Raw genomic sequence first — 112,570 nt, forward strand, 5'->3', positions numbered from 1 at the left:
GCTGCGCCGCGCGGACGAGTCCTTTCGTGGGGTGATGAGCCAGCAGGTCGCACGCCTGATCGACGCGACCGAACTCCCGCACGTCGCCGTCCACGTCGTTCCGGTCGACGTGGGCCTGCACATCGGACTGACCGGACCGTTCACACTCGCCCGCGGTGCCGACGGAGGCTGGATCGGCTACCTGGAGAACCAGCTCGGCGGCACAGTGATCGACAACGATGACGACGTGGCTATCCTGCTGTCCAGGTGGGAGAGCGTGCGGAGCGAGGCGTTGTCTCGCCGCCAGTCGATCGAGCTGATGAAGGAAGTGGTCGAGTCATGGACCTGACCGGCGCTGTCTGGCGAAAGGCCACCCGGAGCGGCCAAAGCGAGTGCGTCGAGGTGGCGGGCAACCTGGCCGGGGTGGTCGGGGTGCGCGACAGCAAGGACCCGACCGGGCCGGTCCTCACCTTCACCCCCGAAGCCTGGTGCGCCTTCGTCCGGGTCAGCGGGAGCCGCGCACCGCGCTGATCAGCACCGTGTGCTTGCGTACCCGGAAGGCGCCGTCCGCCTCGACGCGGGCCTGGACCACGTCGCGGGCGGCCGACTCCTGCGCGGCGGTGAGCGGCCCGATCATGCTGGCGACGTAGGCGAGGACCGGCTCCGGGGCGGGCACCGCCAGGTCGTCGGGGTAGCGCTCCACCGTCACGTCGGTGAAGTGGGCGGCGACCCGGGCGGGCGTCGTCTCGGCGGTGACGTCGTTCTCGTGGAACCCGAGGCCCAGGTCGGGTCGGCCGATGACCGGGCCCAGCGCGTCCAGCTCGGCGAGGTGGTCACGGCCGTTCACCGCGACGGCGAGCCGCCCGCCGGGTCGCAGCACCCGGGCGTACTCGGTGAGCGCGGCGTCGGGGTCGTCCAGGTGGTAGAGCATGTGGTTGGCGATCACCGCGTCGAAGGTGACGTCGGCATACGGCAGGTGGGTGGCGTCGCAGCGCCGCACCCGAGCGCCGGGCACGTCGCGCAGTCGGTCACACATGGCCGGTGAGAAGTCGGTCAGGGTGAGGCGGAGGCCGGTCGCGGGACGGCCCACCCGACGCCACAGCTCACCGGTGCCGGTGCCCACCTCCAGCACGTCCCCGGCCAGCGGCAGCCGCGCACCGAGCCAGGCGAACCAGTCCTGCGGATTGGTGCCGTAGGCGTGCAGCGCCATCCGGGCGGTGAGGTTGCCGGTCGTGGTCGCGTACTGGCTCACCGCGCGAGCCGACGGCGTAGCGGTCACCTCGGTAGCGTAAAGCCACCGGCTCCGATTCGTCGCACCTGCATGCATAATGAATGCATGGTTGCTCTGCAGATCCGAGACGTGCCGGAAGACGTTCGGAACATGCTCGCCGCCGAGGCCAGGGCGCGTGGCCAGTCGCTCCAGGCATACCTGCTGGAGTTGGTGGAGACCCAGGCCCGACGACTGCGCAACGCCGCGATCCTGGACGGCTTCGGCGGACGGTCCGACGGCACCCGGTCCTTGCCCGGGGAGAGCGCGGCCGACCTGGCCGACGAGCGCGGCCAGCGCGGAAGCGAGCGGAGCCGGCGCGAAAGCCGGGGCGACGCTGCATGATCGTGGTGGACGCGTCCGCCCTTGCCGACGCCCTCGTGGACGACGGCCCGATGGGCGACGCGGCACGATCCGAGCTGATCGCCGACCCGCACTGGGCATCACCCGGCCACCTGCTGATCGAGGTCATGTCGGTCATCAGGGGCAAGGCCCTGGGGCGGAAGCTGGGAGCCGCACGTGCGCAGGAAGCGGTCGATGCCCTGCAATGGCTGGTCGTCGACGAGATCCCAGCCACCGCTCTTGTCGAGCGGATGTGGCAGCTCCGAGGAAACATCTCCGCCTACCACGCGGCGTACGTCGCGGCAGCGGAGATGTTGGCCTGCCCCCTGGTGACCGGCGACTCCCGACTCGCCAAGGTGGGTGGTGTCCGGTGTGAGGTCCGGCTGATCGGTCAGAGATAGAGGCAGAACGGGTGGCCGACCGGGTCCAGGTGCACCCGCACGTCGTCCTGGGGCTGGTAGTCCGCCACCGTGGCGCCGAGCGACACCGCGTACGCCGAGGCCACGTCGAGGTCGTCGACCTTGATGTCGAGGTGGAGCATCATCGGCGGGTCGCCCGGGCCGGCCGGCCACACCGGACGCACGTACGCCGGCTCGTCCTGGAACGCCAGCGTGGCGCCGCCGTCCGGCGGGGCCAGCACCACCCAGTCGTGCTCGTCCTCGCGGCGCGGCCAGTCGAGCAGCCGCTCGTAGAAGACGGCGAGTTCCTGCGCGGACGGCGCGTCGAGCACGGTGGACGTCAACGAGAACCGGGGACGATCTTCCATACGACAGTCATACCCCGTGACGGCCGAAAGGGATCGCCCGCGCGCCGATCGTCGCCGTACGCTGCGGCCATGCTGCTACGCGTGTCCACCCTGCTGCTCCGGACCCTACGCGAGGACCCGGCCGACGCGGAGGTGCCGAGCCACCGGCTGCTGCTCCGCGCCGGCTACGTCCGCCGCGCCGCGCCGGGCGGCTACACCTGGCTGCCGCTGGGCAAGCTGGTGCTGGACCGGATCACCGCGATCGTCCGGGACGAGATGACCGCGATCGGCGACCAGGAGGTGCACTTCCCGGCGCTGCTGCCGGCGGAGCCCTACCGGACCAGCGGGCGGTGGACCGAGTACGGCGACGACATCTTCACGCTCGCCGACCGCAAGGGCGCCGAGCACCTGCTCGCGCCGACCCACGAAGAGGTGGCCGCGCTGCTGGTGAAGGACCTGTTCACCTCGTACCGGGACTTCCCGGTGACGCTGTTCCAGATCCAGACGAAGTTCCGGGACGAGGCCCGTCCCCGGGCCGGGCTGCTGCGCGGGCGCGAGTTCCTGATGAAGGACGCCTACTCGTTCGACCTGGACGCCGCCGGGCTCCAAGCCGCCTACGACCGGCACCGGGAGGCGTACCGGCGGATCTTCACCCGGCTCGGGCTGGACTTCACCGTGGTGCGCGCGATGTCCGGCGCGATGGGCGGCTCTGCGTCGGAGGAGTTCCTGGCCGCCACGCCCGTGGGTGAGGACACCTACGTCGGCTGCACCCGCTGCGACTACGCGGCCAACACCGAGGCGGTGGTGACCCGCGCGCCGGCGGCCGGCGACCCGGACGCGCACCCGCCGATCGAGGCGCACGACACCCCGGAGACGCCGACCATCGCGTCCCTGGTCGACCTGGCGAACGACCGCGCGCTCGCCGGCCGCCCCGGGTGGACCGCCGCCGACACGTTGAAGAACGTGGTGCTGACCGTCCGCCGGCCCGGCGCCGAGCGGGGCGAACTGCTCGTCGTCGGCCTGCCGGGTGACCGCGAGGTGGACCTGAAGCGGGTCGAGGCGGCGTTGCACCCGGCCACCGTCGCCGTCTTCGACGACTGGGCCGCGCACCCGGAGCTGGTCCGCGGCTACCTCGGGCCGCAGATCCTGGCCAAGCATGGCGTCCGCTACCTGGTCGACCCCCGGGTCGTCACCGGCACCACCTGGCTGACCGGGGCCAACGAGCCGGGCCGGCACGCCACCGACGTGGTCTGCGGGCGGGACTTCGTGCCCGACGGCACCATCGAGGCGGCCGAGGTGCGCCCGGGTGACCCCTGCTCGGCCTGCGGTGACGGTGAGCTGACCCTGCGGCGGGGCATCGAGGTGGGCCACATCTTCCAGCTCGGACGGAGGTTCACCGACGCGTTCGCGGTCGACGTGCTCGGCCCCGAGGGCAAGCCGGTCCGGCCGACCATGGGCTGCTACGGCATCGGCGTGTCCCGGGCGGTCGCCGCCGTCGCCGAGCAGCACCACGACGACCGGGGGCTGGTCTGGCCGGCCGCTGTCGCGCCGTGCGACGTACACCTGGTGTCGGCCGGGAAGGGGCCGCAGCTCGACGCGGCGCTGGAGCTGGGCGGGCGCCTCGCCGCCGCCGGCCTGCGGGTGCTTGTCGACGACCGCACCAACGTCTCCGCCGGGGTGAAGTTCACCGATGTCGAGCTGATCGGCATCCCGCGCGCCGTCGTGGTCGGCCGTCGTCTGACCGAGGGGTACGTGGAGCTGCGCGACCGGGCCGGCGGCGAGCGGACCGAGCTGTCGACCGGGGACGTGGTGGCGCGCCTGCTCGACGAGGTGGGTGCGACGCGCCGCAACGGGGTGTAGCGATTGCGCCACCGGGTACCGCAGGAGGATCGACCGAGGCGTTCCGGAGGCTCTCATGTACCGCGTCACCGATGTGATGACCAAGCAGGTGGTCTATCTTCCCGCGGAGACCCCGCTGGACGAGGCGGCCCGGGTGATGAAGGAGTCCGACATCGGTGACGTGGTGGTGACCGACGGGGCCACGCTCGCCGGTGTGCTGACCGACCGCGACATCGTGGTCCGGGCGGTGGCCGAAGGCGTCGACCCGAGCACCACCACGATCGGCTCGATCATCACCCGCGAGGTCGTCATGATCGAGCAGCACTGCACGGCGGCCGAGGCGGCCTCGCTGATGCGCGAGCGCAGCATTCGGCGGGTGCTGGTCTGCGACAACGAGCGGAAGCTGGTCGGCATCGTCTCCCTGGGCGACCTGGCCATCCAACTCGACCCCGATTCGGCCCTCAGCGACATCAGCCAGGCCCCTCCGAACTCGTGAAAGGAGGGGCCCCTTCTTAACGCCTCTGGTAGAGAAGGGGCCCCTTCTCACCGCCCGCGACGGGTGGTGGGCGGAGGGCGGATAGCCTCGACCCATGCCCGAGATGCCGACCAAGCTGGCCGAGATCGTCGACGAGTTCGCCGCCGCCCCGCGCGACGTCGTGCTGGAGATGCTGCTGGAGTTCGCCGACGTGATCCCGCCCCTGCCCGAGGGAGTCGACCGGGCCGAGCTGGAGCAGGTCCCCGAGTGCCAGACCGCGTTCTTCCTGCGCGCCGAGGTGAACGCGGACAAGACGGTGAGCACGGTCTTCGACTGCCCACCGGAGGCGCCGACCACCCGGGCGTTCGCCGGCATCCTCGCCGAAGGGCTGGCCGGCGCGAGCGCCGAGGAGGTGCTGTCCGTGCCCGACGACCTCTACCAGCGGATGGGCCTGGCCCAGGCGATCAGCCCCCTGCGGGTACGCGGCGGCACGGCCATCCTCGCCCGCCTCAAGCGCCAGGTCCGGGAACAGATCGCCTGACCTGCGGGTTGTCGCTGCACATGGAGATCGAGATCTACGCCGACGTCGCCTGCCCCTGGTGCTGGATCGGCAAGCGCCGCCTGGAGCAGGCCATCGAGTCGTACGACGGCAAGGTGACCATCACCTATCGGCCGTTCCAGCTCGACCCGGCGCCGGTGGCCGAGCCCAGGCCGCTGCTTGACGCGCTGGGCGACAAGTTCGGTGGCCGGGACAAGGCCGACCAGATGGCCGCCCACGTGTCCGAAATCGCTGTGGGCGCGGGTCTCGACCTGCGGTTCGACCGGGCGGTGGCAGCGAACACGTTCGACGCGCACCGACTGGCGCGGTTCGCCGCCGAGCGGGGTCGTGCCGCCGAGATGGTCGAGCGGCTCTACCGGGCGCACTTCTCCGACGGTCTCGACGTCGGCTCGATCGACGTGCTGGTCGCGCTCGCCGCCGAGGTCGGGCTGAACGGGGACGAGGCGCGCGGCTATCTGGCGTCGAACCTCGGCCGTCGCGAGGTGGCCGCCGAGCTGAGCGCCGCGCACCGGCTCGGCGTCTCCAGCGTGCCGACCTTCGTGCTGGCCGGGAAGTACGCGGTCACCGGCGCCCAGGAGCCGGAGACGCTGCTGGCGGCGCTGCGCGAGGTGGCTCAGCGGGAGGCGGCCGAGTGATGTTTCACGTGGAACAAGATCGATGCGGGTGAGACCCTAGGCCGGCCTGGCCAGCTCCTCCACCACCCTTGCCCCGGGCAGCGCGCCGAGCGCCGGCCCGGGCAGGGCGATCTTGCTGTGGCGTACGCCCGAGCCGATGATCACGTGCGGCGTGGCGATCACCCGCGAGTCGACCAGGATCGGCCACTCCTCGGGCAGCCCGATCGGGGTGATCCCGCCGTACTCCATGCCGGTCAGCTCCACCGCCTCGGCCATCGGCGCGAAGCTCGCCTTGCGGACGTCGAGCAGCTTGCGGACCACGCCGTTCACGTCGGCCCGGGTGGTGGCGAGCACGATGCAGGCGGCGTAGCGGGTCTCACCGCCGCGCTTGCCGGCGACCACCACGCAGTTGGCCGACTCCTCAAGCCCCACCTCGTACGCCGCGCAGAAGGCAGCGGTGTCGGCCAGTTCGGCGTCGATCGGGGCGACCAGCACCTCGTCGACGTCGACCGGCGCCTCGTCCGGCCATCGCTCCACGGCCGCGGCGACCGGCGGCGCCAACAGGTCGAGTCGCACCCGGGCCGGTTCGGTCTTCAACGTTCCCATCACTGGCCGATCCTCGCACCCGCGCGGCGGATCCGCTCACCACGTGGTTAAGCGGGGCCCGTTCCTATACCGGATGCGTTAACAGGGGGCCCCTCCTTACACCTCGGTCAGGTGGCGCCGTTGCGGCACCTCGGGGCGGTTCGCCTCGGCGTCCTGGATCCCGTGCCGGACGCCGACCCGGATCACGCCGTAGAGGAAGACGAAGCCGAAGACGTAGAGCACCACGGTGGCGACGAAGACCAGCATGGCGCTCACGCTAGGCCGACCCGGGACGCGACCGTCCCTCATCTTCGACCCGTTCCCCCGTACGTGTCCGCGAGGTGGTCCGCCCAGGTGCGGGTGCCGGTCGGTGTGGCGGTCGTGGTGAGGGCGCCGGCGCGCAACTCCCGGCCGAGCCGCCCCGGGATCCGGACCGGCACCAGCGGCCGGCGGGACCGGCGCGCCGTGAGCCAGGACCGGGCGGCCTCGTCGAAGCGGAGCACCTCGGGGCCGCCGAAGTCCTCCACCCGGTGCGAGGGGCCGGCGAGCAGCAGCACCGCCAGCCGGTCGGCCACCTCGCCGGGGTCGACCGGCTGGGCGAGCACGGCCGGGTCCCCGAGCACCGGACCCAACCGGCTCGCACCGGCCAGCAGCTCCGCGAGGAAGCCGGGGAACTGGGTCGCCCGCAGCACGCTCCAGGGCACCGCCCCGGCGGCCACCACCTGCTCGGCCGCGTGTTTGTGCCGGTAGTAGCCGAGCGGCACCCGGTCGACGCCGACGATCGAGACGTACACCAGGTGCCGCACCCCGGCGTGACCGGCGGCCACGGTCAGCCGGCGGGTGCCGAGCACGTCGATCTCGTGGGTGCGCCGGTTCGGCGACGAGGCCAGGTGCAGCACCGCGTCCATCCCGGCGACCGCCTCGGCCAACCCGGCGCCGGTGGCCAGGTCGGCGGTCACCCATTCGACGCCGTCGCCGGTCCCGGGCCGGCGGCTCACCGCCCGGAGATCGAACCCCTCGTCCCGCAGCCGCGGCACCGCCACCCGCCCGAGCCGTCCGGTCGCCCCGGTCACCAGCACCCGCATCGCCACATCCTCCCGCTCTTCCGCGGCGCGGCCCTCCCAGGGTGGCCGGCGTCCGGTCCGCGCCGGTCGAGTCCGGCCGACGTGAGACGGGATACCCGCAAGGATCGTGACCGGCCACCGGAGACGGGCGGCCGCGGACACGGGCAGCGCGATGGGCCAGGCGGGCCGCGCCGCGCTGCCGGCGCGCAGAAGGAAGACTTACTTTTGGACGGTATACCTCTCAGGCATATTTATGACCGAGAGGTATAGCGCGAAAAAGTGATGCCTTCTTCCTCCGGCATCACGCAGCGTGAACACACCCCGTCGGTGCCGCTCAACCGGCCGGTCGGGGTGCCACTCGACCGGCGAGCAGCAGGCCGAGCAGGCCGCAGCCGGCCGCGACCGCCAGCGTGGCCGCGTAACTCGCCGGGCCGGGCGACGAGCCGCTGGCCAGCAGCGCCCCGGTCAACGCCAGCACGGTGGCCGCCGCCAGCGAGTCGCCCAACTGCAACGCGGAGGAGTTCCGGCCCTGCTCGGCCGGGGCGGACAACTCCAGGGTGAGCACCGACAGCGAGGGGTAGAGCAGCCCCATGCCCAGACCGGCGACCGCCCAGGCGAACACCGCCGACGCCACCGGAACCCCCGGCAGCAGGCCGACGCGACGCCCGCCGTACCGACGGCGATGCAGGCCAGCCCGGCCCGGGGCAGGCTGGCGGTGGAACGGGGCAGGGCGATCCGGCCCTGGATCCACGAGCCCACCGACCAGGAGAGCGCACCGACGGTCAGCACCAGCCCGGCGCCGGTGGGCGTGAAGCCACGCTCCCGGGAGAGCATCAGCGGAATCACCACCTCCGCGCCGACGAACGCCGCCGAGGCCAGGCCCCGCAGGCCGATCACCGTCGGCAGCCCGCGCGCCGCCCGCAGGAACCCGGGCGGCAACAACCGGGGTACGCAGGTGAGCAGCCCGGCCGACGCCACCGCGATGAGCGCGGCGGCGAGCACGCCGCGCTGCTGCCCCCCGTGGTGCAGCAGTGCGGCGCTCGCCCCCGCCCCGCAGGCCCAGCCCACCCGGGCCAGCGCCCCGGCCGGCGGTCGGGTCGGCACGGTGCCGGCCAGCGACCGCAGGCCCGGCTGGATCAGCAACACCGCCGGCACCGCGACCGCCGGCACCACCAGGAACACCCAGCGCCAGCCCAGGTGCTCCACGATCAGGCCGGCCAGCGCCGGCCCGACCAGCGACGGCACCACCCAGGCCGCCGCGAAGGCGGCGAACATCCGCCGCCGCAACCGCTCCGGGTACGCGTGCCCGACGATCACGTAGAGCGCCACCGAGAGCAGACCCGAGCCGAAGCCCTGCACCACCCGCCCGGCGACCAGCACACCCATGCTGGTGGCGGCGCCGGCCAGCGCCAGGCCGGCGACGAACCAGCCCACGCCGTGCCACATGGCCGGGCGGGGGCCACGCGCGTCGCACCAGATGCCGGAGGCCACCATCGCCACCACACCGGAGGCGAACGGTCCACCGAAGGCCAGCGCGTACAGGCCGAGCCCGCCCAGGCTGCGCGCGACCGTCGGCATGGCGGTCCCCACCGCGAGGGCCTCGAACGCCAGCAGGGACACCAGGGCGACGCTGCCCACTGTCATCGCCCGCAGGCCCGGCGACCACAGGTCGACTGCGGAGGTCTTCGGCGCGGCGGTGGCGGTCGTCATGGGCTCCAGCCTGAGACCTCAACCGCGGTCGAGGTCAACTGTGGGCCCGGTCTCGTCAGGCGGTCTCCAACGCCTCGCCGACGCCCTTCGCCAGCCCGGAAGTGTGCTGGTCGGCGAGGACGTGCCCGGCGGTGATGACCAGCGCGAGCGGCCACTCGATGACCTGCAACGCGGCGAGCACCCCGACGCCGGCGTAGTAGGCCAACTTGTCCGGCGGCGGCACGGCCACCTCACCCAGCAGCGGGAGGTGCACCCGCCGGCTGTACGCCTGAACCGTCTCCCGTGCTCCGCTCAGGTCTCGCGTCAGCGTGCTCATCCCGGCCTCCCCGATGAACGACGACGGCATCCGGCCCACGGCATTCCACCGCCCCGGGCGTCCATGCGCCGGGTGGCGCGGAAACTTCCCCATCCCGGGTGCATAACGGACGCCGCGCCGGGAAGTCGGGCCGCCGGGACGAGACCGGGAGGCGACATGGCGTACGGGTTCGCCGGTCTCCTGCTGTCACCGGCAGCCCTGCCGGGCACTGTCGCGCGGATCGCCCGTACCGTCGGGTCGTCCCTGCCCGGCCCGCCCGTGCCGCCCGCCGTCGCCGAGGCGGCGGGGAGCCTCGGGGCCGCCGCCACCCGCCTGGCCCGGCTGACCGGCCTGACGCGGCGGCGGGTGTGGTCGCAGGACGGCCGGCACCACATCGAGGTGCACGGCGTGTGCCAGGACGGCGGCGATCGCCTGGCCCGGCAGGTCGAGGCGGCCCTGGCGGCGGTGCCGGGCGTGACCTGGGCCCGGGTGAACGCGCCGTCCGGACGGGTGGTGGTGGCGACCGAGGAGCCCGGCCCGAAGCTGCGCGACCTGATCGACACGGTGGCCCGCGCCGAGCGGGTGTGCCCGTACGAGCCGGACCCGGAGATCGCTCCGCCACAACCTCCCGAGGACGGCCCGCGTACCGCACGCACCCTCGGCGCGCTGCTCTCCGACGCGCTCGGCCTGAGCATCTCCGCGGCCACCCGGATCCTGCCGCTCACCCCGGTCCCCGCCGAGGTGGCGGGCCTGCTCGGGGCGATCGACCTGCACCCCAGGCTGCACGCGCTGGCCGGCCTCGGGGTACGCGCCGATCCCCGCGCCGAGGTGCTCTTCCCGCTCGCCGAGGCGGTGGTGCAGGGCCTCACCGGCGGTTGGGCCGGCATCGTGCTCGACGGCGCGCAGCGGGTGGTGCAGTGGGGTGAGGCGCGGGCCCAGCTCGTCGCGTGGAGTCGGGCCGAGCCGAGGCTGACCGGAGATCCGGACCGGGCGGTCGCCCGGGTCCCGGACGGCGAGCGACCCTGCCCGGTGCCGGACGGACAGCCCGAACGCTACGCCAAGCGGGTGCTCGCCGCCGGTGCGGTGGCCGGCGCCGCGGCATTCCCGGTGGCCGGCGGCAAGCGGGCCGCCGCACTGGCGCTCTCCTCGCTGCCGAAGGCGCCGGGCAGCGGGCGCGAGGGCTACGCCGCGCAGCTCGGCCGGATGCTGGCCCGGCGCGGCGTCATCGCGATGGATCGCAGTGTGCTGCGCGAACTGGACCGCATCGACACCGTGTTGCTGGATGTCGCGGTGCTCGGCTCCGACCGGGGTGTGCTGTCCGACCTGGCGCCGCTGCCCGGTGCCGACGTCCAGCAGGTGGCCGCCCGCGCGTTCGCCCTGTTCGACCCGGCCCACCCGGACGCCGTACGGTCCGACGACGGTTGGCGGATCGGGCCGCTGGACCGCCTCGACGCGGAGGACCCCGGGGACACCTCGGACAGCGGGCGGCTGCGCGCCGGCGGAGGTCGGTTGCTCGGCCTGGCCCGGGACGACCGGCTCGCCGCCGTGCTGCGGTTCGAGCCGGAACCCGCCCCGGGTGTGGACGCGTTGGTGTCCGCCACCCGCCAGGCCGGATTCCGGCTGGTGGTCGGCGGTGCCGAGGACGGCCGGTACGACTTCGCCGACCGGCGGGTGCCGGGCGGGACCCGGCTCGACGAGGCGGTCCGCGACCTGCAACGCGAAGGCGCGGTGGTGCTCGTGGTCTCCGGGGAGCGCTCGGCGCTCGCCGCCGCCGACTGCGGCCTCGGCGTGTCCGCGCCGGACGACCTGCCGCCGTGGGGTGCGCACCTGCTGGTCGGCGACGACCTGCGGTCCTCCGCCATGATCGTCGACGCCGCCGGGGTGGCGCGCCGAATGACCGGGCAGAACATCCGGATCGCCATGGCCGGCAGCGGGCTCGGCGCGCTCGGCGCGTTCACCGCCGACCGGCGGCAACTGCCCCGCCGTACGCTGGCGGCGGTGAACGGCGCCGCCGCGGTCGCGTTCGCGCACGGCGTCTTCCGGGCCCACCGGCTGCCGGACCGCACCGGCACCCCGACGCCCGCGCTCACCGCCTGGCATCTGATGCCCGTGGAGACGGTCCTGGAGCAGCTCGGCACCCACCCGACCGGGCTGACCGACGAGGAGGCCGGCCGCCGCCGGGGCGCGGAGGCCGGCGACGGGCACGGACCGGCCGGGCTGCTCCGCGCGTTCGTCGACGAGCTGTCCAACCCGCTCACCCCGGTGCTGGCCGCCGGGGCGGTGCTGTCCGCCGCGTTCGGCTCGCTCGTCGACGCGGCGCTGGTCGGCGGCCTGGTCGGCGGTTCCGCGCTGATCGGCGCGGTGCACCAGCGCAACACCGAGCGTTCCCTGGCCGAACTGCTGTCCCGCTCGGCGGTCACCGCCCGGGTGCGGCGCGACGGCGCGGAACGGGTGGTTCCCGCCGAGGACCTGGTGCCCGGCGACGTGATCAGCGTCAGCTCCGGTGACGCCGTACCGGCGGACTGCCGCGTGCTCACCAGCGACGGGCTGGAGGCCGACGAGTCGTCGCTGACCGGCGAGTCGCTGCCGGTGGCGAAGAGCCCTGAACCGGTGGTGGCGGCGGCGATCGCCGAGCGGCGTTCGATGCTCTTCGAGGGCACCACGGCGGCCGCCGGGCACGGGACCGCCGTGGTGGTGGCCACCGGAGCGCAGACCGAGTCGGGCCGGAGCCTGGCCATGGCCCGGCAGGCCCCGCCGGCGAGCGGTGTGGAGGCCCGGCTCGGCAAGCTGACCAGCACCGCCGTACCGCTGGCGGCCGGCTCGGCGATCGCGGTCGCCGGGGCGGGGCTGCTGCGCGGCGTACCCCTGGCCGAGACGGCGGCGACCGCCGCGAACCTGGCCGTGGCGTCGGTGCCGGAGGGGTTGCCGTTCCTGGTCAGCGCCGCGCAGCTGGCGGCGGCGCGGCGACTGGCCGAGCACGGCGCGCTGGTGCGCAACCCGCGCACGATCGAGGCGCTGGGCCGGGTGGACGTGCTCTGTTTCGACAAGACCGGCACCCTCACCGAGGGGAAGCTGCTGCTGGCCGGCGTGGGCACCGGCGACGACCGGTACGCCCCGGCGGACCGCCTGGACGACGTGCTCCGGTCGACGCTGGCCGCGGCGTTGCGGGCCACCCCGGCCGCGGCCGACCCGGACGAGCTGCCGCAGCAGACCGACCGGGCGGTACGCCGGGGCGCGAACGCGGCCGGGGTGACCGAGCGCACCGGGGCCGCGGACTGGACCGCGACCGGCGGGTTGCCGTTCGAGCCGTCCCGGGGCTACAGCGCCACGGTCGGGCGCACCGCGGACGGGTCGCTGCTGAGCGTGAAGGGCGCGCCCGAGTCGGTGCTGCCGCGCTGCGCGTCCCGGCGTACCGCCACCGGCGACCGGCCGTTGGACGCGGCCGGTCGCGACGAGGTGCAGGCGATGCTGGCCGCCCGCGCCGGCGCCGGGCACCGCATCCTCGCCCTGGCCGAGTGCCGCGTCACCACCGACGCGGTCACCGACGAGCAGGTGGACGGCCTGGTCTTCGTGGGTTTCCTGACGCTCGCCGACGGGGTGCGGGAGAGCGCCCGGCCGGCGGTGGAGCGGATCCGGAAGGCGGGCGTGCACACCGTCATGATCACCGGCGACCATCCGGCCACCGCCGAGGCGATCGCCGCCACGATCAGCCCCGACCACGGGCAGCAGCGGGTGGTGACCGCCACCGACCTGGACCGGCTCGACGACGCCGCCCTCGCCGAGCGGTTGATGGCCACCGACGTGGTGGCCCGGTGCACGCCCGCGCACAAGGTGCGGATCATCCAGGCGTTGCAGCGCCGGGGCCGGACCGTGGCGATGACCGGCGACGGCGCCAACGACGCCCCGGCGATCCGCCTGGCCGACGTCGGGATCGCGCTCGGCCAGCGCGGCACGCCCGCCGCCCGCGCCGCCGCCGACCTGGTGGTCACCGACGACCGGCTGGAGACGATCATCGCCACGCTGGTCGAGGGGCGGGCCATGTGGTCGTCGGTGCGGCACGCGCTGAGCATCCTGGTCGGCGGCAATCTGGGCGAGATCGCGTTCAGCGTGCTGTCCGCCGCCTCGACCGGCCGGTCGGCGCTGACCGGCCGACAACTGCTGCTGGTCAACCTGCTCACCGACCTGGCTCCGGCGCTGGCCATCGCGGTCCGCCCGCCCGCCGAGGACCGCACCGACCACCTGCTGCGGGAGGGGCCGGACTCGTCGCTCGGCGCCACCATGACCCGGGAGATCGGGCTGCGGGCGGCGGCGACCACGCTGGGCGCGACCGCCGGCTGGACGCTGGCCCGGTGGACCGGCACGCAGCGCCGCGCCGGCACGGTGGCGCTCGCCTCGCTCATCGGCACCCAGCTCGGCCAGACCGTGCTGGCCGGTGGCACCAGCCCGACCGTGCTGGCGGCGACCGCCGCGTCGGTCGGCGTGCTGGTCCTGGTGGTGCAGACGCCCGGGGTCAGCCAGTTCTTCGGTTGCACCCCGCTGGGCCCGGTGGGCTGGACCATCGCCACCGGTTCGGCGCTCGGCGCGACGTTCGCCAACGGCGCGTTGACGCGGCTGGTGGACCGCCTGCCGCAGCCCGGTTCGTCCTGACCGGCGGTCAGTGCCAGGTGGCGGCGGCCCGGCGTAACCGGTCGTTGATCGCCCGACCCACCCCTTCGTCGGGCACCGGCTCGGCGACGATCGCGGTGACTCCGGCGGCGTCGAGCCGGTGCAGCGCGTCGAAGAGGCGCGCCGCCGCCGCGGTCAGGTCGCCGTCGGGCGAGAGCACCTCCACGGCCGCCCAGTCGCCGTCCGCGGGTGGCTCCCGGAAGGCCAGGAAGCCCCGTCGGCCGCCGTCGTGCTCGGCCGCCGTGCCCAACCGCAACGGGGTACGCGGGGCGTAGTGCGCGGCCAGCGTGCCGGGCGCGACCGGCTGGCCGGAGCTGCCCTGGCGCACCTCGACCGGCCCGACCGCCTCGACGAGCGCCTCCACCGGCAACGCGCCGAGCCGGAGCACCACCGGCCGCTCGCCTCGGGCGTCGACGATGGTGGACTCGATGCCGCACCGGGTCGGACCACCGTCGAGCACCAGGTCCACCGCGTCGCCCAGCCCGGCCACCACGTGTTCGGCCCGGACCGGGCTGAGCTGGCCGAACCGGTTGGCGCTCGGCGCGGCCACCGGCACACCGGCGGCGGCGATCAGCGCGCGGGCGGCCGGTTCGTCGGGCACCCGCACCGCCATCGTCTCCAGGCCGGAGGTGACGATCGGCGGGATCGCGGCGGGCCGGTCCACGATCAGCGTGAGCGGACCGGGCCAGAACCGCTCGACCAGCGCGGCCACGGCCGGCGGCACCGCACCGACCAGCCCGGGCAGGTCGGCGGCGTCGGCCAGGTGGCTGATCAGCGGGTCGAAGCTGGGCCGGGCCTTCGCCTCGAAGATCCGCGCGGCGGCGCGCGCGTCCAACGCGTTCGCGCCCAGCCCGTAGACCGTCTCGGTGGGGAAGGCGACCAGCCCGCCGGCGCGCAGCACGGCGGCGGCCTCGTCGATGCCGCTGCCGGCCGGCAGGACGCGGGGGGATCCGGTGCTCACGCTCCGACGCTAGCCTGCCCCGGTCGCCCTTCCGGCGCGACCCCGCCCGCATCACCGGTCCACGGTTTGGCGGCAGTGATCGTGGGTGACGACGGCAGGCGCTGGCCGGCAACGCTTCGCGGGTCGTGCTTTCCGGTGTGTGCCCCGTGGTCAGGCGTGCGGGTCGGAAGCGGGGTCGGCGTCGGGCAGGGTGGGCGCGTCGGTGGGGTAGAGACCGGCGGCGAAGCCGTACACCTGGTCGCCGGCGCGGGGGATCTGGGCGAACCGTCGGGCCAGCGCCTGCACCTCCGCCCAGAACTCCCGCACGTCCTCGATCGGGATACGCGCGTGCACCAGCGTGCAGCGCAGCTCGTCGGCGGCGTGCGCGGCGGCCGCCTCGGCCGCGGCCTCGGCGAGTCCGTTGATCCGCGCGACGACCTGCTTGTCCTCCGGCCGGTGGAGCGCGCCGACGTAGTAGGTGCGGGCCACCCGGCCGTAGAACCGTTCCTCGACGGCGCGGACCCGACGGGTGCGCACCACCCGCAGCAGACCGGCGTCGACCAGTTGGTTCACGTGGTAGGCCACGCTGCTCTTCGGTCGGTCCACGGCGGCGGCGAGCTCGTTCACCGTGGCGGCGCGCTCCAGGAGCAGTTCCAGGATGGTGCCACGCAGCGGGTCGGCGAGCGCGCGCAACTGCTCCGGGGCGGTGACCACGAGCAGGTCGTCGAGGTCGTAGTCCGGGATCCGCTGATTGACCGACATTTCTCGACCGTTCTAAGATTCTGGTTCGTTCGATGATTCTGGTCCGACAGTCAGGAGTCTAGAGATGGCCGAGATCCTCCTCTTCCACCACCTGCAGGGGCGCACCGACGGCGTGCGCGCCCTCGCCGACTCCCTCGGCGCGGGCGGGCACACCGTGCACACCCCCGATCTCTTCGACGGCGAGTTGCCGGCCAGCATCGAGGAGGGCTCGGCGCTCACCAAGCGGATCGGCCGTGACGTCCTCGACCAGCGCGCCGACCGGATCGCCGCCGACCTGCGCCCGGACCTGGTCTATGCCGGCGTCTCCTGGGGCGCGGCCATCGCCCAGCGGCTCGCCCAGACCCGACCCGGCGCCCGCGCCGCCCTGCTCTACGAGGCCTGCCTGCCGGTCACCGGCGAGTGGGCGATCGGCCCGTGGCCCGACGGCGTGGCGGTGCAGGTCCACGGCATGGAGCGGGACCCGTTCTTCGGGCTGGAGGGCGACGTCGACGCCGCGCGCGAACTGGTGTCCATCATCGGCCCGGAGCGCGGCGAGCTGTTCGTCTACCCGGGCGACCGGCACCTGTTCACCGACCGTTCGCTCCCGTCGTACGACGCGGAGGCCACCGCGCTGGTGGTGACCCGCAGCCGCGACCTGCTCGACCGGCTGGGCTGACGCCGCTACTTGTACTGCGCGATCTGGATCAGGTTGCCGCAGGTGTCGTCGAAGACGGCGGTGGACACCGGGCCCATGTCGACCGGCTCCTGCGTGAACAGCACGCCGAGCTGCCGCAACCGCTCGTGCTCGGCGGCGATGTCGTCCACCGCGAACTGCGTCAGCGGGATGCCGTCGTCCGCCAGCGCCGCCTTGAACGCCTTGGCGGCCGGGTGGGCGTCGGGCTCCAGCAGCAGCTCGACACCGTCCGGGGCGTCCGGCGAGACGACGGTCAGCCACCGGTGCTCGCCGGTCGGCACGTCCGTCTTCCGCACGAAGCCCGGCACCTCGGTGTAGAAGCGCAGCGCCTTCTCCTGGTCGTCCACGTACACGCTGGTCAGGTTGATCCTCATGGCGTCTCCTGTCGAGATTCGGAGCCGAGCCACCGCTCGGCGATGGCATGCAGCGGCCGGGTGTCGAGGTGGTGGAACTTGTAGCGACCCTGCCGTCGGGTGACGATCAGGCCGGCGGCCTCCAGCACGTCGAGATGCTGGGAGATCGCCTGCCGGGACGAGGTGACCTGGTGCCGGGTGGTCAAGCGCCCACAGATCTCGAACAGGGTCTGACCGTCGCGCTCGGTCAGCTCGTCGAGGATCAGCCGGCGGGTGTGGTCGGCCAACGCCTGGTAGAGGTCACCCACATGGCCACAATAGGCAAGTGTGTACTTGCATTCAAGCCCGGCAGCGGCATCACCGGGGTGTGGCCCGCTTGACGTCCATCAGCTCAAGCACCTCGTCGCCGAGTCCGTGGATCGCGATGTCATCACGGTGGCTCTCCCACCGTTCGCGGTCGAGCACCAGGTTGATCTGCTCCTGGCGGGCACCGTCGAAAGCCCGGACCGTGGTGCCGTTCGCCTGATAGCCAAGGGAGTTCCGCGTCACGCCACCGGCGCTCGGCAGCCCTCGGCCGTTGTTGCGCGTCTCGCTGACTTCTTGCTGACGGAGGGCGGGAAGGCCGGAGGCAAGAGGTACCCGAACAGCTTCGGTTACAGCTACACGAGATTCTCCGTAGCTCACAGCCGCTGTCATGCTCGCTGATCAGTTGGCACCCGGCTGGGGAACCAGGCTGCCTGGCGGATCATCGTCGGTGGCGCTCGCGTGGCCCTTATCCAACGACCGCCAAGAAATCCGAGTAGAACAGGCCCAGGCCGGCCGCCACGCTGACGCCGGCCACGATCCAGAACCGGACCACGATAGTGGTCTCGCTCCATCCGGCCAGCTCGAAGTGGTGGTGCAACGGCACCATCCGGAAGACGCGTCTACCGGTGGTCCGGAACGAGACGATCTGGATCACCCAGGTCGTCGTGATGATGACGAAGAGCCCGCCGATCATGATCGAAAGCAGCGTGGTGCGGGTTACCACCGCGAGCCCGCCGATCAGGCCGCCGAGTCCGAGCGCGCCCACGTCACCCATGAAGATCCGCGCCGGGGACGTGTTCCACCACAGGAAGCCGACGCAGGCGGCGGCGGCCGCCGCCGCGATTATGGCGATCTCCAGGGGATCCCGGACCTGGTAGCAGTAGTCGTTCACCCGGGCGTACCCTTCGTCGGCGCACCAGTGCCGGTACTGCCAGAAGCCGATCAGCGCGTACCCGCCGAGCACCAGGATCGACGCGCCGGTGGCCAGGCCGTCGAGGCCGTCGGTGAGGTTCACGCCGTTCGACATCGCCGTGATCACGAAGACGATGACCATGACCGCACCGACCTTGCCGACGTCGAGCCAGCTGATGTCGCGGATGAGCGAGATGTGCTCGCTGGCCACGGTCTGGCCGTTGGTGCTCGGCACGTAGAGCGCGGCGATGCCGAAGCCGCCGCTGACGATTGTCTGGCCGAGCAGCTTGCCTTTGGCGGACAGTCCGTCGGAGTTGCGCCGGAGCACTTTGAGGAAGTCGTCGAAGAAGCCGACCACGCCGCAGAAGATGAACAGCCCGAGCAGGACGAGGGCCGTCATCGTCGGCCCCTCCTGCGCGATCTGCCGCTCAGGCAGGGTCATCAGGGCGATGTGCCCGGCAACGTACGCGAAGACGGTGGCCACGATGAAGACGACGCCGCCCATCGTGGGCGTCCCCTTCTTGCCCTGGTTGCTGGCGAGCCCGAGGGATCGGATCGGCTGGCCTGCCTTGAGCGCGGTGAAGACGCGAATTGCCACCGGCGTGCCGAGCAGGGAGATGATGAACGCGACTGCGGCCGCGACGATGACCGCCCTCACGGGCGAACCTCCACGCGATCCGGATTTCTCACGGCGTCCCCACTGAGCTCCCAGATCAGCGCCTGACGTTTCGACCTGAGCTGGCCGTGCAGATCGTCCCTAGCGACATCATCGATCACGAGACGCGATCTTGCCATCGGACGGCGAGCGGAGCAGCCCTGGACCTCACAGCGCCGTGGTCCGCTGCTGGTCGCGCTGGTCTGCGGTGGGGTGAATGCCTTGGCCTGCGGTGGGTTCCGTCGACCTGAACGCGGAGACTCTGACTGTCGAGGCGTCGTGATCGAGGTTGACGGCCACCTGTCCGACAAGCCGTACCCGAAGTCAGCCAGGAGCCGGCGGACCGTTCCGCTGTCCCCGTTCCTACGACAGGCGCTCCGACGCCGCCGGGAGCTCGTCGCACACGCCCCGGCCGATCAGGTCTTCACCAACTACGAGGGCGGCTCGCTGCTGCGCAGCAACTTCCGCCGGCAGGTCTGGCGCCCGTCCCTGGTCCGCGCTGGGCTGCTCGGTGCTGTCACCGAGGTCGGGCCGTCCCGTTTCCGCCATCTGGCATGACCGCGAGGAGGTGGAGTGGTCGGCGGAGTTCACGACCGAGCGGGAAGCGGCCGACTGCGTGGCGGCCAAGGCAGCGGGCGGGCTGCGCTTCCACGATCTCCGGCACTGCTGCGCGACATGGTTGGTGTCCGGCGGAGTCCCGGTCAACGCGGTCCAGGCGGTGATGGGCCGCGAGCACGCGTCGACGACGCTCAACCGCTACACGCACACTCCGGCGGACTTCCACGCCTCGGTGCGCAGGGTGTTCGGCGGGTCTGCTGACGATCCGCCGAATCCGAGGAAACAGGCCTGACCTGGCCGAGTGGTGTGGTGGAGCCCAGGGGACTCGAACCCCTAACCCCTGCCTTGCAAAGGCAGTGCTCTGCCAGTTGAGCTAGGGCCCCGTGCCGGGCGGAAACCGCCTGGTGTCGCGCTCAGCGCAGGTCGGGCGCCGTGGTCGCCTCGTGCCACAGGGCGCGCTCGTCGTTCGAGGCCTTGACCTTCTTGGCCACGACGGCGGCGACGCCGACGATGCCGGCAAGGATCAGGAGCTTCTTGAACATGGGCTTGACCCCTCGCGCTCGACTGGCGTCGGACGATGTGCGGTGGGGCTAGCTGGAATCGAACCAGCGACCTCAGAGTTATCAGCTCTGCGCTCTAACCGACTGAGCTATAGCCCCGCGTAGCGACGAGCTAGGTTAACCCATCGCCGCCAGCGCGCCCAAATCGGGGGGCCCGTGGCGGAAACACCCGCCGACACCACGAACCTACCCGGACGCGCGACGCCGGGGCGACCGCTTTACGCGGTGCCCCGGCGTCGTCGGATCAGTCAGTCCCGCTCGGCGAGCGTCAGCTCGATCCCGCCGACCAGGTCGGCGCAGACGTTGTAGACGAACGCGCTCAGCGTGGCCAGCGCCGTGAACAGCACGACGTTCACCAGGCCGACAAGTGCCGACGTGAGGATCACGCCCTTGGCCGTGACGCGGAAGCCGCCGCCGCCCTGGCCGCCGCCGGCGTTCACCAGATCGGTCAGGCTGTCGTTGACGCTCTTGAACACGCCCATCGCGTCGAGCGCGAGGTAGAGCACCGAGGTGGCGACGACCACCACGATGAACAGCACCACCGAGACGGCGAATGCGAACTTCATCACCGACCATGGGTCGATCCGCTTCAGGTTCAGCCGGGCCCGGCGCGGTCCGCGCGACGCGGCCGAGCTGACCGAGGTACGCGCGGCGCGTACCGCCTCACCGACGCGCGCGGCGCCGACCGCCGCCGCTCCGCCGATACCCGGCGGCAGGCTGCCGCCGTTGGCGGGCCGGCCCTGGGCGGTGCCGACGCCGGTGGTGCCCGGGCCCGTCGGGCGGCCGGTCTCGGGTGCCGCCTTCGGGGCGGTGCCCAGACCGGCGCCGATGCGCGGCTGCGTGCCGGTCGTTCCGGTGGTCGCGCGGGCGGCCGCCGTCACCTTGGTCGGCGGTGTGTTCGTGGCGGGCTTCGCCGCGGCCGGAGCCGCCAGGCCGTCGGCCGAGGTCGGCGCGTCGATCTTGGTTTCGGTCGACTCACGGGATCCCGAGTCCTCGGCCGGCTTGTCGGGGGGCGGGGCCATGCCGGGGGCCCGGGTGAACTTCGGGGCAGGCGCGTCGGCGGGGACCGTGGCCCGGCCCACGGCCGCGCGGCCGGTAGCTGGTGTACCGCCCTGCGCGGCCTCCTCCTCGACCGGGGTGGCCGAGGTCCCCTTGTTCCCCGACTTCGCCTGTGTCTCCGTCATCAACTAGTCCTGTTCGTCAGGCTCGTCGGCATTGCGAGCAATCGCCACGATAGTCACGCCGTCCGGGAGGTCCATCAGCTTGACCCCCATTGTGTTCCGGTCACGCGTACGGCGTACAGGCTTCACCGGAGTCCGGATGACGCCGCCGTTGCTGGTGATGGCGAACAGCTCGTCCTCCGGATCGATCACGGCCGCGCCGACCAGACCACCGCGTCGCTCGGTGATCTTCGCAGTCAACACGCCCTTACCTCCCCGGCCCTGGACCGGGTATTCCTCGATCGGGGTACGTTTCGCGTATCCCCCGTTCGTCGCCACCAGGACGTCCAGACCCTCCCGGACGACCTCGACGGCGAGCAACTCGTCCTCTCCGCTGAAGCGCATGCCGATCACCCCCGAGGTGGCCCGACCCATCGGACGCAGCGCCTCGTCGGTGGCGTTGAAGCGGATCGCCTGGGCGTTCTTCGACACCAGCAACAGGTCGTCCTCCGGAGCCACCAGGACCGCACCGACCAGCTCGTCCTCATCGCGCAGGTTGACCGCGATGATGCCGCCGGAACGGTTGGAGTCGAACTCCTCGAGCCGCGTCTTCTTCACCAGGCCGTTCTTCGTGGCCAGTACCAGGTAGGGCGCCACCTGGTAGTTCGGGATTTCGATGATCTGCGCGATCTGCTCGTCCGGTTGGAACGCGAGCAGGTTGGCCACGTGCTGGCCCTTGGCCACCCTACTGGCCTCGGGAAGCTCGTACGCCTTCGCCCGGTAGACCCGACCCTTGTTCGTGAAGAACAGGATCCAGTCGTGGGTAGAGCATACGAAGAAGTGGCTCACGATGTCGTCCTGCCGGAGCGTCGCCCCGCTCACGCCCTTGCCACCACGGCGCTGCGACCGGTAGAGGTCGACCTTCGTCCGCTTCGCGTAGCCGGTACGGGTGATCGTCACGACCACGTCCTCGCGGGCGATGAGGTCCTCCATCGAGACCTCGCCGTCGAACGGGATGATCTTGGTGCGCCGGTCGTCGCCCCACTTCGCGACGATCTCGCCCAGCTCGTCGGAGACGATCTTCCGCTGTCGTTCCGGCTTGGCCAGGATGTCCTTGAGGTCGGCGATCTCCACCTCGAGCTTGGCCAGGTCGTCCAGGATCCGCTGCCGCTCCAGCGCGGCCAGCCGGCGCAACTGCATGTCCAGGATCGCGGTCGCCTGAACCTCGTCGATCTCCAGCAGCCGGATCAGGCCCTGCCGCGCGTCCTCCACCGTGGGCGAACGCCGGATCAGCGCGATGACCTCGTCGAGGGCGTCCAGCGCCTTGGAGAGACCGCGCAGGATGTGCGCCCGCTCCTCCGCCTTGCGCAGCCGGAACGCGGTCCGCCGGCGGATCACCTCGATCTGGTGCTCGACGTAGTAGCGGATGAACTGCGCCAGGTTGAGCGTGCGCGGCACCCCGTCGACGAGCGCCAGCATGTTGGCGCCGAACGTCTCCTGGAGCTGCGTGTGCTTGTAGAGGTTGTTCAGCACCACCTTGGCGACCGCGTCGCGCTTGAGCACCAGCACGATCCGCATGCCGGTACGCCCGGAGGACTCGTCCCGGATGTCGGCGATGCCGGCGAGCTTGCCCTCCTTGATCAGCTCGGCGATCCGCTCGGCGAGGTTGTCCGGGTTGACCTGGTAGGGCAGCTCGCTGACCACCAGCGCCGGCCGGCCCCGCTTGTCCTCCTCCACCTCGACCACCGCGCGCATCCGGATCGAGCCACGCCCGGTCCGGTAGGCGTCCTGGATGGCCTGCTGGCCGACGATCAGGCCGTGGGTGGGGAAGTCCGGACCCTTGACGATCTCCAGCAGGGCTTCCAGCGTGGTCGCCTCGTCGGCGTCCGGGTGCTCCAGGCACCACTGCACCGCCGCGCCGATCTCGCGCAGGTTGTGCGGCGGAATCTTGGTGGCCATGCCGACCGCGATGCCCTCGGAGCCGTTGATCAGCAGGTTCGGGATCCGCGACGGCAGGATGGTGGGCTCCTTGGCCCGGCCGTCGTAGTTGTCCTGAAGGTCGACGGTGTCCTCGTCGATGTCCCGCAGCATCTCCATCGCCAGCGGGTCGAGCTTGCACTCGGTGTTGTGGCTGACGAAACCGTCGGAGACGAAGGAGTGGTCGTCAGTGTCGACCCGGATGCTGTAGACCGGCCGAACCCCGGCGTCGGTGACGTCGGTCACCTCGGCGTAGTAGAACCGACCGTCGACCAACGGCTCGACCACATCGAGGATCCCCGGCTCGGTGATCCGGGCGGCGATCTCGTCGCGGTCCCGCTCCCACCGCTCCACCCGGTCGACGTTGTGCCGGCGCAGCCAGTCGCGCTCGGTCCAGCGCGTCGCGCCGTGCTCCCGGATGAAGTCACCGACGAACGGCACCATGTCGCCGGAGAGCGCGGTGCTGCTCGCCGGCACCTGGGCCAGCTCCGACTCCAGCTTGGTCTGCTTACGACCAAGGAAGCCGACGTGGGCGGCGAAGATACGCGCGTCCCGGCGGTTCGTCACGACGACCTTGATCTCGCCGTCGTCGTACCGGCACTGCTTGCTGACGACGCCGAACTCCAACAGGAGCTGCTGCACCTCGCGGGCCAGGCGCTCACTGCGGGTGGAGTACGAGACCTGGATGGTGTTGCGCGGCAGCAACGACGAGGAGCCGTCGCCCTCGAACAGCGCTTGGAGGAAGGCTCGCTTGACCGCGGCCGGCCCGCGCCACACGAACTCCGGCACGAACTTGGCGGCGCTGCGCGCACCCACCATCTCGCCCAGCACGCTCGCCCGCAGTGCGGAGAGGTTCTGCACGTCGAGTTCATACAGCGTGCTGCCAGAGGCGATGACCCGCTCGGCGACATACCGGGGACCGCCGACCGCGAGGTCGTAGGCGGCGAGAACCCGGACGAAGAACTCCCGGTCCACGTTGTTGAAGCCGGCTCGATCCTCGGAGACCCAGCCTTCGGACACGAACGCGCCGGCCAGCACGGCCGCCTCGACGTGCTCCAGCATCGGGTAGCCGATCTCGTCCGGCACGCTGCGCTGGAGGACCACCCGGTCACCGGGAGAGACCTCGGCGAGCAGCTTCCAGAGCAGGGTCGGCACGCCGGCCACGTTCACCAGGCAGAGCACCGGGTGGTTGTGGGTGCCGGTCAGCTCGTACCCCTCGCGGGTGCGCAGCCGCAGCGTGGGGTGCTCGCCGGAGTGGAAGAACTTGCTGGCGCGGACCAGATCGCCGTTGCGGTCGCGGACCTTGAGATCGACGTCGGTCTCGCTGCTCGGCGCCGCGTCCAGCACGACATCGCCGATCCGGACGCTACCATTAAAGGTGCGAATACGGACATCTGCTGTAATGCAGTACCTCATGGCCGCAGCCGGATCATTTCCGGGCGAGCCGAAGTTGCCGTTGCCGTCGACCAGCGGGTAGCGCAGCGACCACGGCTGCGCCATCCGGACCAGCGCGTCGTAGATGGCCGAGTCGCCGTGCGGGTGGAACTGGCCCATCACGTCGCCGACGACGCGGGAGCACTTCACGTACCCACGGTCCGGCCGGTAGCCGGAGTCGAACATGGCGTAGAGAATCTTGCGGTGGACCGGCTTGAGCCCGTCCCGGACGTCCGGCAGGGCACGCCCGACGATGACGCTCATCGCGTAGTCGAGGTACGAGCGCTGCATCTCGACCTCGAGGCCGACCGGCTCGATCCGGTCGTGCTGGACGACCGCGGCCAGTGTCTCCGGGGTCTCCGGCTCGTTCGGGGTGGACTCGGGAGTATCGGTCACTGTTAACCCTTATCAGACTCAGAGTCGTGATCTAGCTGTGGATAACCGCTGTGGAAAGCGGTCCGACTGTGGATAACTCTGTGGACAGCCGGGCCGACCGGTGGATCTCCGGCCGGCCCGGACGCGCGTCCGTCAGATGTCCAGGAACCGCACGTCCTTGGCGTTGCGCTGGATGAACGACCGGCGGGCCTCGACGTCCTCGCCCATCAGGACGCTGAACAGCTCGTCCGCGGTGGCGGCGTCGTCCAGCGTCACCTGACGCAGCGTGCGGGTGGCCGGGTTCATGGTGGTCTCCCAGAGCTCCGGGTAGTTCATCTCGCCGAGCCCCTTGAACCGCTGGATGTCGTCCGGCTTGGCGTTGGCCTTCTTCTGCTGGCGCAGCGCGATCAGGCCGTCCCGCTCCCGGTCCGAGTAGGCGTACTGGGCGTCGTCGCCCTTCTTGTTCCACTTGATCTTGTAAAGCGGCGGGGCGGCCAGGTAGACGTGGCCCAACTCGACGAGCGGCCGCATGAAGCGGAACAGCAGGGTGAGCAGCAGCGTCTGGATGTGCTGGCCGTCCACGTCGGCATCGGCCATCAGCACGATCTTGTGGTAGCGCAGCTTCTCGATGTCGAAGTCGTCGTGGATGCCGGTGCCGAGCGCGGTGATCAGCGCCTGCACCTCGTTGTTCTTCAGCACCCGGTCGATCCGGGCCTTCTCCACGTTGAGGATCTTGCCGCGGATCGGCAGGATCGCCTGGGTCCGCGGGTCGCGCCCCTGCTTCGCCGAGCCGCCGGCCGAGTCGCCCTCGACGATGAAGACCTCGGACTCGCGCGGGTCGGTGGACTGGCAGTCGGCCAGCTTGCCCGGCATCGAGCCGGACTCCAGCAGCGACTTGCGCCGGGCCAGCTTGCGCGCCTGCTGGGCGGCGATGCGGGCGCGGGCGGCCTGGGATGCCTTGGTGATGATGATCTTCGCCTCGGCCGGGTTGCGGTCGAACCAGTCGACCAGCGACTCGTTGCAGACCCGCTGGACGAAGCCCTTGACCGGAGTGTTGCCCAGCTTGGTCTTGGTCTGCCCCTCGAACTGCGGGTCGGTCAGCTTGACCGAGATGATCGCGGCCAGGCCCTCGCGGATGTCCTCCCCGGAGAGCCGCTCGTCGCCCTTGAGCAGCTTCTTCTCCGTGCCGTAGCGGTTGACCACGCTGGTCAGCGCCGCCCGGAAGCCCTCCTCGTGGGTGCCGCCCTCGTGGGTGTTGATGTTGTTGGCGAAGGTGTAGACCGACTCGCCGTAGGACTCGTTCCACTGCATGGCGATCTCGGCCGACATGCCGGTCTCCTCGGCCCCGAACTCGACCACCGTCTTGTGGATCGGGCTCTTCGAGGCGTTGAGGTGCCGGACGAAGTCGGCGATGCCGCCGTCGTAGTGGAAGGTGACCTCGCGCAGCTTGCCGTCCTCGTCCTCCGGCACCCGCTCGTCCAGCAGGTGGATGGTGAGGCCGCGGGTGAGGAAGGCCATCTCCTGGAGGCGCCGGTAGATGGTGTGGAAGTCGAAGTCGACGGTCTCGAACACGTCCGGGTCGGGCCAGAAGGAGACCGCGGAGCCGGTGCGGTCGGTCGGCTCGCCCTTCTCCAGCGGCGTCGGCTTGGAGTGGTCGTAGCGCTGCCGCCAGACGAAACCGTCCTTGTGGATCTCCACGGCCATCCGGGTGGAGAGCGCGTTGACCACGGAGACGCCCACGCCGTGCAGGCCGCCGGAGACCGCGTACGCCTTGCCGTCGAACTTGCCGCCGGCGTGCAGCACGGTCAGCGCGACCTCGACACCCGGCTTCTTGAGCTTGGGGTGCAGGTCGACCGGGAAGCCCCGGCCGTTGTCGGTGACCCGGACGCCCCCGTCGGCCAGCAGCACCACGTCGATGGTGTCGCAGAACCCGGCCAACGCCTCGTCCACGGCGTTGTCGACGACCTCCCACACCAGGTGGTGCAGGCCGCGCTCGCCGGTGGACCCGATGTACATACCGGGCCGCTTCCGGACCGCTTCCAGGCCCTCGAGCACGGTGATGGACTCGGCACCGTACTTCTTGTTGTCCTCCGCTGCCACGCTCGGCCACTTTCTCGCACCGGCCGCGCGTGGGCGCGGGGCGCGGGTTCGGCGGACAGGACGCGACGTCGGCGTGCACGACCGCCCCCGGGATCGCCAGGTGACGGAGCGTGTGCGCCGGGCGCCGCGGTTGCCCGCGGATCGCGATCGGCTCGGACCCGATGTGGGACAATGATCAAGGGCCCTGGGGGCCCGTGTCCGTCGCTCCGTGTCGGGTCTTTCGTCTCGCCTCCAATCTTACTGTGCGGAGCCGACCAAACCGCCACTCGGCACCCCTTGAGGGCGGCTGAGAATGCCGTAGCCGGACGAACCTCGCCGCCCGCGACTCCCCCTACACGCCAGCGACGCCGTGCCGCGCCACCGGCCCGCGTGAGCGGTGGACGTCGCGCCGCCCGTCGATCACCGTCGGCGGGACCGGGGGTCGCGGTGGAACGCGACGTGCCGTACCTTTTGCGGCGCCGCCGTTGCGGTCTTGATCTTTCGCGCCCGGACCGGGGACCATCGGCGGAGATGGTCCGACAGACGCTTGGTGAGAGGTGACGCTGATGGGGCTGGACAACGTCGCGGTGCACTGGCCGCGTACCGGCCGCTTCTACGATCCGGTCGCGCCGGCCGAGTTCGTGGACTTCGGCGAGATCGTGGACGTGCCCCGCATCTCCGCCCCGACCGCCGCGCTGGCCGAGTTGATCGCGAAGACCGGCACGGTGCGGGCGACCGCCTACACCGAGTTGGTCGACCTGATCCTCGGGCTGGAGAATGTGCTCTACGCCACGGAGAACGCCGCCGAGGACGAGGACCCGGTGATCGACCCGGACGGCTGCTCCTGGATCGCCGAGGGCGTGGAGAAGTTCGTCGCCCGGCACCGCCCCCACGGCGAGACGGTGACGTTCGAGTCGGTCAGCGAGGTGCTGCGCGCGCTGCTCGGCGACGGACGGCTGGCCGAACAGCAGCTCCGCTGGCTGGACAGCCGGCTGGACAAGCTGCGCGACGACAGCGGCGACCCGCCGCAGTGGAACTTCACCTGCGCCGAGCTGAGCGTGCTGGCCGCGTTCTACCGGCGCTGCGCGGAACGCGGCTTCGCCGTCTACGCCGACGTGTGACGGCGGCTCAGCCGTAGGTGTCGCGCGGGCCACGCCCGCGTACCCGCCGGGGGCCGCGCGACCACGACGGCGCGGCCGGGCCGTGGATGTGCAGCTTGCGCACCACGTTGTGGCCCACCTCGCTGGCGATCTGCTTGAGCAGCGAGCCGGCCAGCAGCCGGAGCTGGGTGGCCCACGCCGTCGACCGGGCCTCCACGGTCAGCTCGCCGTTCTCCAGCTTCACCGGGCGGCTGTGCTGGGCGACCTCCGGGCCGACCACCTTCTCCCAGGCGCCGAAGACGGTCGCCTCGGCCGCCGGCTGCTGCCAGCCCCGCGCCTTGACCAGCCTGTCGAGCACCGCGCCGAGCGGTTGCGGGTCGCGCGGGTCCGGGCCCGGGCCGGAGTAGCCGCGCAGCCGCTTCTCGCCGTCGCCCCGGACCGCGCCGCGCCGCCGGGTGCCGGCCGCGGCCTGCCGCCTGGCCTTCGCCGCGTCGAGCACCGCCCGGGCCAGCTCCGGCCCGGCCACGCCCTCCGACGCCGAGCCCGGCTCGCCGTCCGCCGGCTTCCCAGGGGTACGCGGAGCGGCGCGCTCGCCGTCCGCCGGCTTTCCGGGGGTACGGGGCGCGGGTTCGCCGCGGCCGGCCCGTGCGGCCGTCCCGCCGTCGCGTCCCGGCCCGAGTCGGGCGGGCGGAAGTCGCACCTCGTCGTCATCCGGCACGTCGTACCGTCCCCTCGCCGACCGTCCAGCGGGTGCCCCGCAGCGTCGCCGGCACGTCGTCGTCCACCGCGCAGGTGACCAGAAGCTGGCTGGCGCCGCCGACCAGCTCGGCCAGGCGTTCCCGCCGGCCGGCGTCCAGCTCGGCGAAGACGTCGTCCAGCACCAGCACCGGCTCGATCCCGTCGGCGCGCAGCAGATCGTAGCCGGCCAGCCGCAGCGCCAGCGCGTACGACCAGGACTCGCCGTGGCTGGCGTACCCCTTGGCGGGCAGCGGACCCAGGGTGAGCGCCAGGTCGTCGCGGTGCGGGCCGACAAGCGTGGTGCCGCGTTCGATCTCGGCGGTGCGGTTCGCGGCGAGCGCGGCCGCGAGCGCCTCGGCCAGCGCCGCCCGGTCGGCGGCCGGCTCCGGCAGGTCGACCGAGGGCCGGTAGGTGATGCCGGCCGCGCCCCGGCCGGCCGCGACCGCGTCATACGCCTTCGCCACGTGCGGGGTGAGCGCGGCGACCAGCTCCAGCCGGCCGGCGAGCAGGTCGGCTCCGTGCTGGGCCAGGTGGGTGTCCCAGACCGCGAGCGTGGACAGGTCGCCGCCGCGTGAGCCGCCGGTCTTGCGGGCGAGGTAGGACGTGCGCAGCAGCGCGTTGCGTTGCTTGACCACCCGCTCGTAGTCGGCGCGGACACCGGCGTAGCGGGGTTGCCGGGTGACCAGCAGGTCGTCGAGGTAACGGCGGCGTTCCGCCGGGTCGCCGCGGACGAGTTCCAGGTCCTCCGGCGCGAACAGCACCAGCCGCAGCGCGCCGAGCACGTCCCGGGCGCGGCGGGCCGGGGAGCGGCCGAGCCGGGCCCGGTTGGCCTTGCCCGGGACGATCTCCAGCTCGACGAGCAGCTCCCGGCCGTCGTGCACCACGGCGCAGCGGATCACCGCCGAGGTGGCGCCCATCCGGACCAGCGGGGCGTCCGTGGCGACCCGGTGCGAGTCCAGGGTCGCCACGTAGCCCAACGCCTCGACCAGGTTGGTCTTGCCGACGCCGTTCGCGCCGACCAGCACGTTCGGGCCGGGCTCCAGGTCGACGCCGACCCGCTCGTAGGAGCGGAAGTCGACGAGTTCGAGCCGGCGGACGTACACAGGCTGTGGATACCGGTCAGCGCTTGTGCACGGCGTGGCCGCCGAACTGCTGGCGCAGCGCGGCGACCGCCTTCATCGCGGGCGACTCGTCCTGCCGGGAGGCGAACCGGGCGAAGAGCGCGGCGGCGATGACGTTGAGCGGCACGGCGAGCCGGACCGCCTCGTCGACCGTCCAGCGGCCCTCGCCGGTGTCCTCGGTGTAGTCGCTCAGCTCGGCCAGCTCCGGGTCCTCGTCGAGCGCCCGGTCGAGCAGGTCGAGCAGCCAGGACTGGACGACCGTGCCCTTGCGCCAGGACTTGACCACACCGGGGACGTTCGTCACGAGTTCGGACGCCGAGAGCAGCTCGAAGCCCTCGGCGTAGGCGTGCATCAGGCCGTACTCGATGCCGTTGTGCACCATTTTGGCGTAGTGGCCGGCGCCCACCGGGCCGGCGTGCACGAAACCGAAATCGCCCTCGGGCCGCAGCGCGTCGAAGATCGGCATGAGCCGCTCCACGTGCTGCTGCGCGCCGCCGACCATCAGCCCGTAGCCGTTCTGCCGGCCCCAGACACCACCGGAGACGCCGACGTCGACGTAGCCGATGCCGTGCTCGTTCAGGCGCTCGGCGCGGGGGGCGTCGTCGCTGAACCGGGAGTTGCCGCCGTCGATGATGATGTCGCCCTCGCCGAGCACGCCGGCCAACTCGTCGATGGTGGCGTCGGTGACGCCGGCCGGCACCATGACCCAGACCGCGCGCGGTGCGTCGAGCTTCTCGGCCAGCTCCGCGAGGCTCGCGGCGTCGCTGAGCTCCGGGTTGCGGTCGTAGCCGACCACCTCGTGCCCGGCGGCGCGCAGCCGTTCGCGCATGTTGCCGCCCATCCGGCCGAGTCCTACCAGGCCGAGCTGCATGTGTTGCTACCTCCGTACGTCAGGGTGGTGCTGCCTGCGATCAGCGGGAGACGCGGATCGGCATGATGAGGTACCGGTACCCCGGAATGACCTCGCCATCCTCGCCGGCCGGAGAAAGGACCGCGGGCTTGAACGCGTCGACGAAGCGCAGCAGGGCGTACTGGGCGCCCAGGTTGGCCAGGCCGTCGATCAGATACTGCGGGTTGAAGCCGATGGTGAGCGGGTCGCCGGTGAAGGTGGCCTCCATGGCCTCGCTGGCCCGGGCCTCCTCGGTGCCACCGGCCTCCACCACGAGGCCGTCGGAGCTGAAGCTGAGCAGCACCGGGGTGGTGCGCTCGGCGACCAGCGCCACCCGCTTGACCACCTCGATGAGGGTGGCGACCGCGACCCGGGCCTCGGCGTTGTGGTCGGCCGGGAACAGCGAGCGCACCGGCGGATAGTTGGCGCCGTCGAGCAGCCGGCTGGTGGTCCGACGGGTCCCGCCGGAGAAGCCGATCATGCCTTCGCCGGCGCCGCCGGCGGAGAGCGCCATGGTCACGTGACCGCCGAGCGGACCGAGCGCCTTCGCGGTGTCGTTGAGCGTGCGGGCCGGCACCAGCGCGTTGAGGCTGATCTCGGGATCCTCCGGGTTCCACTCCATCTCGCGCAGCGCGAGGCGGTAGCGGTCGGTGGCGAGCATGGCCATGGTGCTGCCGGACAGCTCGATCCGGACGCCGGTCATCATCGGCAGTGTCTCGTCGCGCCCGGCGGCCACGGCGACCTGGGACACGGCGGCGGCGAAGGCGGCGGCGTCGACGGTGCCGGCGCTCTCCGGCATCTCCGGCAGGGTCGGGTAGTCCTCCACCGGCATGGTGGGCAGCGTGAAGCGGGCGCTGCCGCAGACCAGCTCCAGGTGCGCGCCGACGGCGGCGATGTCGACCGGCTTGGCCGGCAGGGCTTTGGTGATCTCGGCGAGCAGCCGGCCGGAGACCAGGGCCGCGCCGTCCGCGTCACCCTGCACCTCGACGGTGACCTGGCTGGAGACCTCGTAGTCGAAGCCGGAGACCTGGAGGTTGCCGTCGGTCACCCGGAGCATCACCCCGGCCAGCACCGGCACGGAGGGTCGGTTGGGCAGGCTCTTGGCGGTCCACGCGACCGCCTCGGCGAGCGCGTCGCGCTCCACTCGGAACTTCATCAATGCCTCCGCGTCGACGTCAGCGACAACTCTCTCATGCCGACCGCTGCCACCCGCCCCGCCCGACCGTGCGGGTGCCCCTCGAACCTTAGGGCGCGAGGGCATCGGCTGTGCGCCCGACCCCGTTGCATCCAGGTGCCCGGGCGACTGCCGACGGCAGTGCTTCAGCCCGATCCACAGGAAGTCCAACGGTGATGATTGGTTTTTGTTGTTTAGAAGAGATAACTCATCGTCTTCATCGCACCTGTGCAAACTGTGGAGAACCCGCGTTCGCCCAGGTCAGACAGGTTATCCACCGGCGGTTTCGCTGTGGAGAACCAGGGGTACAACTCGCGTCCCGGTCCACAGCCGCCGCCGGCCGTGGGGTTTTCCACCGCTGTCCACCGGTTGTCCACCGGTTATCCACCGGGTTTCTCCCCAGTGCTGTGGACGGCTCGGACGACGCCGGCCGCCGTCGTCCCCAGAACCTTCAACAGGTCACCCACAGGCGAACCCTCGTCGGTGGACAACGCGAGCGTTGTCCCCAGGCATCCACAGGCTCGTCCCCAGGGTTTGTCCACAGTCTGTGGGTAACCGGCCAAGTGCAGACGGTGTTTATCCACTGCCTGTGACACAGGGGGTGTGGACAACCGGTACGAGTTGTGGACGAGCACGACACCGATCCTGGCCCCTCCAGCGGGTCGAGGGTCAAGCGGCGGGGTCCGCGACCGCCGACCGCCGTCCCCCAGCAACGAAAGAAACCCGGCCGGAGGCGTCCGGCCGGGCTGTCGTGACGGGTACGGGGAGACGAGCGTCTCAGGTGTTCTGCTTGATCCGGTTGGTCAGCTCGGCGATCTGGTTGTAGAGCGAGCGTCGCTCCGCCATCTGCTGACGGATCTTGCGGTCGGCATGCATCACCGTGGTGTGGTCGCGACCGCCGAACGCCTGCCCGATCCGGGGCAGCGACAGGTCGGTCAGCTCACGGCACAGATACATCGCCACCTGGCGGGCGTTCACCAGCACCCGCGACCGCGAGTGGCCGCGCAGGTCCTCCAGGCTCACCCCGAAGTACTCGGACGTCGAGGCCATGATCTGGTCGGCGTTGATCTCCGGGCCGGCGCCGTCCGGCATGAAGTCCCGCAGCACCTCCTCCGCCAGCGACAGCTCCACCGAGGAACGGGTGAGGCTGGCGAACGCGGTGACCCGGATCAGCGCGCCCTCCAGTTCCCGGATCGAGTTCGACACCCGGGAGGCGATGAACTCCAGCACGTCCGGCGGGGCGTACATCCGCTCCTGCGCTGCCTTCTTCTGCAGGATCGCGATCCGGGTCTCCAGGTCCGGCGGCTGGATGTCGGCCAGCAGCCCCCACTCGAACCGGGTCCGCATCCGGTCCTCCAGCGTGGCGAGCTGGCGTGGCGACCGGTCGGACGTGATCACGATCTGCTTGTTGGCGTTGTGCAGGGTGTTGAACGTGTGGAAGAACTCCTCCTGGGTCCGTTCCCGGTTCTCCAGGAACTGGATGTCGTCGATCAGGAGGATGTCCACGTCCCGGTAGCGGCGCTGGAACGCGCTCGTCTTGTCGTCCCGCAGCGAGTTGATGAAGTCGTTGGTGAACTCCTCGGTCGAGACGTACCGGACCGAGCGGGCGTTGCCGAGCGTGGTGGCGTAGTGCCCGATGGCGTGCAGCAGATGGGTCTTGCCCAACCCGGAGTGGCCGTAGATGAACAGCGGGTTGTACGCCTTGGCCGGTGACTCGGCCACCGCCACGCTCGCCGCGTGGGCGAACCGGTTGGACGAGCCGATGACGAACGTCTCGAACATGTACTTCGGGTTGAGCCGGTTGCCGCCGGTCTCCGCCCCGCCGGGCAGCCGCCGGTCGCCCTGGCCGCCGGGACGGTGGTGGTCGAGCGCGCCGCGGCCGGGGCCGTTGTCCGTCGCGCCGTCCCGGGGCAGGCCACGCAGGGGCGGGGTGTCGACCGGCCCGGGTGCCTCCCGGTAGCGCGGCTCGTAGCCGCCGGCGGACGTGGACTGCTCGGCACCGGGACGCTCGTCGAAGGCACGGCGTTCGGGGGCGGCGCGGAGCGGCTCGGCGAAGGCGGCGCCGAAGAGCGTGTCCTGCGCGTCCCGCCCCGCCGGGATCAGGTGCGGCCGCCCGCCGTCCGTGTTCCGCTGCCGCGGAGCGGGCTCCTCCGCCTCGTGCTCCGGCCGTGGCTCGGCGTACCCCGGTTCGGGGCGGGGGGTGGGAAAGGCCGCCGGCGCCGGGCCGACCCGGTCGAACCCGGGCAGCAGGTCGGCCGGGCCGCTCGGCTCGGGCAGCGGCTCCGGACCGCTGCGGTAGACCGTGCCGGCCGGTCGACCGGCCGGGTCCTCGGGGGCCCGCACGGTGACGGCCACCTGGATGTCGCGGCCGAGTCGGCGGCTCAACGCCTCGGTGATGGCCGGGCGGAGCCGGGACTCGATCACGTCCCGGGTGAAGGCATCCGGCACGGAGAGCAACGCGGTGTCCTCGACGATCGCCCGCAGCCGGGTGAGGCGCAGGTACGCGCGCTGCTGGGCGGAGATGATCTCGTCGGCGAGTTCCTCGGTGGCCGCCGCCCACACCGCGGCAAGGTCTGTCGCTCCGGTCACGTCGTGCCACCCCCCTCGCCTGATCCGCACGCCCGCCCGGACGGCTGACCGGTCGTCATCCACAAGTTATCCACAGCCTGTGTGTACCGACCGATTGTGGCCGCCCACCGGACGCGGGTCGGACCTGCCCCCTGGATTCGTGGAGGCGCTGAAGCGGGTTCACCGTGCCGAACGATTCAACAGCTTGTCCGGTCTTGCCGGTCGGCGACAAACCTGGACCCCCGACGCCGACCGCAATCGCGCACGCTAACAGCGGGGACCCCACGCCATCAACCGTCGACACCCACCGGGCGTCGACGACATCAGTGAAATCCGCCCCTTCGGTCGCGGTCCCGGCGCAGGTCGGGGGCCGGAGTGGGAGGTTTGACGGTCATTGCGGCCCTGCGTAGGCTGGAGCGGATGCTCTCTCGCCCTCTGCTAGGGTGATAGATGCTCGCTGTCCGTGGCCATTCGCCGGGGCAGCGTCGATCGGAGGTCACCGTCGAGGTGATCTGGACCAGCACAGGACCCCGGGCGATCCGCCGCGCGGGGCGTACCACAACGGAGAGCCTGACGTGAGCAAGCGCACCTACCAGCCGAACAACCGCCGGCGCGCGAAGACCCACGGCTTCCGGCTGCGCATGCGCACCCGTGCCGGCCGCGCCATCCTTTCGACCCGTCGCGCCAAGGGCCGCACCCGCCTGGCGGCCTGAGGCCGTCGGGTCCGGTACGGGGACGTGGGCAGTCGTGCTGGCCGCCGCACAGCGACTGCGGCGCAGTAGCGACTTCGCCGCAGCGGTTCGCGGTGGCCGACGCGTCGGCCGCGGCGCCGTCGTGGTCCACCTGACGCTCCCGGAGCCGGCCGGCGCCGACGCCGTGACACCCTCGCCGGAGCCGGCGCGGATCAGCGGTGCGGAGAACCCCGCACCTCGCCGCGCCGGCTTCGTCGTGTCCAAGGCCGTCGGCGGCGCGGTCGTCCGTAACAAGGTCCGCCGCCGGCTCCGGCACCTGGTGCGGGAGCGTCTGGTCGAGCTGCCCGCCGGGGCCACCCTGGTCGTACGCGCCCTTCCGCCGTCTGCCGACGCGACGTACGCGCGGCTCGGGGCCGACCTGGACGCCGCCCTGACCGCCGCACGGGCTCCCCGGGGACGGCGGTCGCGGTGAACGGCGGGACCGCGACTCCGTCGCCGACTACCGGTGCCCGCATGCTGCTGGCACCCATCATCGCGTACCGTCGGTGGATAAGTCCGGCACTGCCGGCCCGCTGTCGGTTCTACCCGTCGTGCAGTGCCTACGCCGTGGAGGCGGTGTCCCGGCACGGTGCGCCACGGGGGGCCTGGCTGACGGTCCGGCGGCTGTCGCGCTGCCACCCCTTTCACCCAGGTGGACACGACCCGGTGCCGGAGCCGGGCGGTCACCGCCGTGCCGACGTGACTGGAGCCTGAGAATTGAGTCTCGACTGGATCTACTACGCGATCTCGTGGATCCTGCTGACCTGGCACTCGGCCTGGGACGCCATCGGGGTGCCGGTCGGCGCGGTCATCGGCACCAACTGGGCCTGGATCCTCGCCATCATCTTCCTGGTGGTGACGGTCCGGGTGATCCTGTTCCCGGTCTTCGTCAAGCAGATCAAGTCCCAGCGGGCCATGCAGGCGCTCCAGCCGAAGGTGAAGGAGCTCCAGGAGAAGCACAAGGGTGACCGGGAGACGCTCCAGAAGGAAATGATGGAGCTCTACCGGAAGGAAAAGGCCAACCCGCTGATGGGCTGCCTTCCGATGTTCCTCCAGATTCCCGTCTTCCTGGGCCTGTTCCACACGCTCAAGCGGCTCAACCCGGAGAACGGCGGCAAGACCCTCTACGGCTGGACCGTCGAGCAGTTCAACAGCGCCTCCAGCGCGAAGCTCTTCACCGCCCCCATCTCCGGCCGGTTCGGCTCCACCGCCGCCGACCTGGCGCCGCTGGGCGCGAACACCGGCACGGTGAAGGTGATCGCCGGCGTGCTGGTGCTCATCATGATCGCCACGACCTACCTGACCAGCCGGCAGATGATCCTCAAGACCGGCTGGGCGGAGGACCCGCAGCAGCGCATGGTGCAGCGCCTGATGCTCTACGGCATCCCGGTCTCGCTGCTGGTCTCCGGCTCGATCTTCCCGATCGGCGTGATCATCTACTGGGTCACCAACAACCTCTTCACGCTCGGCCAGCAGCAGTGGGTGCTGCGGAAGTTCCCGCCGCTGGTGCCGCCGAAGAAGACCGCCACGGCCACCGGCGGCAAGAGCCCGGTCCAGCCGGCCAAGACCGGCCTGCTCGGCCGCAAGACCGCCCAGCCCGTCGCCAAGGCGCCGGCCGCCGCGCCGAAGGTGGCCGGTCCGAAGCCGGGCGCCAAGCCGGTCAACCCGAAGAAGGCCGGTAACCGCCCCGCCAAGCGACAGGGCTGAGCACCCCGGGCCACCGCCGCGACCGGCGGTGGCCCGTCCGGTCACCGAGCTGCCGTCCGAGGGACAGGCGCCGGGCCGGAACCGCCGCGCACCGCGCGGTCACGGGCGAGACTGGCCCGTACGGACGTGCCCGAGAGGCATCCGGCGAACCTCCCGCCGGCTCCCGGGAGACCAGCGGACCTCGACGGTCCGGCCGAGCGAGTACGGAGATGAGACCGTGACCGACACCAGCATCCCCAGCGCCGACCAGTCCGTGGACGAGGAGACCTCGGCCCCCACCGAGACCGGTGAGGGCACGTCCGAGCCCCGGGAGAAGAAGGCCCCGGCCGACAGCGACCTGTTCCGGCAGAGCGAGATCGCCGCCGACTACGTCGAGGGCCTGCTGGACATCCTCGACTACGACGGCGACATCGACGAGCTGGTCTCCGGCGGCCGGCCGGTGGTCGAGGTGGTCGGCTCCCGCCTGCAGAGCCTGGTGGGCCAGCGCGGCGCCACCCTGGAGGCGCTCCAGGAGCTGACCCGCCTGGCGGTCTTCCGGCAGACCGGGACGCCCAGCCGCCTGCTGCTCGACGTCGGTGGCTACCGGGCCGCCCGGCGCAAGGAACTGGCCGCGGTCGCCAAGAACGCGGTCGAGAAGGTCAAGGAGCACGGCGAGGCGGTCCGCCTGGAGCCGATGTCCGCGTTCGAGCGTAAGTGCGTGCACGACGTGGTCAACGCGATGAGCGGCGTGGAGAGCGAGTCGGAGGGCGTCGAGCCGAACCGCCGCATCGTCGTCCGGCCGGTGGCGGACTGAGGTCAGTGGCTTCCGACGACCCGACGGCGGACGCCGTGACCGGCCCGGGTGGCACGCCGCCCGGGCCGTCGGCTGTGCGCGCCGATCCGATCTTCTCCGACGAGGAACACCCGGCCGACCCGGCGCACCCGTCCTCGGCCGTTCCCGACCCGGACTTCTCGGGTGCGGGGTCGGTGGACGCGCTGGGGGTCGAGCCGGCCGCTGCCCCGGTGACGCCGGCCTTCTCCGGTGAGCCGTCAACGGACGCCGCCCCCGTCGACTCGGACGTGCCGGTCGGCGCGGCCGACCCGTGCTTCGCCGAGCCGGACGCCGTGGCCGAGCCGGCGTTCGCCGAGCCGGGGACCGTCGCCGACACGTCCGTCGTGGCGGGTGCGGCAGGCCCGGCGACCGGTGCCCGGCCCGATCCGGCCGACGCGTCCCTGCCGCCCGAGCTGGCGGAGGCCGCGCAGTCGCTCTTCGGCGATCGGCTGGACCTCGCCGCCGCGTACGCCGAGCTGCTTGCCACCGAGGGGGTGGTCCGCGGTCTGATCGGGCCCCGCGAGACGCCCCGGCTCTGGGAGCGGCACCTGCTCAACTGCGCGGTGGTGGCGGAACGGATCCCGGAGGGGGCCAGCGTGATCGACGTCGGGTCCGGGGCCGGGCTGCCAGGGATGGTGCTGGCCATCGCCCGACCCGATCTCTCCGTGACGCTTGTCGAACCGCTCGCCCGGCGAGTCTCCTTCCTGGTCGAGGCGGTGGAACGCCTCGGTCTCACCCGGTCGGTCCGGGTGTTCCGGGGGCGGGCCGAGGAAGCGGCGGCCGGGTCGCGGGACCGCGATCCCCTGAGCGCCGACGTCGTCACCGCGCGCGCCGTGGCCCCGCTCGACCGGCTCGCCACCTGGTGCCTGCCATTGCTCGTGCGGGGTGGACGACTGCTCGCGCTCAAAGGCGCGTCCGCGGCCGAGGAGATCACCGAACACGCCGACGCCGTGGGCCGGCTCGGCGGCGGCGAGCCGGAACTGCACAGGTGCGGCAACGGGCTCGTCGAGCCCGCCACCACCGTGGTCGAGGTGGTCCGGGAGCGGGTGGTCAACCAGCCCAAGCCGAAGGGGCCGAAGCGTTCACGCGGCGGCCGCCGGCGCGGCGGCCGGAATCGGGATCGCTGACCCGCCAAGCCTTCCGTCGCCGTCCGCCGGTCGTTGGACCGGAGGGGACGTGACCGGATCGATCACAACCCGACATGGACCCGCCGCGCCCGTCGGCCGTAGGCTGACCGCGCGTCGATAGTGTGGAGCGGTGGTGGCGGGCGGCACCCGACCCCGACCGTTCCCGCCGGGCCGGTGACGCCGCGCGAAGCGGGGCCCGACTGGCGGGTGCGGACCGACCATCCGGAGCGGGCAGGGATGACAGGTGCATGACGACGGTAGGTACGACGATCCTCGGCTGACCGGGGCCGCCGGGAGACCACCCGGCGATCCCGTTTCACGTGAAACCAGCTATCAGGAGTGGGCGGTGAACGATCCCCGTGACGCATCCCCGCACCCCGCCGGCCCGACCCCACGGCCCGACACCTCGTCGACGGGCGCCGTGCGTCCGGTCTCGTCCGCGCCGGCGAACGTCCCGCCGGTGCGTGACCCGCACGACCCGAGTGACGGCCCGGTGAACGCCCCGACCCCCCGGCCGCTGGCCGCCCGCGCCAACGCCGCCGTCCCCGCACGCTTCGAGCCGCAGAGCCCGGTCTCCGCCGTGCCGCACCAGACCGGTGCCGCCGCCGTCGAGACGACGACGCCACCGGCCGACACGCCACCCGTTGCCGGGTACGCGGACGAGGCCACCGCCGACCCGTACGTTTCACGTGAAACCCCGACGCGCGAAGAGGATGACCCACCGTTGGCTATGGAGGCGATGCGCGCCGTGCAGATCCTGAATCCCAGTGGCGAGGTTTCCATGCCCCGTCCTGACCGGACCCGGGTGATGTGCGTCGCCAACCAGAAGGGTGGCGTGGGCAAGACCACCACCACCGTGAACCTCGCGGTGGCGCTCGCGCTGCACGGCAACCGCGTGCTCGTGGTCGACCTGGACCCCCAGGGCAACGCGTCCACGGGTCTCAACGTCCCGCACCACACCGGCGTGCCGGACGTCTACGACTGCCTGATCGACAGCGTGCCGCTCGCCGAGGTCGCCCAGGCGGTCGAGGGCATCCCCAACCTGTGGTGCGTGCCGGCCACCATAGATCTGGCCGGCGCCGAGATCGAGCTGGTCTCGGTGGTCGCCCGGGAGTCCCGCCTGTCGCGCGCCATCGAGGCGTATCCGGGGCACTTCGACTACGTCTTCATCGACTGCCCGCCCTCGCTCGGCCTGCTGACCGTCAACGCCCTGGTCGCCGCGCAGGAGGTGCTCATCCCGATCCAGTGCGAGTACTACGCGCTGGAGGGCCTCAACCAGTTGATAAACAACATCAACCTGGTGCGGCAGCACCTGAACCCGAAGCTCGAGGTCTCCACCATCCTGCTGACCATGTACGACAGGCGTACCCGGCTGGCCGACGCGGTGGAGCAGGACGTGCGGAACCACTTCGGCGACAAGGTCCTCCAGGCCGTCATCCCCCGCAACGTGCGGGTCTCCGAGGCGCCGAGCTACGGCCAGTCGGTGATGACCTACGATCCCGGTTCGCGGGGTGCCACGAGCTACTTCGAGGCCGCCCAGGAGATCGCTGAGCGAGGGGTCAAGGAGCCGGTGAGCCGGAATGCGTAGCACGGAGAAGTTGTTGGGAGGCGTCGCATGAAGAACCGTCCCCGCGGCGGCCTGGGCCGAGGGCTCGGCGCCCTCATCCCCACCGGCCCCCCGCCGGACGCGGTCCCGGCGGGTGCCGAGACGGAAGCCGCGCCCACGGCTGCCTCCCCGGCTCCTCCCACCACCGGCGCGTCCGCTGCCGTGACCGGGGCGGTCGGCGTCGGCGCGCCGCCGGTCGAACCGGAGATCGAACTGAGCCCGGTGCCCGGCGCGCGCTTCGCCGAGATCTCGGTCGACGCCATCGTGCCCAACCCGAAGCAGCCCCGGCACGTCTTCGACGAGGAGGCGCTGGAGGAGCTGAAGACCTCGATCCAGGAGGTCGGCTTCCTCCAGCCGATCGTGGTGCGGCAGCTCGACGGCGAGAAGTACGAACTCGTCATGGGTGAGCGGCGTTGGCGTGCCGCCCAGGCGGTCGGCCGGGAGAGCATCCCCGCCATCGTCCGGGACACCAAGGACGACGCGATGCTTCGGGATGCCCTCCTGGAGAACATCCACCGCGCCAACCTGAACCCGCTCGAAGAGGCCGCGGCCTACCAGCAACTGCTGGAGGAGTTCGGGGCCACCCACGAAGAGTTGGCCCGCCGGATCGGGCGCAGCCGGCCGCAGATCTCCAACACCATCCGGTTGATGAATCTCCCCGCCGTGGTGCAGCGGCGGGTCGCCGCGGGTGTCCTCTCCGCCGGTCACGCGCGGGCGCTGCTGAGCCTCGACGACGCCGAGGCGCAGGAGAAGCTCGCTACGCGGATCGTCGCCGAGGGTATCTCCGTACGTGGCACCGAGGAACTGGTGGCTCTGGCGCTCGCTGACGGGCCGGCGAAGGCCCCTGCCGCGAAGCGGCGCACCAAGGCGCACGCGCCGGCCCTCTCCGATCTCGCCGACCGGCTCTCCGACCGGTTCGACACCCGGGTGAAGGTCGACATCGGCCGGAGCAAGGGCAAGATCACGATCGAGTTCGCGACGGTCGACGACCTGGAACGGATCGTCGGCATCATCGGGGTCACCGAGGAGGAACAGCTCACGGAGTGACCCTGTGAGGATTCGTTCCGGCCGCACCGCGTTGAGTGGTGCGGCCGGTTTCGTTTCCTGGCGACTTTCGGTGAGCCCGCTCCCCGCTCCGATCGTCGGTTTCACGTGAAACGGGCGGCAGGTGCGCAGGAGTGCGCTACCGGCAGCCGGGTTCGGGGCTGCGCCTCCCCGGCCGTGCTTCCGGACCTGAGCCCCATCCGTGCTTCCGCACGCATCGCGCTGCACCCTCTCGGTGCCGCGTTCGAAGGCGCGTCAGTGTGGCAGCCACCGGCACGCGCCGCACTGCCGAGCGCGAGACGCCTGCCCGGGGATGCATTCTGCCCCTCCTGCCGGCGTCTGAGCCGCTGTGATCGGTCGGAGGTGGCAAAGCCTGGCCGTCGGGCCCTGATCGATCTCCTGGCCTCTCAGCGGCGGTTCCGGGGTGCAGATCTAACCCCGGCAGCGCCGGCGAACGTCCGCTGCCGCAGGAGCCGCCAGCTCTACCGAGGAGGCAGGCTGTGACCGCGAGGATGACACAGGTCGTCGTGGCCCGCCCGGCGAGGACGCCCACCCCTCGCCGGGCGCAGCCGCACGAGGACTGGTGCCGCCGGAAGGGTGCACGTCTTGCCTCGGCTGACATGCCTCACCGGCGCGGAAGAGACCCGCGGTCACCGCTCCGACGGGGTGCCCGGGCTGATCGGCTCCGCTGCCGATGCCATACGGAAGTTGGCACCACCGTTTCACGTGAAACCGGCACCGCTGCCGCGACCGCGCGGGCACCGGGATCCACGCCATCTGTTTCACGTGAAACGGGGGGACGGGACGCCTGCGGTGCGGGTGTCACTTTCCCGCGCCGGAAGAGGTGCGGAGTGAGGACTCGCTCGTTGTGTAGAAGGGGCCGGCGGCCCATGCAAGTTATCCACAGCGGTTGTCCACAGGGTCGCACCGTTTCACGTGAAACAAGCGGTGGAAACCGTTGCTGAGCTGTGGATGACGCGCTGTGGTGGTGATCTCGGCACCCTGTGGACAACGCGGTGGACAACGCGGCGACGGCGGTGGATCCCACCCGGAACACGGGTAGGGACAGGCGTCGCCAACTCGGTTAGGGTCAGCGTCGTGCAGGACACCCCTCCCTCAGTCCCTGACTTCACCCAGTGGCCCTCCTTCCCGTTCGAGGGCGAGATCCGCGTCAAGCAGCTCGACGATCCCGTGCCGGTCGAGCCTCCCCGTCGGGGCGAGGCGGACCGGGAGTGCACCGCCTGCAACGCCCCCGACGAGGCGTACATCTGGGTCGGTGAGCGGTGGCGGGTTCGCACCATGGACCGGCCCACCGGGCTGCCCATGGTCCTGATCCTGGAGTCCCGCTCCCACCTCGACCTCGGCGACCTGCCGAACCTGCTCGCCGCCGAGCTGGGCGTGATGACCGTCCGCCTGGAGCGGGCCATCCGCTCGCTGGACGGCGTGGCCCGGGTGCACGTCAACCGGTGGGGCGACGGCTCCGCGCACCTGCACATGTGGTTCCTGGCCCGGCCCTACGGGCGGCTGCAACTGCGGGGCACGTTCCTGTCGCTGTGGGACTCGATCCTGCCGCCCATCTCCGAGGAACAGTGGCGGGAGAATCTGGCCATGGTGGCCGCCTGGCTCGCCGAATTCGGCGGCCGGCCCCTCGCCGAGCCGCCACGTATCCGGTGGCAGGCGCCGTCCAGCCTCTCCTCGCCGTCACCGGCGAGCGAGGTCGAGGAGCCCGAGGAGGAGTCCGCGTCGGTGATCGAGGCCGCGGACGAGATTCCGGAGGCCGAGCCGGCGGAGGAGAACGATGCCGAGCCGAGCCGCACGGCTGCCGTCGAGCCGAGCCGCACGGCCGTCGAGGCGTCCGACGCCGGCGAGGTCCACGCGACCGGCGACATCGGCTCCACGGACCACGGCGACGCCGACCCGAGCCACGACGCCGACCCGAGCCACGACGCCGACCCGGGGGGCGACGATGGCCCGGGGGGCGACGCCGGACGTGTGACGGACGATGCGGAGCCGGACTCCGGCGCGACCTCGACCGGTGCCACCGGGCGGACCGACGCGGGTCGGCGTGGTGACGGTGGTCGCGCGGAAGCCGGCGAGGACGTGACGTCGGTCAGCGAGGCGGACGGTGCCACGCCGACCGGCGGGCGTGCGGGCGCTGCCGGCTGAGTCAGCCTCGCGGGCGTCGGGCGGCGGCCCGGCCGACCAGCGTGCCCAGCACGCGACCGAAGTCGAGCCCGGCCGCCTGGATGGCCAGCGGCAGCAGCGAGGTTTCCGTCATTCCGGGGGAGACGTTGACCTCCAGCACGTGCGGCCGGCCCTCCGCGTCGACGATCAGGTCGACGCGGGACACGTCCCGCAGGCCGAGTGCGGAGTGCGCGGCGAGCGCCACCTCGGTCACCCGCGCGGTGGTGGCGACGTCGAGCCGGGCCGGCGCGTGCCAGGTGGTGCGCCCGGCGGTGTAGCGGGCGGCGTAGTCGTAGACGCCGTTGCGGGGCACGATCTCGACCGGGGGCAGGGCCTGCGGGCCCTCGCCCAGGTCGAGCACGGAGACCGCCACGTCCATCCCGGGCACGTAACGCTCCACGAGCGCCGTCTGGTCGTACGCGAAGCAGCCGACCATCGCGGCCGGCAGTGACGCGGCCTCCCGGACCACGGCGGCGCCGAGGCCGGAACCGCCCTGCGCCGGCTTGACCATCAGCGGCAGCCCGAGCCGGTCGACGATCCGGTCCAGAACGGCGACGGCGCCCAGTTCGGAGAAGCGGTCGTGCGGCAGCGCCACCCAGTCGGGCGTGGGAATGCCGGCCTCGCGAAGCACCGCCTTGGCCGACGGCTTGTCCCAGGCGAGCCGGGACGAACGGGCGTCGCAGCCGACGTAGGGCACGTCGCAGAGGTCGAGCACGCCGCGCAGTGAGCCGTCCTCGCCGGTGGCCCCGTGCAGGGCGATCACCACCGCGTCCGGCGGGTCGGCGGTCAACGCGGGCAGCAGCGCGACGTCGGCGTCCCGCAACTCCGCCTCCATCCCGACCGCACGCAACGCGTCGAGCACGCGGCGGCCGGAGCGGAGTGAGACGTCCCGCTCGTAGGAGAGACCGCCGGCGAGCACCAGCACGCGCAACTCGTCGGTGGAGGATCCGGTCACGGGTGGTTCTGCGGCAGGGCTGACGGCCATGCGGGCATCATGCCAAGTCAGGGCCGGGCGTGTCGGAGCCGCCCTGTCGACGGCGCGGACCGGTGCCCCCGATCGCCCCGAACACCTTCCGCATGGCGATCTCCTGCTCCATCACCCCGGCCAGCCGACGGACGCCCTCGCGGATCCGCTCCGGCGGCGGGAAGGAGAAGTTGAGGCGCATGTTCCCGGTGCCCGTCCCGTCGGCGTAGAAGCCGGTCCCCGGCACGTACGCCACCCGCGCGGCGACGGCCCGCGGCATCATCGCCTTGGCGTCGAGCCCGTCCGGGAGGGTGGCCCAGACGAAGAGACCACCGGTCGGGGTGGTCCAGGTGGTGCCCTCCGGCATCAGGTCGGCCATCGCGTCGAGCAGCGCGTCCCGACGCTCGCGGTAGACCTCCCGGTAGGTCTTGAGCTGCTCCTGCCAGGGCATGGTGGCGAGGTACGTCGAGACGGCGGCCTGCGCGAAACCGCTCGGGCAGAGGATCTGTGCCTCGCTGGCGATGACCAGCTTGTCGCGGACCGCGTGCGGGGCGAGGATCCAGCCCACCCGCAGGCCGGGGGCGAACGTCTTGGAGAAGGTGCTCAGGTAGAAGACCCCGTCGCGCCGCCGGGCCCGCAGCGGCGCCGGGGCCTCGCCCTCGAAACCGAGCTGACCGTACGGGTCGTCCTCCACCACCAGCAGGCCGGCGCGCTCGCAGATGTCGAGCACCCGTTCGCGCCGCTCCTCGCTCAACGTCACGCCGGCCGGGTTCTGGTAGGTCGGGATGGTGTAGAGGAACTTCACCCGCCGGCCGGCCCGGGCCAGGTCGGCGATCGCCACCTCCAGCGCCTCCGGGATCAGGCCCTGGTCGTCCATCGGCACGTGGGTCACCTGCGCCTGGGCGGCCTGGAACACCCCGAGCGCGCCGACGTACGTCGGGCCTTCGGCGAGCACCACGTCCCCCGGGTCCAGGAAGAGGCGGGCCACCAGGTCGAGCGCCTGCTGACCGCCGACGGTGACCACCACGTCCTCCGGGGAGGCGCCGCAGGACGCGTCGATCCCGGAGAGGGCCATCACCTCGCAGATCCGCTCGCGCAGCTCCAGGGTGCCCTGGCCGATGCCGTACTGGAGGGTGGTGTTGCCGTGCTCGGCGCCGAGGCGGCCGAGCATCTCGCCGACCGCGTCGAGCGGCAGAGCGGCGATGTAGGGCGCCCCCCCGGCGAGCGACACCACCTCCGGCCGGCTGGCCACCGCGAAGAGCGCCCGGATCTCGGAGGCGGTCATCCCCCGCACACGCCTGGCGTACCGGTCGGTGTAGTCGTCGAGTGTCGTGCCGGTCATGACATCACCTCGATCGGGTGTCGGCGGGGCTGCCGCCCGGTGTGGTACCCGCGATGCCGGCGTCCAATGGCGGCGCGCGGCCGATTGGTCGATGGTAGTCCCTGGTGACCGCCGCGGAACCCGCCGTGTGGACACGTCCACATCCCGGGCCGCCGGTCCATCGGCCGGGTGGGGGTCCGCGCGTCCTCTCCCGCACCGGCAGGCAGGGGCGTACGATCGCTCGTCGGGAGCAGGAGGGCGGCGGGACACCGCGGTGGCCGACGCTCCGAGACTGTTTGGTGGGGTGCGCTCATGTCGCGACGTCTGGTCAGTCTGACCCTGGACACCCTGGAGGACCTCCCCCGATCCTGCCGGCGGTGCGTCTACTGGGAGCTGGATCCGGTCTCCGCGGAGCGGGCCTGCGCGGCCGGCGACCCGGGGCTGGAGAAGGAGGCATGGGTCTCCCAGACGCTGCTCGAGTGGGGTTCCTGCGGCAAGCTGGTCTACGTCGACGGCGCGCCCGCCGGCTACGTCATGTACGCCCCGCCGGCGTACGTCCCGCGTTCCATGGCGTTCCCCACCTCGCCGGTCTCGGCGGACGCCGCGTTGTTGACGACCGCGCACGTGGTGCCCGCGTTCGCCGACGGCGGCCTGGGCCGGATGCTGGTGCAGGGCGTCGCGCGCGACCTCACCAAGCGGGGCATCAAGGCGATCGAGGCGTTCGGCGACGCCAAGTTCGGCGACGACGCGGACGACCCCAACCGGGCCTGCCTCGCGCCGGCCGACTTCTTCCTGTCGGTGGGCTTCAAGACGGTCCGGCCGCACCCCCGCTACCCGCGCCTGCGCCTGGAGCTGCGCACGGCGCTGAGCTGGAAGTCCGACGTCGAGTACGCGCTGGAGAAGCTGCTCGGCTCGATGAGCCCGGAGACGCTGCTGCGCCCGGTCCGGCCGGCGCCGGCCACCCGCTCGATCGGCTGAGTGACCGGGTCAGTCGACGACGGTCCCGGCGGCCACGATCGCCCGTAGCTCACTCACGTCGATCGAGCCGGTCGGCACGTCCCGCTCGATCGGCAAGTACATCCGCTGCACCCCGGCCACGATCGCCTCGACCACCCGGTCCCGGAACCGGGGGTCGACCAGCCGGCCCCGATCCAGCGGAGAGGTCAGGTAGCCCACCTCGACGCGGACCGCGGGCATCCGGGTGAGACGGAGCAGGTCCCACGCCTTGGCGTGGGTGCGGCAGTCGCGTAGCCCGGTGCGGGCCACGATCTCCCGCTGCACCAGCCCGGCCAGGCGTTCCCCGGTGGCCGAGGTGACGCCGTTGTCGGTGCCGTAGTGGTAGGTGGCGACCCCGTCGGCCTCCGGGTTGACATGCCCGTCGGTGTGCAGGGAGATGAACACGTCCGCGCCGAGCGAGTTGGCGAGCTGGGCCCGGTCCGCGTCCGGTAGGCAGGTCAGCGGCGACGGGCCGCGGGTCAGCTGGACCCGTACGCCGGCCGCCGCGAGCCGGCCCTCCAACCGGCTGGCCAAGTCGTGCACGAGATCCGCCTCGGTCCAGCGCAGCGCGCCGTCGGGCATCACGACGCCCGGATCGGTGCCGCCGTGACCCGGGTCGATCACCACGGTCCGGCCGACAAGCGTCGGCCCGGCCTGGCGGATGGCGTCGGACTCGCGTAGCCACTGCGGTCGCCCGCCGACCACCTTGCGCCCGAGGCGTCGCAGCGCGTTGACGGTGTGCGGACCGCATGCCCCGTCCGGCTTGAGCCCCATCTCGCGTTGGAACTGGGCCACCGCGCGGGAGGTGCGAACGCCGTAGATGGCGTCCGCGCGGCCGACGTCGTAGCCCATCTCGAGCAGGCGTTCCTGGAGGGAGCGTACGTCCTCGCCGGTCAGCGGCTCGCCGACGGCGTGGTAGAGGGGACGGGCGCCGAACCGCCAGCGGGCCGCGTCGAGTGCCCGCCAGGTCTCCGCACCGACACGTCCGTCGACGCTCAGGCCGCGCGACTGCTGGAAGGCGCGGACCGCGCGTTCCGTCTGGGCGTCGTAGTCGTCGGCCCGGCCGTCGGCGGGAAGGAGTTCCAGGCCGGCGAGGACGGTGCGGATCTCGGCCACCGCGGGGCCCCGGTCACCGGGTCGGATCGGACGCACGACGACCCCCTCTGCTCGGAAGCTGGTGGACCGGAACTCCGACGGACGCCTACGGAGCGTACCGTGACCGGTCACCCACCGGGTTCGTGTTCGCGCAGGTCAGGAAAGCCGGAACCCCCGTCACCCGGGTGGGGTGACGGGGGTTCCGGTGATGTCGGGACGGCCTCAGAGCGCCGACTCGATGAGCTTGACCAGCTCGCCCTTCGGCTTGGCGCCGGCGATCGACTGCACCGGCTCGCCGTTCCTGAAGATGGTGAGCGTCGGCACGGACATCACCCGGTAGGTGCGCGCCGTCTCGGGGTTCTCGTCGATGTTGAGCTTGACGATGGTGACCTGGTCGCTCATCTCGCCGGCGATCTCCTCCAGCAGCGGCGAGACCTTGCGGCACGGACCGCACCACTCCGCCCAGAAGTCGACCAGAACCGGCTTGTCGGACTTCAGCACGTCGCTCGCGAAGCTCGCGTCCGTGACCGCCTTGGTTGCTCCCACTGTGACCCCTTCTCCTCGTGAAAATTCTCAGCCGTGCAGGGTGGCGATGAACCGCTCGGCGTCCAGCGCCGCGGCGCATCCGGTGCCGGCGGCCGTGATGGCCTGCCGGTAGGTGTGGTCGACCACGTCGCCGGCGGCGAACACGCCCGGCACGTTGGTGCGGGTGCTGGGCGCCTGGACCTTGACGTAACCCTCGTCGTCCATCTCGACCTGACCACGGAACAGCTCGCTGCGCGGGTCGTGGCCGATCGCCACGAAGACGCCGGTGACGTCGAGCACCTTGTTCTCGCCGGTGTGCACGTCGCGCACGCGTACGCCGCTGACCTTGCCGTCGTCGCCGAGGATCTCCTCGACCGTGGTGTTCCACTCGACCTTGATCTTCTCGTTGCCGAGCGCGCGCTCCGCCATGATCTTGCTGGCCCGGAACGAGTCGCGGCGGTGGATGATCGTCACCGACTCGGCGAAGCGGGTGAGGAAGCTCGCCTCCTCCATGGCCGAGTCACCGCCGCCGACCACCACGATGTGCTGGTTGCGGAAGAAGAAGCCGTCACAGGTGGCGCAGGACGACACGCCGTGGCCGAGGTATTCCTGCTCGCCCGGCACGCCGAGCGGGCGCCACGCCGAGCCGGTGGAGAGGATCACGGCCCGGGCCCGGTAGGCGGTCTCGCCCACCCAGACGGTGCTCACCGCGTCGGAGCCGATCTCACCGGTGTCCTTCAGCTCGACCCGGGTCACGTCGTCGGTGAGGAACTCGGCACCGAACCGTTCGGCCTGCTTGCGCATGTTGTCCATCAGCTCGGGGCCGAGGATGCCGTCGGCGAAGCCGGGGAAGTTCTCCACCTCGGTCGTGGTCATCAGCGCGCCACCGGACTGCACGCCCTCGATCACCAACGGCTTGAGGTTGGCGCGTGCCGCGTAGACCGCAGCGGTGTAACCGGCCGGCCCGGAGCCGATGATGATCAGGTTGCGGACCTCGTCCACTGCGTCTCCCGATGTGTGTGTTCGTCACCGGCGCGCAGGGCCGGCGCCTGACTTGCAGAACGTCATCGTACGAAGCGGGGATTCCCGGGCCGGTCATCCGGTGGGTCACGTCACGTGGCGGGACAGGCCCGGGGTGACCGCGGTTTCACCCTACCCGCGTGCGGAACCGGGTGTCCGCGCCGGACCCGGGTACGCCGCATTCCGGCCCGCTGACCCAGCCCCAACGGGTGCCGCGGGCGTCGGAGAACGTCACCACCAGCGCCGGGGCGCCCTGGAACCGGGCGTAGTCGACCAGGTCGACGGTGAGCGGGGTGGCACCGTGCTCGGTGCCGATCGCGGTCAGGCAGGCGGCCAGCGCCTCGGGGCGGTCGAGCCGGTCCAGCCCTCCGGGCGCGCTCAGCCGGTTCTTGTCGGTGGCGGAGAACGGGGTCTCCCGGCCGCCGTCCGACGCGCCCGACGGCCCGGCCATGTCCGGCTGGGCCGGGCCCTTGGTGGCAGCACCGACGCCCGGGGCGAAGCGTTCCGGGGTCCAGTCCGTGCCGCTGCGCACCGCCGGTCCGGTGGTGCGGTACGGCGCGCCGGCGGCCGGTGCGGCCTCCCCGGCGGCCCGGTCGGCCGGGGTGCTGCTGTAGCCGCCCGCGTTCGTCAACCAGCTGACGCCGAGCCCCGCCGCGGCGACCGAGGCCGCGGCCAGGGCCACCGGGCCGGCGATCCGGCCCCAGCGCCGGGACCGTCGTCCCGGGCCGGTGTGCCGCTCGGCGCGGGACGCCGGGCCGGGTGCGCCGGTCGCCCGGGCGGGTTGCGCCGGCACGGTGGCCGCCGTCACCTCGCGACGGTCGGCCGTATGGTCGGGAACCGCCGCGGGACCGGCACCGGCGAGCGCCGCGGTGATCCGGTCGGTGACCGCCACCGGCAGTTCCGGGGCGGGTTCCGCGGCCCAGGCGGCCAGGTCGGCGTGGACCAGGCTCGTCGCCCGGGCCAGCGCCTCGTAGGCCTCGGCCCAGGCCCGGTCCCGCTCGACCAGTCGGGCCACGGTGGCCTGCTCGGGGGTGCCCTCCAGCGCCCCGCCGAGGTAGTCGGCGAGCAGGTCGTGGTCGACCTCGCTGAGCGGGCGGGGACTCACGGCTCCTCCTGGCTGGCGTCCGGTCGGGCGCGTCCCGACGAGGATCCGACGCCCTCGGGCGGCCGGCGGTTCCCCACCGTGACCCGCGGCACGTCCGTCGGGTCGTCCGAGCCCGTACGCAGGTGGCCGAGGACCACGGCGAGCCGGGCGCGGCCGCGGGCGCACCGGCTCTTCACGGTGCCCTCGGCGACGTCGAGGATCCGGGCCACCTCGGCCACCGGGTAGCCCTGCACGTCGACCAGGACCAGCGCCGCCCGCTGCTCGGCCGGCAGGGCCGCGAGCGCCTGCCGGACCACCAGCGCGGTGTCGTGGTCGTGGGTGGGCGCGGCGGGTTCGACCCCGCCGGTGTGCCGACCGGGCTCCCCGTCGTCGTGCACCCCGTCCGGCAGCGGGACGGTGGCGTGGGTCTGCCGTCGCCGCATCCGGTCCAGGCACGCGTTCACCACGATGCGGTGCAGCCAGGTGGTGACCGCCGAGTCGCCCCGGAAGCGCGCGGCGGCGCGGTGCGCCGACAGCATCGCGTCCTGGAGCGCGTCAGCCGCGTCCTCGCGGTCGCCGATCGTCCGCAGGGCCACCGCCCAGAGCCGGTCGCGGTGCCGGTGGAACAGCTCGGTGAAGGCGTCCCGGTCGCCCGCGACGTGGGCCCGGAGCAGCTCCAGGTCGGACCCGGCCGGCGGTCCGTCGCCGGGCGCCGGGCCGGAGGTACGCGCGCCGGAGCCCGCCATCACCACGCCCGGGGGAGGTGGTGACGGGGGTACGGCGGGCGGCTCACGATCCCTGGACCGTGATCTCCTGGACCCCCAGCTTCCAGCCGCCGCTGTCCTTCTCCGGCAGCTCGGTGATCCAGAATAGGAGGTACTGGTACTTCTTGGCCGGCTCGAACGCGTTGAAGATCATGTTGGTGCCGGAGTCGCTGCTCTCGAACGGCTGCCCGATCACCGTGGGGTAGGCCGCGACGAGTTGCTTGTCGCCGGTGGAGGTGGACGGGAAGTCGCCGTTGGTGCCGGTGCGCAGCTCGGCGGCCGCCCCCGCGGACGACAGCGTGGCCTGCACCGACTTGACCGTGTGCGGGGCGCCCAGGTCGATCCAGATGCCCATGCCGTCCTTGAGGCCGCCGAACTTCCCGTTGTTCCGGTAGGTCTGGGTTTCCCAGCCCTCCTCGGGATCGCCGTCGATGACCTTCTCGGCGTTGCGCACCTCGGCGCGGTCCTTGCTCTTCGGGTCGATGATCCGCACGTCCTGGACGTTGAGCTTGCGGGCGGCGGCAGGGGGCTCGGGTTCGCTGCCGCCGTCGCCGGCGGAGGGGGCGCTGCTGGACGGCTGGGACACCGGCTCCTTGCCGCCGTCGTCGCCACCGCCGAGCACGTTGATCCCGATGAACAGCCCGACCAGGGCCACCGCCAGCAGGCCGGCGACGCCCAGTGCCACCTTGCGGCCACCGGCCGCGGCCAGCGGCGACGGCTCCTCACCCGGCTCGGCGGTGAAACGCAGCGGACCGGCCTGCTCCAGGAACTGCTCGTCGGCCGGGATGTCGAGCCGGCTCAGCTCGGCGGAGAGCACGTCCGACGAGGGCGGGGCGATTTCCGGGTCGAGCAGGTCCATGGTGAGGTCGTCGAGGTAGGCCGGGACCCCGGCGCGCACCTGGCGGGGTGCGGCGATGCCACCGGCGGAGTCCCGGACGGCGTCGGGCAGCGCGGCCCGGCCGTGCCCGGCGGTGGCGCCGTGCAGCGGGGCCTCGCCGTGCGGCCAGTGCCCGGTCAGGGCGTAGTAGAGCACCCCGCCGACGGCCCGCAGGTCGTTCTCCTGGCTGTCCGCCCCGTCGGTGCGCGCGTCGGCCACCACCACCCGGCCGTCGTCGCTGATCATCACCGTGCCGGGGTGGATGTTGCCGTGCACCATGTCGGTGGCGTGCACCGCGGCCAGCGCGCTGGCGACGGCGTTGCCGATCGCGGTGGCGCGGGCCGGGTCCAGCGGCCCGTCGGCGGCCACCATCTCGCGCAGCGACTGGCCGTCGACCCACTCGCGCACCACGTAGGCCCGGTCGTCCTCGTCGATGGCGTCGTAGACGCCGACCAGGTTGGGGTGGATCACCCGGCTCGCGGCGACCGCGGCCTGGAGCATCTCGGTGGCGGAGTCGCCACCCGGATAGCGGAGGACCACCGCGACGGGCCGGCGCAGCACCACGTCGACACCGCGCCAGACCAGCCGGCCGGCGCTGTCGTTGTTGATGTGCTCGACCAGCTCGTAGCGCTCGGCGAGGAGCTCACCGACGGTGGGAGCACCGAGGGTCACGACCGCCGGAGAGGTTTCCTCCGCTTCCTGACCCTCGCCGACCTGGGTCACCCGTCCTCCCTCGGTGATCGTGTCGATCGATGGACCCGTGTTGCTGGGCATGTGGTTTCCCGCTCTGGCTTCGGTGGAACCGGCACGGTCGACGTCGACGCCGGACGTACCCGTCGAGTGCGACCTTACCCGGGATGCCCGGTTCTCCGACATGTCATCTTCCCGCTGCGGCCGGCGGGAAGCCAGTCACCGCGGACACGCACCGCCAATCTAGAGGTTGACGGCAAGTGATCGGCGTAGGGGCGTACCGGTGTGGCGCGCCGTTGGTTTCCCCGCCCCGGCCTGCGCACCCTCGTCCTTACGGTTGGTTGTCCACAGGCCGAGAGGCCCACTGGACGGCGGAATCCCGAGTTATCCACAGCCGTATCCCCAGCCTGGTGATCCTCGTTCACCGTCGGTCACGACGGGCCGGCGCGGCGGGCTCAGCGCCCGAGCCGCCGCCGCACCATCCCCACCACCTCGGTGATCTCGCCGATCCGCAGCAGCATGGCCAGGCCGAGGTACGTCCCGCCGATCGCCGCGCCGCCGATCACCAGCTGGACCGCGGCGGCCAACCGGCTCAGGCCCTCCGGGTCGCCGGGGAGCACCGCGACCACGAGCACCCCGACCAGCGCGGCGCCCAGCGCGGCCACCACCACCCGACCGAGGGTCTTCATGATCCGGCCCAGCCCGATCCGGCCCACCCGGGGCCGTAGCAGCATCGCCGAGATGATCGCCGCGGCCAGGTACGACACCGCGTTGCCGAGCATCATCCCGGCCGCCGCGAAGGTGTTCGAGAAGATCAGGAAGAGGCCCACCTGGAGCAGCACCCGCAGGATCACCACCGGGATGTTGATCAGGGCAGGGGTGCGGGTGTCGGGCAGCGCGTAGAACGCGAACGTGAAGAGCTGGCTGACCGCGAACGGCACCAGGCCGAGCGCGGCGACCAGCAGCACCGTCGAGGTGGCCACCGCGTTGTCGCCGTCGAAGGCGCCGTAGCGGAACACCATCACGGAGATCGGCCCGGCCAGCACGGCGTAGCAGACCGCGATCGGGGCCAGCACCGCGGAGACCATCCGGGTGCCCCGGGACAGGTCGGCGGTGACGTCGCCGAACCGACCCTCGGCGGCGGCCGCGCTCATCCGGGGCATCAGCGCCGTGATGATCGAGACCGCGATGATGCCGTGCGCCATCATCAGCAGCAGGAAGACGTTGTTGTAGATCAGCAGGCCGGCGTTCTTGCCGCCGGCGGCGCGGGTGAGCAGGTTGACCACCACGAACAGGCCGAGCTGGTTGACCCCGACGTAGCAGAACATCCAGCCGCCGAGCCGGGCCAGCTCCGCCAGGCCGAGCGCGCGGAAGTCGAACCGCCACTTCCACCGGAAGTTAACCTTGCGCAGCGCGGGCAGCAGGCCGGCGGTCTGGACCGCGACGCCGAGCAGCGTGCCGCCGCCGATCAGCAGGACGCGTCCCCAGCTCATCTCGCCCGGCTGGATGATCTTGGCACCGAAGACCGCGATGTAGATCCCGCAGACGGCGATGACCACCAGATTGTTCAGGATCGGCGCCCACATCGGGGCGGCGAAGTGCCCGCGGGTGTTCAGCACCGCGGCGATCAGCGCGCTCACGCCGGTGAAGAACAGCATCGGCAGCATCAGGTACGACAGGCCGGTGACCAGCCCCTGGTAGTCCGCGTCCTTGCCGCCCGCGTAGATGGCGGTGAGCACCGACGCCCCGGCCATGGCGATCAGCGCGACGGCCGCCAGCGCCAGCACGGCGAGCGTGAGCAGCCGCTGGGAGTACGCCTCGCCCCGGTCCGGGTCGGACTTGCGCCGCCGGACCAGCACCGGGATCAGCACGCTGGTGAGCACGCCGCCGAGCAGGAACTCGTAGACCTGGTTGGGCAGGAAGATCGCGGTGGTGTAGGCGTCGCCGACCAGCGCGCCACCGAGCGCGGCGCCGATCATCAGGTTGCGGATGAAGCCGGTGCCCCGGCTGACCAGGCTGCCGATCGCCATCACCGCGCTGTTCGCCGCGGCGCTGGTCTCCGCGACCACCTCCTGCGGCGGCGCGACCGCCTCGGCGCCGGGCTGGTTCAGCGGCTCCGCCGAGATGAAGGTGGCGCCGTCGTCCGGCGGCAGGCCGCCGTCGTGCGCGTTCGCGCTGCGGTAGAGCCCGCCGCCGCCCATCTGCCCGCCTCCCAGGGATATGCCGGAACCGGGCCCCGCCGGCCCCGCACAACCGGAACCTTAGTCACCCCCGGCCCGTTACCCGCGCCCGGCGCGGTCGATCCACCCCCGGCCCGATAGGCTGGCGCTCCCATGTCCGAAGCCTCCGCCTCCGCGTCCGCCGCCGACCGCCACGAGCTGACCGCCGCGCAGCGCAACGCCGTCGCCGAACTGCTCCGCGTCTCCCCGGTCGCCGACGAGCTGGGCCGGCGTTTTGCCCGGGCCGGTCACGAACTGCACCTGGTGGGCGGGTCCGTCCGGGACGCGCTGCTCGGCCGGCTCGGCAACGACCTCGACTTCTGCACCGACGCCCACCCGGACGAGACCGTGAAGGTCGTCCGGGGCTGGGCCGAGTCGATCTGGGAGACCGGGCGCGAGTTCGGCACCATCGCCTGCCAGCGCGACGGCCTCACCCTGGAGATCACCACCTTCCGCGCGGAGGTCTACGACCAGGTGAGCCGCAACCCGGTGGTGGCGTACGGCACCAGCCTGGTGGAGGACCTGAAGCGCCGCGACTTCACGGTCAACGCGATGGCGGTGAGCCTCCCCGAGCACCGGTTCACCGATCCGTACGGGGGCCTGGCCGACCTCGCCGCCAAGATCATTCGTACCCCCGGGACGCCGCAGGAGTCGTTCCGCGACGACCCGCTGCGGATGCTGCGCGCGGCCCGGTTCGCCGCCCAGCTCCGCTTCGCCGTCCACCCCGACGTCCGCGCCGCGATGACCCGGATGGCGTCCGACCTCGACCGGATCACCGCCGAGCGGATCCGGGACGAGTTCACCAAGCTGCTGTGCGGCGCCGACCCGGTGACCGGGCTGCGCCTGCTCGTCGACACCGGCCTGGCCGAGCGCTTCCTCCCGGAGTTGACCGGCCTCAAGCTCACCATTGACGAGCACGCCCAGCACAAGGACGTCTACGAGCACACGCTCACCGTGGTCACCAACGCCATGTCGATGGAGTCCGACGGCTGCGACTTCGTGCTGCGGATGGCCGCGCTCATGCACGACGTCGGCAAGCCCGGCACCAAGGCGGTCGGCGGGGACGGCCGGGTCAGCTTCCACCACCACGAGGTGGTCGGCGCCCGGCTGACCAAGGCCCGGATGAGGGCGCTGCGCTATCCGAAGGACGTCACCTCCCAGGTGGTCAAGCTGGTCGGGCTGCACCTGCGCTTCTACGGGTACGGCCGGGGCGAGTGGACCGACTCGGCGGTGCGCCGGTACGTCACCGACGCCGGCGACCTGCTGTCCCGGCTGCACAAGCTGACCCGATCCGACTGCACCACCCGCAACCGGCGCAAGGCGGCCCAGCTCGCGGCCGACTACGACGCGCTGGAGGAGCGGATCGCCCGGATCGCCGCCGAGGAGGATCTGGCCCGGGTCCGGCCGGACCTGGACGGCAACGCGATCATGGAGTTGCTCGGCGTGCCGCCGGGCCCGGTGGTCGGGCGCGCCTGGCAGCACCTCAAGGAGCTGCGACTGGAGCGCGGGCCGCTGGACCGCGACGAGGCCGAGGCGGAGCTGCTGCGCTGGGCGCGCGCCGAGGGCATCGTCGGCTGATCGTCGGCCCCGGCGGAAAATCGACGACGATACGCCGGCGTGTCGACCGAACGGATGACGTGGTCCGGTCGATCTTTCCCGCATGATGTTGGTCATCACCAGCCCCCCGGCCCGACGGGCGCGGCTGTCCTGATCGCATCCGCCCGTCCGCTCCGGACGGTCGCTGGAGACGGGGAGTCCATTCAGTGTCACGCCACGGCGCGCTGCGCCGCTCCGCGTTGGTGGGGCTCGCCCTCACCTCCGCCACCTCCATCCTCTGCGCCGCCACCGCCGGCCCGGCGTCTGCCGCGCCGGACGGCCCGAAGCGCGGCCCGGTCCGCGGCGCCGACACGGCCGGGGCGGTGCCCGGCCGCTACATCGTCGTCCTCAAGAACGGCAAGGCCACCCCGGCCAAGGTGAAGTCCGCCGCGTCGGCCCTCGCCGGCGAGCACGGCGGTTCCGTCCGCCGGGTGTTCGGCAAGGCGCTGCACGGCTATTCCGCCAGCATGGAACGCCGGCAGGCCGAGCGTCTCGCCGCAGACCCCGACGTCGCGTACGTCCAGCAGGTCCAACGCGCGACGGCCACCGGCACCCAGAGCACCCCGCCCTGGGGCCTGGACCGGATCGACCAGGCCAAGGCGAAGGCCGACGGCCGTTACACCTACCCGGCGACCGGCGCCGGGGTGACCGCGTACGTCATCGACACCGGCATCGACATCGCCCACCAGGACTTCGGCGGGCGGGCCGTCAACGGCTACGACGCGGTCGACTCCGACGACGTCGCGCAGGACTGCGACGGGCACGGCACGCACGTCGCCGGCACCATCGGCGGCACGAAGTACGGCGTGGCCAAGGACGTCAAGCTGGTCGCGGTCCGGGTGCTGGACTGCGCCGGTGGCGGCGACAGCGAGGACGTGATCGCCGGCATCGACTGGGTGACCGCGCACGCCACCGGGCCGTCCGTGGCGAACATGAGCCTGGGCTTCCCCGGCGTCGACCAGGCGGTCGACGACGCGATCAGCCGCTCCATCGCCGCCGGCATCAGCTACGCGATCGCGGCCGGCAACAGCTGGAAGGACGCCTGCGGGATCACGCCGGCACGCGTCCCGGCGGCCATCACGGTCGGCGCCACCGACCGGCTCGACATGCGGGCCTGGTTCTCCAACTTCGGCCGCTGCCTGGACACCTACGCCCCGGGCGCCGGCATCGTGTCGGCGAAGGCCGGCACCGCCTCCGGCACCGAGTCGATGAGCGGCACCTCGATGGCGTCCCCGCACGTCGCGGGCGCTGCCGCGCTGCTGCTGGAGGCGCACCCGGGCTGGACCCCGCAGCAGGTGCGCGACTCGATCGTGGACACCAGCATCACCGGCGCGGTGCACGACACCATGGGCTCGGTCGACCGGCTGCTGCACGTCGGCAACGCAGTGGTCGCCCGCGAGTCCTACGGCCTGAAGGCCCGGAGCAACGGCCGCTACGTGACGGCGGAGAGCAGCGGCACCAAGCCGCTGGTCGCGCGCGGCACCGAGGCCGGCGCCTGGGAGAGGTACGACGTGGTGGACGCCGGCAGCGGCTTCTACGCGCTGCGCGCGAAGGCGAACAACAAGTTCGTCAGCGCGGACGGAAGTGGCACCAAGCCGCTCCTCGCCCGCGCCGCCTCGATCGGCGCCTGGGAGAAGTTCCAGCTCGTCGTCAACGCCGACGGCAGCGTCAGCCTGAAGGCCGCGGTCAACGGCAAGTACGTCACCGCGTCGAACACCACCACCCCGCTGATCGCCAGCAAGACCTCCATCGGCACCGCGGAGAAGTTCGACTTCGACGCGTCCGCCCCGGTCGTCGGCATCAAGGCGGTGGCCAACGGCAAGTACGTGACCGCGGAGAGCGGCGGCGGCAAGCCGCTGATCGCCCGCGCCGCGACGGTCGGCGCCTGGGAGAAGTACGAGGTCGTCAGCGTCGGTGACGGCTACTTCGCGCTGCGCTCGCTGGCCAACAAGAAGCTCGTCGCCGCGGAGAGCGGCGGCACCAAGCCGCTGATCGCCCGGTCCACCACGGTCGGCGCCTGGGAGGTCTTCGACTTCCTCGACTACAACGCCGACGGTTCGGTCTACCTGCGGGCCAACGCCAACGGCAAGGCGGTCACCTCCGGCAGCACCGGGGGCAGCCAGCTCATCGCCAGCCGCGTGGTCAACCTGAACAGCGCGACGCTGGGCCTGGGCAACGGCGAGAAGTTCGTCCTCGCCTCGCTCTGACCCGCACCGGATACGACGGCGCCCGCCGGCTCCCCGAGAGGGGCCGGCGGGCGCCGTCGTACGTCACGGGTTGACCGTGCTGCCGTCCACCGTGCTCTTGCCGTTGGTGTGCGCGCTGCCCAGCCGGGCCAGCAGCCCGGCCAGGTCGATGCCGGTCAGGTCGGTGCCGAGCTGGAGGCCCTGAGCGACGTTGCCGGCCACCGACTTGGTCAGCGACGAGGCGCCGTCGGTGGAGATGACGGTCATCTTGTCGATCGCGCCGATCGGGGCGCTGGCCGCGCCGACCACCTCGGGCAGCACCTTGACCAGCAGGTCCAACACCGCCGCCTCGCCGTACGCCGCGAACGCCTCGGCCTTGCGGGCCATCGCGTCGGCCTCCGCCTGGCCCTTGGCCAGGATGGCCGCGGCCTCGGCCTGGCCTTCCCGCTCGACCGCCTCGGCGATCGCGGACCGCCGGCGTTGCTCCGCCTCACCCTCCTTGGCGCCCTCGATCGCGTTCGCCTCGGCCAGCGCGGCCCGGCGGGCCCGCTCGCCCTCACCGGTGAGCCGGGACTGCTCGGCGGCGGCCCTGCGCGGCGGCGATGGTGGCCTGCCGCTGCGCGTCGGCGTTCAACACCGCCGCGTTGCGGGCCGCCTCGGCCTCCTGCTCCACCTTGTACCGGGCGGCGTCGGCCGGCTTGCGCACCTCGGTGTCGAGCTGGCGCTGCTTCAGCTCGGCGTTGCGCTCGGCCACCTTCTGCTGCTCGGAGAGGATCGCCTGGTCCCGCTCGGCCTGGGCGAGCGGCCCGGCCGCGGCCGACCTGGCCTTCGCCGCGTCGATCTCGGCCTGGATGCCGGCCTGCTTGAGCGACAGGTTCCGGTTCGCCTCGGCGATCGCCTCCTCGGCCAGCAACCGCTCCTGCTCGGCGGCCTGCCGGGCACGCGCCTCGGCGATGGCGGCGTCCTTGAGCACCCGGGCGGCCTCGGGCCGACCCAGGTCGGCCAGGTAGGACCCCTCGGCCAGGATGTCCTGGAGCTGGAACGTGTCCAGCACCAGGCCCTGGTTGGTCATCGAGTGCTCGGCCTCCTCGGCGACCGCGCTGGCGAACGCGGCCCGGTCCCGGATGACCTCCTCGACGGTGAGCCGGCCGACGATCGAGCGCAGCGCACCGGCCAGCACCTCCCGGGTGAAGTTGTCGATCTCGTCCTGCTGGTGCAGGAACCGCTGGGCGGCGGCCCGGATCGCGTCCTCGGTGCCGCCGACCTTGACGATCGCGACGCCGTGCAGGTCGGCGCGGATGCCCTGCTTGCTGACCGCGCCCCGGATCCCGACGTCGATGCGCCGGCTGGACAGGTCGAGGGACTGCAACTTCTGCACGACCGGCAGCACGAAGACGGAGGCGCCGAGCACGACCTTCTGGCCGGACATGTCGGTGGACCGGATGCCGTCGGCGGTCTGGGTGGTCCGGCCCTTGCGGCCGGTGACGATGAACGCCTCGTTCGGCCCGGCCACCTTGATCCGGGAGAGCACGAAGAGGACGAGCAGGACGGCGAGGAGGACCGCGCCGCCGATGGCGACGAGCAGGGGCATGGGGGTTCCCGTCTGTTGGGGGATTCAGTAGGTCTCGACGTGCACGCTGGTCTCGCTGAGCGCTTCGACCACGAAGATCCGGGCACCGATTCCGATGGGCCGGTCGGCCCGGGCGTTGAGTTTGACCGGCTGGCCGGCGAGGCGTACCCGGACCTCGCCGTAGCCACTGCTGGGGATCGGGGTCACCACCAGGCCGATCGCGCCGGTCAGGTGGTCGCGGGTGGGGGTGGGGTCGGTGCGCATGGTGCGGGCCGCGCGGCTCAACCGGGCCGCCAGCCAGCCGGTGGGCACGGCGGCGAGCGCCCCGCCGGCCACCGCCGCCGCGATCATCCCGGGGGTACGCCCCCCGAGCAGCTCGTTGACGATCGCGGCGCCGAACCCGAACGCTCCGGTGAACCCGGCGACCGCCTCCAGCGACACCGGCCCGTCGACGTCCGGATGGCCCAGGTGCAGCACTCCCGAGCCGAGCAGGGCGAGCGTCAGCACTCCGACGCCGGCCCCACCGATGATCAGGAAGAGGAGCGTCCCGGTGGCCACGACCTGCACGGTAGCGACGTCGCGCAACATCGACTGCGGACAGCGAACCCTGAGCGACCGCTCAGCCCGGCGCGATGGTCACCTCGGCGAGGCGGAACTCCTCCGGCAGCGGCTGGCGGACCAGTTCCCGGCCGGTGGTGTCGGCGTACACGAACTCGTGCGAACCTCTCGGCCGCCGGTAGAGCAGCCGATCGGGCCCGGCCCAGACGGCGTCCGCGGCGGGCAGCGCGTTGACCACCCGGCCGGTCGCCGCCTCCACCAGCAGCGGCTCCCGCTGCCCCTGGACGACCACCAGCCTGCCGTCCGGCGACCAGGCCCACGGGCCGGCCGGGTCACCGGGCAACGGCTCGAAGCGGGTGGGCCGGCCCGTGTCGGCGGAGAAGAACTGCACGCCCCGTCGTGGGTGTCGGGCGGACTCGGACCGGGGGCGGCCCGGGTCGGTCTGCTGGAGCAGCACCTCCCGTCCGTCCCGGCTCCACAGGAAGGAGCAGTAGTCGGTGCAGAGGAACTCGTCGGTGTCGACGGCGTGGGTGCGGGTGGTGCCCTCGGCGTCCAGCACGACGAAGCCGAAGTGGTCGACCCGCTGGCTGGTGAAGAGCAGGCGCCGGCCGTCCGGCGACCAGTTCGGCGCGGCGAGCGCACGACCCGGCTCGTACCAGCGGGTCGTCCCGCGCACCAGGTCGACGAGCCCGACCCGGCGGGGCCGGTCGTCGTCCCAGACCGCGACCAGCGAGCCGGCCGGGGCGGGGAGAACCGCGTCGTAGCGGCTGTTGACGAGGTAGCGGCCACGTGCCCGGTCGAGCAGGTAGGACTTGCCGTTCGACCGCGTGGGCTCGCTCAGGCTGGTGACCACCCAACCGCCCGGCAGCGTCAACGGGCCGTTCGACCAGTTCGCGCCGGGCGCCGACCGGATCACCGGCGACGGGACGGCGGTGACCGGTGGTGCGGTGGGCGGCGGCGCGGGGCGGGGGCGCAGCAGCACGAACGGCAGGGTCGCCGCGACCACCGCGACCAGGACGGCGGCGGTCGCGGCCACCCGTCGGCGACGCCGCAGCCGCCGACCGTGCCCGAGCGCCCGCCCCGCCAGGTCCGGCGCGGGCGCGGCGTCGTCGGCGAGGTCGCGTACGGCCGTGCGGAGCATCTCGTCCAGCGACGTGCTCATCGGGTCACCTCCGCCGGGGTGGTCAACTCGTCGAGCGCCGGCACGAGTTGCCGGAGCCGGGCCAGCGCCTTGGCGCTCTGGCTGGCCACGGTGCCGGGGCGGCAGCCGAGCAGCGCGGCGGTCTGCTCGACGCTCAGGTCCTCCAGGTAGCGCAGCGTCAGCACGGCCCGCTGGCGCGGCGGCAACGCGCGCAGCGCGTCGCGCAACAGCAGCCGCAGGTCGCTGTCGTCACCGGCCGCCGGTCGTTCCGGCAGGTCGGCCACCGGAACCTCCGCGCGCCGCGCCCGCCGCCGCCAGCCGGAGACCTGGTCGTGGTAGAGGATCCGTTTCACGTACGGCTCCGCGTCACCGCGGATCCGGGGCCACCGGGCGTACGCCTTGGCCAGCGCGTTCTGCAGCAGGTCCTCCGCCGCGTGCTGGTTGCCGGCGAGCGCGTACGCGACCCGCAGCAGGACCGCTCCCCGCTCGTTGACGAACGCGGTGAACTCCCGGTCGACCTCCGCCACCGTCCACCTCCGTCTCTCAGACGCCCGGCGCGCGGGAAACTTTGCCCGTCGCGCGACAATGGGCGGCATGCGCTGGACCGTGCTCGACTCGCCGACCGGGGAGTTCTCCGTCGGCACCGACGCCGACGCGGTGCGCGGCACGCACTTCGGCCGGGTGGCCTCGGCTGCCGACGAGCCCGACGACGATCTGGCCGGCCGGGTCGTGGCGGAGCTGCGGGCCTACTTCGCCGGGGAGTTGACCGAGTTCACGGTGCCGGTGTCGGCGCCGCGCGGCTCGGAGTTCGAGTGTGCGGTGTGGCGGGAGATGACAGGCATCCCCTACGGGGAGACGACCACCTACGGTGAGGTGGCCAAGGCGCTCGGTGAGCCGGGCGCGGCCCGCGCGGTGGGGGTGGCGTGCAACCGCAACCCGGTGCCGGTGATCGTGCCGTGTCACCGGATCGTCGGTGCGGGCGGCAAGTTGGTCGGCTTCGGCGGTGGGCTGCCGCGCAAGGTGACCCTGCTGGAGTTGGAGGCCGCGGTGGCGCTGCGCCGCGCCTGGTCCTGATCGGGTACCGACAGCAGGAAGGCCGGGTCCGCGCGGACCCGGCCTTCCTGCGTCATGCTGTTCGGCGCGTCAGCGCTCGACCTCGCCGGCGATGAACGCCTCGACGGCGGCGTGCGCGTCGTGGTCGGCGTACTGCTCCGGCGGCGACTTCATGAAGTAGGACGAGGCGGAGAGGATCGGGCCGCCGATCTTCCGGTCCAGCGCGATCTTCGCGGCCCGGACGGCGTCGATGATGACACCGGCCGAGTTCGGCGAGTCCCACACTTCGAGCTTCAGCTCCGCGTTGAGCGGGGTGTCACCGAAGGAGCGGCCCTCCAGGCGGATGTAGGCCCATTTGCGATCGTCCAGCCACGGCACGTGGTCGGACGGGCCGATGTGCACGTCGCTCTTGCTCATCTCGTGCGGGATCTGCGAGGTCACCGACTGGGTCTTCGAGATCTTCTTGGAGACCAGGCGGTTGCGCTCCAGCATGTTCATGAAGTCCATGTTGCCGCCGAAGTTGAGCTGGTACGTGCGCAGCAGCTCGACCCCGCGGTCCTCGAAGAGCTTCGCCAGCGCGCGGTGCACGATGGTGGCGCCGACCTGGCTCTTGATGTCGTCACCGACGATCGGCAGACCGGCGTCGGTGAACTTCTGCGCCCACTCCGGGTCGGAGGCGATGAAGACCGGCAGGGCGTTGACGAACGCGCAGCCGGCGTCGATCGCGGCCTGGGCGTAGAACTTGTCGGCCTGCTCGGAGCCCACCGGCAGGTAGGAGACGACCACGTCGACCTGCGCGTCGCGCAGCGCCTGGGCCACGTCGACCGGCTGGGCGTCCGACTCCTCGACGATCTCGCGGTAGTACTGGCCCAGACCGTCGAAGGTCGGGCCGCGCTGCACGGTCACGCCGGTCGGCGGGACGTCGCACAGCTTGATCGTGTTGTTCTCGCTGGCGACGATCGCCTCCGCGAGGTCCATGCCGACCTTCTTGGCGTCCACGTCGAACGCCGCGACGAACGTCACGTCCGAGACGTGGTAGTCGCCGAAGGTGACGTGCATGAGACCCGGGACGCGGTCGTTCGGGTCGGCGTTCCGGTAGTACTCCACGCCCTGCACGAGGGACGAGGCGCAGTTACCCACACCGACGATGGCGACGCGGACGGAGCCCATAGCGTCTGCCTCCTTCTTCTTCATCACGGCCGCTCTGTCCTGGACGTTCCAGGCGTGGGCGGGCTGTCGTTGTCTCCTCGGCCCGTGGCCGTCCCGGTGCCCGGGGCGGCCGGAGCCCGGCCGGAGCGCTCGTTGGCGATGAGCTCCTCCAGCCAGCGGACCTCGCGCTCACAGGCGTCGAGCCCGTGGCGCTGCAGTTCCAGGGTGTACGCGTCGAGGCGCTCGGCTGCCCGGCCGAGCACGTCACGAAGACCCTCGCGACGTTCCTCGATCTTGCGACGACGACCTTCCAGGATCCGGAGCCGGGTGGCCTGGTCGGTCCGGGCGAAGAACGCGAAGTGCACGCCGAAGCCCGTGTCGTCGTACGTCTCGGGTCCAGCCTGCGCTATCAGCTGGGCGAAGCGTTCCTTGCCCTCCGCGGTAATGGTGTAGACCACCCGACCGCGTCGGCTGGTCAGCGCGGGAACCTCCTCGGCGGTCGCGGGTGTCTCGGCGGCTTCGGTGATCCATCCCGCCGCCTGCAGCCGGCGCAGGGTCGGGTAGAGCGAGCCGTAGCTGATCGCCGCCCGGATGGCGCCGAGCTTGGCGGTCAACTCCTTGCGCAGCTCGTAGCCGTGCATCGGAGCCTCCTGCAGGAGGCCCAGGATGGCGAACTCGAGCACGGCGCCATCCCTTCTTTCCCCCTGCGCGGAGGGCTAACCACCGCGATGTATCGGGCCGATACATCGCACGTTAGCCCACGCGGATGGCCAGGGCAAACCCCCGCTTACGCGACGCGGTCATCACGGATCGTGACCATGGTCGCCTCGGTTCGCCGGAGCGCGTACCCTTTGCCGCATGCGTACGCAGCGCCAGGTGGTCGACTACTCGCTCCAGAAGCGAGCGGTGCTGCGTGAACTCCTCGCCGGTCGGATCGGCACGTACGACGTCTGCGACGCCTCGCCGTACCTGAAGAACGCCGCCCGGTTCCACGGCGAGCCGACCGACCACCGCTGCCCGATCTGCCGTAGCGAGAACCTGATCCACGTCCACTACATTTACGGTGACGAACTCAAGCAGTCGGCCGGCCAGGCGCGCACCCGGGCCGAGTTGCCCGTCCTGGCCATGACGCTGCGTGAGTTCCAGGTGTTCGTGGTGGAGGTCTGCCCCGGCTGCGACTGGAACCATCTCGTCGAGCAGTTCCTGCTCGGGCGGGACGGCCTCGCGGGCGAGGTGGCGGACGCGGCCGGGGCGGTCGCGGCCGACGGCTCCACCCCTCGGCGAAGGCGAGAGGCGCAACGGTGAACACGGCTGTCCCGATCGTCGCCGGCCCGTTATCCGGGCGGCACGAGCGACAGCCGTTAAGTGTGATTGGTCCGAATAGGTCGGATTTGGCGGGCGCGCGCCGGCACGGTCGGCAGGTAGCGTCCCGTGTTTCAGCTCACGGCAACCCGGTGGCGACGCCCCCGCGTCCCACCGCGACCGGCAGGGTGTGAGGAATGAACTACGGCGATTCCAGTTCTTCGCGTGGGCGGGCCCAGATCCCGGGTCCGAACGGCGACCCCGGCTCCGAGCGGAGCCCGCGCGGAAACGGCTGGTCCGGCGCCCCGGAGGGCGGTGCCTCGGCGCGCGCCTCGGTCACGCCACGCGGCGCCGGCGGCCGAGCCCCGGTCAGCGGCGTGCCGCCGGCGCCCCGCGGAGCCGCGGGCGCGGCCCCGGTCGGCCGGGCCGGCGCGGGTCGGGCCTCGGTGCCCGTCTCCCCGGCACCCGGCGTCTCCGGGCGCGCGGGCGCCGGTCGGGCGTCGGTTCCGGTCTCCCCGGCCGGCCCGGCGGGACGCGCCTCGGTGGGCGCGGCGAGCGTGGGCGGTGCCGGCCGGGCGAGCGTCGGCGCGGCGCCGGTCGGCGGCCGTGCCGCGGTGGCCCGGGCCAACGTGCCCGGCTTCGGCGGCGGTGGCCCGGGCGGCCCCGGTGGTCCGGGCGTGCCGCTCGGCCCGGCGCGGGGTGGCCGCGGTGACGACTCGGCCCGGTCGAAGAAGCGTCGCCGGCTCAACATGCTGATCGCCGGCTTCGCCGTGTTCATCATGCTCGCCGGCATCGGCGTGGTCAGCTTCACCTGGTACTCGCAGAAGGTGCTGCTGCCGGAGGACACCATCCCGCCGCTGTCCACCACCATCTACGACCGGACCGGCAAGACCTCGATCGCCCGGATCGGCGACCAGAACCGGCAGCTCGTCACCATCCAGCAGATCCCGGTGTGGGTCCAGCACGCGGTCGCGGCGGCGGAGGACCGGAACTTCTACCGCCACTCCGGCGTGGACTACAAGGGCATCGCCCGGGCCGCGTGGAACAACGTCAGCGGTGGCGACAAGCAGGGCGCCTCGACCATCACCCAGCAGTACGCGCGCAACGCGTTCGACAACCTGAACCAGGACACGTACGGCCGCAAGGTGAAGGAGGCGATCCTCGCCTCCAAGCTGAACGACAAGTACGACAAAAGCGTGATCATGCAGCACTACCTGAACGTGATCTACTTCGGGCGCGGCGCCTACGGCATCCAGGCGGCGGCGCGGACGTACTTCGGCAAGGACGTCGCCAAGCTCACCGTGGCCGAGGGCGCGGTGCTGGCCGCGCTGATCAAGCAGCCCGAGCCGAGCGCGACGCACCAGGGCTACGACCCGGCGATCAACCCGCAGGCCGCGCTGGACCGGTGGAACTACGTCATCAACGGGATGATCACCGAGAAGTGGCTCGACGCGCCGAACACGCCGCCACATCCCGACAAGTACCCGACCAACATCCTGAAGCCGTCCAAGAACAGCGCAGGCGGCTTCGGCATCGACACGCCCTACGGCAACGTCGTCAACTACGTCTCGCAGGAACTGCGCGAGATGAAGCTCTGCACCGACAACGAGGCCGAGGCGACCGACAAGAAGCCCCTCTGCGCCAAGGCGTTGAGCCGCGGCGGCTACCGGGTCACCACCACCATCGACGCCAAGGTCCAGAGCGCCGCGGTGGCGGCCGCCCAGCGGGCCAAGAAGGGCTCGGAGCTGGCCGGCCAGCCGGGCAACCTGATGGCGGCGCTGGTCTCGATCGATCCCAGTAACGGCGAGGTGCGCGCCTACTACGGCGGCGACAATGGCACCGGCACCGACTACGCCGGCAAGAACGTCGACAACGGCGTGGTCAGCGGTGGTCACTCGCCCGGGTCGAGTTTCAAGATCTACACGCTGGCGGCGGCCCTCGACGAGGGCATCTCCCTGAAGTCTCGCTGGAAGGGCAAGTCCTTCAAGCCGGACAAGATGGAGTTCACGGTCAGCAACGCGGGTTTCGACGCCAGTTGCGGCAACTCCTGCACGCTCGAGCAGTCGACGCTCAAGTCGCTGAACGTGCCGTTCTACTACATCACCGAGAAGATCGGCCCGGACAAGGTGCTCGACATGGCCAAGAAGGCCGGCGTCAGCACCATGTGGCGGACCGACACCAACCCGGCCAAGGCGTACGACCTCGCCAAGTACGACGCGAAGGACCTCGCGCCCGACCCGTTCTTCCACGTCATCGGCTACGGCCAGTACCCGATCACGGTGCTCGACCACGCCAACGGCGTTGCCACGTTCGCCAACCAGGGCTTCTACAACAAGGCGCACTTCATCCGGAAGGTCGAGAAGCAGAACCCCGACACCGGTAAGTGGGACCTGCTCAAGACCGTGAAGACCACCCCGGAGCAGCGCATCAAGAAGGACGTCGTCGCCGACGTCACCTCGGTGCTGGAGGAATACCCGGGTCAGGTCAACCGGCGGCTCGACGACGGCCGTAAGGCCGCGGAGAAGACCGGCACCTGGGAGTTGAACGCGAAGACGCTCGACAACGGTGACGCCTGGATGATCGGCTACACGCCGCAACTCGCTACCGCGGTCTGGGTCGGCAACAAGGACGCCCGTAAGGCGATCAAGGACAAGGACGGCAACAAGATCAGTGGCGCCAAGATGCCCGGCGCCATCTTCCAGCGGTTCATGAACGACGCGCTCAAGGGCGAGCCGAAGGAAGACTTCCCGCCGGCCGCGAACATCGGCAAGGACGACGTCGGGAACGGCGAGATGCCGGCCGCCCCGCCTCCGACGCCGGGCGGCGCCAACTGTGACCCGCTGGGCCTGTTCTGCCCCGACGGCAACCAGGGCGGCGGCAACCAGGGCGGCGGGAACCCCGGCGGCGGCAACCCAGGGGGTGGCGGCGACCAGGGCGGTGGCCTCCCCGGCTTCCCCGGCGGCGGCGGTAGAGGCGGTGGCGTGCTGCCCACCACCCCACCGACCAGACAGACGAACTGACGCGTACCACCTGACGGCGGCGGCCGGACCCGAGCGGTCCGGTCGCCGCCGCGTTTCGCGGACCGGAATTTCTCCGCGCGCGGCGGGACGGACACCCCCGGCGTACGGCAGGATGCCTCACCATGAGCACCCAGTCGACCGCAGGCATCGATGAGCCCGGCGCGTCCGGGGAGGCGCCCCGGCCCGGAGCGACCGCCGACCACCCGTCCCGCTCGGACTGGTTCGTGCGGGGGACGTCCGGTCTGATCGGCGGCCCGCTCGGCGACCACGCCGCCGCCCTCGACCGGCCGGCCGGTCGCGAGGGCCGGTTCTGGACCGCGGCGCGGATCGTGCTGGCCCTGGTCTGCCTCACGCTCGCCCTGCACTGGGTGCAGAAGTCGCCCTGCCAGGACGGAGCCTGGCAGAATAACGTCCAGTACACCCGGATGTGCTACACCGACGTGCTGGCGCTCTACTACGCCGAAGGGCTCAACGAGGGCAAGGTCCCCTACGCCGACCACCCGGTGGAATACCCGGTGCTGACCGGCTACTTCATGGGCGCGCTCGGCCTGCCGGTGCACGCCCTCGGCGTCGACAACCCCGGCATCAACCAGGGGCAGTGGTTCTACAACCTCAACGCGCTGGTGCTCGGCGCGCTCGCGGTCGCCACCGTCGCGGTCATCCTCAGCCTGCGCCGCCGACGACCCTGGGACGCGGCCCTGTTCGCGCTCTCCCCGGCGCTGGTGCTCACCGCCACCGTCAACTGGGACCTGCTCGCCGTCGGCCTGGCCGCGTTCGGGCTGCTCGCGTGGGCGCGCGCCCGGCCCGACCGGTACGGCATGCTGCTGCCCGGGCTGGCCGGCGTGCTGCTCGGGCTCGGCGGCGCGGCGAAGATGTGGCCGCTTTTCCTGCTCGGCCCGATCCTGGTCCTCACGCTGCGGGCCGGCCGGCTGCTGGCCGGGCTCGTCGCCACGGCCACCGCTCTGGTGACGCTGGTCGCGGTCAACCTGCCGGTGGCGATCCCGTACCGGGAGAGCTGGGGGCGGTTCTTCGACCTGAACACCACCCGGCCCATCGACTGGGGCACGCTCTGGTACATCGGCCGCTACCTGGACGGCCGGATCAGCCCGTCCGCCCCCGGCGAACTCGGCCCGTTCGAGTGGCTCAACGCCAACATCTCCACCCTCAACTGGGTGTCGTACCTGCTCTTCGGGCTGGCCTGCCTCGGCGTGGCCGCGCTCGCGCTGCTCGCCCCGCGCCGGCCCCGGCTCGCGCAGGTCGCCTTCCTGATCGTCGCCGCCTTCCTGATCTTCAGTAAGGTGTGGTCGCAGCAGTTCGTGCTCTGGCTGCTGCCGCTCGCGGTGCTCGCCCGGCCGCGCTGGGGTGCATTCCTGGCCTGGCAGTTCGCCGAGGTCTGCTACTTCGCCGCCTTCTACGGCGAACTGCTCGGCACCGCCACGTCCCGGCCGGTCTTCCCCGAAGGCGTCTTCGTGCTGGCGTCCACCCTGCGCCTGGTCACCGTGGCGGTGCTCTGCGGGTTCGTGATCCGGGACATCCTGCGACCGGAGCGGGACGCGGTGCGGCAGACGTACGCCGACGACCCCGACGGTGGGCTGCTCGACGGCGCACCCGACGCACCCTGGCACCAACGATGGCGCTCCGGCGCCGCGGCAGACCGCCCCGCCGAACCCGTGCCCGCCTGAGCGGCCGGTCGCGAGGCGGTACGGTCGGCTTCACAGCCGGTAGACGACCGCCTCGCCGACCTGCTCCCGTGTCACGCCCAGCCCGTCCACCGGCCGGTCGAGCATCCCCTCCCACGGGGTGCCGCCGAGTTGGTCCCGGAGCACCACCACGTTCCTGACCCCGATCCGCCGCAGGTAGTCGACGCTGGCGTAGTCGGGGAAGCTGACCGTGGCTTCGCGGGCCTGGGCCTGGGAGTTCGGGGTGAAGCCGCTGACGCCGTTGACCATCCGCTGGAACCGGTCGGTCGACCAGAGCATCACCGGCTGGTCCAGGTTCTGGCTGCTGGGCAGCACCAGCATCGGACCGTCGACGGTACGCATCGCCGCCGGCTGCCGCGGCACCACCGGGTGCGGGGTGGCGTTCAGCCCCTCGGCCAGCACCAGCACCAGCGGCACCAGCGTGGCCAGCCGCAGCCACGGGCCCGGCCACGGCGGGACCCGCTCGGCGGCCAGCTCGCGCACCCTCATGCAGAGCGCGGTGACCGCGCCGGCCGCCAACAGGCCGAGCAGCAGCGTGGTCCAGAGCATCATCCGGCCCGGCGTCCGCAGCCCGTTCCAGCCCGGCAGGTAGTCGAAGAGCGGCACGTAGGTGAACCGGCCCTCGAAGAACCGGGTGCCCATCGCGAGCGCCATCGTCACCAGCACCCCGGCGAGCAGGAAGAGCCGGTGGCGGACCCGCCAGACCGAGAAGAACAACCCGCCGGCGGCCAGCGCGTAGAGCGCGAAGCCCGGCAGCAACGTCATCTCCGGGTGCCAGGGCAGCACCGCCCGCGCCCCCTCGTGCAACTCGCCCCAGACCCGGGACTCGGCCGGCGCGGTGAAGAAGCCGCTGGCCGGCGGGGAGTAGAGCTGGATCTCGCCGAGCGTGCGCGCCGCGTTCGGGTGCAGCTCGGCGACCTTGAAGAACGGGATCGCCAGCAACCCGCCCACGGCGGCGAAGACGAGCGCGCCGGCCAGGTCGGCCAGGAACAGCCGCCGGCCGAACGGGCGCTTCACCCGACGCCGGCGGACGAACCACAGCACCACGGCGACCAGCCCGACGCCGGCCAGCAGGTAGGCGAACGGCAGCCCGATGCCGAAGCCGAGGCTGAGCTGCCAGGCCGCCACCAGCCAACCGGCCAACGCCCACCCCGCGTGCCGGCGACGCGGACGGTAGCCGTGGCGCAGCGACCAACCGTGACCGCGGGCGAGCATGGCCAGCGCCAGCGGGATGCCACCGTTGGAGATGATGTGCAGGTGCCCGGCCTGGGCCAGCAGCCACGGCGCGTACGCGAAGCTGACGCCGGCCACCGCGCCGCCGATCCGGCCCGCGCCGAGCTGCCGGGCCAGCGCGTACGCCCCGAACGCGGCGAGCGCGTGGGCCAGCACGAACATGATGTTGTAGCGCAGCACCGCCTGCTCCGGGCCGACCCCGATCAGGCCGGCCGGGGCGTATCCGAGCAGGGTGTCGGAGAAGGCGAAGCTCCAGTTCTCCGGGAAGAACGTGTTGGCGTGCCACAGCATCGCCGGGTCGGTGCGCAGGATGTGCCCGGACCACGCCATCTGCCACGCCTGGAGGCTCGGGTCCCAGTAGTCCTGCGGCAGCGTGTAGCGCGGGTAGCGCAGCGTGGGCCAGGTCATCGCCGCGGCCACCGCCAGCGTCGCGACGGCGGCGAGCGTCCACTCGTGCACCAGGAACCGGCCCACCGTGCGCACGGCCCGACGGGCCCGGCCCAGCACCGGCTCGGGAGCCGGCCCGAACGCGGTCCAGCGGTCCGCCGGCTCGTCGCCGTCCGTACCCTCGGTCTTGTCGCCGTCGGCGCCGCCGGCCTTGTCGCCGGCCGTACCCTCGGCCTTGTCCGTGTCCTTTGCGTCGGCGTCGGTTCTGGCGTCGTCGTCCGTACCGCCGGCAGCGGCGGCGTCGTCCGTGACGCGGGCCTCGCCGTCGGCGCGGGGCTTGTCCTTGTCGGGGCCGGTCTCGCTGCCCGTGCCGCGGGCCTCGTCGTCAGCCTTGTCGCCGGCGGACCTCGCGTCGTCGTCCGTGCTCCGGGCGCTGCCGCCACTTCCGGCGTCGCCCGTCCCGCGCGCAGCGTCGGTCGCGCCCGCGGTGGTGGCGGTGGCCGCGGGTTCGTCGCGGGCCGCTGCCGTCGCGGTTGAGGTGACCCCGGCGCCCCCTGCCCCGCCCGGTGCCGGCCCTCCGTCCGCCGGAGCGTCCTCAGGCCGCTGGTCGGCGCCGGACCGGCCACCGGTCGCGCCGGACTGCTCCGTGGTCATGCCGGGGCACCCAGCTGGCCGCGCAGGAACGCGATGTCGGATGCCTGCCCCTCGACGCCGCCCGGGGTCTCGACGATCACCGGCGCGCCGGCCGCCCGGATCACCGCCACCAGCAGCTCGGGGTCGATCGTGCCACCGGTGAGGTTGTCATGGCGGTCCTGACCCGAGTCGAATGCGCCCTTGGAGTTGTTGGCGTGGATCAGGTCGATCCGGCCGGTGATCGCCTTCACCCGGTCGACCAGGCCCAGCAGCTCCTCGCCGCCGGCGTGGGCGTGGCAGGTGTCGAGGCAGAAGCCGACCTCGTGGTCACCGAGCGCGTCCCAGAGGCGGGCCAGCGCGTCGAGGTGCCGGGCGCAGGCGTTGTCTCCACCGGCGGTGTTCTCGATCAGCACCGGCAGCGGGAAGCCGCCGGAGTCGGCCGCGTACGCGAAGGTCTTGCGCCAGTTGTCGAAGCCCTTGGCGAGGTCGTCCCCGGCGTTGACGTGGCCGCCGTGCACGATCAGGCCGGTGGCGCCGACGGCCGCCGCGGCGGTGGCGTGGCCGAGGAGCAGTTTGCGGCTGGGGATGCGGATCCGGTTGTTGAGCGTGGCCACGTTGATCACGTACGGCGCGTGGACGTAGAGGGCGACGTCGGCCGCGCGCAGGCGTTCGGCGTCCTCGCGCGGCTTCGGGGCCTTCCAACCCTGTGGGTCGGCGAGGAAGAACTGCACCGCGTCCGCCTCCCGGGCGGCCGCCTCGGCCAGCGGGTCGGCCGGATCGACGTGGGCTCCGATACGCATGCAGGGCAGCCTACGTCGCGCCTGCGACGCGCGGCGCGCTCGCTCGCGGGGGGTCGCGGTCGAGGATGCGCGTCACCACCCGGCCCGGCGATCGTTGTCCGAGGTGGGATCGATGGTCGACGCTCCGCCCGGACATGGTCCACAGCATGGGACGGGTGAGGCAAGGCCCCCGGCAACGGGACGCCCCGCCGTGCGGCCCGGCACGACGGGGCGCGATCCGCCAGGCGGACGAATTCCTTCATTTCCCCCAACTGGTGACGAGGGCCGCTGTATGGTCACACCAGGTGACAACATGATAAAGCTCCGCGGGGCGTCCTCGATCCAACCTCATCGGTGTGGTCGTTCCTCCCCAGGTCCCACCCAAGGAATGCGGACGGGACGCCCCGCGGCCCCGTGGACAGGGGCCCACCTTCTCGGCGCGCGACGCCGGAGGTGGGCCCCTGTCACCGCCTCCGGGGCCACCCGGACCACCGGCCCCGGCATGATCGTCCGGACCGGCTATCCTGGTCCGGTTGTCCGCGTCCGGCCGGGTTCCCCCGGCACCGGCGGGCAACGACGCACGACCTCCTGCCACGGAAGGACCGTGGCCGCCTAGCCCACAGGAGGTGAGCACGTCTTGCGTCACTATGAAGTCATGGTGATCCTCGATCCCAGCCTCGAGGAGCGCACCGTCGCCCCGTCTCTCGACACGTACCTGAACGTGATCCGGACCGCGGGTGGCTCGGTGGAGAAGACCGACGTGTGGGGCCGCCGGCGCCTCGCGTACGAGATCAACAAAAAGGCCGAGGGCATCTACGCCGTCGTCGACCTCCAGGCGACGCCGGAGGCCGTGGCCGAGCTGGACCGTCAGCTCCGACTCAACGAGTCGGTGCTGCGCACCAAGGTCATTCGCCCGGAGATGCGCTGAGCATCTAGACCCGGCACGTCCGGATCAAGCCTCATCCGCGCTGTCGGAGGGCTCTGAGAGCCTGTACGGCACAACGATGAGTGCGCGAGGAGATGGTCATGGCAGGAGACACCACCATCACGGTCATCGGCAACCTGACCGATGACCCCGAGTTGCGGTTCACCCCCTCCGGTGCCGCGGTCGCCAAGTTCCGGGTCGCTTCGACGCCCCGGTTCATGGACAAGGCGTCCGGCGAGTGGAAGGACGGCGAGCCGCTGTTCCTCTCGTGCACGGTCTGGCGCCAGGCCGCCGAGAACGTCGCCGAGTCGCTGCAGCGCGGCGCCCGGGTGATCGTGTCCGGCCGGCTGCGTCAGCGGTCGTACGAGACCCGCGAGGGTGAGAAGCGCACCGTCATCGAGCTGGAGGTCGACGAGATCGGCCCGTCCCTGCGCTACGCCACGGCGAAGGTGCAGAAGATGTCCCGCTCCGGTGGCGGAGGCGGCGGCTTCGGCGGTGGTGGCGGTGGTGGCCAGGGCGGCGGCGGAGGCAACTTCGACGACCCCTGGGCCTCGGCTGCCCCGGCCCCCTCCCGCGCTGGTTCGGGCGGCGGAAACTTCGACGAGGAGCCCCCGTTCTGATGGCGCCGAGCGCCCGCGATCGCAAACCAGGAGCAAGAGCAATGGCGAAGGCTGCGGCACTGCGCAAGCCGAAGAAGAAGGTGAACCCGCTCGACAAGGACGGGATCACCTATATCGATTACAAGGACACCGCGCTGCTGCGCAAGTTCATCTCCGACCGCGGCAAGATCCGCGCTCGACGGGTGACCGGCGTGACCTCGCAGCAGCAGCGGCAGATCGCCCGTGCGGTCAAGAACGCCCGCGAGATGGCGCTCCTGCCGTACACGGCCACGGCACGCTGAGGGGAGGCACGGACATGAAGATCATCCTTACCCAGGAGGTGTCCGGCCTCGGCTCTCCGGGCGACATCGTCGAGGTGAAGGACGGCTTCGGCCGTAACTACCTGCTGCCGCAGGGCTTCGCGATCGCCTGGACCAAGGGCGCCGAGAAGCAGGTCACGGTCATCAAGCGGGCCCGCTCGGCCCGCGAGGTCCGCGACCTCGACCACGCCAACGAGATCAAGGGCCAGCTCGAGGGCCTGAAGGTCAACCTCAAGGCCCGCGCCGGCGACGGCGGCCGGCTCTTCGGCTCGGTCACCCCGGCCGAGATCGTCGACGCCGTCAAGGCGGCCGGCGGTCCGGCCCTGGACCGTCGTCGGCTGGAGACGCCCGGCCACATCAAGTCGCTCGGCGCCTACCCGGTCAGCATCCGGCTGCACCCCGAGGTGACCGCCAAGTTCGACCTGAACGTGGTCAAGGGCTGACACCCACCGCACCACGGAAGGGCCCGCACCGGACAACCGGTGCGGGCCCTTTCCGCATGTGCGCGTCAGCCGATCGCCTGGCCGGTCACCGCGCTGATCACCACCGTGGACAGGCCCCCACCGACCACGGCCGCGGCCAACGCCACGGTCGCCGACCGCCACGTCGTCCCGACCTGGCGCAGCAGCACCGCCACCACGAGACTGCTCACCAGCGCCAGCCCGTACCGCGGCGCCGCCGCCGACAGCGACGCGAACGCGTGCGCCCGGGACGAGTCGCAACCGCCGCCGCTGATGTCGGTGACGCACCCCGGCGGAGCCTGCCCGTCCAGGAACACCAGACCCAGGAAGAGCAGCGCCGCCGGCACCAGATAACAGGCCGCCGTGTAGACCAACGGTCGCAGCGGACCACCCGGATCCGGGTCCAGCAGGTCGTCCTCCAACCGCCGGCCCCACGAGCCGCCGCCGATCGTGTCCATCCCCCGCCGCAACGCCGACCCGCCCGAACCGACCGGCTCCACCGGCCGGCGACGGGGCGCGGCCCGCGGACGCGGAGCGGGGTACGCCACCATCGGTGACCGCGGCGCCGACGTCGGCGTCTCCATCCAACGCGGATCATCGCCCGCCAGGCGGGTGCCCGACCAGAACTCCTCGACCTGCTCCGGCGAGGCCCAACCCTCCCGGACCGGCGGAGTCGTCCGGTCCCACGGGTCGACCGCCGGGTAACGGTCACCGGTGTCCCGAACCCGGTCGAGGTGGCCGGTGTCGGTGAACCGGTCCCACTGGCCGGTGTGCTCCGTCCGGTCCCACCGGTCCTCCGTGCGCTCCCACCCGCCCCCGGAGGTGGCCCGACCCCACGCGTGCACGCCCGACGCGTCCCACGGGTCGACCGCCGGCTGCGCCACCGGTGCCGGCTCGGCCGCCCGGCCCCGCTCCCACGGATCGACCGCGGGCGGTGGCCAGGAGGAGTGCGACGTCGACCGGCGGCTGCGCCGCGGCGGGCGGTCCGCCTCCCACCCGTCGGCGGTGTCACCCGCGGGGCTCGCCTGCTCGGGCAGCCCCGACCAGGTCACCTCCGGCCTGCGGGTCGCCGCCCGGCGCGGCCGGCTGCGCGGGGCCGTGCCGGACACCGGCTCGTCCTCACCGTCGGCCCGCCTGCTCCCGACGTATCCCCGCTCCTGCGGGGCGTCCAGGGTCCACTCGGCGGTGTGGTCCGACACCGGCCCGGCGCCGATGGCCCGCAGCCCGCGCCGGTCGTCGTCGTCCCGACGTCGGCCGACGTCGGCCGGCCAGCCACCGCCCGAGGACGGCGACCCGACCTCGGCGTCGTCTTCGTCGTCCGGGGCGGCGTGACGACCGCCGCCGTCGGCGCGGCTGATCCCCGATTCGACCGCCCAGCGTGGAAGGTAGGCGTCCACCGGCTCGTCCTGGCCACGCTCGATCGCCCGTCGCCGGCTCGGAGTGCGATGGCGCTCCGGCGCGTACGAGTCGGCAGCACGCGGACCGGCGGAGGTGTCCCAGGAACCGCCCTGCCGGCGCTCGCGCGGGGTGTCCTCCCCGCCTGCCCAGTCCCGGTGTCTCACGGCCGGAGCGTGACCCTTCTCAACCCGAAAGTGCAACCCGCTGTCAAGGTGCAGCCGTTCGCAGCGATAGTACGGGACGAACGGCGGCAAGGCTCCACCTGAAATCTTCCGTCCACAGGGTGGGGATGGGAAAAGCCCAGGTCAGGAGCGATAGGCCCGGAATTCCCCATCACTTTTCCACACCCTGTGCACACCCTGCGCACATGCCGGCCCGCCTGCGTCCACAGGTTGTCCCGAGGCTCGTCCACCGGCCCTGTTGGTGGCTGACCTCGGGTTCCGTATCGTGGCCAACGACCGCCGGGCGATGACCCCCGATCGACCGGAGGGTCGGCGGAAGTTGTCATACCCCGGCGATAGAGCTGGACTCGATCCGACGCAGCAAGGGGGGAACCCGTGTCGGTCACCGACGAAACGCGCGCGGAACGGGCCGGGGGGCCGCCGTCCGAGCCGCCGCGCCGGGACGCTTCCTTCGAGAAGACCCCACCCCAGGACGTCGCCGCCGAGCAGTGCGTCCTCGGCGGCATGCTGCTCTCCAAGGACGCCATCGCGGACGTCGTGGAGATCCTCAAGACCAACGACTTCTACCGCCCGGTGCACGCCACCGTCTTCGACGCGATCCTCGACATCTACGGCCGCGGGGAGCCGGCCGACCCGATCACCGTGGCGGCGGCGCTGGCCGACTCCGGCGACCTCGCCCGCATCGGCGGTGCTCCCTACCTGCACACCCTGATCGCCAGCGTGCCCACCGCCGCCAACGCCGCCTACTACGCCCGCATCGTCGGCGAGCGGGCCGTGCTCCGCCGGCTGGTCGAGGCCGGCACCCGGATCGTGCAGCTCGGTTACGGCACCGGCCCGAGCGGCAGCCGCGACGTGGACGACATCGTCGACCTCGCGCAGCAGGCCGTCTACGAGATCACCGAAAAGCGGGTCAGTGAGGATTTCGCCGTCCTGGCCGACATGCTCCAGCCGACGCTTGACGAGATCGAGGCGGTCGGTGCCCAGGGCGGGGTGATGACCGGCGTGCCGACCGGCTTCACCGACCTCGACCGACTGCTCAACGGCCTGCACGCCGGGCAATTGATCATCGTGGCCGGCCGGCCTGGTTTGGGCAAATCGACCGCTTCTATGGACTTTGCCAGAAATGCCGCGATTCGCGCCAACCAGGCCGCGGCCATCTTCTCGCTGGAGATGAGCAAGGTCGAGATCGTCATGCGACTCCTCTCGGCCGAGGCGCGGGTGCCGCTGCACGTGCTGCGCAGTGGGCAGCTCTCCGACGACGACTGGACCAAGCTGGCCCGTTGCATGGGAGAGATCAGCGAGGCGCCGCTCTTCGTCGACGACACCCCGAGCATGAACCTGATGGAGATCCGGGCGAAGGCGCGCCGGCTTAAGCAGAAGCACGACCTGAAGCTGATCGTCGTCGACTATCTCCAGCTGATGACGTCGCCGAAGCGCACCGAGAGCCGGCAGCAGGAGGTCGCGGACCTGTCCCGTGGCCTGAAGCTGCTGGCCAAGGAGGTCGAGTGCCCGGTGATCGCGGTCAGTCAGCTGAACCGTGGTCCCGAGCAGCGTACCGACAAGCGTCCGCAGTTGTCCGACCTGCGTGAATCAGGCTGCCTCACGGCGGAGACGAGACTCATCAGGGCGGACAACAACTCAGAGGTGACGCTCGGCGAGCTGATCGCCAACCAGGCGAAGGACATCCCGGTATGGGCCTTGGACGAGAGTCTTCGTTACACGGCCCGGACGCTCACCCACGCTTTCCCCAGTGGAACGCGTGAGGTGTTCCGGATGACCCTCGCTTCCGGAAAGCAGATCGAGGCCACGGCGAATCATCCTTTCCTCACGTTCGGCGGTTGGATGCCGTTGGCTGAACTCACGACGGGAGCGAGGATCGCTGCTCCCCGGCACATCCCGCCGCCACTGGCCGTCCAGCCCTGGGACGAATCGGAGCTGATCCTGCTGGCCCACCTGCTCGGCGACGGCTCGTTCGTCCGACGCCAGCCGATCCGCTACGCCAGCTGCGACGAGGCGAACCTGGCAGTCGTGGCGGAGGCCGCCAGGTACTTCGGGATCACGGCCGTGCGGGACGACTACGCGGCTGCGAAGGTGACCACTCTCCGCCTACCGGCACCCTTCCGACTCGCCCGAGGGCGGCGGAACCCGATCGCTGAGTGGCTGGACGGGTTCGGGTTGTTCGGGCTCCGCTCCCACGAGAAGTTCGTGCCCGGGGCGGTGTTCGGCTTGCCGAAGGAGCAGATCACCCTCTTCCTGCGGCACCTTTGGGCCACTGACGGGTCTGTGACCGTGAACAAGTCCGGTCGAGGGGGACGCGTCTACTTCTCCTCCACCTCGCGGCGGATGCTCGAGGACATCTCGCGCCTGTTGCTCCGCTACGGGATCTCAGCGCGACTCAAGCAGGTCCCGGTGGCCCGGCACCGGCCGCAGTACACACTCGATGTTTCCGGTCGAGACGACCAGCTCCGTTTCCTTCGTGAGATCGGTGTGCACGGTGAGCGCGCCGGCGGTTGCGCGGCGCTGCTGTTGAGTCTCGAAGGCCTGGTGAGCAACCCGAACGTGGACACTGTGCCCCGGGAGGTGTGGACGCGGGTACGCGAGGTGCTGGCTGAGCGAAGGATGAGCCATCGAGAGTTCGCGGCGGCGGTCGGCACCAAGTTCTGCGGCAGCACGATGTGGAAGCGCGCCCCCAGTCGGTCGCGCCTTGCCAAGATCGCCTCGGTCCTCGACGCTGCCGACCTGGATCTTCACGCGACGAACGACGTCTTCTGGGACGAGATCGTCTCGATCGAACCAGCTGGCGAGATGGACGTCTACGACGCGACGGTGCTCGGCACGCACAACTTCATCGCCAATGGCATCGCCGCCCACAACTCGATCGAGCAGGATGCCGACGTCGTCATCCTGCTGCACCGCGATGATTATTACGATAAGGAATCGCCCAGAGCGGGCGAAGCAGACTTTATTGTTGCCAAGCATCGAAATGGCCCCACGGACACGGTGACGGTCGCGGCCCAGCTGCACCTGTCGCGCTTCGTGGACATGGCCATCGTCTGAGCCCGGTCAGCCCAGCAGCGGGAACCAGCCCGCCGCCTCGCCCAGCTCGAACCGGTCCCGGTCGGTCAGCGGCACCCGCCCGGTGGCCTTGAGCAGATACTCATGGTCGTCCCACGCGGCTGGGCGCACCGCCTCGTCGGGCAGCAGGCCGTCCATCGTGGTCACCGCCACCCGGGTCGGGTCGGCCGCCGGCCGCGGCGCGTCCGGCAGGTCCACCACCAGGTCGAGGTGATGCACCACCGCCTCGGTGGTCAGGGTGGCGAGCAGATCGGGTACGCGCAGCACGTGCCCCTGGGTGGCGACGTGCCCGCCGGGGTCCGCGGCGGCAGCCGCGCGGGCCGCGGCCGGGGCGGTGTCGGACCAGATCCGCACCACCCCGGTCGGCCGGTCGAAGGCGGCGGCCGACCGGCGCGCCCACCACGCGTGCCTGGCGTCGGCCCCGTCGTCGCCGCCCGGGGGGAACGCCCGCCAGTAGCTGACGTCGTCCACGTCGGCGGGGCCGGGCGCCGGGCTGGCCAGGGCGACAAGCGCACGCTGGGCGTCGCAGAGCACGTGGAAGAGCAGGTCGGCGACGAGCCAGCCGCGACACCGGGTGGGCCGTTGCAGGTCGGCGTCGTCGAGCGGGGCGACGACCGCGGTGATGCCGTCGTAGGCCTGGGCCAGCGCCTCGTGCTGCCGGATCGGGCTCATGCGGTGCAGCCTGCCACGGCGCGCGACGGTCGGCATGGTGAGAAGGGGCCCCTTCTATCGCCCAGGCGTTAACAAGGGGCCCCTCCTTACACGCAATCAGTCGAAGAGCTCGCCGAGGAAGCCGTGCTTCTTCTTCTTGCGGTAGTGGCCGTGGTAGCCGTAGTGCTGCTGCCCGTGGCCGTACGCGGGCTGCGCGTAGCCGTGGCCGGGCGGCGGCGGAGGCGGGGGGACGGCGCCGTAGCCCGGCTGGTGCGGGGCGGCGGCGGGCGGGGGCGGCGGGGGCGGGTAGCCGGCTCCGGCGGGCGCGGACTGCGGGACGCCACCCTGCTGCCGGTTCCAGTTGGCCTCGGCCTCGAACAGCTTCTCGAGTTCGCCTCGGTCGAGGAAGATCCCGCGGCATTCGCCGCACTGGTCGATGATCACTCCGCTGCGCTCGTACTGGCGCATCTCGCCATGGCATTTGGGACAGGTGAGCTGCATGCCACCGACGGTACCGGGTGATTTCACGCGGTGGCGGTCAGCGCGTGCGTCACCTCGTCGTCGGAGACCTCGTGGAAGTCGTCGTAGTACGCGCCGACGGCGCCGAAGTCGGGCGGGAGTTGGCTGCTCACCACCGTGTCGGCCGCGGCGGCGAGCATCTCGTACGCCTGGGGTGCGCCGACCGGGACGGCGACGAGCACGCGGGCGGCGCCGAGGTGACGGGCGACCTGGACGGCGGCGCGTGCGGTGGCACCGGTGGCGAGCCCGTCGTCGACGACGACGGCGGTGCGGCCGGTCAGGTCCAGGGGTGGCCGACCGTCGCGGTAGCGCTGCTCGCGGCGCTCCAGTTCGGCCTGTTCGCGCCGGCGGACCTGGGCGCGGTCGTTCGCGCTGATCCGGTCGGCGACCGCGTCGTTGAGGACCTGCACGCCCCCGGGGCCGAGCGCCCCGTAGGCCACCTCCGGCGCCCAGGGGACGCCGAGCTTGCGGACGACGAGCACGTCGAGGGGGGCGTTGAGGCGGTCGGCGACCACCCGGGCGACGGGTACGCCGCCGCGGACCAGGCCGAGGACGATGACGTCGGGCCGGCCGGCGAGGTCGGTGAGGCGCTCGGCGAGGTCCCGTCCGGCCTCGGCCCGGTCACGGAAGATGGTCATGCCTCAGGTGTACGCCCTTCGGCCGGGTCGCGGCGGGCCGTTGCCGGGAATGTCGGCCGGCCGGTGCCCCCGGCGAGCGCCAGCGCCGGGGCGAGGACGAGCAGGGCGACCGGGTAGAGCAGGTAGCCGAAGCGGGCGGAGGGCATCAGCAGGATCGCGGCCAGCAGCCCGTACCCGCAGACGGCGGTGGCGGTGGCGGCCGTGCGGGGCGGCCGGCGCACCAGCCGGACGGCGATCGCCACGCCGACCGCGACGAGCAGCGCGGCGGCGACCACCCGGCCGGCGGGGAGCGTCTCGGCGATCAGGTGCCCGGGGAACGGGGACTCAGCGGGGCTGGTGACCAGCCCGTGGCCGAGTGGGAAGCGCAGCACGTTCTCGACCAGCGCGTCGGAGTCGACGAGCAGCACCGGGAGCAGGGCGAGGGCGGGTAGGCCGAGGGCGCCGAGCGCGGTGCGGGTGCCGGCCCGCCGGGTGGCGGCCCAGCAGATCAGCACGATCGCGACCGGCAGGGCGAAGAGTTTCAGGGCGCCGGCGGTGCCGACGGTGAGGCCGGCCCGGCCGGGCCGACCGGCGGCGGCGAGGGCGAGCGCGAGCAGGCAGAGCGCGAGTACGGGGAGGTCGTCGCCGCCGGTGGCGAGCGTGAGCGCCGCGACGGGCAGGACGGTGGCGGCTTGGACGGCGCGCAGCAGCGCGGCGTCGCGGCGGCACGACTCCGGGCCGGTGGCGGTGGCGGTGGCGCGCAGCGTGGTGACCAGGGCGGCGAGGGCGAGCGCGGTGGCCACGGCGAACCAGACCCGGGCGTCGGTCCACCAGGCGTCGGCGGCGGCCCGGGGCAGCCCGAACAGCGCCATGCCCGGTTGGTAGGGGGTGTAGCCGAGGAGTTGCTCGCCGGGCGGCAGCGCGGCGATCGCGTCGGGTCCGAGGTAGGGGGTGCCGTGTTCGGCGAGGCGGATGCCGGCGTGTTCGACCACGACCACCTCCTCCTGGGCGCGGTCGGTGCGCCCGGCGGCCCGTTGGACGCTCTGCGTGACGACCGGCAGCAGCGCGGTGGTGGCCCAGGTGAGGCCGGTGACGGCCCAGCGGGCGGCCGGGCCGGCCAGGGGTGTGCCGGGGGCGCGGCGGCGGGCCAGGAGTTGGGTGGTCGCGGCGACCGTGGCGAGGGCGTACCCGATGGTGGCGACCGCTCCCCAGGCGCGGTGCGGTGGCAGCGTGGAGGTGGCGGCGGTGATCGCGGCGAAGCCGGTGGCGGCGGCGTAGAGGGCCAGGTCGAGGGCGAGTCCGCCGGCTGCGGTGTCGAGCGCCGACCAGCGGCGGACGGCGGGGCTGGCCGGGTCGGCGTGCGCGGTCACGCGGGCCAGTCTGGCAGACCGGGAAGGCGCTCCGAGCCGGTCGGTCAGGGGTGTGCGTCGGTGGCGGCGGGTGGGGCGGGGCGGTTGCGGGCGCCGCCGGCGCGGCGGCCGGGCAGGCGGATGACGGCGCCGGCGTCGTGCAGGGGCCGGGCGAGGGCGCCGGGCCGGCCGCCCGCGCCGCGGTGGAGGGCGGCGAGCAGCGCCCCGGCGGGCAGCGGCCGGGCGAACAGGTGGCCCTGGCCGGCGGCGCAGCCCAGCTCCCAGAGCGCGCGGCGTTGCGGTTCGCTCTCCACCCCCTCGGCGACCACGGTGAGGTCGAGGCTGCGGCCCAGGTCGAGGGTGGAGCGGATGACGGCGGCGGCCTCGGGGGAGGTTTCCATGGCGGTGACGAAGCTGCGGTCGATCTTCAGTTCGTGGACCGGGATGCGGGAGAGCAGCGAGAGCGACGAGTAGCCGGTGCCGAAGTCGTCGAGGGCCAGCCGGACGCCGGAGTCGCGGAGTCGGCTGAGCACCCGGTCGACCACGTCGAGCTGGCTGAGGGTGAGCGTCTCGGTGAGTTCCAGCACGAGTTGGTCCGGCGGCAGGTCGTGGGCGCGCAGCCGGGCCAGCACGGCGCCGGGGAAGCGGGCGTCGAGGAGGCTGCGCGGTGACACGTTCACCGAGACGGGCAGGTCGAAGCCGGCGTCGTGCCACGAGCCGGCGGCGATCAGCGCCTGGTCGAGGATGGCTTCGGCGAACGCGGGCAGCAGCCCGGAGCGTTCCACCGCCTCGAGGAAACGCAGCGGGTCGATCAGCCCGTGGGTGGGGTGGTGCCAGCGGGCCAGCGCCTCGGCGCCGATGACCTGGCCGCTGCCCAGGTCGACGATGGGTTGGAAGTTGACGGTGAACTCGTGGTCGGCGACGGCCCGGGGCAGCTCCCCGCCGAGGGTGAGCCGGTTCAGGTCGGCGGTGTCCCGGGTCGCCGCGTAGGTGGCGGTCCGCTGGCCGGCGCGTTTGGCCTGGTACATCGCCACGTCGGCGCGGCGGAGCAGTTCGGCCATCCCACCGGTGGCGGGGGCGGCGGCGATCCCGCCGCTGGCTTCCACGCTGATGCGCATGCCGTCCAGGTCGAGCGGGTCGTGCAGGGCGGCGAGCAGGGTCTCGGCGCGGTGCGCGGCGACCGCCGGAGCGGGCAGGCCACGCAGGAGCACGGCGAACTCGTCACCGCCGAGCCGGGCGACCAGGTCGTCGGGGCGGGCCGCGTCGCGCAGCCGCCCGGCGACCTGGATGAGCACCTGGTCCCCGGCGCCGTGCCCGAGCGTGTCGTTGACCTCCTTGAAGTGGTTGAGGTCGATCAGCACCAGGGCGGTGACGCCCTCGGCGTGCCGGGTGGTGAGCTGGGCGTTGCCCTCGTCCAGCAGGTGCCGGCGGTTGGACAGGCCGGTGAGGGCGTCGTGGGTGGCGGCGTAGGCGTGGTCGTCGGCGATGCGGGCGAGTTCGGCGTACGCCTGGGCGTTGCGGACCGCGGTGCAGAGGGCCGAGGCGAAGGTACGCAGGGTGTACTGCTCGCGTTCGGAGAGCTCGACCGGGCCGGTGAAGCGGAGCCGCAGCTCACCGGTGTTCTCGGTGCGGTCGTGCCCTTCCAGCGAGACCGGCACGATCAGGCCGTCCGTCTCGCTGGGCGGTGGCGCGGTTCCGTCGTAGGCGATCCCGGCGGCGCCACCGCGGACGGTGCGGCCGCCCTCGCGCAACTCGATCTCCACCTCGTCGGCGGAGAAGAGTTCGGCGGCTTCGGTGACGGCGGTGGTCAGCACCTGGTCGAGGTCGACCACGTTGAGCGCGTCGGTGGTGCGGGCGAGCCGCTGCCAGGCCTGCTGTTCGGTGCGGGTGCGGATCCGGGTGGAGTAGGCCAGGTGCAGGCTGAGCACCAGGGGCGGCACGGCGAGCAGCAGGCGGGGATCGATAGACAGGATCGCCAGGGTGCAGACGGCAACCACGAAGCGCACGACGAAGCCCGCGACGCGCAGGTCGAGATTGGTGAGGAACTGTCGACGCACCCGGGTGCCGGAGGCGAGCGCGATGACCGGGATGGCGAGCAGGTCGTCGATGACCGCGACGGCCAGGTAGGCGATGCCGAGCGGGGCGAGCATGTCCAGCGGGTGGAGCGGGGGCCACGTCCAGTGCAGGAGCGCGAGGGTGAGACCCGCGCCGAAGGCCACCAGGGCGTTCTTGCCGATGCCAAAGGCGATCTTGATCGGCGACAGTTGGAGTGAGGCGAGCGCGATCCCGACGACGGTGCACAGCACCAACCAGGGCAGGGGGACGACCGCGGCGCCGATGACGATGGCGGTCTCGTTCCAGCTGATGGACTGGGTGGTGGAGCGGATTCGGATGCGGGCCTTGACCAGGGTGCCGACCGCGATCATGAAGGTCAGCATCACCAGGATGGCGACGTCATAGGCAGAGGTGGGTAGCGCATCGACGAATGCGGCGGGAAGCAGGGCCAACACCACCACGGTGGCTGCCACGACGACGAGACCGACCAGCAGCCGTAGCCGCCTGTCGGTCTCGATCTCGCGTCGCTGGGAAGAGTTCACGCCGCTCCCAGGTGCTGCGCCGGCTGTGGCAAGAGCCTACCTCGGACGCCCTGTGATGCTGATCCCGCTTTCAGTTCCAGTCGGTCCCACGCATGTTCCTGCCTCCTTCGATCATCGGCGCCCGCGTATTTTTCGGCGCGTCTTCTGACGAAAAAGAGATTAGGTCAGGAACGTGGTGTTTAGAAGGCAAATATGTAACTATATGCAATATGCGCGAATAGATTGGCTTTTCGCAACTTTCCGTTTGCAGAAGTGTGCGGAGCGCGTCTATCACTTCCCTTTCCGTGCCGGGTCCATCGCGGACCGCAACCGCCCCTGCCTGCTCTGCCGGAACGCTTCACCAGTCTCACCGCAACCCGTCGACATCTCATCCGCACTTCAGTCGGCTTCGACTCCGATTCAGGGGAAGGTACCCCGGGCCCGGTGGGCATGCGGGCCGACGCAGGGGTACCCGCAGGCCGGGGAGATAGGCCGACCGGCCGGAGTCGACACAATTACTTATCGGGTGGCGAACATGGAAAAGGCCAGTCGACCGGCGCTAATCGGGCGTGTTCCGTCCGAATGGTCGGCCGCCGGGCGCGGTGCCGCGCGTCCGTCGTACCCGGCGGATAGGGTCGGGCGGTGACCGAACCCGCGCAGCTCACCCACGTCGATCCGGCCGGGGCGGCCCGGATGGTCGACGTCTCCGCCAAACCGGTCTCCGGCCGGCTCGCGGTCGCCGCCGGCCGGCTCCGCACCACCGCCGAGGTGCTGGAGCTGCTGCGCCGCGACGGCCTGCCCAAGGGCGACGCGCTCGCGGTCGGGCGGCTCGCCGGCATCATGGGCGCCAAGCGCACCCCCGACCTGATCCCGCTCTGCCACCCGATCGCCCTGCACGGCGTCACCGTCGACCTGCACCTCACGGCCGACACCGTGGAGATCACCGCGACCGCGAAGACTGCCGACCGCACCGGGGTGGAGATGGAGGCGCTCACCGCGGTCGCCGTCGCCGGGCTCGCCCTGGTCGACATGGTGAAGGCGGTTGACCCGGCCGCGTCGGTGGACGCCGTCCGGGTGCTCCGCAAGGAAGGCGGGAAGACCGGCGAGTGGGTCCGGCCGGAGGACCGGCCGTGATCCGCGCCCGGGTGATCGTGGCTTCCAACCGCGCCGCCGCCGGGGTCTACGCGGACACCAGCGGCCCGCTGCTCGTCGCCGGCCTGCGGGAGCTGGGCTGCACTGTCGACGCGCCGGTGGTGGTGCCCGACGGCGATCCGGTCGGCGCGGCCCTGCGCGCCGCCCGTGACGATGGCGTCGACGTGGTGCTGACCAGCGGCGGCACCGGCGTCACCCCGACCGACCGCACTCCCGAGGTGACCGGCGCCCTGCTCGACTACGAGATCCCCGGCATCGCCGAGGCGATCCGGGCGCACAGCCGCGACGCGGTGCCCACCGCCGCGCTGTCCCGGGGCCGGGCCGGGGTGACCGGCCGGATGCTCGTGGTCAACCTGCCCGGCTCGCGCGGCGGCGCGCGGGACGGGCTGGCCGTGCTCGGGCCGATCCTGCGGCACGCGGTCGATCAGCTCCGCGGCGGCGACCACTGAGCCCGCGGGCCGCGCGCACCGGCGTTAGGCTCGCCGGATGAGCACGGAAACCGAAGCCGCCGCGGCGGAGGTGGGCACGCCCCCGCCGGCCGGGTGGGAGGAGGCCCGCGCCCGGGTGTACGCGGTCGGCCTCTCCGCCGCGCTCCCCGCGGTCGCCCGGCCGCTGGCCGACACCGACGGGCACACCCTGGCCGAGCCGCTGACCACGCGGACCGACCTGCCGGCGTTCCCCACCTCCAGCGTGGACGGCTGGGCGGTGCGGGGGGCCGGGCCGTGGCAGGTCGTCGGCCGCGTGCTGGCGGGGCACACCGCCGCCCCGCTGGTGGACGACGGCACCACCGTGGAGATCGCCACCGGCGCGATGGTCCCCGCCGGCACGACCGAGATCCTGCGGATCGAGGAGTCCACCCGGGCGGCGGACGGTCGGGTGGCCGGCACGCCGCGGTCGCAGCCGGAGTGGCGTGAGCCGGGCGAGGAGGCGCACCTCGGCGAGGAGTTGCTGCCCGCCGGCACCCCGGTCGACCCGGCGGTGATCGGCCTGGCCGCCTCCTGCGGGCACGACACCCTGCGGGTCCGCCGTGCGCCACGGGCCGCGCTGCTGGTCTTCGGCGACGAACTGCTCACCTCGGGCGCGCCGGGCGCCGGCCGGGTACGCGACGCGCTCGGCCCCTCGGTGCCGGCCTGGCTGCGTCGCTACGGCTGCCAGGTGCGCGCCGGCGACGTGGTCGGGCCGGTCGCCGACACCCTGCCCGCGCACGTCGCGGCGCTGCGCGGCGCGCTCGCCAACGCCGACCTGGTCTGCACCACCGGCGGCACCATGCACGGCCCGGTCGACCACCTGCACCCGACGCTGGAGGCGCTCGGCGCCGACTACGTGGTCAACACCGTCGCGGTGCGCCCTGGCTTCCCGATGTTGCTCGCCCGGCTGGTCGACGGCGACGGGCGGGTGCGCTTCGTGGCCGGCCTGCCGGGCAACCCGCAGTCGGCGGTGGTGGCCCTGGTCTCCCTGGTCGCCCCGCTGCTGGCCGGTCTCACCGGCCGGTCGATGCCGGTGCTTCCGCAGGTCACCCTGGCCGAGCCGGTCTCCGGTCGGGGGGATCACACCCACCTCGCGCTGGCCCGCTGGGACCGGGTCACCGGCACCGCCCACCCGGTGCGGCACGTCGGCTCGGCGATGCTGCGCGGCCTGGCCGGCGCGGACGGCTTCGCGGTGATCCGCCCCGGCACCAGCGGCGCGGCGGGTGACCGGGTGCCGCTCGTCCCCCTGCCCCTGACCCCCGGAGAGCGCTCATGACCGTCAGGACGCGTGTGGTGCTCGGCGCGGTCACCGATCAACCGCTCGACCTGGCCGCGCACGAGGCGGCGGTCGCCGACCGCCGCGCCGGCGCGGTGGTCTCCTTCCAGGGCGTGGTCCGCGACCACGACCACGGGCGGGCGGTCACCAGGCTGGAATACGAGGGCCACCCCAGCGCCGAGGCGGTGCTGCGCGAGGTGGCGGCCGAGATCGCCACCGACCCGGCGGTCCACGCGGTGGCGGTGTCGCACCGGATCGGCCCGCTGGAGATCGGGGACGTGGCGCTGGTCGCGGCCGTCAGCACCGCGCACCGGGCGGCGGCGTTCGCGGCCTGCGCGCGGTTGGTCGACGAGGTCAAGGCGCGGCTGCCGATCTGGAAGCGGCAGGTCTTCGACGACGGCACCGAGGAGTGGGTGAACTGCCCCTGAGCCGGGTCGCCGCTCAGCGCCGGGCGGCGAGCTGGGTGGTGCGGGTCAGCCGGTCGGGATAGAACGCCGGCTCGGCGCCCGGCCGCCAGGGCAACGCGGCGACCAGCACGATCAGCGCGATGGCCAGGGAGTTCTCCATCAGCGCGCCGAACAGGCCGTCCTGGTAGTGGGACACCTCGGGAAGTTGGTGCTCGTACGGCCAGATCGGTGAGACCAGGAACAGCAGATAGAGCCCGAGCGCGCCGACCGCGTGCCGGAGCCCGGTCAGCGTGGGATACCAGATCGGCGGACGCAACGCGGGTACGCCGTTCGTCGCCGGCAGCGCGGCGCCGCGCAGCGGCAGACCCCGGCTGGCGTCGCGGCGGCGCACCGCGGCGTCGGCGAGCACCACGATCGCCGGGATCACCCAGACCAGGTGGTGCGACCAGGAGATCGGGCTGATCACATTGGCGGTGAGCCCGACGAGCGTGAACGCGGTCAACTCGTCGCCGTCCGCGCGGGCGCTGATCGCCCGGGACAGGCCCAGCGCCAGCACCAGCACCGAGAAGGCGAGCCAGAGCAGCCCGGGCGTCTCGATCGAGTCGTAGAGCCGGGCCAGCAGGCCGGCGAGGGACTGGTTGGCGGTCATGTCGGCGGCGCCGACCCGCTCGGTCTGCCACAGCACGTCGGTGAAGTAGGTGCGGGACTCCGCGCCGACCGCGCCGAACGTCGCGAGCGTGACGCCGACCGCGGTGGCGACCGCGATCCAGGCGGCACGCCACTGCCGGGTGAGCATCAGGTAACCGATGAACAGCGCCGGGGTGAGCTTGACGGCGGTGGCGAGGCCGATGCCGACGCCCGCCCAGGCGCCGCCGTAGACGAAGCGGGCCAGTGGCGTCTCGGCGGTCTCGTGGTGGGTGCCGCGCCTGGCCCGCCAGCGCAGGCCCACCAGGTCCGCCATGATCAGCGCGAAGAGCAGCAGGTTGACCTGGCCGTAGCCGAGCGTCTCCCGGGACGGCTCGATCGCCACGGCCAGCGGCGTGGCGATGCCGACCGTGAACCAGAGCGACCAGCCGAGCCGGTCCACTATCGGGCGCAGCAGAGCCGCCAGCACCACGGCGAGCGCACCGATGCTGGCGAGCGCGTTGACGGACCCGGCGGCGTCCACCGGTAGCCACGCCATCGGCAGCATGAGCAGCCCGGCGAAGGGCGGGTAGGTGAAACCGAGGGTCGTCGAGGGTGCGACGAAGTCGTACAGCTCGTTGCCGCTCGCCCACCACACCACCGCGCCGTGGTAGATCTTCATGTCGAAGAAGTTGTACGGACGGCCGAAGGCGCCGATGGCGAGCCAGGCGGCATACGAGACGGCCGCCAGGACGCCGATGCGGACGGCGATCCGTTGGTCGACCCCGAGGACGACGCGGGGGGCCGGTGCGAGGCGGTTGGTCCGTCTACCGACTGTCGTCGGCATGGCGTGGCCACCCCCGTACCAAGGTCGTCGTGCCCGTCCAGGTCCGGAACGGAGCCTAGAACGGTGCCTCACGATGCTGCCTCCCGCGTTACGCGACCGTGTCCGATCCCACACGTGTTTGCGACATTTCCACCGCGTTAACGGGTCTCGGACGGTTCAGGTGATTGGTGGCCTTGCGGGGGTGGTGGCCGTGGAGGTACAGGTCAGCCGGGCATCCGGCGCGCGGTCGCCGCGGAGCGTACGGCGATCTTCGCTTCCCGGCGGGCGGTGCGGACCGCCCGCTTGACCGACCGACGGGAGTGGTCGATCCGGTGGCCGGCGCGCCAGCGCAGCCCTGGCCGACCCTCGGTGTCCGCGGCGGCGAGGAGGAGCCCGCCGAGGAGGCCGAGGTTCTTCAGGAAGTGGATCTGGTTGTTGTTGCGCGCGGCCGGGTCGTCGTCGTTCCAGAAGGGATGGCCGGCGGCGGTCGTCGGCAGCAGGGTGCCGGCGAGCACGAGCGCGGCCGGCCGGCTGAACCGGCCGGTGGCCAGCATCAGGCCGCCGACGAGTTGCGTGGCGGCGTTGGCCCGGATCAGCGTCTCGGTGTCGGTCGGGATGCGCGGGTGCAGGTTCTGGATCAGCGGGGTGACCCGGTCGGTGACCGGCTTCGCGGCGGGCACCAGGCGTTCCGGATTGCGCAGGTTGCGGGCGCCGCTGACCACGAAGATGCCGCTCAACATGGTTCGGGCGAGGGAGCGCACGGGCTTCATGGTTCCAGTCTTACCCCGTCCCGGGCTTCGTCACCCCTGCAACACCCGAAAGGTATCGACGTCCGTTCGGCATCGATTTCAGCGACCGTCGCGGATGGACCGGCCCTGTTCGGTAAGGTCGCGCGGGTGACGACGCTGCGACTACGCCCGGAGGGCCCGGCGGACGAGGCACCCGTGGCCCGGGTGCTCGCCGCCGCGTTCGCCCGACCCGACGTGGCCACCCCGCCGGAGGTGGGCCTCGTCGAGGAGCTGCGGCACAGCGCCGCGTGGATCCCGGAACTGGCCATGGTCGCCGAGTACGGCGGCGAGGTGGTGGGCTTCGCGCTCCTCACCCGCGTGCGGGTGCGCACCGACGGCGGCGGCTGGCCGGCGCTGGTGCTCGGGCCGGTGGCGGTGGCCCCGCACCGGCAACGCGTCGGGCACGGGGCCGCCGTGGTGCAGGCGGCCCTCGACGCCGCCACCGAGCTGGGCGAACGGCTGGTGGTGGTGCTGGGCGACCCGGCGTACTACCGGCGGTTCGGCTTCGGGCCGGCGGACCGGTTGGGGTTGACCAGCCCCTGGTCCGGGCTGGGCGAGCCGTGGCAGGCGCTGGTGCTGCCGCCGTCGGTCGGCGAGGAACCGCCGCCCCCGGCCGGTGAGGTGCTCTTCCCGCCGCCCTGGGCGCGGGTCTGACCCAGCGGTGCTCAGGCGGGCTGGGTGCGCAGGTAGCGGCCGAAATGCGGCACGGTGAACGCCACGGTGCCGCGCTCACCGGAATAGATCAGCCCCTTTTTGATCAACGCGTCCCGGGCCGGGGAGAGGCTGGCCGGCTTGCGGCCGAGCGCCCGGGCGATCTCGGCGGTGGGCACCGCGGCGTCCATGTCGTCACGCGCGCCCTCCTCGCCGTCCACCAGCGCCAACGTCGCCATGGCGCGCATGTACTCGCGTTCGGCGGGAGTGGCCCGCTCGAACCGGGAGCCGAAGAAACCCACCGCCAGCTCCGCCTCCGCCTCCGGCGCGGCGACCCGGACGTCCGCCGCCGTGATCGGCGAGCGGGGCGCGTGGTCCCAGGTCGCCTTCCCGTACGCCTGGACGAAGTAGGGATAGCCGCCGGACTTCTCGTAGAGCAGGTCGAGCGCCTTCTGCTCGTACTCGACCTCCTCCCGCTCGGCCGGCGCGCAGAGCGCCTGGTCGGCGGCGATCCGGTCCAGCCGGTCGATCCGCTGGTAGCGGTAGAGCCGCTCGGAGTACGACTTGGCGGCGCTGAGCACCGCCGGCAGGTGCGGCAGGCCGGCGCCCACCACGATCAGCGGCGCGCCGAGCTGGGACAGCTCGTGGCACGCGGCGCAGAGCGCGGAGACGTCCTCCGCGCCGACGTCCTGCATCTCGTCGATGAAGATCGCGATGCCGGTGCCCACGTCGGTGGCGACCGCCGCCGCGTCGCTGAGCAGCTCGACCAGGTCGATCTCGATGTCGCCCGAGTCGGCCCGGCCGCTGGCTGCCGGCACGTCGATGCCGGGCTGCCACCGGTCGCGCAGTTTCGGCGCCGCACCGCCCCGCCCGGTCGGCGCGGAGCGCTGCGCGAACGCCTTGAGCACGCCGAGGAAGCCGTCGATCCGGTCCGGCGCGCGGTGTCGCGGGGCCAGTTCCCGGACCGCCATGTGCAGCGCGGCGGCGACCGGCCGGCGCAGCGACTGGTCCGGCCGGGCCTCGATCTTGCCGGTGCCCCAGAGGTGGTTGATCGCCTCCGAGCGGAGCGTGTTGAGCAGGACCGTCTTGCCCACCCCGCGTAGCCCGGTGAGCATCAGGCTGCGTTCCGGCCGGCCGCGGGCGATGCGTTCCAGCACCACGTCGAACACGTCCAGCTCCCGCCCCCGCCCGGCGAGTTCGGGCGGGCGCTGGCCGGCGCCTGGGGCGTACGGGTTGCGGACGGGATCCACGAATCGCACAGTATCGGCTTCTCTAGCGGCCAGGCTAGACGTGCGTAGAGGCGGCTACCGCGTGTCGGCGTCGAGATGAAACTAGGGCTGTCTAGCGTGGATGCTAGACAGCCCTAGTTTCTCCTACCGGCTATCGGCGCTTCAGGCAGAGCACGAAGTCGAGCGTGTCCAGCTCACTGTCGAAGAAGTACCAGTCGGTGTAGCCGGCCACCTTGCCGCACTTCGCCTCGGCGTCCTTCTTGCCGCTGGTCGCGCCGTCGATCCGGCGCAGCACCTCGTAGGTCTTCGGGGCGCAGTCGGCGATCACCAGCTTCGGCTGGCCACTGCCGCCCTCGTTCGCCACGCACTGACCCGCCTTGACGAAGCGCGGATCGGTGGAGGAGGCCGGAGCCGCCGCCGTGGGCGTCGCCTCCGCCTCGTCGCTCGGCGCCGCCGCCGTCGGACCCGCCGCCGGCGCGGTGGCGGCCGTCGTCCCGGCCGTCGGGCTCTCCGAGTCCCGGCCGAGCAGCCAGTAGGCCCCGGCGCCGCCCAACAGCAGCACCGCCAGCACGATCACCACCACCAGCAGCGGGCCCCGGCCACGCTTCGGTGGCGTCGGCTCGTCGTAGGGCGCCGGCCCGGCGAGGTACGGCGGCGGCCCCCCGGCGTACGGCTGGTACTGCTGCTGCCCGGCGTCGTACGCCGGCGGCCCCGCCTGGTAGGGCGGCTGTTCCGGGTCGTAGGCCGGTGGTCCGGCCGGGTAACCCGGACCGGCCGGGTAGCCCTGCTGCGGCGGGGCCTCGGTCCACTCCGGCGCCGGCCCGTACTGCTGCGGTGGGCCGTACTGCTGGGGTGGGCCGCCGTACTGCGGTCCGCCCGGGGCCGGGTCGGGGGCGTAGCCATCGGCGGGACGCCGTGCTCCCCAGGGCTCGGGTGCGCCGCCGCCCGGTGGTCCGAAGTTCGACATGAACGCCTCCTGCGTACGCCAGTGCTGAGAGGCCGGCCACCAAGGGGCAACGCCGACGCCGTGGTCACCGTAGCGTGGTCCACCGATGAGCTCACGCCCCACGAGTGCGACGGACGCCACCGGATCCCCGGCGCCGCCGGCCCGCACCGCCCTGATCTGGACCGCCCTGGCCCTGGTCTACCTGTTCTGGGGCTCGACCTACCTGGGCATCCGGGTTGCGGTCGAGTCCCTGCCGCCGCTCACCTCCGCCGCGATGCGGTTCGCCGCCGCCGCCGTGGTGCTCGCGTTGGTGCTGAGGCTGCGTCGCGGGCCCGGGTCGCTGCGCGTGCCGCCCCGTCGCCTCGGCTCGGCCGCGCTGGTCGGGGTGCTGCTGCTGGCCGGCGGCAACGGGCTGGTGGTGGTCGCCGAGTCCGGCCCGCCCGGCGACGCGGTGCCCTCCGGCGTCGCCGCGTTGCTGGTCGCCACCGTCCCGCTCCTGGTGGTGGTGCTTCGCACCGCCGGTGGGGACCGGCCCCGCCCGTGGACCTTCGTCGGCGTGGGGCTCGGCTTCGCCGGTCTCGTCCTGCTCGTGCTGCCCCGCGACGGCGTCGACGGTGTGCCGCTGGCCGGCGCGCTGACCGTCGTCGCGGGCGCGGTCAGCTGGTCCGTCGGCTCCTACCTGGCCGGCCGGATCCGGATGCCCGCCGATCCGTTCGTGGCGACCGTCTACGAGATGGTGGCCGGCGCGCTGGCGCTCAGCGTGATCGCGGCCGTCCGCGGTGAGCTGCGCGACTTCGACCCCGCCGAGGTGACCGGGCGGTCCTGGCTGGCACTCGCGTACCTGATGGTCGCCGGTTCGCTGATCGCCTTCACCGCTTACGTCTGGTTGCTCGCCCACGCGCCGATCTCCCTGGTCTCCACCTACGCGTACGTGAACCCGGCGGTCGCGGTGGCGCTCGGCGCCCTGCTCGTCGCCGAGCCGGTCACCGCCCAGGTGCTGCTCGGTGGCGCGGTGATCGTGGCCGGGGTGGCGGTGGTGGTCAGCACCGAACGTCCACGCCGGACCGCGCCGGCAGCCGGGAACGGGACGGTCCGAGGCCCGGCCGGGCGGTAGCGTCCCGGCCGTGTCGACGGCGTGGGTGGCGGGGGCGACGCTCCTCGGTGCGCTCGCCGGCCTGGTCGCGGTGCCGCTCGGCCGGCACGCCGTCGGCGTGCCTCCCGACGACGCTCCGGCACCCCTCGACGGCCCGGCGACCGGGGTGCCCTGCGTCCGTGCCGTGGCCGGGGTGTCCTGCGTCGGCGCCGTGGCCGGGGTGTCCTGTGGCGGCGCGGTGGTCGGGGCGCTGGTGTTCGGCGGGCTGGCCGCCGCGCACGGCACCGAACCCGCGCTGCCGGCCCTCCTGCTGGTCGCGGCGGCCGGCCTGGTGCTCGTGGTGACCGACCTGTTCGCGCTGCGGCTGCCCGATCCGCTTGTCGGCGTGGTGGCGCTCGGCGGGCTGGGCCTGACCGGGGCCGCCCTGCTCGCCGGCGAACCGGGCCGCGCCGGTACCGCCCTGGCCGGTGCCGGCCTGTCCCTGGGCGGATACGTGCTGCTCGCGCTGCTGCCGGGTGCCCGGCTCGGCTTCGGTGACGTGAAGCTCGGCACCGCGCTCGGGCTCCCGCTGGGTTGGCTCGGGTGGCCGGCGCTCCGACTCGGGCTGGTCCTCCCGCACGTGCTCGCCGGGGCGGCGGTGCTCGCGCTGCTCGTCGCCGGCCGGATCCGCCGGGACACTCCGCTGCCGTTCGGCCCGGCGATCCTCGCCGGCGCCTGGCTGGCCGCCGTCCTCACCTGACCCGCTGCCGCACCGCCGCGCCGCCGGTTGCCGCCGCGCCGCCGGTTGCCGCCGCACCGCCGGTTGCCGCCGCACCGGCGGTGAGAAGGGGCCCCCTCTCTACCGTAGGCGTTAAGAAGGGGCCCCGCCTTTCACATCAGGCGGAGCTGGTGATCGCGGGGGCGGCGGGGTTCGGCGGCGCCCAGCCGGTCGAACAGGGCCGGGTCGATCACGTCGAGGAACGGTGTCGGGCGGGTCTCCCGTTCCGTGCCGTGCCGGCTGCGGCGGGCGGTGTGGCTGACGTAGAGCCGGTCCTGCGCCCGGGTCAGCCCGACGAAGAAGAGTCGACGCTCCTCGGCCACCGTGTCCTCGTCCGGCTCGGTGCCGGGCCAGCGCAGCGGCAACAGGCCGTCCTCGGCGCCGACCAGGAAGACCACCGGGAACTCCAGGCCCTTGGCCGCGTGCAGGGTGAGCAGCGTGACCGCCTCGGCGCGCGGGTCGAGCGCGTCCACCTCGGCGCCGGTGGCGAGCTGGCTGAGGAAGGACCCGAGGTCGTCGGCGCAGCGCCGGGCCAGCGGGGTGAGCAGGTCCACTGCCGTGCGGACGTCCTCGGGGCGTACCGTGCCGGAGCCGTCGAGCGTCGGCACGGCGAAGCGCTCCGCCAGGATCCGCCCGGCTTCGCGTACCCGGGAGGTCAGGGAGCCGTCGAGGCCGGCGTGGCGCAGCTCGCGGGCGATGGCGGCGACACCGGGACGGTCGCGCAGCCGGTCGTGCGAGCGCTTCTGCACCGGGATGTTCGCCCGGGCCAGCGCGTCCACGATCGGCGCGGCCTGGGAGTCGGTGCGGTAGAGCACGGCGATGTCGGAGAAGGAGAGCGAGGTCGTCCGCCCGTCGACCCGGCCGGAGTCGAACGACCGGTGGGACAGGCCGCCGACCAGTTCGTCGACGGTGCGGGCCACGAAGTCGGCCTCGTCGGAGACCGTGGTCGCGGCGTACCGGCCGACCAGCGGGGCCTCCGGATCGAGCCGGGCCGGATCCAGGCGGCGACCCCGGACCAGCGACGACGGCGCGATCGCCTGCACGGCGGCGGCCAGGATCGGCGCCGAGGAGCGGTAGTTGCGGTTCAGCCGGACCAGCCGGGCGTCGGTGAAGTCCTGCGAGAAGCGCAGGAAGTAGCCGACGTCCGCACCCCGGAACGAGTAGATCGCCTGATCCGGGTCGCCGATCGCGCACAGGTTGCCGTCGGCGGGGCTGAGCAGCCGCAGCAGCTCGTACTGGACCGCGTCGACGTCCTGGTACTCGTCGACGAAGATCCACTTCCACCGCTCCCGGTAGTCCCGGACCAGCTTCCGGTCGCCCTTCAGCAGCGCCACCGGCAGGGTGAGCAGCTCGTCCAGGTCGACCAGGTCCCGCTTGCGCAGCAGCGCCACGTACCGCTCGTCGTCGTCGCCGGCCTCCGCGCGGGCCGCCGCCCGGTCGGCGTCGTCGGCGATCCGGAAGTCCGCCGGCAGCCCGGCCGCCGCCGCGTTCTCCCGCAGCACTGTCAACCCGAGCGCGTGGAACGTGCCCACCGTGACGTCCTCGGCGACCGGCCCGAGCAGCCCGTCCAGGCGGTGCCGCAGCTCCTCGGCCGCCCGGCGGGTGAACGTGATCGCCAGGCACTGGTCCGGAAAGACGTTCAACTCCGCGCACAGGTAGGCGATCCGGTGGGTCAGCGTGCGGGTCTTGCCGGTGCCCGGGCCGGCCACGATCAGCAGCGGACCGCCCGGCGCCGACGCCGCCACCCGCTGCATCGCGTCCAGCCGGTCCAGCAGGCCGGTGCCGACCTCCTCCATGCCGGCCAGCATCGGCTCGAACGGCTCGTGCGGTGAGGGCGGCGGTGCGAGCGGAGGCGCGGGCGGCTTCCGCTTCGGCTCCGGCCGCGCCTCCGCCGGGCGCCTGGCCTTCGGCTTCGGCGTCGGCTCCGTCGGCCGCCGCTGCGCGGGCACGGGTACGTCGAAGAGCGCGTCCTGCCCGCCCCCGCCACCCGGAGCGCCCAGTTCCGCCGGATCGAACAGCGTGATCACCCCGTACTCACCGTCGTAACCCGGCACCCGGCGCACCTCGCCGCGGCGCAGCCGGTCGATACCCTCCGCGAGCAGCTCGCCGCCGACCCGGCCGATCTCCTCCACCGGCGTACGGGTCAGGATCTCCAACTCCGGGCCGAGCGCCGCGACCAGCTCGTTGAGCTTGCCCGCGACCTTCTTCGACCGCGCGCCCACCCGGTTCAGCTCACCCAGGATCTCGGCCAGCGGCACCAGGTGGGTTACCTCGCGGGCGTGCGCGGGCCGGTGCCCCGCCGGCCGGTCGGCGAGCGCCTCGACCCGGCTGAGCACACCGACGGTCAGCGGCTTGCCGCACTCCGGGCAACGCCCGCCCGCCTCGCGGGTCCGCTCCGGCGACCAGTTCACCCCGCAGAGCCGGTGCCCGTCGGCGTGGTACTTGCCCTCCTCCGGGAAGAACTCGACGGTGCCGGCCAGCCCGTCCCCGGTGCGCAGCGCCTCGCGGATCGCGAAGTAGTCGCGCGACGCGGTGAGCACGGTCGCCTCCCGGGCCAGCGCCGGCGGCGAGTGCGCGTCCGAGTTCGACACCAACTGGTAGCGGTCCAGGCTGCCGACCCGCCAGTTCATCTCCGGGTCGGAGGAGAGCCCGGTCTCCACCGCGAAGATGTGCTCGGCCAGGTCGGCGTAGCAGTCGGCGATCGCGTCGAAGCCGGACTTCGAGCCGAGCGCGGAGAACCACGGCGTCCAGATGTGCGCCGGCACCAGGTAGCCGTCCGCGCTGGCCTCCAGCGTGATCTCCAGCAGGTCGCGGGAGTCCAGCCCGAGGATCGGCCGGCCGTCCGAGCCGAGGTTGCCGATCCGGCCCAGCGCGGTGTTGAAGCGCCCCACCGCGTCCAGGTCCGGCAGGTAGATCAGGTGATGCACCTTGCGGGTCCGGTCGTCCCGCTTGTAGATGGTGGAGATCTCCACGCTCAGCATGAACCGGACCGGGTCCGCCTCCGCCTCGCTGGCCAGCCGGGGCGGGAGCCGCCGGGCGATGTCCCGTTCCGCCTCCGGCGACAGCCGGTAGAGGCCGGGCTCGGCCGGGTGCAGCGTCTCGCGCAGGTGGTCGTACCAGGCGGGATGGGTGAAGTCGCCGGTGCCGAGCACCCCGATGCCCTTGCGCCGGGCCCACCAGCCGAGGTTCGGCAAGGTCAGGTCACGGCTGCACGCGCGCGAGTACTTCGAGTGGATGTGCAGATCCGCGACGTAGGGCGGGAGGCCACCGGGGGGTGCGGCGCTGAACGGAGGCACGCCGCATCCTGTCACGTCCGCTTGCCTACCCGCCCGCCGCCACGCGTACGCGTGACCTGAGCAATGCGGTGCTGGACGCGGCCGCTCCCGCACGCTATGGGGCGCGCAGCTCCACCAACGTCACCTGCGGCGGAGCGCCGACCCGCACCGGCGGACCCCAGAAGCCGGCCCCGTTCGTGACGTAGACCTTGGTGCCGTCCACCTCGCCCAGGCCGGAGACCACCGGCTGCTGGAGCTTCACCGCCAGGTTGAACGGCACCATCTGGCCGCCGTGGGTGTGCCCGGAGAGCTGGAGGTCGACGCCGAACTTCGCCGCCTCGTGCGCGGCCACCGGCTGGTGGGCCAGCAGCACCACCGGGCGGCTCGGGTCGCGGTCGCCGAGCGCGGCGGCGTAGTCGGCCGGCGCGGCCAGCCCGGTGCCGTCGGCGGTCACATCGTTGACGCCGGCCAGGTCGAGCACCCCGCCCCGGGCTCGGATCTCCTGCCGCGCGTTCTGCAGCACCCGCAGGCCGAGACGGTCCACCTCGCGGACCCACTCCTCGACGCCGGAGTAGTACTCGTGGTTGCCGGTGACGAAGAAGCTGCCGTACCGGGAGCGCAGGTCGCGCAGCGGCTCCGCCGCCGCGCCCAACTCGGCCACCGAGCCGTCCACCAGGTCGCCGACCACCGCCACCAGGTCGGCGTCCAGCCGATTGATCATCGCGACGATGCGCTCGGTGTGCGCCCGGCCGCGCAGCGGCCCGAGGTGGATGTCGGAGACGGTCGCGATCCGCAGCCCGTCCATGCTCCGGGGCAGCTTGGCCAGCGGGATCCGGACCCGGTCCAGTTGGGGCGGCCCCATCGCGGTGCGGACGCCGTACCCGGTCACGCCGGCGGCCGTGAGCCCGGCGAAGATCGCCGCGCCGCGCGCCAGCAGCAGCCGGCGGGACGGGTCGTGGTCGGGCGCCCCCGCCCCGGTCGCCGGCAGGTCGCCCGCGTCGCCGGTCGGGGGCGTGTCGTCGGCCCCGTCCGGCGGCGTGGGGCTGCCGGCGTCGCCGGTGCGACCGGCCGGGTGGGCGTCGCCGGGCCGGGCCGGGCCGCCCGCGCCGACCAGCGCCGGCTCGGGTTCCGGGCCGGCGGCTGCGGCCGACCGGGCGCGCCGGCGCAGGGCCAGCCGGACCACCGCTGCCGGCACCTCGAGCACCAGCAGCAGCACCAGCAGGTAGAACATCAGGGCCAGCCAGAGGTAGCCCGGCCAGGCCAGCCAGTAGAAGCCGTTCTGGGTGCCGGCCATGGTCGCCGGCACGAGCAACGCGAGCAGGATCGCCACCACGGCCCCGCCCCGGCGCCAGGGCCCGGGACGGGTGGTGTCCCGGACCATCCGCTTCCACAGGTAGAAGTGGATCAGGCCGATGACGAGCACGACGAGACCCACGAATGTCGCCATCGCCAGCACGTCGGCCTCCCTCAGCCGCCCGCGAAGGGTGGCAGCACGTCCACCGTCACCCCGGCCGGCAACGGTGCCCGACGATCATGACAGGCCACGCCGTCGACCAGGAAACTCGCCGCCTTGAGCACCACGGCCAGTCGCTCCCCGTGCCGGGCGGCGAGGTCGTCCAGGAGTTCGTCCAGCGACCGGCCGGCGGATGCGGTCTCCTCGGCGCGACCGGCGGCGGCCCGGGCCCCGGCGAAGTAGCGGACGGTCAGCTCCACCGTCATCCTCCGATCGCCGACATCGGTCGGACGGGCTGCAGGAAGGTCGGGTCGTCGATGCCGTGCCCGGCGCGCTTGCCCCACATCGCGGCCCGCCAGCGGCGGGCCAGCTCCTCGTCGTCGGCGCCGCCCCGCAGCGCGGCCCGCAGGTCGGACTCGTCGGTGGCGAAGAGGCAGTTGCGCACCTGACCGTCGGCGGTGAGCCGGGTGCGGTCGCAGTCGCCGCAGAACGGCCGGGTCACGCTGCCGATCACCCCGACCCGGGCCGGCCCGCCGTCCACCAGCCAGGTCTCGGCAGGCGCGGCGCCCCGCTCGGTCGGGTCCGCCCGCAACGTGAACTCGGCGCGCAGGGCGACCAGGATCTCGTCGGCGGTGACCATGGTCGACCGGTCCCAGCCGTGCTGGGCGTCCAGCGGCATCTGCTCGATGAACCGCAGCTCGTAGCCGTGGGCCAGGGCGAACCGCAGCAGCTCCGGCGCCTCGTCGTCGTTGACGCCGCGCATCAGCACCGCGTTGATCTTCACCGGGGTGAGCCCGGCGGAGGCCGCGCCGGCCAACCCGGCGAGCACGTCGTCGTGCCGGTCCCGCCGGGTCAGGGCGGCGAACCGGTCCCGGTCGAGCGTGTCCAGCGAGACGTTCACCCGGTCCAGCCCGGCCGCGCGCAGCGCCGGCGCGAGGCGGGCCAGGCCGATGCCGTTGGTGGTCAGCGAGATGCGTGGCCGGGGCGTCAGCGCGGCCACGGCCGCCACGATGCCGGGCAGGCCGGGCCGGATCAGCGGCTCACCGCCGGTGAACCGCACCTCGGTGATGCCGAGCCGGCGCACCGCGACGCCGACCAGGCGGACGATCTCGTCGTCGGTGAGCAGCTGCGGACCGGCCAGCCAGGGCAGGCCCTCCGCCGGCATGCAGTAGGTGCAGCGCAGGTTGCACTTGTCGGTCAGCGAGACCCGCAGGTCCCGGGCGACGCGACCGTAGCGGTCGGCGAGAGGCCCGTCGGCCGTCGTCCGGGAGGCGGTCATTGCTCGACCGTAGCGCGTCCGGGGGCCCGGAGCGCGGCCCGTGCGGCGGAGGACACCGCCTCCGCGTACACCTCGCCGAAGAGCGCGGTGTGCACCAGCAGCAGGTGCAGTTGGTGCAGCGGCACCCGCTCGCGCCAGCCGTCGGCCAACGGCCACGCCTCATGGTAGGCGGCGATGATCCGGTCCAGGTGCGGCGGGCCGCCGAAGAGCGCGAGCTGGGCGAGGTCGGTCTCCCGGTGGCCGCCGTGGGCCGCCGGGTCGACCAGCCAGACCCGGCCGTCGCCACCCCAGAGCAGATTGCCGGGCCAGAGATCACCGTGCAGTCGGGACGGCGGCTCGTCGCCGCCGAACTCGCCGACCCGCTCGGCCACCTGCTCGACGAGCGCCGCCACGGGCCCGCTGAGCGCGCCGCGGTCGACCGAGGCCCGCAGGTGCGGCAGCAGCCGACACCCGGCGAACCAGCTCGACCAGGGCCCCGGGTCGGGCGTGTTGTCCTGCGGTAACGCGCCGATGAACCCGGGCCACTCGGCGCCGAACGCGGGCGCGCCGGCCCGGTGCAGCCCCGCCAGCCCACGGCCGAACGACTCGGCCGCCTCCGGGCCCGGTTCGCCCGGCTCCACCCAGTCGAGCGCCAGCAGCTCCGGCAGCGCGACCAGCACCTCGGGCACCGGCACCGCGTCGGCGTCGCGCAGCCACCGCAGGCCGGCCGCCTCGGTGGCGAAGAAGCCGTCGGGCGCCGGTCGCACAGCCCGTTCCGGCCAGCTCTTGGTGAAGACGGAGTGCCCGTCGTCCAGGGTGAGCCGGGACGCCGTGCAGATGTCGCCACCGGCGACCGGCGTCTCCCGGATCCGCTGGTGGGTCAGGAAGGTCGGCAGGTGCTCCGGGTGTGCCCGCAGGTACGCCAGGTCCATGACGGCAAGGTAGCCGGTGCCTGGGACATCCGTGGACCGTGTCGAACCGCGATCGTCGCCGATCGAGCCCACCTGGACCGATACGCGGGGTAGCTGTGGACGGACTGCGTGTCGTCCACAGGGCCTCCCGCGCCGGCCGGGCGCCACGCACGCTCCCGGCATGAACTCGACCGACCGCCCCCGCCTCTCCGTCCGCTCACCGGCCGACCTCGTCGCCGCCGTGCCCTACCTGCTCGGCTTCCATCCCGCCGACAGCGTGGTGGTGGTCGCGGTGCGGGGCCGGCGCGTGGTCTTCGCCGCCCGGGGAGACCTGCCCGAACCGGGGTCCGACCCGGGCCCGGCGGCCCGGCACCTGGCCCGGGTGGTGGTGCGGCAGGACGCCGACGCCGCGACGGTCATCGGCTACGGCCCGGCAGCCCGGGTGACCGGCGCCGTGGACGCGGTCGGTGGGGCGCTGGACGAGGCGGGCGTGATCGTCCTCGACGCGCTCCGGGTCACCGACGGTCGCTGGTGGTCCTACCTGTGCGACGAGCCGGCCTGCTGCCCGGCCGACGGCACCCCGTACGACCCGGCCGCCAGCCAGGTCAGCGCGGCAGCCGTCTTCGCCGGCCAGGTCGCCCTGCCCGACCGGGCCGCGCTGGCGGCGCAGGTGTCGCCGCTCGACGGTCCGGTCCGACTCGCCATGCGCCGGGCTACCGGCCGGGCGCGAACCCGACTGGCCGCACTCACCGGTGTCCCGCCCGGCAGCGACTCACCGGGTGGCGTCTCGTCCGACGGCGTCGCGCCGGGTGGCGTCCCGTCCGGTGGCCGGCGTGGGGAGGCCCGGGCCGTGCGCTCGGCCGGCACGGCGGCGGTGCGGGCCGCGTTCCGCCGGCAGCGGCGCGGCGAGCGGCTCGACGACGACGAGGTGGCCTGGCTGACCGTGCTCCTCACCCACGTCGCGGTACGGGACCACGCGTGGTCCCGTACCGACGGCCTGGACGCCGACATCAGCCTCTGGACCGACGTCTTCCGGCGGGCCGAGCCGGACCTGACCGCGGCGCCCGGAACGCTGCTCTCGTTCGCCGCCTGGCGGGCCGGGCACGGCGCGCTGGCCGCCGTCACCTTGGAGCGGGTGCTCGCGACGCACCCCGAATACCCGCTCGCGGTGCTTCTCGACGAGGCGCTCCGTCGAGGGCTGCCCCCGTCCGAGCTGGACGGCTGGCCTACCGACGCCGGCGGGGCCGTGCTGCGCCGGCGTCGGCGGCGTCGCCCGCCCCGCTGAACGGGCGTGGGTCAACCGGGCACGCGCTGCGTACCGGTGTAGACGTTCATGGTCGGGCCACGCAGGAAGCCGACAAGCGTCATCCCGGCCTCCTCGGCCAGCTCGGCGGCGAGCGTGCTGGGCGCGGAGACCGCCGCCAGCAGCGGCACCCCGGCCATCCACGCCTTCTGGGTGAGTTCGAAACTGGCGCGGCCGGAGACGAGCAGCACGTGGCCGGCGAGCGGCAGCCGGTCCGCGCGGGCGGCCCAGCCGACCACCTTGTCCACGGCGTTGTGCCGGCCCACGTCCTCGCGCAGCACCAGCAGTTCGCCGTCGGCGTCGAAGAGCCCGGCCGCGTGCAGGCCGCCGGTACGGTCGAAGGCGCGCTGCGCGGCGCGTAGCCGGTCGGGCAGCGCGGCCAGCAGTTCGGCGGTCACCTTCAGCGGGTCCTCCCGCACGGCGAACCGGGAGCGGGTGCGCACGGACTCGATGCTCGCCTTGCCGCACACTCCGCACGAGCTGGTGGTGTAGAAGTTTCGCGTCGGGTCGGTCGCCGGCTCCGGCACACCGGGGGAGAGCACCACGTCGACCACGTTGTAGGTGTTGGGTGTGTCCGCGCCGGCGCACAGCTGCGCGGTGTGCACGTCCTCCGCCGACCGGATCAGCCCTTCGGTGAGCAGGAAGCCGATCGCCAGGTCCAGGTCGTCGCCCGGAGTGCGCATGGTCACCGCGAGCGGTCGGCGGCGGCCGGGGCCGGCCGGCCCGACCCGGATCTCCAGCGGCTCCTCGACGGCCATGGTGTCCTGCCGGCGAACCCGGGCCCGACGTTCGTCCGTCGCCCCGAGGTCGATCCGCAGCACGCCTCGCCGGTCTGTCGCCCGTCCCATCCCGCCATCCTCTCCCGCACCCACCCCGCCCGCACCTCCAGCTCCCACCCGCCACGCTCCCACCCGCCACGCTCCCGCACCTGCACGTTTCCGCGCCCGCACGCCGGCCGCGCCCGCACGCCGGCCGCGCCCGCACGCCGGCCGCGCCCGCACGCCGGCCGCGCCCGCACGCCGGCCGCGCCCGCACGCCGGCCGCGCCCGCACGCCGGCCGCGCCCGCACGCCGGCCGCGCCCGCACGCCGGCCGCGCCCGCACGCCGGCCGCGCCCGCACGCCGGCCGCGCCCGCACGCCGGCCGGGCCCCCATGATCGACACCAGTGCGGCGGGGTGGCTACGTCGATCGCTCCGGGGTCCCGCCACCTCGGCGGACCGGAGTCGATCAAAGGCGTCGACCCGCGTACCGGTGGGGGCCTGGGTAGGGTGAGGCGGTGACCGGGTACGCGGCGGTGCTGCTCGCCGGCGGCGCGGCCCGGCGGATGGGCGGGGTGGACAAGCCGGCCCGTCCGGTCGGCGGCCGGCCGATGTTGCACCGAGTGCTGGCGGCGGTGGCCGAGGCGAGCGAGCGGGTCGTGGTCGGCCCGTCCGGTCCGGTGCCGGCGGGAACGCGGGTGACCCGGGAGGACCCGCCCGGGGGTGGTCCGGTGGCCGCCACGGCGGCGGGGCTGGCCCTGCTGCGTTCCGACCCGCCCGTGGTTGCCCTGCTCGCCGCCGACCTGCCGCTGCTCACCGCCGGCGCGGTGGCCGAGTTGCGGCGCGCGCTCGCCGGGTCGGCCGACGGGGTGGCCTGTTACGTGGACGGCGACGGCCGCCGCCAGCAGCTCTGCGGGGTCTGGCGCCTGGCCACGCTGCGCGCCGCGCTCGACCGGCTGGCGGCGAGCCGGGGCGGAACTGTCGACGGCGCTCCGGTACGCGAGCTGCTGGCCGGCACCACGGTCCGGGAGGTGGTCTGGTCCGGTGCCGGGGCGCCGCCCTGGTTCGACTGCGACACTGACGGGGACGTACGCCGGGCCGAGGAGTGGGCGACATGACGGTGCTGGACGACTGGCTCACCGCGGCCTGTGCGGAGCTGGACCTGGATCGGGCCGAGGTGCCCGTTTCGGTGGTGCTCGACGTGGCCCGGGACGTGGCGCACCAGGTGCTCCGGCCGGGCGCGCCGGTCAGCGCGTACCTGTTGGGGGTGGCCGTGGGGCGCGGCGCGGATCCGGCCGCGGCGGCCGCCCGGATCAGCGCTCTCGCCGGCTCCTGGCCGGTGGAGCTGGACGGGACCACCGGGGCGAAGTAGTACGTCCGGCCGGAAGTGCCCCTGGGTAGGGTGGCGGGAACGGACGGAGGCGATCATGACGGCAGACCACCCCTCGGCGCCGGTCGACGAGCCTTCCGGCGGCGCGCCGGAGCAGCACGAGTCGATCCTGCTGGACGAGCCGACCACGGCCGACCTGCGGGCCAAGGTGACCGAGGCCTGGCGGGAGTTCGCCCGCGCCCTGGCCGATCGGTTGCGCGGACTGCCCGCCGGTGGGCACCTGGAGGTCACCCTCGACCCGACGGCCTCCGGCACGGGGGACGCCGTCTACTCGGTCAGCGCGGACGCCGGCGCGGAGGGTGGCCTGTCGGCCCGGGCGGTCGGCAACGCCACCCTGCCGCAGGGTTACCGGCTGGACCGGGCGGCGGTGGCCGACATGGTGGCGCTGGGTTGGTCGCCGCCGGGGGTGGTGTCGGGCTCCGGTGAGCAGTTCGGCCTGGACTGCGGCGTCGACGAGGCGACCCGGTTGTCCGCCGTGCTCTCCCGGACGCTGCGTGACGTCTACGGCGCCCCGCATCCCGCGTTCCTGGTCTATCTGGTGCACGACGCCGACGGTGAGCCGCTGCCGGTGGAGCCGCTCGGCACCGCCCGCGCCGAGTTCGGGTCGGACCGGGACGTGGAGGCCGACCTGGACGAGGCGTTGGCCGCCGCGGCGGCGGCGAACGCGGGCGAGAACGACGTGCTGGCCCTGGAGGAGCGGGTCCGCACGGTCGTCTCGACGATGCTCAAGTCCGACTCCGACCAGGTGCAGGTCGACTCCGACGGTGACATCAACATTCGGGCCGGCTCGGCCATGGTCTTCGTACGGGTGCGGGACAATCCGCCGCTCGTCGACGTCTTCTCGCCGGTGCTGACCGAGGTCGAGCCGACCGAGCGGCTCTACGTGAAGCTCTCCGAGTTGACCAACCGGATGCCGATCGGCCGGCTCTACTGCGCCGACGACACGGTGTGGGCGTCGATCCCGGTCTTCGGCCGTAACTTCCAGGCCACCCATCTGATGCTCGCCGTGCAGGTGATGACCGGCCTCGCCGACGAGCTGGACGACCGGCTGCACGGCGAGTTCGGCGGCAAGCGGTTCTTCGGCGAGGGCGACAAGCCGGCGCGGGCGCAGGAGCACCGCACCGGCATGTACCTCTGAGGTCAGCGCACGTCGAGCAGGGTCTTGCCGACGGTGGCGCGGGCTTCCATGGCGGCGTGCGCGTCGGCGGCCCGTTCCAGCGGGAAACGTTGGGCGATCAGCGGCCGGAGCCGGCCGGCCGCGGCCATGGCGAGCGCCTCCTCGGTGAGTGCGCGCAGCTCGTCGGGTCGAGGTCGGGGTCGTAGCAGCGTCACCCCGCGCTCCGCGGCGACGTCGGCCGGCACATCCGCCCAGGCGCCGCTGGCCAGCCCGAAGCTGAGCATCCGGCCGCCGTGGTCGAGCAGGTCGAATGCCTGGCGGGCGAGTGTGCCACCGACGCCGTCGAGGACCACGTCGACGGCGCCGACGGCGGCCCGCACCTGGTCGGCCCAGTTCGGCTCCCGGTAGTCGACCACCACGTCGAGCTTCGCGTCGCGGAGCACGGTGACCTTGTCGGGGCCGCCGGCGGCGGCCACCACGGTGGCGCCGGCCTGCCCGACGAGCTGCGTCAGCAGGGTGCCGACCCCGCCGGCGGCGGCCTCCACGAGGACCCGCTCGCCGGGCCGTGGGTCCGCCGCCCGGACCAGCATGAGGGCGGTCCGGCCGTCGGCCAGCACCGCCACCGCCTGATCCAGCGGCAACCCCGGGGGTACGCCGGCCGGCGCATCCCGGTCGACGACGACGCGCTCGGCATAGCCGCCGGTGCCGCCGGTGCCGGTGACGACGCGCCGGCCGACGAGCGTCGGATCGACCCCGGGGCCGACGGCCGCGATCGTGCCGCCGACGCCGTTGCCGGGGATCAACGGCAGGTCACCGGCGAACGGGCCGAAGCCGGTGGCCCGGAACATCGTCTCGACGAAGGTGATGTTGGCGTGCGCCACCTCGACGAGGACCTGGCCCGGCCCGGGCGCCGGGTCGGGCGCCGACCCCGCTACGAGCACCTCCGGTCCGCCGAACTCCCGCAGCCACACCGCACGCATCGCGCCTCCCTCGGCTCTCGTCCGAGCCGAGTCAACGACGTGAAGCGGGGTTGAGGTCAACCCCGTCAGGGGTTGGAGGGTCCGACGCCGGGCGACTCGACCAACCGGGACAGCACGATGGTGCTGCGGGACGAGGTGACGAACGGTTCGGCGCGCAGCCGTTCCAACGCCTCCTCGAGGTGGGCGATGTCGGCAGCGCGCAGGTGCACCAGCGCGTCGGCCTCGCCGGAGACGGTGTAGGCGCCGACCACCTCGGGGTGCCGCCGGGCGGCGACGCCGATCTGCGTGGGGGTGGTCCGGCCGGCGCAGAACAGCTCGACGAAGGCTTCGGTGGTCCAGCCGACGGCGGCGGGGTCGACGACCGCGGTGAAGCCGCGGATCACCCCGGCGGCGCGCAGCCGGTCGACCCGGCGCTTCACGGCGGGGGCGGAGAGTGACACGCGGGTGCCGATGTCCGCGTAGGAGGCGCGGGCGTCCGCCACGAGCAACGCAATGATTCGCTGGTCGACCGCGTCTATCTGCAACGTTCCGCCTCTGGGAAGCAATGGTTGTGGCTGTTACCAAAGTTCTACCGTACCTACTCTTGGTGACCGTGAACCAGCAGCGAGTCCCGCGAAAGCGGACATATCTCATGTGCTCCCCTGAGCACTTCGCGGTCGAGTACGCGATCAACCCGTGGATGGACGTGACCACGGCGGTCGACGCCGACCTGGCGGTCAAGCAGTGGGACCGGCTGCGCGAGACGCTGCTCGGGCTCGGCCACGACGTGCACACGCTCACCCCCGAGGCGGGCCTGCCGGACATGGTCTTCGCGGCCAACGGCGCCTTCGTGGTCGACGGCACGGTCTACGGCGCCCGGTTCAAGCACGAGCAGCGGGTCGGCGAGGCCGCCGCGCACCGGGCGTTCTACGAGGAGCAGGGCTGGCACTTCATCGCGCCGAGCGAGACGAACGAGGGTGAGGGCGACTTCGCGTACCTGCCGGAAGCGCACGGCGGGCTGATCCTCGCCGGCCACGGCTTCCGTACCGAGCTGGCCGCGCACGCCGAGGCGCAGGAGGCGCTCGGCCGACCGGTGGTCTCGCTGCGTCTGGTCGACCCGCGCTTCTACCACCTGGACGTGGCGCTCGCCTCGATCGACGACGGGAACGTCGTCTACTACCCGGGCGCCTTCTCGGCGGCCAGCCAGCGGGTGCTGCACCAGCTCTTCCCGGACGCGGTCGTCGCGGACGACGAGGACGCCCTGGCCTTCGGCCTGAACCTGGTCAGCGACGGGCTCAACGTGGTGCTGAACAGCGAGGCCACCCGGCTGGCCGGCACGCTGAAGGCGGCCGGCTACCATCCGGTGCCGGTGGAGTTGGCCGAGCTGAAGAAGGGCGGCGGCAGCGTGAAGTGCTGCATCGCCGAGCTGCGGCACTGACGTCAGGGCGGTTCGAGAGGCGGTCTCCCGGCGGGAGGCCGCCTCTCGTCGCGTCAGCCGAGCGTGGCCAGCTCGTTGATCACCACGTTGGCGAGCATCCGGCCGTCCAACTGCACCCTGCGCAGGTACCACTTCTGCTGCGGGGTACGCGGCTGGTTGAACTGCCAGGAACCGCGCGGGCTGTCGATCTGGCCGATCTTGCCGAGCGCCAGGTTGAGCTGGGTCGGGGACGGGTCGCCGCCGACCAGCCGGATCGCCTTGTCCAGCACCTGCGCCGCGTCGTAGGAGGCCATCGCGTAGGTGGTCGGCGAGGTGTTGAACGTCTTGCGGTAGGCCGAGGCGAACACCCGGTTCGGGGTGTTGTTCAGGTCGGCCGAGTAGTTCAGCGCGGTTTCGATACCGTGCTCCTCGATCAGCCGGCGGTCCCGGCCCTTCTCGCCGTCGTCGAGCTGTTCGAGGACGGTGCCCTCGGTGAGGAAACCGGGCGCGTAGATCGGCCCCCGATAGCCCTCGTCGTAGAGCTGCTTGATGAACTGCACCGCCTGCGAGCCGCTGTAGTGGCAGAAGATCGCGTCCGGCTCGCGGGCCAGCGCCTTGCGGATCGGGCCGGCGTAGGCGCTCTTGCCGGGGTTGGCGTAGTTGGGGGTGTAGATCGGGTCCTCGGTGAGCCGGCGGCCCTGCTCGTACCCGCGGCGCAGCCCGGCGACGACGTCCTGGCTGCCCGTCCCCTGGGCGCCGAAGATGGCGATCCGGCTGGACGGGTCGAGGGTCTGGCGCAGGTGCTCCCCGAGCGCGAATCCCGGCTCGTCCAGCACGTACGAGGTGCGCCAGATGTAGACCACGCTCTGGAGTTCCTTGGGCGAGGCGTTGGAACCGATCAGAGGTACCCGGGCCTCCTCCACGACGTTCCGGATGCCGATCATGACGGCCGGGCTGACCACACCGGTGAGCGCGAGCACGCCCTCCTTCAGCAGCCGGTCGACGGCGGCCTTGCCGGTCGCGGCGCTGTCGCCCTCCTCGGCCTGCACCACCGTGACCGGGTGCCCGCCGAGCTGCTGACCGTGGGTGCTGAGGAAGAGCTGGAAGCCGTTGCTGATCTCTTCGCCGACGGCCTTGTTCGGCCCGCTGCCGGGCACGATCAACCCGATCTTGATCGGGCTGCCGGACGCGGCCTCCTCGGTGTCGTCCCCGGAGCCGCAACCGGCCACGAGTCCGGTGGTGCCGAGCGCGGCCAGCAGTTGCAGGGCCCGCCTGCGGTTCATCTGTGCCACCGAACTTCCTTCCCGCCGGGGTGGCCATGGTGCACACCCCTTCGGCGTTCTACCTGGTCGGCGACGCTGCGTCAATGCCCTGAAGATCATCGTGAAGCGACCGCAACGCCTCGACAACCCGGGGCCAGGCGGCCGAATCCGGCGCGATCAGCCCGAAGTGCTCGCATTCCGGCAGCTCAACCAGCGTGGCATCGCCACCGGAGGCCCGGTCGGCGGCCACCCAGGAGCGGCTCGTGGCCACCGGAACCTGCTGGTCGAGGGTCCCGTGCACGACTACCGTGCGTACCCGGATCGGCACCAATGCCGATGGATCCGCGTCCGCGTACCGGTCCGGCACGTCGGCCGGGCCACCACCGAGCAGCGCGGCCACCGCCCCTCCGTCCAGGTCCAGCCGGTACGCCTCGGCGAGGTCCGCGACCGGCGCCAGCGCGAGCACCCCGGCGACGGAGTCCGGGGCGTGCGCGGCGGCGTACAGCGCGAGGTGCCCGCCGGCCGAGTGACCCACCAGGACCGGCGGGACCGCCGCCACCCGGCCGGGCAGCGCGGCGGCGGCCAGCCCGGGCAGGGCGGCGACCCCGGTGAGCACGTCGGTGAGCGGGTGCGGCCGGCCGTCGCCCGGTGGACCGGTCCGGCGGTATTCGAGCTGGGCCACCGGATGACCGAGCGCGGCCAGCGCGGCCGCCATCGGGCCGGTGTGGGCGCGGTCGTACTCCGCCCGCCAGAACCCGCCGTGCACCACCACGACCAGCGGCCGGGTGGGTCCCTCGCCGGCCGGGCGGCGCAGGTCGGCGCACTGGTCCGGATGGTCGCCGTAGGCGACTGTGACGTCCGGCGGCGGGGCCGGTCGGGTCAGCACGTCGCGGGGGTCGCCGGCCATGCGAGGACGGTAGCCGGTCCGGTCCTGGGCGCGTGTGCGTGGTCGGGGTGGGTAAAGATGGGTGCCATGACGGAAGCACACTCCGGCGGACACGACGGCGAACAGGGCAACGACGGCATCCCCGGCA

At 72.7% G+C, this 112,570-nt stretch carries 106 protein-coding genes, 2 tRNA genes and 1 pseudogene (2 of these 109 running past the window's edge); 47 read left to right on the plus strand and 62 right to left on the minus strand.

The features are described 5' to 3' along the window. Both O7618_RS26095 and O7618_RS26100 read left to right on the plus strand, forming a co-directional pair. On the plus strand, nt 1–328 hold the 3' portion of the coding sequence (locus O7618_RS26095; RefSeq protein WP_278108773.1) for a helix-turn-helix transcriptional regulator. It extends 476 nt beyond the left edge of the window; the window shows 328 of its 804 coding nt (coding positions 477–804); its start codon lies beyond the left edge, outside the window; its stop codon occupies nt 326–328. Beyond that, nucleotides 319–510, plus strand: a complete 192-nt coding sequence (locus O7618_RS26100; RefSeq protein ID WP_278108774.1) for a DUF397 domain-containing protein — start codon at nt 319–321, stop codon at nt 508–510. Before O7618_RS26095 ends, O7618_RS26100 begins: the two co-directional genes overlap by 10 nt. Here the strand turns inward: O7618_RS26100 and O7618_RS26105 are convergent. Beyond that, nucleotides 485–1,258: a class I SAM-dependent methyltransferase gene (locus O7618_RS26105; protein WP_278108775.1), complete on the minus strand. Its 774-nt coding sequence runs from the start codon at nt 1,256–1,258 to the stop codon at nt 485–487. The genes O7618_RS26100 and O7618_RS26105 overlap by 26 nt on opposite strands. A 57-nt stretch (nt 1,259–1,315) precedes the next feature. Between O7618_RS26105 and O7618_RS26110 the strand changes: the two genes are divergently transcribed. Then, nucleotides 1,316–1,591 (plus strand): hypothetical protein, encoded by a 276-nt coding sequence (locus O7618_RS26110; protein WP_278108777.1) that lies wholly within the window; start codon nt 1,316–1,318, stop codon nt 1,589–1,591. Next, on the plus strand, nt 1,588–1,989 hold the full coding sequence (locus O7618_RS26115; RefSeq protein ID WP_278108778.1) for a PIN domain-containing protein: 402 nt from the start codon (nt 1,588–1,590) through the stop codon (nt 1,987–1,989). The genes O7618_RS26110 and O7618_RS26115 overlap by 4 nt, the downstream gene beginning before the upstream one ends. Here O7618_RS26115 and O7618_RS26120 read toward each other — a convergent pair. Next, a complete protein-coding gene (locus tag O7618_RS26120; protein ID WP_091061939.1) occupies nt 1,980–2,354 on the minus strand; it encodes a VOC family protein in 375 nt (124 codons plus the stop codon). The genes O7618_RS26115 and O7618_RS26120 overlap by 10 nt on opposite strands. Before the next feature lie 69 nt (nt 2,355–2,423). Between O7618_RS26120 and O7618_RS26125 the strand changes: the two genes are divergently transcribed. From O7618_RS26125 to O7618_RS26140, 4 genes are all read left to right on the plus strand, one after another. Continuing rightward, nucleotides 2,424–4,193 (plus strand): proline--tRNA ligase, encoded by a 1,770-nt coding sequence (locus O7618_RS26125; protein ID WP_278108779.1) that lies wholly within the window; start codon nt 2,424–2,426, stop codon nt 4,191–4,193. Between the two features lie 55 nt (nt 4,194–4,248). Beyond that, nucleotides 4,249–4,668 (plus strand): CBS domain-containing protein, encoded by a 420-nt coding sequence (locus O7618_RS26130; RefSeq protein WP_278108780.1) that lies wholly within the window; start codon nt 4,249–4,251, stop codon nt 4,666–4,668. A 94-nt stretch (nt 4,669–4,762) separates the two neighbouring features. Next, nucleotides 4,763–5,188, plus strand: coding sequence for a SufE family protein (locus tag O7618_RS26135; RefSeq protein WP_278108781.1), 426 nt, complete (start codon nt 4,763–4,765; stop codon nt 5,186–5,188). Between the two features lie 20 nt (nt 5,189–5,208). Continuing rightward, complete coding sequence (locus tag O7618_RS26140) at nt 5,209–5,841, plus strand: DsbA family oxidoreductase (protein ID WP_278108782.1); 633 nt, start codon at nt 5,209–5,211, stop codon at nt 5,839–5,841. Nucleotides 5,842–5,877: 36 nt separating this feature from the next. On the opposite strand, the gene O7618_RS26145 is transcribed toward O7618_RS26140, so the two are convergent. The 6 genes from O7618_RS26145 to O7618_RS26170 all read right to left on the minus strand — a co-directional run bounded on the left by O7618_RS26145 (nt 5,878) and on the right by O7618_RS26170 (nt 9,525). Further along, nucleotides 5,878–6,426, minus strand: coding sequence for a YbaK/EbsC family protein (locus O7618_RS26145; protein WP_278108783.1), 549 nt, complete (start codon nt 6,424–6,426; stop codon nt 5,878–5,880). A gap of 96 nt (nt 6,427–6,522) precedes the next feature. After that, nucleotides 6,523–6,672: a hypothetical protein gene (locus O7618_RS26150; protein ID WP_278110257.1), complete on the minus strand. Its 150-nt coding sequence runs from the start codon at nt 6,670–6,672 to the stop codon at nt 6,523–6,525. Nucleotides 6,673–6,710: 38 nt separating this feature from the next. Then, nucleotides 6,711–7,490: an NAD(P)H-binding protein gene (locus O7618_RS26155; RefSeq protein WP_278108784.1), complete on the minus strand. Its 780-nt coding sequence runs from the start codon at nt 7,488–7,490 to the stop codon at nt 6,711–6,713. 313 nt (nt 7,491–7,803) lie between these two features. Further along, nucleotides 7,804–7,938: a hypothetical protein gene (locus O7618_RS26160; protein WP_278108785.1), complete on the minus strand. Its 135-nt coding sequence runs from the start codon at nt 7,936–7,938 to the stop codon at nt 7,804–7,806. Beyond that, nucleotides 7,935–9,179, minus strand: a complete 1,245-nt coding sequence (locus tag O7618_RS26165) for an MFS transporter (RefSeq protein WP_278108787.1) — start codon at nt 9,177–9,179, stop codon at nt 7,935–7,937. The genes O7618_RS26160 and O7618_RS26165 overlap by 4 nt, the downstream gene beginning before the upstream one ends. Nucleotides 9,180–9,234: 55 nt before the next feature. Beyond that, entirely contained in the window at nt 9,235–9,525 is a 291-nt protein-coding gene (locus tag O7618_RS26170; protein WP_278108788.1) for a hypothetical protein, read from the minus strand. 126 nt (nt 9,526–9,651) lie between these two features. On the opposite strand from O7618_RS26170, the gene O7618_RS26175 reads away from it, so the two are divergent. After that, nucleotides 9,652–14,121, plus strand: a complete 4,470-nt coding sequence (locus O7618_RS26175) for a cation-translocating P-type ATPase (protein ID WP_278108789.1) — start codon at nt 9,652–9,654, stop codon at nt 14,119–14,121. Between the two features lie 7 nt (nt 14,122–14,128). Here the strand turns inward: O7618_RS26175 and O7618_RS26180 are convergent, their stop codons facing one another. Together O7618_RS26180 and O7618_RS26185 are read right to left on the minus strand one after the other, a co-directional pair. Next, a complete protein-coding gene (locus tag O7618_RS26180) occupies nt 14,129–15,076 on the minus strand; it encodes an L-threonylcarbamoyladenylate synthase (protein WP_278110153.1) in 948 nt (315 codons plus the stop codon). 174 nt (nt 15,077–15,250) lie between these two features. Beyond that, complete coding sequence (locus O7618_RS26185; protein ID WP_278108790.1) at nt 15,251–15,841, minus strand: winged helix-turn-helix domain-containing protein; 591 nt, start codon at nt 15,839–15,841, stop codon at nt 15,251–15,253. A 64-nt stretch (nt 15,842–15,905) separates the two neighbouring features. On the opposite strand from O7618_RS26185, the gene O7618_RS26190 reads away from it, so the two are divergent. Continuing rightward, a complete protein-coding gene (locus O7618_RS26190; protein ID WP_278108791.1) occupies nt 15,906–16,496 on the plus strand; it encodes a dienelactone hydrolase family protein in 591 nt (196 codons plus the stop codon). 5 nt (nt 16,497–16,501) lie between these two features. Here O7618_RS26190 and O7618_RS26195 read toward each other — a convergent pair whose 3' ends face one another. From O7618_RS26195 to mraY, 4 genes are all read right to left on the minus strand, one after another. Continuing rightward, nucleotides 16,502–16,888, minus strand: coding sequence for a VOC family protein (locus O7618_RS26195; protein WP_278108792.1), 387 nt, complete (start codon nt 16,886–16,888; stop codon nt 16,502–16,504). Then, complete coding sequence (locus tag O7618_RS26200; RefSeq protein ID WP_278108793.1) at nt 16,885–17,175, minus strand: helix-turn-helix domain-containing protein; 291 nt, start codon at nt 17,173–17,175, stop codon at nt 16,885–16,887. Before O7618_RS26200 ends, O7618_RS26195 begins: the two co-directional genes overlap by 4 nt. 49 nt (nt 17,176–17,224) lie before the next feature. Next, on the minus strand, nt 17,225–17,551 hold the full coding sequence (locus O7618_RS26205) for a hypothetical protein (protein ID WP_278108795.1): 327 nt from the start codon (nt 17,549–17,551) through the stop codon (nt 17,225–17,227). A gap of 88 nt (nt 17,552–17,639) precedes the next feature. Next, the gene (mraY, locus tag O7618_RS26210; RefSeq protein ID WP_278108796.1) at nt 17,640–18,743 is read right to left on the minus strand and encodes a phospho-N-acetylmuramoyl-pentapeptide-transferase; all 1,104 of its coding nucleotides are present in this window, start codon (nt 18,741–18,743) and stop codon (nt 17,640–17,642) included. A gap of 276 nt (nt 18,744–19,019) precedes the next feature. On the opposite strand from mraY, the gene O7618_RS26215 reads away from it, so the two are divergent. Together O7618_RS26215 and O7618_RS26220 are read left to right on the plus strand one after the other, a co-directional pair. After that, on the plus strand, nt 19,020–19,298 hold the full coding sequence (locus O7618_RS26215; protein ID WP_278108797.1) for a hypothetical protein: 279 nt from the start codon (nt 19,020–19,022) through the stop codon (nt 19,296–19,298). A 10-nt stretch (nt 19,299–19,308) separates the two neighbouring features. Further along, entirely contained in the window at nt 19,309–19,590 is a 282-nt protein-coding gene (locus tag O7618_RS26220) for a tyrosine-type recombinase/integrase (protein WP_278108798.1), read from the plus strand. 15 nt (nt 19,591–19,605) lie between these two features. Here the strand turns inward: O7618_RS26220 and O7618_RS26225 are convergent. From O7618_RS26225 to gyrB, 6 genes are all read right to left on the minus strand, one after another. Beyond that, nucleotides 19,606–19,681 (minus strand) — tRNA-Ala (locus O7618_RS26225). Between the two features lie 30 nt (nt 19,682–19,711). Then, nucleotides 19,712–19,840 carry a DLW-39 family protein gene (locus tag O7618_RS26230; RefSeq protein ID WP_013283222.1) on the minus strand — a complete coding sequence of 43 codons (129 nt, stop codon included), beginning with the start codon at nt 19,838–19,840 and terminating at the stop codon, nt 19,712–19,714. 43 nt (nt 19,841–19,883) lie between these two features. Continuing rightward, nucleotides 19,884–19,957: transfer RNA gene (locus O7618_RS26235), tRNA-Ile, on the minus strand. 149 nt (nt 19,958–20,106) lie between these two features. After that, entirely contained in the window at nt 20,107–21,042 is a 936-nt protein-coding gene (locus tag O7618_RS26240) for a DUF3566 domain-containing protein (protein WP_278108799.1), read from the minus strand. Nucleotides 21,043–21,045: 3 nt separating this feature from the next. Further along, nucleotides 21,046–24,825, minus strand: a complete 3,780-nt coding sequence (gene gyrA / locus O7618_RS26245) for an intein-containing DNA gyrase subunit A (RefSeq protein ID WP_278108800.1) — start codon at nt 24,823–24,825, stop codon at nt 21,046–21,048. Between the two features lie 132 nt (nt 24,826–24,957). After that, nucleotides 24,958–26,904 (minus strand): DNA topoisomerase (ATP-hydrolyzing) subunit B, encoded by a 1,947-nt coding sequence (gyrB, locus tag O7618_RS26250; protein WP_278108801.1) that lies wholly within the window; start codon nt 26,902–26,904, stop codon nt 24,958–24,960. Between the two features lie 545 nt (nt 26,905–27,449). On the opposite strand from gyrB, the gene O7618_RS26255 reads away from it, so the two are divergent. Next, nucleotides 27,450–28,004 (plus strand): hypothetical protein, encoded by a 555-nt coding sequence (locus tag O7618_RS26255; RefSeq protein ID WP_278108803.1) that lies wholly within the window; start codon nt 27,450–27,452, stop codon nt 28,002–28,004. 7 nt (nt 28,005–28,011) lie between these two features. Here O7618_RS26255 and O7618_RS26260 read toward each other — a convergent pair whose 3' ends face one another. The 5 genes from O7618_RS26260 to dnaA all read right to left on the minus strand — a co-directional run bounded on the left by O7618_RS26260 (nt 28,012) and on the right by dnaA (nt 34,494). Further along, entirely contained in the window at nt 28,012–28,701 is a 690-nt protein-coding gene (locus O7618_RS26260; protein WP_278108804.1) for a DciA family protein, read from the minus strand. Next, a complete protein-coding gene (gene recF, locus O7618_RS26265) occupies nt 28,691–29,824 on the minus strand; it encodes a DNA replication/repair protein RecF (protein WP_278108805.1) in 1,134 nt (377 codons plus the stop codon). Before recF ends, O7618_RS26260 begins: the two co-directional genes overlap by 11 nt. Before the next feature lie 16 nt (nt 29,825–29,840). Next, nucleotides 29,841–30,713, minus strand: coding sequence for a phosphogluconate dehydrogenase (NAD(+)-dependent, decarboxylating) (gene gnd / locus O7618_RS26270; protein ID WP_278108806.1), 873 nt, complete (start codon nt 30,711–30,713; stop codon nt 29,841–29,843). A gap of 40 nt (nt 30,714–30,753) precedes the next feature. Continuing rightward, complete coding sequence (gene dnaN / locus O7618_RS26275; RefSeq protein WP_278108807.1) at nt 30,754–31,887, minus strand: DNA polymerase III subunit beta; 1,134 nt, start codon at nt 31,885–31,887, stop codon at nt 30,754–30,756. A gap of 795 nt (nt 31,888–32,682) precedes the next feature. Continuing rightward, a complete protein-coding gene (gene dnaA / locus O7618_RS26280; protein WP_278108808.1) occupies nt 32,683–34,494 on the minus strand; it encodes a chromosomal replication initiator protein DnaA in 1,812 nt (603 codons plus the stop codon). Nucleotides 34,495–35,048: 554 nt separating this feature from the next. Between dnaA and rpmH the strand changes: the two genes are divergently transcribed. From rpmH to O7618_RS26325, 9 genes are all read left to right on the plus strand, one after another. Continuing rightward, on the plus strand, nt 35,049–35,186 hold the full coding sequence (rpmH, locus tag O7618_RS26285; protein WP_091061882.1) for a 50S ribosomal protein L34: 138 nt from the start codon (nt 35,049–35,051) through the stop codon (nt 35,184–35,186). A 34-nt stretch (nt 35,187–35,220) separates the two neighbouring features. Beyond that, on the plus strand, nt 35,221–35,637 hold the full coding sequence (gene rnpA, locus O7618_RS26290) for a ribonuclease P protein component (RefSeq protein ID WP_278108809.1): 417 nt from the start codon (nt 35,221–35,223) through the stop codon (nt 35,635–35,637). 41 nt (nt 35,638–35,678) lie between these two features. Further along, nucleotides 35,679–35,918 carry a membrane protein insertion efficiency factor YidD gene (yidD, locus tag O7618_RS26295; protein WP_278108810.1) on the plus strand — a complete coding sequence of 80 codons (240 nt, stop codon included), beginning with the start codon at nt 35,679–35,681 and terminating at the stop codon, nt 35,916–35,918. Nucleotides 35,919–35,921: 3 nt separating this feature from the next. After that, nucleotides 35,922–36,911, plus strand: a complete 990-nt coding sequence (gene yidC / locus O7618_RS26300) for a membrane protein insertase YidC (protein ID WP_278108811.1) — start codon at nt 35,922–35,924, stop codon at nt 36,909–36,911. A 217-nt stretch (nt 36,912–37,128) separates the two neighbouring features. Next, complete coding sequence (locus O7618_RS26305; protein ID WP_278108812.1) at nt 37,129–37,704, plus strand: R3H domain-containing nucleic acid-binding protein; 576 nt, start codon at nt 37,129–37,131, stop codon at nt 37,702–37,704. A gap of 362 nt (nt 37,705–38,066) precedes the next feature. Further along, nucleotides 38,067–38,849 carry a 16S rRNA (guanine(527)-N(7))-methyltransferase RsmG gene (rsmG, locus tag O7618_RS26310; protein WP_278110154.1) on the plus strand — a complete coding sequence of 261 codons (783 nt, stop codon included), beginning with the start codon at nt 38,067–38,069 and terminating at the stop codon, nt 38,847–38,849. 244 nt (nt 38,850–39,093) lie between these two features. Further along, on the plus strand, nt 39,094–40,437 hold the full coding sequence (locus O7618_RS26315) for an AAA family ATPase (RefSeq protein ID WP_278108813.1): 1,344 nt from the start codon (nt 39,094–39,096) through the stop codon (nt 40,435–40,437). A 27-nt stretch (nt 40,438–40,464) separates the two neighbouring features. After that, the gene (locus tag O7618_RS26320; protein ID WP_278108814.1) at nt 40,465–41,502 is read left to right on the plus strand and encodes a ParB/RepB/Spo0J family partition protein; all 1,038 of its coding nucleotides are present in this window, start codon (nt 40,465–40,467) and stop codon (nt 41,500–41,502) included. 1,095 nt (nt 41,503–42,597) lie between these two features. Next, a complete protein-coding gene (locus O7618_RS26325; protein ID WP_278108815.1) occupies nt 42,598–43,665 on the plus strand; it encodes a hypothetical protein in 1,068 nt (355 codons plus the stop codon). A 1-nt stretch (nt 43,666) separates the two neighbouring features. Here O7618_RS26325 and O7618_RS26330 read toward each other — a convergent pair whose 3' ends face one another. Together O7618_RS26330 and O7618_RS26335 are read right to left on the minus strand one after the other, a co-directional pair. After that, nucleotides 43,667–44,668 (minus strand): D-alanine--D-alanine ligase, encoded by a 1,002-nt coding sequence (locus tag O7618_RS26330; RefSeq protein WP_278108816.1) that lies wholly within the window; start codon nt 44,666–44,668, stop codon nt 43,667–43,669. Between the two features lie 7 nt (nt 44,669–44,675). Then, on the minus strand, nt 44,676–45,989 hold the full coding sequence (locus tag O7618_RS26335; protein ID WP_278108817.1) for a PLP-dependent aminotransferase family protein: 1,314 nt from the start codon (nt 45,987–45,989) through the stop codon (nt 44,676–44,678). Between the two features lie 291 nt (nt 45,990–46,280). Between O7618_RS26335 and O7618_RS26340 the strand changes: the two genes are divergently transcribed. Beyond that, nucleotides 46,281–46,946, plus strand: a complete 666-nt coding sequence (locus tag O7618_RS26340; protein ID WP_278108818.1) for a GNAT family N-acetyltransferase — start codon at nt 46,281–46,283, stop codon at nt 46,944–46,946. Nucleotides 46,947–46,955: 9 nt separating this feature from the next. Here the strand turns inward: O7618_RS26340 and O7618_RS26345 are convergent, their stop codons facing one another. The 7 genes from O7618_RS26345 to murJ form a co-directional block, all read right to left on the minus strand. Continuing rightward, nucleotides 46,956–48,116, minus strand: coding sequence for an N-acetylmuramoyl-L-alanine amidase (locus O7618_RS26345; RefSeq protein ID WP_278108819.1), 1,161 nt, complete (start codon nt 48,114–48,116; stop codon nt 46,956–46,958). A gap of 165 nt (nt 48,117–48,281) precedes the next feature. Next, the gene (gene trxA, locus O7618_RS26350; protein WP_278108820.1) at nt 48,282–48,605 is read right to left on the minus strand and encodes a thioredoxin; all 324 of its coding nucleotides are present in this window, start codon (nt 48,603–48,605) and stop codon (nt 48,282–48,284) included. Nucleotides 48,606–48,632: 27 nt separating this feature from the next. Further along, nucleotides 48,633–49,586: a thioredoxin-disulfide reductase gene (trxB, locus tag O7618_RS26355; RefSeq protein ID WP_278108821.1), complete on the minus strand. Its 954-nt coding sequence runs from the start codon at nt 49,584–49,586 to the stop codon at nt 48,633–48,635. 145 nt (nt 49,587–49,731) lie between these two features. Beyond that, a complete protein-coding gene (locus tag O7618_RS26360) occupies nt 49,732–50,709 on the minus strand; it encodes a hypothetical protein (RefSeq protein WP_278108822.1) in 978 nt (325 codons plus the stop codon). After that, nucleotides 50,706–51,434 (minus strand): RNA polymerase sigma factor SigM, encoded by a 729-nt coding sequence (gene sigM / locus O7618_RS26365; RefSeq protein WP_278108823.1) that lies wholly within the window; start codon nt 51,432–51,434, stop codon nt 50,706–50,708. The genes O7618_RS26360 and sigM overlap by 4 nt, the downstream gene beginning before the upstream one ends. A 43-nt stretch (nt 51,435–51,477) precedes the next feature. Further along, nucleotides 51,478–53,103, minus strand: coding sequence for a protein kinase family protein (locus O7618_RS26370; protein WP_278108825.1), 1,626 nt, complete (start codon nt 53,101–53,103; stop codon nt 51,478–51,480). Between the two features lie 371 nt (nt 53,104–53,474). After that, nucleotides 53,475–55,220 (minus strand): murein biosynthesis integral membrane protein MurJ, encoded by a 1,746-nt coding sequence (murJ, locus tag O7618_RS26375; RefSeq protein ID WP_278108826.1) that lies wholly within the window; start codon nt 55,218–55,220, stop codon nt 53,475–53,477. Between the two features lie 132 nt (nt 55,221–55,352). On the opposite strand from murJ, the gene O7618_RS26380 reads away from it, so the two are divergent. Both O7618_RS26380 and O7618_RS26385 read left to right on the plus strand, forming a co-directional pair. After that, nucleotides 55,353–56,816, plus strand: coding sequence for a CCA tRNA nucleotidyltransferase (locus O7618_RS26380; RefSeq protein WP_278108827.1), 1,464 nt, complete (start codon nt 55,353–55,355; stop codon nt 56,814–56,816). Between the two features lie 185 nt (nt 56,817–57,001). Further along, on the plus strand, nt 57,002–59,041 hold the full coding sequence (locus O7618_RS26385) for a S8 family serine peptidase (RefSeq protein WP_278108828.1): 2,040 nt from the start codon (nt 57,002–57,004) through the stop codon (nt 59,039–59,041). A gap of 63 nt (nt 59,042–59,104) precedes the next feature. Here O7618_RS26385 and O7618_RS26390 read toward each other — a convergent pair. The 4 genes and pseudogenes from O7618_RS26390 to O7618_RS26405 form a co-directional block, all read right to left on the minus strand. Then, nucleotides 59,105–60,611, minus strand: a pseudogene (locus O7618_RS26390) (SPFH domain-containing protein). 24 nt (nt 60,612–60,635) lie between these two features. Further along, on the minus strand, nt 60,636–61,178 hold the full coding sequence (locus O7618_RS26395) for a hypothetical protein (protein WP_278108829.1): 543 nt from the start codon (nt 61,176–61,178) through the stop codon (nt 60,636–60,638). 31 nt (nt 61,179–61,209) lie between these two features. Further along, nucleotides 61,210–62,310: a hypothetical protein gene (locus O7618_RS26400; protein ID WP_278108830.1), complete on the minus strand. Its 1,101-nt coding sequence runs from the start codon at nt 62,308–62,310 to the stop codon at nt 61,210–61,212. Beyond that, a complete protein-coding gene (locus O7618_RS26405; RefSeq protein ID WP_278108832.1) occupies nt 62,307–62,816 on the minus strand; it encodes a SigE family RNA polymerase sigma factor in 510 nt (169 codons plus the stop codon). The genes O7618_RS26400 and O7618_RS26405 overlap by 4 nt, the downstream gene beginning before the upstream one ends. A gap of 67 nt (nt 62,817–62,883) precedes the next feature. On the opposite strand from O7618_RS26405, the gene O7618_RS26410 reads away from it, so the two are divergent. Further along, entirely contained in the window at nt 62,884–63,363 is a 480-nt protein-coding gene (locus tag O7618_RS26410) for a methylated-DNA--[protein]-cysteine S-methyltransferase (protein ID WP_278108834.1), read from the plus strand. 69 nt (nt 63,364–63,432) lie between these two features. Here the strand turns inward: O7618_RS26410 and O7618_RS26415 are convergent, their stop codons facing one another. Both O7618_RS26415 and O7618_RS26420 read right to left on the minus strand, forming a co-directional pair. Continuing rightward, nucleotides 63,433–64,512, minus strand: coding sequence for an inositol-3-phosphate synthase (locus O7618_RS26415; protein WP_278108836.1), 1,080 nt, complete (start codon nt 64,510–64,512; stop codon nt 63,433–63,435). Between the two features lie 23 nt (nt 64,513–64,535). Continuing rightward, nucleotides 64,536–65,174: a PadR family transcriptional regulator gene (locus tag O7618_RS26420; protein WP_278108837.1), complete on the minus strand. Its 639-nt coding sequence runs from the start codon at nt 65,172–65,174 to the stop codon at nt 64,536–64,538. A gap of 175 nt (nt 65,175–65,349) precedes the next feature. Between O7618_RS26420 and O7618_RS26425 the strand changes: the two genes are divergently transcribed. From O7618_RS26425 to O7618_RS26435, 3 genes are all read left to right on the plus strand, one after another. Continuing rightward, on the plus strand, nt 65,350–65,796 hold the full coding sequence (locus O7618_RS26425) for a DUF5318 domain-containing protein (RefSeq protein WP_278108838.1): 447 nt from the start codon (nt 65,350–65,352) through the stop codon (nt 65,794–65,796). A gap of 194 nt (nt 65,797–65,990) precedes the next feature. Next, nucleotides 65,991–68,813 (plus strand): transglycosylase domain-containing protein, encoded by a 2,823-nt coding sequence (locus O7618_RS26430; protein WP_278108840.1) that lies wholly within the window; start codon nt 65,991–65,993, stop codon nt 68,811–68,813. 122 nt (nt 68,814–68,935) lie between these two features. Then, on the plus strand, nt 68,936–70,495 hold the full coding sequence (locus tag O7618_RS26435) for a glycosyltransferase 87 family protein (protein WP_278108841.1): 1,560 nt from the start codon (nt 68,936–68,938) through the stop codon (nt 70,493–70,495). Nucleotides 70,496–70,525: 30 nt separating this feature from the next. Here the strand turns inward: O7618_RS26435 and O7618_RS26440 are convergent, their stop codons facing one another. Both O7618_RS26440 and O7618_RS26445 read right to left on the minus strand, forming a co-directional pair. Next, a complete protein-coding gene (locus O7618_RS26440; protein WP_278108842.1) occupies nt 70,526–72,787 on the minus strand; it encodes a hypothetical protein in 2,262 nt (753 codons plus the stop codon). Further along, entirely contained in the window at nt 72,784–73,566 is a 783-nt protein-coding gene (locus O7618_RS26445) for a deoxyribonuclease IV (protein WP_278108843.1), read from the minus strand. Before O7618_RS26445 ends, O7618_RS26440 begins: the two co-directional genes overlap by 4 nt. A gap of 616 nt (nt 73,567–74,182) precedes the next feature. Between O7618_RS26445 and rpsF the strand changes: the two genes are divergently transcribed. The 4 genes from rpsF to rplI all read left to right on the plus strand — a co-directional run bounded on the left by rpsF (nt 74,183) and on the right by rplI (nt 75,832). Then, nucleotides 74,183–74,473 carry a 30S ribosomal protein S6 gene (gene rpsF / locus O7618_RS26450; RefSeq protein WP_088643630.1) on the plus strand — a complete coding sequence of 97 codons (291 nt, stop codon included), beginning with the start codon at nt 74,183–74,185 and terminating at the stop codon, nt 74,471–74,473. 80 nt (nt 74,474–74,553) lie between these two features. Further along, complete coding sequence (locus O7618_RS26455; RefSeq protein WP_175441301.1) at nt 74,554–75,090, plus strand: single-stranded DNA-binding protein; 537 nt, start codon at nt 74,554–74,556, stop codon at nt 75,088–75,090. A 41-nt stretch (nt 75,091–75,131) separates the two neighbouring features. Beyond that, a complete protein-coding gene (gene rpsR / locus O7618_RS26460; RefSeq protein WP_007073789.1) occupies nt 75,132–75,371 on the plus strand; it encodes a 30S ribosomal protein S18 in 240 nt (79 codons plus the stop codon). Between the two features lie 14 nt (nt 75,372–75,385). Next, nucleotides 75,386–75,832, plus strand: coding sequence for a 50S ribosomal protein L9 (gene rplI / locus O7618_RS26465; protein WP_278108844.1), 447 nt, complete (start codon nt 75,386–75,388; stop codon nt 75,830–75,832). A 65-nt stretch (nt 75,833–75,897) separates the two neighbouring features. On the opposite strand, the gene O7618_RS26470 is transcribed toward rplI, so the two are convergent. After that, complete coding sequence (locus O7618_RS26470; protein ID WP_278108846.1) at nt 75,898–77,412, minus strand: hypothetical protein; 1,515 nt, start codon at nt 77,410–77,412, stop codon at nt 75,898–75,900. A 393-nt stretch (nt 77,413–77,805) separates the two neighbouring features. Between O7618_RS26470 and O7618_RS26475 the strand changes: the two genes are divergently transcribed. Further along, nucleotides 77,806–80,487, plus strand: a complete 2,682-nt coding sequence (locus tag O7618_RS26475) for a replicative DNA helicase (RefSeq protein WP_278108847.1) — start codon at nt 77,806–77,808, stop codon at nt 80,485–80,487. Between the two features lie 6 nt (nt 80,488–80,493). On the opposite strand, the gene O7618_RS26480 is transcribed toward O7618_RS26475, so the two are convergent. The 5 genes from O7618_RS26480 to O7618_RS26500 form a co-directional block, all read right to left on the minus strand. Further along, nucleotides 80,494–81,177 carry a maleylpyruvate isomerase N-terminal domain-containing protein gene (locus O7618_RS26480; protein WP_278108848.1) on the minus strand — a complete coding sequence of 228 codons (684 nt, stop codon included), beginning with the start codon at nt 81,175–81,177 and terminating at the stop codon, nt 80,494–80,496. Nucleotides 81,178–81,273: 96 nt separating this feature from the next. Then, nucleotides 81,274–81,657 carry a zf-TFIIB domain-containing protein gene (locus O7618_RS26485; protein ID WP_278108849.1) on the minus strand — a complete coding sequence of 128 codons (384 nt, stop codon included), beginning with the start codon at nt 81,655–81,657 and terminating at the stop codon, nt 81,274–81,276. Between the two features lie 23 nt (nt 81,658–81,680). Further along, entirely contained in the window at nt 81,681–82,313 is a 633-nt protein-coding gene (locus tag O7618_RS26490) for a phosphoribosyltransferase family protein (RefSeq protein ID WP_278108850.1), read from the minus strand. Continuing rightward, nucleotides 82,310–83,662, minus strand: coding sequence for a glycosyltransferase 87 family protein (locus O7618_RS26495; protein ID WP_278108851.1), 1,353 nt, complete (start codon nt 83,660–83,662; stop codon nt 82,310–82,312). Before O7618_RS26495 ends, O7618_RS26490 begins: the two co-directional genes overlap by 4 nt. Nucleotides 83,663–83,706: 44 nt before the next feature. After that, nucleotides 83,707–86,238 carry a bifunctional diguanylate cyclase/phosphodiesterase gene (locus O7618_RS26500; RefSeq protein WP_278108852.1) on the minus strand — a complete coding sequence of 844 codons (2,532 nt, stop codon included), beginning with the start codon at nt 86,236–86,238 and terminating at the stop codon, nt 83,707–83,709. Nucleotides 86,239–86,859: 621 nt separating this feature from the next. On the opposite strand from O7618_RS26500, the gene moaC reads away from it, so the two are divergent. Genes moaC through O7618_RS26520 form a run of 4 tightly spaced genes read left to right on the plus strand, consistent with a single transcriptional unit; the run spans nt 86,860 to nt 89,540 of the window. Continuing rightward, complete coding sequence (moaC, locus tag O7618_RS26505; RefSeq protein ID WP_278108853.1) at nt 86,860–87,351, plus strand: cyclic pyranopterin monophosphate synthase MoaC; 492 nt, start codon at nt 86,860–86,862, stop codon at nt 87,349–87,351. Continuing rightward, nucleotides 87,348–87,818, plus strand: a complete 471-nt coding sequence (locus O7618_RS26510; protein ID WP_278108854.1) for a MogA/MoaB family molybdenum cofactor biosynthesis protein — start codon at nt 87,348–87,350, stop codon at nt 87,816–87,818. Before moaC ends, O7618_RS26510 begins: the two co-directional genes overlap by 4 nt. A gap of 37 nt (nt 87,819–87,855) precedes the next feature. Next, entirely contained in the window at nt 87,856–89,112 is a 1,257-nt protein-coding gene (locus O7618_RS26515; protein WP_278108855.1) for a molybdopterin molybdotransferase MoeA, read from the plus strand. Beyond that, nucleotides 89,109–89,540 (plus strand): molybdenum cofactor biosynthesis protein MoaE, encoded by a 432-nt coding sequence (locus O7618_RS26520; RefSeq protein ID WP_278108856.1) that lies wholly within the window; start codon nt 89,109–89,111, stop codon nt 89,538–89,540. Before O7618_RS26515 ends, O7618_RS26520 begins: the two co-directional genes overlap by 4 nt. A 13-nt stretch (nt 89,541–89,553) precedes the next feature. On the opposite strand, the gene O7618_RS26525 is transcribed toward O7618_RS26520, so the two are convergent. After that, a complete protein-coding gene (locus tag O7618_RS26525; RefSeq protein ID WP_278108857.1) occupies nt 89,554–90,990 on the minus strand; it encodes a glycosyltransferase 87 family protein in 1,437 nt (478 codons plus the stop codon). Nucleotides 90,991–91,193: 203 nt separating this feature from the next. Continuing rightward, nucleotides 91,194–91,739: a DoxX family protein gene (locus O7618_RS26530; RefSeq protein ID WP_278108858.1), complete on the minus strand. Its 546-nt coding sequence runs from the start codon at nt 91,737–91,739 to the stop codon at nt 91,194–91,196. A gap of 126 nt (nt 91,740–91,865) precedes the next feature. Between O7618_RS26530 and O7618_RS26535 the strand changes: the two genes are divergently transcribed. Continuing rightward, nucleotides 91,866–92,411, plus strand: a complete 546-nt coding sequence (locus O7618_RS26535; RefSeq protein ID WP_278108859.1) for an N-acetyltransferase — start codon at nt 91,866–91,868, stop codon at nt 92,409–92,411. Nucleotides 92,412–92,422: 11 nt separating this feature from the next. Here the strand turns inward: O7618_RS26535 and O7618_RS26540 are convergent, their stop codons facing one another. Continuing rightward, on the minus strand, nt 92,423–93,658 hold the full coding sequence (locus tag O7618_RS26540; protein WP_278108860.1) for an ATP-binding protein: 1,236 nt from the start codon (nt 93,656–93,658) through the stop codon (nt 92,423–92,425). 130 nt (nt 93,659–93,788) lie between these two features. Beyond that, nucleotides 93,789–94,604, minus strand: coding sequence for a flagellar basal body protein FliL (locus O7618_RS26545; RefSeq protein WP_278108861.1), 816 nt, complete (start codon nt 94,602–94,604; stop codon nt 93,789–93,791). A gap of 85 nt (nt 94,605–94,689) precedes the next feature. On the opposite strand from O7618_RS26545, the gene O7618_RS26550 reads away from it, so the two are divergent. Further along, entirely contained in the window at nt 94,690–95,697 is a 1,008-nt protein-coding gene (locus tag O7618_RS26550; RefSeq protein ID WP_278108862.1) for an EamA family transporter, read from the plus strand. Between the two features lie 10 nt (nt 95,698–95,707). Continuing rightward, a complete protein-coding gene (locus O7618_RS26555) occupies nt 95,708–96,415 on the plus strand; it encodes an A24 family peptidase (protein ID WP_278108863.1) in 708 nt (235 codons plus the stop codon). Nucleotides 96,416–96,546: 131 nt separating this feature from the next. Here O7618_RS26555 and O7618_RS26560 read toward each other — a convergent pair whose 3' ends face one another. The 5 genes from O7618_RS26560 to O7618_RS26580 all read right to left on the minus strand — a co-directional run bounded on the left by O7618_RS26560 (nt 96,547) and on the right by O7618_RS26580 (nt 103,351). Continuing rightward, a complete protein-coding gene (locus O7618_RS26560; protein ID WP_278108864.1) occupies nt 96,547–99,729 on the minus strand; it encodes a UvrD-helicase domain-containing protein in 3,183 nt (1,060 codons plus the stop codon). A gap of 94 nt (nt 99,730–99,823) precedes the next feature. Next, entirely contained in the window at nt 99,824–101,164 is a 1,341-nt protein-coding gene (locus tag O7618_RS26565; RefSeq protein WP_278108866.1) for a metallophosphoesterase, read from the minus strand. Between the two features lie 11 nt (nt 101,165–101,175). Next, the gene (locus tag O7618_RS26570) at nt 101,176–101,427 is read right to left on the minus strand and encodes a MoaD/ThiS family protein (protein ID WP_278108867.1); all 252 of its coding nucleotides are present in this window, start codon (nt 101,425–101,427) and stop codon (nt 101,176–101,178) included. Then, on the minus strand, nt 101,424–102,440 hold the full coding sequence (moaA, locus tag O7618_RS26575; RefSeq protein WP_278108868.1) for a GTP 3',8-cyclase MoaA: 1,017 nt from the start codon (nt 102,438–102,440) through the stop codon (nt 101,424–101,426). The genes O7618_RS26570 and moaA overlap by 4 nt, the downstream gene beginning before the upstream one ends. Then, entirely contained in the window at nt 102,437–103,351 is a 915-nt protein-coding gene (locus tag O7618_RS26580) for a fructosamine kinase family protein (RefSeq protein WP_278108869.1), read from the minus strand. The genes moaA and O7618_RS26580 overlap by 4 nt, the downstream gene beginning before the upstream one ends. A 160-nt stretch (nt 103,352–103,511) precedes the next feature. On the opposite strand from O7618_RS26580, the gene O7618_RS26585 reads away from it, so the two are divergent. After that, on the plus strand, nt 103,512–104,615 hold the full coding sequence (locus tag O7618_RS26585) for a DUF4192 domain-containing protein (RefSeq protein ID WP_278108870.1): 1,104 nt from the start codon (nt 103,512–103,514) through the stop codon (nt 104,613–104,615). 11 nt (nt 104,616–104,626) lie between these two features. On the opposite strand, the gene fdhD is transcribed toward O7618_RS26585, so the two are convergent. Beyond that, a complete protein-coding gene (gene fdhD, locus O7618_RS26590; RefSeq protein WP_278108871.1) occupies nt 104,627–105,481 on the minus strand; it encodes a formate dehydrogenase accessory sulfurtransferase FdhD in 855 nt (284 codons plus the stop codon). A 428-nt stretch (nt 105,482–105,909) separates the two neighbouring features. On the opposite strand from fdhD, the gene O7618_RS26595 reads away from it, so the two are divergent. From O7618_RS26595 to O7618_RS26605, 3 genes are read left to right on the plus strand one after another with little or no spacing between them, the layout of a single operon-like run. Next, entirely contained in the window at nt 105,910–106,509 is a 600-nt protein-coding gene (locus tag O7618_RS26595) for an NTP transferase domain-containing protein (protein ID WP_278108873.1), read from the plus strand. Beyond that, nucleotides 106,506–106,763, plus strand: a complete 258-nt coding sequence (locus O7618_RS26600; RefSeq protein WP_278108874.1) for a DUF6457 domain-containing protein — start codon at nt 106,506–106,508, stop codon at nt 106,761–106,763. The genes O7618_RS26595 and O7618_RS26600 overlap by 4 nt, the downstream gene beginning before the upstream one ends. Before the next feature lie 55 nt (nt 106,764–106,818). Further along, a complete protein-coding gene (locus O7618_RS26605; RefSeq protein WP_278108875.1) occupies nt 106,819–107,919 on the plus strand; it encodes a hypothetical protein in 1,101 nt (366 codons plus the stop codon). 2 nt (nt 107,920–107,921) lie between these two features. Here O7618_RS26605 and O7618_RS26610 read toward each other — a convergent pair whose 3' ends face one another. Then, nucleotides 107,922–108,878 (minus strand): zinc-binding dehydrogenase, encoded by a 957-nt coding sequence (locus O7618_RS26610; protein WP_278108876.1) that lies wholly within the window; start codon nt 108,876–108,878, stop codon nt 107,922–107,924. A 65-nt stretch (nt 108,879–108,943) separates the two neighbouring features. Next, nucleotides 108,944–109,402, minus strand: a complete 459-nt coding sequence (locus O7618_RS26615; RefSeq protein WP_278108877.1) for an Lrp/AsnC family transcriptional regulator — start codon at nt 109,400–109,402, stop codon at nt 108,944–108,946. Between the two features lie 59 nt (nt 109,403–109,461). On the opposite strand from O7618_RS26615, the gene ddaH reads away from it, so the two are divergent. After that, complete coding sequence (gene ddaH / locus O7618_RS26620) at nt 109,462–110,295, plus strand: dimethylargininase (protein WP_347405394.1); 834 nt, start codon at nt 109,462–109,464, stop codon at nt 110,293–110,295. 53 nt (nt 110,296–110,348) lie between these two features. Here the strand turns inward: ddaH and O7618_RS26625 are convergent, their stop codons facing one another. Further along, complete coding sequence (locus O7618_RS26625) at nt 110,349–111,566, minus strand: ABC transporter substrate-binding protein (RefSeq protein WP_278108879.1); 1,218 nt, start codon at nt 111,564–111,566, stop codon at nt 110,349–110,351. 49 nt (nt 111,567–111,615) lie between these two features. Next, complete coding sequence (locus O7618_RS26630; RefSeq protein ID WP_278108880.1) at nt 111,616–112,443, minus strand: prolyl oligopeptidase family serine peptidase; 828 nt, start codon at nt 112,441–112,443, stop codon at nt 111,616–111,618. A 57-nt stretch (nt 112,444–112,500) separates the two neighbouring features. Here O7618_RS26630 and O7618_RS26635 point away from each other — a divergent pair, with 57 nt between their 5' ends. Next, nucleotides 112,501–112,570, plus strand: the beginning of a protein-coding gene (locus O7618_RS26635; RefSeq protein WP_278108881.1) for a bacterial proteasome activator family protein. It continues 521 nt past the right edge of the window; 70 of the gene's 591 nt are visible here — the first part of the coding sequence; its start codon is at nt 112,501–112,503; its stop codon lies off the right edge, out of view.

The sequence above is a fragment of the Micromonospora sp. WMMD980 genome (assembly GCF_029626035.1).
Classification (GTDB): Bacteria; Actinomycetota; Actinomycetes; order Mycobacteriales; family Micromonosporaceae; genus Micromonospora.

Coding starts and splice junctions, on each gene's coding strand:
- O7618_RS26100 (WP_278108774.1), top strand. CDS start 319: ATGGACCTGACCGGCGCTGTCTGGCGAAAGGCCACCCGGAGCGGCCAA.
- O7618_RS26110 (WP_278108777.1), top strand. CDS start 1,316: ATGGTTGCTCTGCAGATCCGAGACGTGCCGGAAGACGTTCGGAACATG.
- O7618_RS26115 (WP_278108778.1), top strand. CDS start 1,588: ATGATCGTGGTGGACGCGTCCGCCCTTGCCGACGCCCTCGTGGACGAC.
- O7618_RS26120 (WP_091061939.1), bottom strand. CDS start 2,354: ATGGAAGATCGTCCCCGGTTCTCGTTGACGTCCACCGTGCTCGACGCG.
- O7618_RS26125 (WP_278108779.1), top strand. CDS start 2,424: ATGCTGCTACGCGTGTCCACCCTGCTGCTCCGGACCCTACGCGAGGAC.
- O7618_RS26130 (WP_278108780.1), top strand. CDS start 4,249: ATGTACCGCGTCACCGATGTGATGACCAAGCAGGTGGTCTATCTTCCC.
- O7618_RS26135 (WP_278108781.1), top strand. CDS start 4,763: ATGCCCGAGATGCCGACCAAGCTGGCCGAGATCGTCGACGAGTTCGCC.
- O7618_RS26140 (WP_278108782.1), top strand. CDS start 5,209: ATGGAGATCGAGATCTACGCCGACGTCGCCTGCCCCTGGTGCTGGATC.
- O7618_RS26145 (WP_278108783.1), bottom strand. CDS start 6,426: ATGGGAACGTTGAAGACCGAACCGGCCCGGGTGCGACTCGACCTGTTG.
- O7618_RS26150 (WP_278110257.1), bottom strand. CDS start 6,672: ATGCTGGTCTTCGTCGCCACCGTGGTGCTCTACGTCTTCGGCTTCGTC.
- O7618_RS26155 (WP_278108784.1), bottom strand. CDS start 7,490: ATGCGGGTGCTGGTGACCGGGGCGACCGGACGGCTCGGGCGGGTGGCG.
- O7618_RS26165 (WP_278108787.1), bottom strand. CDS start 9,179: ATGACGACCGCCACCGCCGCGCCGAAGACCTCCGCAGTCGACCTGTGG.
- O7618_RS26170 (WP_278108788.1), bottom strand. CDS start 9,525: ATGCCGTCGTCGTTCATCGGGGAGGCCGGGATGAGCACGCTGACGCGA.
- O7618_RS26175 (WP_278108789.1), top strand. CDS start 9,652: ATGGCGTACGGGTTCGCCGGTCTCCTGCTGTCACCGGCAGCCCTGCCG.
- O7618_RS26185 (WP_278108790.1), bottom strand. CDS start 15,841: ATGTCGGTCAATCAGCGGATCCCGGACTACGACCTCGACGACCTGCTC.
- O7618_RS26190 (WP_278108791.1), top strand. CDS start 15,906: ATGGCCGAGATCCTCCTCTTCCACCACCTGCAGGGGCGCACCGACGGC.
- O7618_RS26195 (WP_278108792.1), bottom strand. CDS start 16,888: ATGAGGATCAACCTGACCAGCGTGTACGTGGACGACCAGGAGAAGGCG.
- O7618_RS26230 (WP_013283222.1), bottom strand. CDS start 19,840: ATGTTCAAGAAGCTCCTGATCCTTGCCGGCATCGTCGGCGTCGCCGCC.
- O7618_RS26240 (WP_278108799.1), bottom strand. CDS start 21,042: ATGACGGAGACACAGGCGAAGTCGGGGAACAAGGGGACCTCGGCCACC.
- O7618_RS26255 (WP_278108803.1), top strand. CDS start 27,450: ATGGGGCTGGACAACGTCGCGGTGCACTGGCCGCGTACCGGCCGCTTC.
- gnd (WP_278108806.1), bottom strand. CDS start 30,713: ATGCAGCTCGGCCTGGTAGGACTCGGCCGGATGGGCGGCAACATGCGC.
- dnaN (WP_278108807.1), bottom strand. CDS start 31,887: ATGAAGTTCCGAGTGGAGCGCGACGCGCTCGCCGAGGCGGTCGCGTGG.
- yidD (WP_278108810.1), top strand. CDS start 35,679: ATGCTGCTGGCACCCATCATCGCGTACCGTCGGTGGATAAGTCCGGCA.
- O7618_RS26320 (WP_278108814.1), top strand. CDS start 40,465: ATGAAGAACCGTCCCCGCGGCGGCCTGGGCCGAGGGCTCGGCGCCCTC.
- O7618_RS26330 (WP_278108816.1), bottom strand. CDS start 44,668: ATGGCCGTCAGCCCTGCCGCAGAACCACCCGTGACCGGATCCTCCACC.
- O7618_RS26335 (WP_278108817.1), bottom strand. CDS start 45,989: ATGACCGGCACGACACTCGACGACTACACCGACCGGTACGCCAGGCGT.
- O7618_RS26340 (WP_278108818.1), top strand. CDS start 46,281: ATGTCGCGACGTCTGGTCAGTCTGACCCTGGACACCCTGGAGGACCTC.
- sigM (WP_278108823.1), bottom strand. CDS start 51,434: ATGGCGGGCTCCGGCGCGCGTACCTCCGGCCCGGCGCCCGGCGACGGA.
- O7618_RS26370 (WP_278108825.1), bottom strand. CDS start 53,103: ATGCCCAGCAACACGGGTCCATCGATCGACACGATCACCGAGGGAGGA.
- murJ (WP_278108826.1), bottom strand. CDS start 55,220: ATGGGCGGCGGCGGGCTCTACCGCAGCGCGAACGCGCACGACGGCGGC.
- O7618_RS26380 (WP_278108827.1), top strand. CDS start 55,353: ATGTCCGAAGCCTCCGCCTCCGCGTCCGCCGCCGACCGCCACGAGCTG.
- O7618_RS26395 (WP_278108829.1), bottom strand. CDS start 61,178: ATGTTGCGCGACGTCGCTACCGTGCAGGTCGTGGCCACCGGGACGCTC.
- O7618_RS26400 (WP_278108830.1), bottom strand. CDS start 62,310: ATGAGCACGTCGCTGGACGAGATGCTCCGCACGGCCGTACGCGACCTC.
- O7618_RS26410 (WP_278108834.1), top strand. CDS start 62,884: ATGCGCTGGACCGTGCTCGACTCGCCGACCGGGGAGTTCTCCGTCGGC.
- O7618_RS26415 (WP_278108836.1), bottom strand. CDS start 64,512: ATGGGCTCCGTCCGCGTCGCCATCGTCGGTGTGGGTAACTGCGCCTCG.
- O7618_RS26425 (WP_278108838.1), top strand. CDS start 65,350: ATGCGTACGCAGCGCCAGGTGGTCGACTACTCGCTCCAGAAGCGAGCG.
- O7618_RS26430 (WP_278108840.1), top strand. CDS start 65,991: ATGAACTACGGCGATTCCAGTTCTTCGCGTGGGCGGGCCCAGATCCCG.
- O7618_RS26435 (WP_278108841.1), top strand. CDS start 68,936: ATGAGCACCCAGTCGACCGCAGGCATCGATGAGCCCGGCGCGTCCGGG.
- O7618_RS26440 (WP_278108842.1), bottom strand. CDS start 72,787: ATGACCACGGAGCAGTCCGGCGCGACCGGTGGCCGGTCCGGCGCCGAC.
- O7618_RS26445 (WP_278108843.1), bottom strand. CDS start 73,566: ATGCGTATCGGAGCCCACGTCGATCCGGCCGACCCGCTGGCCGAGGCG.
- rpsR (WP_007073789.1), top strand. CDS start 75,132: ATGGCGAAGGCTGCGGCACTGCGCAAGCCGAAGAAGAAGGTGAACCCG.
- rplI (WP_278108844.1), top strand. CDS start 75,386: ATGAAGATCATCCTTACCCAGGAGGTGTCCGGCCTCGGCTCTCCGGGC.
- O7618_RS26480 (WP_278108848.1), bottom strand. CDS start 81,177: ATGAGCCCGATCCGGCAGCACGAGGCGCTGGCCCAGGCCTACGACGGC.
- O7618_RS26485 (WP_278108849.1), bottom strand. CDS start 81,657: ATGCAGCTCACCTGTCCCAAATGCCATGGCGAGATGCGCCAGTACGAG.
- O7618_RS26490 (WP_278108850.1), bottom strand. CDS start 82,313: ATGACCATCTTCCGTGACCGGGCCGAGGCCGGACGGGACCTCGCCGAG.
- O7618_RS26515 (WP_278108855.1), top strand. CDS start 87,856: ATGAGCACGGAAACCGAAGCCGCCGCGGCGGAGGTGGGCACGCCCCCG.
- O7618_RS26520 (WP_278108856.1), top strand. CDS start 89,109: ATGACCGTCAGGACGCGTGTGGTGCTCGGCGCGGTCACCGATCAACCG.
- O7618_RS26525 (WP_278108857.1), bottom strand. CDS start 90,990: ATGCCGACGACAGTCGGTAGACGGACCAACCGCCTCGCACCGGCCCCC.
- O7618_RS26530 (WP_278108858.1), bottom strand. CDS start 91,739: ATGAAGCCCGTGCGCTCCCTCGCCCGAACCATGTTGAGCGGCATCTTC.
- O7618_RS26545 (WP_278108861.1), bottom strand. CDS start 94,604: ATGTCGAACTTCGGACCACCGGGCGGCGGCGCACCCGAGCCCTGGGGA.
- O7618_RS26550 (WP_278108862.1), top strand. CDS start 94,690: ATGAGCTCACGCCCCACGAGTGCGACGGACGCCACCGGATCCCCGGCG.
- O7618_RS26570 (WP_278108867.1), bottom strand. CDS start 101,427: ATGACGGTGGAGCTGACCGTCCGCTACTTCGCCGGGGCCCGGGCCGCC.
- moaA (WP_278108868.1), bottom strand. CDS start 102,440: ATGACCGCCTCCCGGACGACGGCCGACGGGCCTCTCGCCGACCGCTAC.
- O7618_RS26580 (WP_278108869.1), bottom strand. CDS start 103,351: ATGGACCTGGCGTACCTGCGGGCACACCCGGAGCACCTGCCGACCTTC.
- O7618_RS26585 (WP_278108870.1), top strand. CDS start 103,512: ATGAACTCGACCGACCGCCCCCGCCTCTCCGTCCGCTCACCGGCCGAC.
- fdhD (WP_278108871.1), bottom strand. CDS start 105,481: ATGGGACGGGCGACAGACCGGCGAGGCGTGCTGCGGATCGACCTCGGG.
- O7618_RS26600 (WP_278108874.1), top strand. CDS start 106,506: ATGACGGTGCTGGACGACTGGCTCACCGCGGCCTGTGCGGAGCTGGAC.
- O7618_RS26605 (WP_278108875.1), top strand. CDS start 106,819: ATGACGGCAGACCACCCCTCGGCGCCGGTCGACGAGCCTTCCGGCGGC.
- O7618_RS26610 (WP_278108876.1), bottom strand. CDS start 108,878: ATGCGTGCGGTGTGGCTGCGGGAGTTCGGCGGACCGGAGGTGCTCGTA.
- O7618_RS26630 (WP_278108880.1), bottom strand. CDS start 112,443: ATGGCCGGCGACCCCCGCGACGTGCTGACCCGACCGGCCCCGCCGCCG.